Here is a 115,343-nt window from a genome sequence, read left to right on the forward strand (position 1 = left end):
GCGCAGATGCTTCTCGGTCGCCGGCCTCAGCGAGCCGTCGGGAGCCCTGACGTGGGACAGCGGGTCGCCGTCCACCCAGATCACTCCGTCGCTGACCTTCTCGAGCGTCATCAGCAGCCGCAGGATGGTGGTCTTGCCCGAGCCGCTGGGTCCGATCAGCGTGACGTGTTCGCCGCGCCGCACCGAGAAGTCCAGCCCGTCGAGGACGACATGGTCGCCGTACCGCTTCACGACGTTGTCGAAGCGGACCAGCGGATGGGCGGTCTGCGACGTGGCAGGGACCGGGACAATGTCCACGGGGGCCGCGGCCGCCGCCTTCTGCAGGGGGAGAGGTTCAGTGGCCAAGGCGCTTCTCCAGCTTTCTCATCAGCAGCGAGGTGGGGTAGCTCGCGACCAGGAAGACCAGTCCGGCGAGCGTGAATGCCTCGGTGTAGGCGAAGTGGTCGGCGCCGTACTTACGGGCCTCGAAGACCATTTCCTGCACCGTGATCACGGCGAGGAACGGGGTCTCCTTGAACATCGAGATCGCGTAGTTGCCGAGGGCGGGCAGCACATTGCGCACCGCCTGCGGCAGGATCACGGCCTGCCAGGTCCGCCGCGGGGTGAGCGAGAGCGCCCGGCAGGCCTCCCACTGGCCCTTCGGCACACCGTCGATCCCGGCGCGGTACACCTCAGCGGTGTACGCGGCGTAGTGCACGCCCAGCACCGCAATGCCGATCGTCAGCGGCTCCACCGAGGTGAACAGGGCCGCTGCGCCGACCAGTTGGACGAGCAGCGGGGTGGACCGGATGAATTCCGTCACGATCCGTACCGGCACGGTCACGAACCTGCTCGGGGCCCGTCCGGCGACCGCGACGGCGAGCCCGAGTACCGCGGCGACGAGCGTGCCGAGCACGGTCGCGAGCAGCGTGACCCGGAAACCTTCGAGCACCAGGGGAAGTGCGTCCCGGGCGGCGTTCCAGTCGAAGCCGTTCACCGGGCACCTCCGGCCGCAGAGGCGACCGCCTCCGTGGCGCTGCGGCTGCGCAGCAGCGAGCCCGCACCGGTCGGCAGACCCAGCCTTCGCTTGGCGCTCCGCTCCAGCAGATTCATCAGCAGGGTCAGCGCGTAGGCCAGGACGAAGTAGGCGACCAGCAGGGTCAGGTACGCGGTGAGCGTCTCACCGGTTCGGTCGCGCAGCTGCTGGATCACGGTCATCAGGTCGGCCGCGGAGATCAGCCACAGCAGCGGGGTGCACTTCAGCAGCTGGATCAGCAGATTGGTGAAGGACGGGATCATCTGCACCCAGGCCTGCGGAATGATCACCTTCCGCATCCGGTACAGCGGCGTCATGTTCAGCGCGACGGCCGCCTCGTACTGGGCACGGGGTACGGAGCTGATCGCACCGCGCACCACCTCGGAGCCGTACGCGCCGTAGTTGAGGCCGAAGGCGACGACGCCGCAGAGCAGCGGCGTGAGTTCGTACCCCGTCAGCGGCGGCATGGCGTAGTAGAGCCAGAACAGCTGGATGTAGAGCGACGTGCCGCGGAAGAACTCCACGACCACGCGTGACACGCCGCGCGTCACCAGCAGCCGGCTGACCGACATCAGACCGAGGACGAAGGACAGGAGCAGGGCGAGCAGCGCCCCCAGGACGGTCGCCTGAAGGGTCACCCACAACCCCGAGCGCAGCTGCGGCAGATCGTCGACGAAGGCGGAGAGGAAATCACTCATGCGTGGGGTCCGTCCCTGTCAGCCCTTGCACAGATCGGCCGTCTTCAGGGTCGTCGGTGGCAGCTCGGTGGCTCCGAAGCCGTACTCCTGGAGCAGGCCGACATAACGCGACCTGTCGGAGACGATCTTCTTCAGCTCGCGGTTGAAGGCGTCCCGCAGATCCTCGTTGCCCTTGCGGAAGACGGCGCCGCCGGGGCTGTACTGCCGCTTGCCGTCGAGCTCCGGCAGAAAGGCCTCGGTGACCTCGGTGCCGGGGTTGGTCCTCGCCAGCCAGCGCAGCGAGATTCCGGTGAGCAGGAACGCGTCGATCCGGCCGCCCTTGACCGCGTCGGCGCCGTCCTGCGGCTTCTGCAGCGACTTGATCCTGTCCTTGGAGATGCCGGCCCCCTCGGCGTACGACGCCTCGACGGCACCCGACATCACACCGACGACGACCCCGGCGGCCTTCGCCGATGCCAGGTCGGTGACCTTCTTCGGGTTGCCCTTCTTTACCATCAGCGCGGTGGGCGAGATGAACTCGGGCTCGGAGAAGATCGCGTTGGCGCAGCGCTCGGGCGTGATCGCCATGCCGGCGCTGACCACGTCGTACTTGCCTGCCTGCAGCCCGGGGATCAGGCCGTCCCACTCGGAGAGGGTGGGCTTCAGTTCGTCGACGCCGAGCGCCTTGAATATCTCCCGATGCAGGGTGGGCGCCTCGCCCTTGAGCTGCTTGCCCTCCATGTAGCCGTACGGGGCCTCATTGGCGTACGCGACCCGGACGAACCCCTGCTTGCGGAGCGCCTCCAGTGCCCCCGCACCGTCCGCGGAACCGGCGTCGGTCTTGCTGCACGCGGAGAGCAGAACGGGCACGACGAGCAGACCACCTACGGCCGCCGATCGGTTGAGAAAGCCCCGACGGGACAGGTTCGGGAAGTCAGCCATGGTTCGCAGTCTCCTGGAGGGGTCGAACAGTCCGGACAGGTTCAGCGCCTGCCCGATCCCGTGCGCCTATGCAGGAAGAGGGTGCATGTAATCGAACGGTGGCCGGTGCGTGACCTTCCCGTGTCTTCATGTGGGCGGAGCGCGACGGCCGGTGCGCAGCGTGTATTCCCGGGGGTGGAACGGCCGATGACCGACCGTCATGGGACGATGTCCGTCATGGGCGGATGAAGTGGTCATCGAGCCGGACCGGTTGGGGTCACTCGCTCCGGTCCCGGCCGGGGACGTACCCGAGCCGCTTGTCGACCACGTTCGGCAAGGGCTTCCCGGCCGCCCAGAGTTCGTACATCTCCACGAACTGCTCACCCAGCCGGTCCCGCCAGCCGACGGTGTCGCCGCTCATGTGCGGGGACACGATCAGCCCCGGTACGTCCCACAGCGCGCTCCCCGGATCCAGCGGCTCATGCGCGAACACATCGAGGGCCGCGCCCGCGATCCACCGCCTGCGCAGCGCGTCGGCCAGATCCTCCTCGACGACCATCGGACCGCGCCCGACATTGATGAAGCGGGCCGACGGCTGCATCAGCCCGAAGAACCGCGCGTCGAACATCCCGCGCGTGCGCTCCGTCAGCGGCGCCGCGCAGATCACCCAGTCGGCGAGCGCCGCCAGCCGGTCCAGATCCTCGGCACCATGGATACTGCGGCGTGCGGTACGCCCGACGAGCGCCACCTGGACCCCCAGCGCCATCAGCAGCCGGGTGATCTCCCGGCCGATCGGCCCGGCCCCGACCACCACCGCGCGGGCGCCCGCGACCTGCTGCGATTCGCGGTGACGCCACCGCCGCTGCCGCTGCAGCTCCAGCGTGCCGGGGACGTCCTTGGCGAACGCCAGCACCAGGCTCAGCACATATTCGGCGATCGGCCGCTCGAAGACGCCCCGGGCATTGGTCAGCACGGTGTCGGACGCGGCCAGCTCCGGGCAGAGCAGCCGGTCCACGCCCGCGCTCGCCGTATGCACCCAGCGGGGCCGCGGCCCGTCGCCCGGCCAGGCGGCGCGTACCGCGTCGGAGGTGAAGTCCCACACCAGCAGAGCATCGGCGTGCGGCAGTTGCCCGGCGAGGCCGGCCTCGTCCGTGTACCGGATCCGGACCCGTCCGGTCAGCCGGCCGAGACGCGGCGAAGGGTCGCTGTCCAGGACGAGCAGGGTGGGCTCTGGCATGAGAGACGGTGGCTCCGCTGTGTCTGAGATGTGCGGATTGACCACGCTCGCACCCCGGCCCGGCTCCGTCAACGGGAATGTGGGCGGCGGCTGCCGAGGGGAATACTGGGCAGAGGGGGGCAGTAGCGGCAGTACACCGGTCCAGCAGTGCAGGAGGGTGGACATGACGACCGTCGGATTCCTCTATCCGGGTCACTTCGCGGAGGACGAGTTCCCACGGATGGAGGTCATCCTCGACACCACCATCAGGTTGGTGGTGAACCGCACCGAACCCGGCGAGGACGACCGGCGCCCCGAGACCCTGCGAGAGCTGGGAGAGCCCGAACGCCTCGCCGCCGGCATCGAGGAGCTGCGGCGCGCCGGCGTGGAGTCGGTGGTCTGGGCCAGCACCGGCGGGAGCTTCGTGTACGGCTGGGAGGGTGCCCATGGGCAGACCACCGCCCTGGCCCGGGCGGCGGGACTGCCCGCCTCCAGTGCGTCACTCGGCTTCGTCCAGGCGGTACGGGCGCTGGGCGCCGCCCGCGTCGCGGTCGCCGCGACCTACCCCGAGGAGATCGCCCGGCTCTTCAGCGAGTTCCTGGGCGCCGCGGGCATCGACGTGATCGCCACACACAGCGGCGGCGTCACCTCCGCAGCCGAGGCCGCCGCGTGGGGTCCGGACCGTCTGAAGGAGCTCGCCGTCGCAGCGGACCGCCCGGACGCGGACGCCGTACTGCTGCCGGACACCGCCCTGCACACCGCCGCGCACATCCGGGACCTGGAAGAACTCCTTGCGAAGCCGGTTCTCACCGCGAACCAGGTGACGGTGTTCGAGGCGCTGCGACTGGCCCGCCGCCGTACCTGGGCGCCGCAGCTGGGCACGCTCTTCGCCACCCGGGAGGCGCCACCGGCCCCGGTGGGGGTGTGACCGGCCCGGCGTGACCGGCCGGGGAATAAGCGGAGACAACCTCCTGTTAGGCATCCCGGACGTACGCGTCCGGACGCCAGCGCATCACCGGAGAGGCCTTCACGTGGACAACAACCGAGGCGACGACATTCGCGGCCGGGCCGAGGGAACGGCCCCCGTGCCGCTCTCGGTGCTCGACCTGGTGAGCGTGGGCCAGGGCCGCACCGCGACCCAGGCGCTCCGCACCAGCGTGGACATCGCGCAACTGGCCGAACGCCGCGGCTTCCACCGCCTCTGGGTCGCCGAACACCACTCCATGCCCGGCGTCGCCTCGTCGTCCCCGGCCGTGATCCTCGCCCATCTTGCCGCGCACACCGAGCGGCTCCGGCTCGGCTCCGGCGGGGTGATGCTGCCCAACCACGCTCCGCTCGTCATCGCCGAACAGTTCGGCACCCTGGAGGCCATGGCTCCCGGCCGTATCGACCTGGGCCTGGGCCGCGCGCCCGGCACGGACGGCGCGACCGCCGCCGCCCTGCGCCGCACCGACCGGCTGAACGAGGGCGCCGACGACTTCCCGCAGCAGCTTGCCGAGCTGACCCGGTTCCTGGACGACGACTTCCCCGACGGTCACCCGTACGCCCGCATCCACGCGGTCCCGGGCCCGGTACAGGGCCCCACCGGCCGCCCGCCGATCTGGCTGCTCGGCTCCTCCGGCTTCAGTGCGAGGCTGGCCGGCGTCCTCGGCCTGCCGTTCGCCTTCGCCCACCACTTCTCGGCGCAGAACACGATCCCGGCGCTCGACCTGTACCGGGAGTCGTTCAAGCCTTCCGCGGTGCTCGACGCCCCGTACGCCCTGATCGGCGTCTCGGCGCTGGCCGCCGACGAGGAGCGCGAGGCCCGGCGCCAGGTGCTGACCGGTGCGCTGTCGATGGTCCGCCTGCGCACCGGCCGGCCCGGTCTGATCCCGACCCCCGAGGAGGCGGAGGCGTACGCCTTCACCCCGATGGAGCGCGAGTTCGTCGACGGCTGGCTCGGCAACGTCATCCACGGAACGGCGGACGAGGTCCGCTCCGGGCTGGACGACCTGGCCAAGCGGACCGGTGCGGACGAGTTGATGATCACTGCCAATGCGCATGGGGGTGGGGCGCGGGTTCGGAGCTATGAGCTGATCGCGGATGCGTATGGGCTGCGTGGCTGAGGGGTGTGCGGGTTCGTCGGCGTGACCGTTTCTGTCCTCAAGCGCCGGACGGGCTGATGGATGCCCTCAATCGCCGGGCGGGCTTGATTTTGCCGGGCGGGTTGGGTGTGCCGGGGCGGGCTCGGGCGCGCCGGGCGGGATCGGGTCGGTGGCAGGCCGCTTCAGCGTTGCAGGGGTCTGGTGCCGATCAGTTCCGCGATGCGTTCCGGGGCCACCGCTCGTGAGTAGAGCCAGCCCTGGCCGGTGTCGCAGCCGATCCGGCGCAGTCGCTCCGCCTGGCCCGCGGTCTCCACGCACTCCGCGGTGACCGTCAGCCCCAGCCGGTGCGCCAGCTGCACCATCGCCTCGACGATCGTCTCGTCGGCGGGGCTGGGGTGCGCGCCGTCGTCGTAACGGAAGCCGCGTACGAACGAGCCGTCCAGCTTCAGTACGGACACCGGCAGCCGACTCAGATAGGCGAGGTTCGAGTAGCCGGTCCCGAAGTCGTCGATGGCGATCCGGACGCCCATGTCGCTGAGCGCCTGGAGCGCCTCCAGCGGGCGGCCCGCCGAGCCCATCACCGCGGACTCGGTCAGTTCGAGCTGCAGCAGTCCGGGTGCCAGGCCGGTCTCGGCGAGGATCTCCGCGACATCCGTCACCAGGTCCGAGTCCCAGACCTGCCGCACGGCGACATTGACGCTGATGAACAGCGGCGGCTCGGTCGGATGGTCCAGCTGCCAGCGCCGGGCCTGGCGGCACGCCGACTGCAGCACCCACCGGCCGAGCTGGACGATCGAGCCGTCCTCCTCGGCGATCGCGACGAACCGATTCGGCGAGAGCATGCCGAACTGCGGGTGGTTCCAGCGGACCAGGGCCTCCACCCCGCGCACGACTCCGTCGGCCATCCCGACCAGCGGCTGGTACTCGATGGTGAACTCGCCGCGCTCGACAGCCGGCCGCAGCGTGGACGAGAGAGCCTGCCGGGTCATCCGGTGAGCGTTGCGCTCGGGGTCGAAGAGCGTCCAACGGGCCTTCCCGTCCGCCTTCGCCCAGTACAGCGTGGTGTCGGCGGCCTGCATGAGACCGGTCGCCGAGGTGCCGGCCACGGCCCGCTCCACCACGCCGATCGACGCCGATACGGCCAGCCGCTGCCCGGCCAGGTCGAACGGCTTCTGCAGGGCGGTGAGCACCGCGCGGGCGAGATCGGTGAGCTGCTGCGCACCCGCGGACTCCTCGACGAGGATGGCGAACTCGTCGCCGCCGAGGCGCGCCACGAGTGAGGCGCCGGTGCGGTGCTGGTTCTCCTGTTCGGCGCAGTCGGTGAGTCTGGCGGCGACGGCGGCGAGCAGCCGGTCGCCGATCCGGTGGCCCATCGTGTCGTTGACGGCCTTGAACCCGTCGAGGTCGAGGTAGCAGAGCCCGATCCGGCCGTGCCGCCGGGGACCGTCCTGGTCCGGCGGAGTCACCAGGGCGGCCGAGAGGCGTTCGAAGAACAGGGTCCGGTTGGGCAGCCGGGTCACCGGGTCGTGCATCTGGAGGTGGCGCAGCCGCTTCTGCAGCTCGCGCCGGTCGCTGATGTCGGCGACGGAGAGCAGTACGGGACAGGAACCGGGGGAGGAACCGGGTGGCGTCTGCGGCATCGGCGCGACGGTGATCTCGGCCCACAGCGAGCGCCCGTCGGGGTGCTTGAGCCTGCGCGTGCAGCGGAACCGGGAGCGCCGGCCGCGCAGCACCTCGCGGTACGCATGCCAGGTGCGGCCGTCCGACGAGACGTCGAGCAGATCGGACGCGGACTGCGTCGTCAGCGTCACGGGGTCGGCGCCGAGCAGCGCGCCGAGGGCGTCGTTGGCGGTGAGGATCAGGCCTTCGTGGTCGACGACGGCCATCGGAAGGGTGGCGGCCCGGAAGACGGCCCGGTAGTCGGCGCCGCGGCCGACCGGCCCGGACCCACCGATGCCGTCAGCGGTCCCGCCTGCGAGGCCGTCTCCGGCCCTGTCCGCGGTCCCGTCCGCGGCACCGTTTCCGGCCCGCGCCGACGCGGGATCCGTATGACGCTCCGTGACCGGCGGTCGCGCGGTAGGGGGCGCTGCGCCTGCCGGGGGCCTCGGCCCTTCGGAGGTTTCGCTCACCGCTCGCTCCCGCCGTGCAGTTCTGTCCTGAACAGATGTGGTCGGACTGGGCCCGCCGCGTGGAGTGCCGTTGTCGGGGCGGAAACCACGCAGGAAAGCGTGGTGAAGCATAGAGGTTGTCGTCCGGCCCGTTCCAGCTCGCCGCCCGTTCCGGGCCCGCGGATCGCCCCGCATGGGCCATTCGCGCGCCGATCCGGTTTGCCCAGGACTGATTGTTTCTGCGCGGCTCTGTTCTCTCCAGTCGATCTTGGGTCCGTCTCGCGCAGTTGCGGTGATCGATTATGACTGTCCGTGAAAAGGCACCGGGTGGCGGCCTGTTTACCCGAGTGGGGTAGCACAACAGGGCGTATACCACCAAACCGGCACAGTCTGGATGGCGAGTCCCGCATCCCGCACCCGGAGGTCGATGTGCCGCGTAAGCGCAGACTCGCGGGAGTGGAGAGGCCGAGTCCGCGTGGCGTACTGGCAGGGCTGATCGCGCTCCTGGCGCTCGCCGCCATCTCTCTTGTCGCCGGTCCGGCGGTGGCCGTCACCGGGGCGGCCGGCCCGTGCGCCCTGCCCCGGACCGAGGTGCACCACTCGCTGGGAGTGGGTGACTGGAACGACGCCTACCCGCGCCCGGACCACACGCTCGACGCGGTCATGATCTTCCTCTCCTTCACGGACGCCCGCCCCGTCACCACCCCCGCCGAGCTCGCTGCCGACTACTTCCCCGCCACCACCCAGTTCTTCCAGCGCGCCTCGTACGGGAAGTTCACCCTGCGCCCGCACCCGCAGCGGCATTGGATCCGGATGCCCAGGAGCTCCACCGCGTACGGGATAAAGCGCGACTGGGACGACGGCCGGCGCAGCGAGTATCTGCGTGACGCGATTGCCGTAGCCGACGACCAGGTCGACTTCTCGAAGTACGACATCGTCTATCTGGTCGCCGACCCGGACGCCCCCGGCGTCGACTCCGATGCCACCAAGGTCGTCAACTTCGACCGGCCGCTGCACGCCGACGGCACGGACATCAGACGTGTCGTCACCGTTTTCGAACAGCACCCGCCGGACCGGAACGTGCTGGCCCACGAGACCGGGCACGTCTTCGACCTGCCGGACCTCTATCACCGGCCGACGGACGGCAAGGGTGACTGGGACACGTATGTCGGCGACTGGGACGTGATGGGCAGCCAGTTCGGCCTCGCGCCGGATCTGTTCGGCTGGCAGAAGTGGAAGCTGGGCTGGCTGGACCGCGGGCAGGTGGCGTGCATCCAGCGCAAGCAGGACATCACCCTGGAGTCGATGGCCGCCGTCCCGGCACGCGGTGCGTCCCTCGGGACGCGGCTCGCGGTGATCAGGACCGGGGTGGGCGGCGTGGTGGCGATGGAGGCCCGCAGCGCCACCGGCAACGACCGGACGACCTGCAGCGAAGGGGTGCTGATCTACCGGGTCCGCAACGGGACGTCGTCCGGCGGCGGGCCCATCCAGGTCATCGACACCCACCCCCACACCGACGCCTGCTGGGACCTGTCGGTCTACCCGCCGCTCGCGGACGCCCCGCTGCGGGTCGGTGAGACGTACACCATTCCCGGTGAGCACACCAGGGTCGAGGTCGCGGACCGGACGCCGTCGGGGGCCTGGACGGTCAGGATCACCACCGGCACGTGAGCAGGATCACCGCCGGCGCGTGAGCAACCGGTCCCGCGGTGAAACGAAAACGAAGAAGCCCCCCGCTTGTGCGAGGGGCTTCTTCCGTCTGTGCGCCGCCAGGGACTCGAACCCCGGACCCGCTGATTAAGAGTCAGCTGCTCTAACCAACTGAGCTAGCGGCGCCTGCTGACGTCGTAGACCTTAGCACCCTGATCGGCGGGAGGAAAAATCGAAATCCGGGCCGTCGACGCGGGCGCCGAGCGGGTCACGCGTACACAGGCCCAGAGCAGTACGTCGGGGCCCGGCAGCCATGGGCTACGGGTGTCGGGAGCGACCACCCATCGGGGCCCGGGCGAGGTGGAACCGCAGGCCAGAGGCGGGACGGTCACCGCGTCGCCGGTGCCGTGACAGAGCAGCGGCGGGAACCTGTTCTCCTGGTCGTCCGGCCCTCCGGGCGCCTGCGGGTCGTGCTCCGTCACCGGCTCGGGGCGGCTGCCCCACTCCTCCCAGTCGAGCAGCGACGGCAGCCGCTGGGCGGTCCCGGGCGCGGCGAACAGCAGCATCCGCCCGCGGTGTGAGGCGACCGGCCCCGAGCCGGGCCCGTCGGCCCACAGGTGCTCCAGCATGCGCCGCCCGAAGAGCGCGGGCACATTGACCACATCGAACGCGGAGCCGCACGGCAGCACACCGGGCGAGCCGGGGTGGGCCTGCCACTGGGCGAGCGTGGAGCGCGGATAGGCCGTGGCGCCGGCGAGCCAGGCGGCGCCCGCAGCGGTGACCTGCGCGGTCTGATGCCCGGCTTGATTCCCGGGCTGGGGTCCGGCCTGGGTTCCGGTCCGGTCCCCGGTCTGGTCCCGCAGGGCGGCGAAGATGTCGACGCTGTGCTGGGACCCGGTGCCGGGGTACAGGGTCGATTGGTCTGGCAGCCATGCAGTCATGTGCACTGGTCTACCGGGAGTGACGGTCCGGATTCCAAGAGTTGCCGGAAATCGGGACAGGGTGGTGGGGGGAGGAGTATCTTGCCCGCGGGCATATGCCAGCGGGCTGTACCCGGAGTCAGCTCCGGGCAAGGGCCGGACGCTCCGGCGTCACGGTCTGGCGCCGCCCAGCAGGCTCCGGCCGAATTCGACCATCTTCTTCGCGTAGTCCTCGGTCCACTCCGCGCGCTCCGCGATGTCCGCAGTGGTCAGCCGGTCGAACCGGCGCGGGTCGGCCAGCTGGGCAGCGGCGATCGCCTGGAACTCGACCGCGCGATCGGTCGCGGCGCGGAATGCCAGGGTCAGCTCGGTGGCGCGGTCCAGCATCTCCTTCGGGTCGTCCATCGACTCCAGGTCGAAGAAGTGCTCGGGATCGGCGACCGCCGCCGACGGCTCGAAGAGCAGGGGCGCGGGGCGCAGCCGCTGCCGCTCGTTCCGCTCGGGTTGTGCCATGTGGTGTTCCTCCTTCGGTGGGCCCGACGGCCACCCTCTATTGTCCAACCCGCCGCAAGTGCGCTTCGGGGCGGTGCACGGGGCCAGTGCGCGGGAGCGCGCACCAACACACCTCCGGGCGCGACACGCGCCCCCGGTGGCCCATCGCATATGGCCCGACGACGTTACGGACGCTCGCACCGACGGTGCTGCGGCGCCCACCGCACCGGCGACGCTACGGCGCCCACCGCGTCACGGCGCCCACCGCACCCGGTGTTCCGCGAGATGTGCCAGGACCGCGTGGTTCGCCTCCCAGCCGTCGGGGAATTTCACCGTGACACCCAGCTGGACCGGTTCCGTCGACGGATGTTCGTCCAGCAGGTCGGAGACGCCCTCGCGGCAGACCACGATGCAGGCATGGCGGTGCCGCGAGGCCAGGACGCACAGCCGGCCCGTCTCCAGGTGGAACGCCGTGGCGTCCGGGCGGCCGGACAGCGGGTGCAGGACCACCGTCACATCGAATTCGCGGCCCTGGAGCCGGTTCGCCGTGTCCACCGCCACACCCGTCACACCGAGCTCCGCGAGCGCCGCCCGCACCGCCGCGGCCTGGTCCCGGTGGGCGGTGCCGACCGCGACCCGGTCCGCCGTCACCGCGGCGGGCTCGGGGGAGCGCTCGCTCGTCGCCGCGCCGCCCCGGTCCAGCAGACGGCGCACCACCAGGGCCACCGCCCGTACCGCCTCCGGATCCGTGCGCGGGGTGTGCCGGGCCGGAAGTTCGAGCAGACCCCAGCCGGACTCCGCGGCCTCGTCCAGCACCCGGTCCGGGGCGGAGCCGTCCGACGCGACACCGAACGACAGCCGCCGGTCGCCGTGGTCCGTGCCGCTGCGGAACGGGGTGTACGGGTAGAACGCGTCCGAGACCAGCGGCGCCGCCGACGCGGGCAGCCGCCATGACACCGGCAGCCGGTGCTGCGGCAACTCCGGGTTGTGCGCCAGCAGTGTGGAGACCGCACTCGCCGACGGGTCGTACGACAACCCCGCCCACTGGTCCGCGCCGACGATCGAGAACGGGTCCAGCTGGCCGGGATCGCCGACGAAAAGCGCCCGTTCGAAGAGCCCGGCGACGGCCAGCAGCGCGTCCGAGCGCATCTGGTACGCCTCGTCGACGATCGCGTGCCCCCACGGCTCGACGTTCTTCACATGCGCCCACTTGGCGGCCGTCGAGATGACGACGTCAAGTCCGGCGAGGTCCGCCGCCTTTGCCGATTTCCGTACGTTGGCCAGGCCGTCCAGCACCTTGTCGTACGGGTCCGAGTCATTGCTGTGCAGCCTTCCGACCGGCAGCCCCGGGTCCTTCTCGGCCAGCCGCACCACCAAGTCGTCGACCTGGGCGTTGGTCTGTGCGACCACCATCAACGGGCGCCCGGCAGCGGCCAGTTCGAGCGCGGCGCGCACCACCAGCGTCGACTTGCCCGCGCCCGGCGGGGAGTCCACCACGATGCCGCGTGCCGTGCCGTGCAGCGTGTCGTCCAGGATCGCGGTGGTTGCCCGTCCCGCCGCCGCGCCCGGGTCGAATACGGCTGTCACAGAGGGTCCTCCGCGGTCACGGGGTCGGGGTTCTCGGCGGCGGCGCCCGGCGGACCGCCGTGCGTCCAGGGGGTGTCCTCCGGGTCCGGCAGCTTCGGGCCGCCGCGCTGGTCGTGCTCGAACAGCGTCCACGCGATCCGGTCGCCCGGCTCCGGCAGCGAACCCGGGGCCGGCTCCTTGCTCCGGCCCATCCGGTCGGTGATCCGCAGCACGAGCAGGACCTCCTCCGGTCCGGCGGCGTCCTCGGAGGCATACGCCACGAACTCCGCGGTCTGCGGCCTGCCGTCCAGCGAGCGGTACACCTTCGTCCGCTCACCGAGATGCGGGCGCTCGTCCGTCCGGACCGTGACCAGCGGGCGCGGCGAGGGCCGCTTCGACTCGCTGTACGCCATCACCACCTCCGTCACCTCCCCGACAAACGCCTCGCCGGCCAGCCGCCGCCCGGCCAGCACCAGCGGATCGTCCAGCGCCTCCTGGGCCTCCAGCTGCGCCTGCGCCGTCTCCCGGGACGCCAGCTTCTGGGCTGCCGTCACCGCGTCGTCGCGGCGCGGCTGCGGCGGCTCCCCGGACCGCACCCGGTCCCGGTGGCCGGTGAACGACCAGCGGTCCCGGGTCCAGCGGTCCTCGGACCTGGCCCCGGGCGGCAGCTGCGCCATCAGGTCCAGCCCCCGCCACACGGCATCCCAGGTCGGCCGCAGCACCCCGGCGAGCAGCGATCCGATCTCCCGTTCGGCCGCTGTCAGTTCGGCCAGCCGGGCGTCGGCCGCGAGCCCGTCCTCGGCCGCCGCGAGTGCCGTGCGCGCCCGGTCGTACTTCTCGATCGCCGGTGCGAGCAGCCGGTTGTCGAATGCCGGGTCCGTGGCCGGACCGGCCGGCGGGCACACCAGCTGGCCGCCGCCGTCCCGCTCCAGCTCGGCCCGGAGCGCGGCCTCGGCCCCGGACTCGCCCGCCGGAGGGTCGATCCAGGCCAGCAGAGCCCCGAGATGCTGGTCCTCCAGCGTGGACTGCCCGGTCGCCCAGTGCCGGTTCAGCAGATCGGTCGCGGCGAGGAGCAGCGAGGAGCCCGGCACCCGGGCCCGCTCCCCGTAGTGCGTCAGCCAGCGGCCGAGCAGCGGGACACGGGCCGGGGCAGGGTACGGGGTGTCCGGATCGTCCTCGGCGGTACGCCGGAACCGCATGGAACGGCCCAGCAGCCGCACGAAGTCGATACCCGCCCGGCTCGGCACGATCAACTGCGGTGCGTCCGTGCACAGTTCGACCTTGACCTTGACCTTCTTGCCGGTCTCGGGATCGGTCTCGTTGCGCTCGGCCTGCTCGACCACGTCCGCGTACGACTCGATGTGCGGCAGGACCGCCTCGGCCAGGTCGGCGAGGAACGCGAACCGCAGGTCACGGTCGCGCGGCTGGGCGACAGTCAACAGCCGCGGCGCGTCCCGGTCGGTTCCGACGAGCGCGCCGAGCGGGGCGCCCGCCTCACCGGCGGTGGTCAGCGGTACGAGGACGAGCGGCCGGCCGCTGAGATGGCGGTGCAGAACGGTGGCCATCGGCTGTGCCCGCCCGCTCTCCACGGCCTCGAGCCGGGCCAGGGTGCTGATCAGTGACATGGCGTTCCGCCCTCCGGAGCTGCCTGACCGGTCGCTCTTTCCAGCGCCTCCGCGCGCAGGGCCGCCGCGCGGCGCAGGGCCGCGACCGTCGGATCCGCCGGGTCGCCCTCCTTGCCCGCAGCCGCGGCCAGTACGTCGGTGACCGTCGTCAGACCCCCGAGCTCGCCCCGGACGCTCCGGCCCAGCGCCTGCACCGCACCGGCCGAGCGTGCCTTGGCCCGGCAGTGGAAGGCCAGTTCGCAGGCGGCCAGGCACTCCGGTGCGTATGCCGCCGTGACCGATTCGACCGCGGCCGTCAGCTCCTGCGGCGAACACTCCGGGTCGAAGGTGGTGCCCTCGGGCAGGGCGGCCGCGATCTCCTCGATCCGGGTCAGCCGGGTCAGCTGACGGCGGGTGACCGCGCGCTGCTTGCGTACGTCCACCACCGACGCCGTCGGCAGGTTGGAGAAGTCCTTCGGGCAGACCAGCAGCACCCGGTGGCCGACCTCCGCGCCCGGAGTGACCGCTGCGATCCGCTCCAGCGCCAGGACGTACACCGCGGACTGCCGGGCCGCCGCGCCGACCTTCGCCGCATCCGCGGAACTGTCGATCATGGGGAACGACTTGATCTCCACAACCGTCCACCGGCCGTCGGGGTGCACGACCACCGCGTCCGGCTCCAGATAGGCGGGCGAGCCCGCCACCTCCAGGGCCAGCATCGGATGGTCGAGCAGCGCCCAGCCGCCCGCGCCCGTCGCCTCCCGCAGCGCCAGCGCCGTACGGGCCGCGCGTCCCTCGGGACCGGCTGCCGTCAGATCCGGTACCAGGACCTTGCGCGGCGCCTCGCTGCCGCCGCCGAGCCGCTCGTACAGCAGCCGCATCAGCTCCGTACCGCCGTCGGCCTTGACCTTCGCCTCGAAGGCGTTGCCCCGCATGAACGCGAACTGCGACTGGCCGAACGCGGCAGGGGAGCCGAGTGCCGTCGCCAGCGCGGCCTTGTCCACCCCGGCGCCGTCCAGCAGGGCGCGCCGCTTGCAGCCGGGGTTCGCGGCGAGGGCGGCCAGCGCGCGGGCATCGAGCGGATGCGGGGCGACGGCCGGACCGCGCAGCTCAGCGAGCCGCTGCCGGAGCGCCGTCGTCTGCTGCGTCGCCCGATGCTGCGTCATCGGTGGAGTCTGCGGAGGAGGTCCGCTGGCCGGGGATTCGCTCACCCGCGGAAGTCTTGCATCCGGCACTGACAATCGGGGACTTCGTGGCCGATGCGGCTGGTGCGAACCGGGCCTGTACCGCGACCTTGACCCGGTCGACGAGCCGCATGACCGGCCAGGTCAGCAGCGCTCCGACGGCCATCACGGCAGCGCCCGCGACCGCGTCGAGGAAGTAGTGGTTGGCCGTGCCCATCACGACGATCGTGGTGACCAGCGGGTACATGACGCCCGCGGCGCGTACCAGCGGGTGCCGCGCGTGACGCCAGAGCAGGATCCCGCACCACAGCGCCCAGCCGACGTGCAGACTCGGCATCGCGGCGTACTGGTTGGTCATCCAGCCCATCCCGCGCGGCGCGCTCGCCTCGGTGCCCCACCAGCCGTACGAGCTGTACTGGGCCATGGTGTCGACGAAGCCGTGCGTGGCGTGCAGCAGCCGCGGCGGGCAGGTCGGCAGCAGCGCGAAGCCGACCAGGCCGAGCAGTGTGGAGGTCATCAACCAGGTGCGGGCGGTGCGGTACACGGCGGCTCGGCGCCGGTAGATCCAGATCAGGACGGCCGGGGTGACCAGGTAGTGCAGTGAGGCGTAGGCGAAGTCGGCGGGTATGCCGATGGACGGGTGGGCGGTCATCAGCCGGTTGAGCGGGTGCTCCGCGTTGAGGAAGAGCGTCTTCTCCAGATGCAGTATCCGCAGCCCGTGGTCCACAGCGGTCGACACATCGCTGCGGACCAGCAGCCGGCCCGCCGAGTAGACCGCGTACACGACCGCGATCAGCGGCAGCTCGGCCCACCAGCGAGGCCGGTGGCTCGGCGCGGACGCGGTGGCAAGCGGCATTCGGAAGCTCTCCATCATGTGTTCATGCGACCGAGGGCGGCCGTTCAACCGTACGGTGCAGATCGGCCGCGATTCCCCCGGGGGTACCCCTGCGGATGCCCCGGTTCGTGCGGAGATTTCTCCGCGGGGAAGGGGACGCGTGTTCGGCCCCGGAGGTTGCCTGTCGGGCACGTGAGCGATGATGGAAAAAGGCGGATCACCCGTCCCTGTTGTCGTTTTCTCCGAACCAAGATTCAGGGAGAGCCGTCATGGCACCGCGTATCCTGCTCGCCCGGCACGGCCAGACGGAATGGTCCGTCAAGGGCAATCACACCGGCAGGACGGACATTCCTCTGCTCGACGCGGGCCGCGCGGGCGCCAAGCTGCTGGGCGAGCGGCTGCACCGCGGACCGTGGGCGGACCTGCCGGGCCTGGAGGTCCGCACCAGCCCGCTCGTCCGCGCCAGGGAGACCTGCGACCTGGCGGGCTTCGCGGACCGGGCGCAGCCGTGGGACGCGCTCATGGAGTGGGACTATGGGGCGTACGAGGGCATGACGCCGGCCGAGATCCAGGCGATCCGGCCGGGCTGGTTCATCTGGCGCGACGGGGTACCGGACGGCGAGACCCTCTACGAGCTGTCCGCCCGTGCGGACGAGATCGTCGACTGGGCGCGCTCGGCCGAACGCGACGTGCTGGTCTTCGCCCACGGTCACATCCTGCGGGCGCTGGGGGCGCGCTGGCTGGGCGAGGACGTGTCGTTCGCGTCCCGCATCCGCCTGGACCCGACGTCGCTGTCGGTGCTCGGATGGGCATACGGGGCACCGGCCCTCGAACGCTGGAACGACACGGGCCACCTGGACCGGTGAGGTCCTGCGCCCACCCGGCGGCGTAGGTGTCCTCAATCGCCGGACGGGCTCGAACTGTGGCCAGCGGGTGGGGCGAACCGTGGTCCGAATCTCAGCCCGCGCGGCCGAATTCGGCCCGCCCGGTGACTGAGGACGGAACCCGTGCGGCGGACCCGGATGTGCGTCGCGTGGGGCGGCACCCCGCGCTACGCCTCCGCCCCCGCCTCCCCGTACCGGTCCAGGAACTCCGTCACCTCCGGCGACCCCCACTGCGCCCGCAGCACCTGCACCGCCGCCGCCAGCATCGCCCGGATGCGGGAGGACTGGACCTGGGCCAGCAGGTCCAGCACCTGCTGCCCCGCCGTGGCCGCCTCCGCAGCGGCGCCGGCCCGGGCCAGGTCGGTCGTCAGCTCGGCGCGGTACAGCGCCAGGTTCCGGGTGAAGTGCGGATCCTGGAGCTGTGTGGCCCGCCGCGCATGGCGGACCGCCCGCGGCCAGTCGCCCAGCGCCGACCAGCACTGGGCCTCCAGCATCTCCAGCTCCGCCTCCCGGAAGAACGTCATCCACTCCGGGTCGGCATCGGACGCCCCGCGGCCGAACGCCGTGTGCGCCCGCCCCAGCGCCCGTTCGCAACCGCTTCGGTCGCCGAGGCCGGCCCGGCCCCCTGCCTCCCGCAGCGCGAGCAGCGCCAGCAGCCGCGGTGAGCCCAGGGGTCCCGCCGCCCGCTGCCCGGCCTCCGCCGCGCGTACCGCCTCACGGGGCCGCCCCGTGTCCCTCGCCAGGAACGACGTATTGCAGAACGCATGCGCCTCCAGCGCCGGGTCCCCGGCCACCCGAGCAGTGGCCAGCGCCTCCGCATAGTGCGAGCGGGCGTCGTCGAAGCGTCCCGAGTCATGCGCCAGCCACCCCACCGAGATGGCCAGTTCACCGGCCCCGGCGTGCAGCCGGTCGGAGGTGGAGCGGCGGGTGATGGTCCCCTCGTCCAGCAGCGCGTAGGCCGCCCGCAGCGGTTGCGCGGCCCGCCGGTAGAGGCCGCCGCCGCCGTGCCGGTCGTCCAGCAGCCGGATCTGCCGTACCGCCTTCTCGACGGCCGTCACCTCGGCCTCGCCGACCCGCCGTTGGACGGGCACGGCAGCGGCGGCGATGGTCGTGGTGTCGAGGCCGAGGCCCAGGGATGCGGCCGCCATCGCGGTGGTGCCGCTCGTCATGAATACGCGACGCAGCACGTCGCTCTCCTCGTCGGTGTCGCTCTGGAGCGTGGGGGGTGGTGGGGTATCGGGGGCGTTGCCGGTGGTTCTCGCCGCCCGGCCGCGTACGGACTCGCGCGCCGAGAAGCCCAGATCCGCCAGGGTCGCCCCGGGGAACATGTGCAGGAAGACTCGTTCGTACGCGTAGTTGGGACAGCGGATCTCGCCGGACTCCACGCGTCCGATGTACCGGGCGTCGCACGCGACCTGCTCGCCGATCTCGCGGGCGGACCTGCGTACCGCGGCAGCGAACTCCCCGGCGGAGCGCGGTCCGCGCAGCCGTCGGAAGGCGAGGTTGGGAACTGCCCCTGTCGACACCATGGCTGGGCCCTCTCTGGTGCAAGCCGGGCGCCTGGTTCCGGTGTCCGGCGGGGCAAGAACGTACCCGCTGTGACAGCCCACACACACAGCGTTTGCCTACAAAACGGATATCTCACCCACGATCCGCCATGAACTGCCACCCTTTGCGGCGGTGCCGCACCGTAGCCCTTGACGTAGTCGACGCGTTGGTCCATGCGGAGACGGAGTCTGGCTCCGCCCGGCGATGAGAGGAGAGGTCCCTTGTTGCATCTCGGCACGGAGGCCGGCTCGCGGACGACTGCGGCGACCCGAACGGCGACGACCAGTACTGCCACCACTCGTACGGCGAAGGCCGATCCCGGAACCGCGGAGTGCGATCCCCCCGGCACCTTCCTCGGCGGCGGCCCCTGTGATCTGGTGACCGTTCCGGCCCGCCAGGGGCTGGAGGCCGTGGACATCCTGCGCCGCGGCGCCGATCAGGAGGCCGTCGGCCCGGTCCTGCACGACGGCGCCTGCGACACCCTCGGCTTCCTGGTGCCGCCGGGCACCGCCGAGGCCTGGGACGTGCCGGGCAGTGCCTGTACCCAGACGAACGGCCGCGGGCTGCGCATCCCCACCGAGCCGCCGGTCTCCGGCGGTGGCTGGCTGCTGCCGCCCGCCGCCGCGGTCACCGATCCGGCCGCGCTGCGCGCCGCACTCGACCAGGCGGCCCGGCTGATCGAGGCGGCCGACAACTGCCGCTGAGCCCATAATGGCCAGGTGGGCGGGTTTCCCCGTCGCTGCCGGTCCTGCACCGGCCCGGGCGGTGAAGCAGTGAGTAGGGACGAGCGTCAGTGGCACGTCGAGGTGCGTCGAGCGGTGGTGCGGGCGCCCGGAAACGAGCGGACCGCAAGTCCGACCGCAAGCCGGAGACCCTCTCCGAGACCGTCGACGGCGGTCTCGCCGAGCTGATCCCCGACCGGGAGCGGCCGCACGCCTGGACGCTGACCCTCGACGGCGCCCCGCAGTCCCACGTCGACCTCGACGACCCCTCGCATCTCTCCTTCGCCTATCAGCGCCGGATCGGTCACATCGCAGATCTGGCCGCCCCCGCAGGGCAGCCCCTGCACGTCGTGCACCTGGGCGGCGGTGCCTTCACCCTCGCCCGGTACGTCGCAGCGACCCGGCCGCGCTCCACCCAGCAGGTCGTCGAGCTGGACGCGGCGCTCGTCCAACTGGTCCGCCGGGAGCTGCCGTTGGACCCGCAGGCCCGGATCAGGGTCCGTTCCACCGACGCCCGCGCCGGGCTCGGGAAGATTCCGGACGACTGGGCGGATCTCGTCATCGCCGATGTCTTCAGCGGAGCCCGTACGCCCGCCCACCTCACCAGCGCCGAGTTCCTCGCCGACGTACGCCGGGTCCTGAAGCCCGCCGGACAGTATGTGGCCAACCTCGCCGACGGTCCGCCGCTGGCCCATCTGCGCGGCCAGATCGCCACCGCCGCCACCGTCTTCCCGGAGCTGGCACTCGCCGCCGATCCGGCCGTGCTGCGAGGCCGCCGCTTCGGCAACGCCGTGCTGCTCGCCTCGGCGCTCCCGCTCAAGGTCGCCGAACTTACCCGCCGGGTCGCCACCGACCCGCACCCCGGACGCGTCGAACACGGCAAGGAGCTCGCCGACTTCACCGGCGGCGCGGCACCGGTGAGCGATGCGGACGCCCGTCCGTCACCCGCGCCTCCGCCCTCCGCCTTCGAATGAGCGGCCGGTGATCAGACGATCTCGACCATCGGCGGATGGTCGTTCCAGGTACAGAAGACCGACACCGTCGTCCCGTCATCGGTGGTGAAGTTCACCCGGATCCAGGTCGTGTTCGTCCAGACCCGCATCGACCAGCCCGGGTCCGGTGTCGCCGAGACGAGCTTCGCCCAGTCGGCGCCGAGCTCGAAGACGACCCGCCCGCCGTCCGTCGGGTAGCTCTTGACCGTGCCGGAGGGCTTGGCCGGGCGCGGGGCCGACGGGCTGCTCGACGGGGTGCGGGACGGTTGCCGGGGCGGGGTCGTGGACGGCTTCGGAGTGGTACGAGGGGTGCTGCTGGGCGTCGGCGCCGGCGACGACGGCGGGCGGCTGGTCGAGGACGACAACGCGCCCGCTCCGCTGTGGCTGTCACGGGCGCTCGCGGAGATGGGCACCGCGCGCGGCGGGTCGTACGCCGTCCCCGCCATCACCGTGTGCACACCCCACCACGACAGCGTGACCGCAGCGCCGGTGGCGAGCGACCACGCGAGCGCGTGTACGAGTCCTCGTTGCATCCGGCACATCCTGCACCACAGGGCCCCGTGCTGTCCCCGTACCCACACGGACAGGACCGCGGGCCGGTCAATGGCGTACGGTGCCGCCCATGCCAAGTGTGCTCGTGGTCGAGGACGACCAGTTCGTACGTTCCGCCCTCATCCGGCACCTGACCGAGGCCTCCCATACGGTACGGAGTGTCGGCACCGCGCTGGAAGCGCTGCGCGAAGTCGCCCACTTCCGATTCGATGTGGTCATCCTCGATCTCGGTCTGCCCGACCTCGACGGATCCGAGGCGCTGAAGATGCTCCGCGGCATCACCGACGTACCCGTGATCATCGCGACCGCGCGGGACGACGAGAGCGAAATCGTCCGACTGCTGAACGACGGCGCCGACGACTACCTGATCAAGCCGTTCTCGGTGGAACACCTGTCGGCGCGAATGGCTGCCGTGCTGCGCCGTTCGCGCGCCGCCGGGGGTGGGGCACCGCCGCCGAGTGTCATCCAGGTCGGCGGACTCTCCATCGATCCGCTGCGCCGCCAGGCCGAACTGGACGGCACCGCGCTCGACCTCACCCGCCGCGAGTTCGATCTGCTGACCTTTCTCGCCGGGCGCCCCGGGGTCGTCGTCCCGCGCAAGGAACTCCTGGCCGAGGTCTGGCAGCAGTCGTACGGTGACGACCAGACCATCGACGTCCATCTCTCCTGGCTGCGACGGAAGCTGGGCGAGACGGCGGCCAGGCCGCGTTATCTGCACACCCTGCGTGGCGTCGGCGTGAAACTCCAGCCGCCCGCGCTGCAGCCGCCGGACCCGGAGCAGCCCGTATGAGATGGGCCCTGGTCAAGGTCTGCCTGGCCGTCACCGCGATGGTCGTCATCGCCTTCGCCGTACCGCTCGGTCTCGTCATCAAGGAGATGGCCCGCGACCGGGCCTTCTCCGACGCCGAGCGGCAGGCCGCCACGATCGGTCCGACCCTCTCCATCACCACCGACCGCGCCGAACTGGAGACGGCCGTCCTCACCACCGAGCCGGGCGGCGAGGGCCGGATGGCCGTCCACATCCCCGCCTCCGAGGAGCCGGACAGCCGGCCGCTGGAGATCGGCACCCGGCGCGCCACCCGTAAGGACGTGGAGACCGTACGCACCTCGGGGCGCGCCTCGATCAGCGAGGTCACCGGCGGTTCCGCACTGCTCCAGCCGACCGCGCTGGGGTCCGGGGGTATCGCCGTCGTCGAGGTGTTCGTACCCGAGGGCGAGGAGTCCAACGGGGTCGCCACCGCCTGGCTGATGCTGGCGGGCGTCGGCATCGCGCTGATCGTCGGCTCGGTCGCGGTCGCCGACCGGCTCGGCGTACGGATGGTGAAGCCCGCCCAGCGGCTCGCGGGCGCCGCCCACGACCTGGGGGAGGGCAGGCTGGGGACCAGGGTCCGCGAGGAGGGGCCGACCGAACTGCGTTCCGCCGCCGTCGCGTTCAACTCCATGGCCGACCAGGTCGTGCAGCTCCTCGCCAACGAACGGGAACTGGCCGCCGACCTCTCGCACCGGCTGCGCACCCCGCTCACCGTCCTGCGCCTCAACGCCGCCTCGCTCGGCGAGGGCCCGGCCGCCGAGCAGACCCGGGCCGCCGTCGAGCAGCTGGAGCACGAGGTCGACACGATCATCCGCACCGCCCGCGAACAACGCCCCCAGACCCAGGGACTGAACAGTGGGCCCGGGGCCGGCTGCGATGCCTCCGAGGTGATCCGCGAGCGGATGGACTTCTGGTCTGCGCTCGCCGAGGACGAGGGGCGCGAAGTGCGCCTCGCGGGAGTGGACCGTACGGTACGGATCCCCGTCGCCCGGCCCGAACTCGTCGCCGCGCTCGATGCGTTGCTCGGCAACGTCTTCCGGCACACCCCGGAAGGCACCGCCTTCGCCGTCGACGTGCACCACAGCGGCGACGCCGTGATCGTGCTGGTCTCGGATGCGGGCGGCGGCATAGCGGACCCCAAGGCGGCGCTGGCGCGCGGCGGAAGCGGTGGGGGAGGGGCGCGGGGCTCGGTGGGCTCGACCGGGCTCGGGCTCGACATCGTCCGCCGTGTCGCGGAGTCCACCGGTGGCGATGTGCGGATCGGGCGGTCGGTGCTCGGCGGCACGGAGGTCCGCATCTGGATCTGGCTCGACGGGCGTCGGCCCGGGCAGGGCGGGCGCCGTCGTCGGGTGGGCCGGCAGCGCCGCCGCCTCCGGTCCGCGGGCCGGTCTTAACCAGCACCGATGCGTCCCTTAAGCGAACCCTAAGAACATCAACTCATGCCCGGTACAGCCCATTTGCCGGTTTCCGTGCCGCTAGCGTGCTCCCGCACCCCCACCCCCGTACGACAGAGGCAGGCACGCAATGGGCACCAGTACGCACCGGCGCACGGCGAGCACCAGGACCAAGGCGATCGGCGCCGTTGTCGCCGCGGCAGTGATCGGCTCCGCGGTCTTCGCCCTCACGGGCACGGCACAGGCCGCTTCGGTAGGTGCCGCGTACACCAGGACCAGCGGCTGGACGGGCGGCTACACCGGGCAGTACGTCGTCACCAACGACACCGACAAGGTCCAGACGGACTGGACACTCGAATTCGACCTGCCCGCGGGCACGAGGATCAGCTCCCTCTGGAACGGCGAACACACCGTCAGCGGCAACCACGTCACCGTGAAGCCCGCCGGCTGGAACAAGGAGCTGGCGCCCGGCAAGTCGGCCACCGTCGGCTTCGTCACCACCTCGGACGGCACGGCGGCGGACCCGACCGGCTGCCTGATCAACAACACCAAGTGCTCCGTCGACACCGGAGCGACGCCGGAGCCCAGCGGACGCCCGACCGGGACCGCGACCCCGACTCCCACGGCCACCCCCACGGCCAAGCCCACGCAGACCGCCACGGCGACCCCCACCCCCACACCCACCCCCACCGCGACCGAGGGCGGCAGCGGTACGGCGGGCGGCGCCGGCTTCGCCCCGTACGTCGACACCTCCCTCTACCCGGCGTACGACCTGGTCGACACCGTCAGCAAGACGGGGGTGAAGGAGTTCAACCTCGCCTTCATCACCTCCGGCGGCAGCTGCGCCCCGCTCTGGGGCGGCGTCACCGCCCTCGGTGACGACCACGTCGCTTCCCAGATCGGCGCGCTGCGCGCCAAGGACGGCGACGTCCGGGTCTCCTTCGGCGGCGCGGCAGGCTCCGAACTGGCACTCAACTGCACCTCCGCCACCGACCTCGCCGCCGCGTACGGCAAGGTCATAGACACGTACAAGCTCACCAAGGTCGACTTCGACATCGAAGGCGGCGCGCTGCCCGACACGGCGGCCAACTCCCGCCGCGCCCAGGCGATCGCACAGCTCCAGAAGTCCCACCCGGCCCTCGACGTGTCCTTCACCCTGCCGGTCATGCCCGAGGGCCTCACCCAGCCGGGTGTGGACCTGATCGCCGACGCGAAGAAGAACGGCGTCAAGGTCGGCGCCGTCAACATCATGGCGATGGACTACGGCGCCTCGTACAGCGGCGACATGGGCTCGTACGCGATCCAGGCGGCGACCGCGACGCAGGCCCAGATCAAGGGTGTGCTGGGGCTGTCGGACGCGGCGGCGTGGAAGGCCGTGGCCGTCACCCCGATGATCGGTGTGAACGACGTCAGCACCGAGATCTTCAAGGTCGAGGACGCCACGCAGCTGGTGAAGTTCGCCCAGGAGAAGGGCCTGGGATGGCTGGCGATGTGGTCGGGCACGCGGGACAAGGCGTGCGCGGGCGGGGCGAAGCCGTCGGCGGATGCGTCGTGCAGCTCGATCGTGCAGGAGCCGCTCGCCTTCACGAAGGCGTTCGGCGCGTACAAGTAGCTCTCTCCACCCCGCAGACCGCCACCCCCCCCGCGCGCATCCCGGCCGGCCCCACACCCCCCACATCCGGCCGGGGTGCGCCCCCTTTTTTTTGCGAAGCGGTTCCGACGTCGGTCGCCGGGCGGGCCTGATCTTCCGGCCCGCCCGGCGACCGAGGGCATCGCGTGGCCGCGACCCGCCCCGTCACACCCTCCGGTTCACCGTGCCGAGCACCGCCGGGATCGACGCCGTCAGCACGGACGTGTCCTGCCCCGCGCCGCTCCCCACCGCACCGACCCGTCCACCCAGGACTCCACGTATGCCCACGCCGGGCTGCGCTGTCCCGTCCCCGTCGCGTGTTCCGTGTAGTCCACGATGTGGACCTCCGCCCGGACCGAACCGGAGGCCACGCCGACCCGGCTTCGCGCGCTGAACCCACCTCGGCGAACGCTGGGCCACAGGGCACCGCTTCACCTCGGCCGCACGGTTCGGAGGGAGAACGCGGATGCGGCCCAACGTGCCCCCTGGCTCCGCACCCTGTTCACCTTCCGGTGGGCGGGCGAGCAATATCCGGCCGTGGCCGAACCGGCCCGATGGTGCACGCAAAAACAGCGCGGCTGGTCTGCTTCTGCCGGATTCCCGCCCCCTGTTCCGCTCCAGCACCTCGCCGGCCTGGGCGTATTCACGGGCGCGCGCCGTCGATGGGTGGCGCTCGAACGCTTAGGCAAGGCTTCGACCGGACACGGTCGCGTGACTTGCAGGACACACTCGGGCAACGGAACCGTCTTCAACTCTTGACACCCACCCCCTTGAGGCAGCAACCTTCCGGCATCGGCGCATGGGAGCGCTCCCACATCGCACGGGAAATTCTCGTGCGGACGGCACTGCCCGTGTCTTCCCCCCTGCAACATCTGGCACTTGCACTCACCTGCGCGTACGGCGCGCAGTCAGAACGCCAGTCCCGCCCTGGAACAAGGAGTAGTGGAATGCGTATCACCCGCACCGCCGCCGGCCGGCGTCGCAGAGCCGCGCTGGTGGCCACCACGGGCCTGACGGCCACCGCCCTGTTGCTGACCGGATGCAGCGACTCGGACTCATCGGACTCCAGCGGGAGCTCCGACGCAAACGGGAAGATCACGTTGACCGTCGCCGACTTCGGGCAGTTCGGTTACAAGGAAGCGGGTCTCTTCGCCAAGTACCACGAGCTCCACCCGAACATCACGGTCAAGGAGGACGTCACCGCCGACGAGAAGGTCTACTACCCCAAGCTGCTCCAGCAGCTGAACTCGGGCAGCGGGCTGGCGGACGTCCAGGGCCTCGAGGTCGGCCGGATCAAGGAGCTCGTCGACACCAAGGCGGACCAGTTCGCCGATCTCAGCAAGGTGATCAACGTCGACGACTGGGTGTCCTGGAAGGAGAAGCAGGCCACCACGCCCGACGGAAAGGTGATCGGTGCCGGTACCGACATCGGACCGATGTCGCTCTGCTACAACACCGACCTCTTCAAGAAGGCCGGTCTGCCGACCGACCGCGACGAGGTCGCCGCGAAGGTCGCCGGGGGCTGGGAGGACTACCTCAAGCTCGGTGAGGAGTACAAGAAGAAGGCCCCCAAGGGCACCTTCTTCATGGACTCCGCCAGCGCGATGTTCAACGCCGTCGTCAGCTCGAACGCGCAGCAGTACTACGACGAGAGCGGCAAGGCGATCTACAAGGACAGCCCCAGCGTGAAGCAGGGCTGGAACCTGGCGGCCGAGGCGGCGGACAAGAAGCTGACGCAGGGCCTCGCCCAGTTCAACGACCCGTGGAAGGCCGCCCTGCGCAAGGGAACCATCGCCACCGTGGCCTGCCCCGCCTGGATGGCCGGTCAGATCTCGATCAACGCCGGTGACGCCAACAAGGGCAAGTGGAGCATCACCACCGCGCCCGGCGCGACGGCTGCCAACTGGGGCGGCTCGTTCCTCGGCGTGCCCAAGTCGGGCAAGAACGTCGACGAGGCCACCAAGCTCGTCAAGTGGCTGACCGCCCCCGAGCAGCAGGCCGCCGTCTTCAAGGCGATCGGCAGCTTCCCGTCCAACAAGGGCGCGTACGAACTGCCCGACGTGAAGAACGCCAAGCTCCCGTACTTCAACGACGCGCCGATCGGCCAGATCTACGCGGGCGAGGCCAAGTCCATCCCCGAGACCGTTCTCGGCCCGAAGGACGGCGTCATCAAGGACACCATCTCCACCCAGATCAACAACATGGAGCAGCGCGGCACCAGCCCCGACGACGCGTGGAAGGCAGCGACCGAGGCGATCGACAAGGCGATCGGCTGACGGTCGCAGCAGCGGGCGGCCCCCGGGCCGCCCGCACCTGCGTGTCCCCACCCCGTGGGGCACCGGGGCCGCGCACAGCCTGTCTCCCGATGGGCGTGCACGGGGCGGCCGGGTATCTCCCCGGCCGCCCCGTGCGAGCCCACCGCACGCGCCTTCGGCCCATCCAGCCCCGTACCCGGGTAACCAGCAATCCAGGGAAGGACTCCCGCCCGTGGCCACCTCGACTCCCACCCGGGATGCATACGCCCCGCCACCCCGCGGTTCCCAGCAGACACCGGCGAACGCCCGCCGACAGACGTGGCGGAGCCGGCTCTGGCGGTTCGACGACAAGGCATCGCCGTACGCCTACATAGCCCCGTTCTTCCTCGTCTTCGGTGCTTTCGGGCTCTATCCGCTGGTCTACACCGGCTGGATCGCCCTGCACCGGGTGGAGATGACCGGACTGAACCAGATGGAATGGGTCGGCTGGGACAACTTCGACAAGATCCTGCACGACTCGGAGTTCTGGACGGCCGTCAGCAACACCTTCCTGATCGGTGTCATGTCGACGGTCCCGCAGCTGCTCGTCGCACTGGGCCTGGCCCATCTGCTGAACTACAAGCTCCGCGCCAGCACCTTCTGGCGGACGGTCGTCCTCACCCCGTACGCCACCTCGGTGGCCTCCGCGGCCCTCGTCTTCGCCCTGGTCTTCCGGGCCGACGGCGGTCTGCTGAACTGGGCGCTGCACTTCGTCGGCCTCGGTGACACCAACTGGGTCAACGGGCACTGGACGTCCAAGATCGCCATCTCGGTCATCGTGATCTGGCGCTGGACCGGCTACAACACCCTGATCTACCTGGCCGCGATGCAGGCGGTACCGACCGATCTGTACGAGGCGGCCTCGCTCGACGGAGCCTCGCGCTGGCAGCAGTTCCGCAAGGTGACGATTCCCTCGCTGCGGCCCACGATCCTCTTCACGATCGTCATCTCGACCATCGGTTCCATGCAGCTGTTCGGCGAGCCCCTGCTGCTGGAGGGCGGCACCCTCGGCGCGACCGGAGGCAACGAGAATCAGTACGAGACCCTCAGCGTCTACCTCTACAACTACGGCTGGAACCTGGGGCATCTCGGTCCGGCCGCCGCAGTGGCCTGGGCGATGCTCGCCCTCCTGCTGATCATCGCCGCGGTCAACTGGCTCATCGGCCGCTTCGTACGCAAATCCGCGGCCTGACCGGGAGCGATATCCATGACCATGACCAGCCCCACCAAAGTCCCGGAGCTCGGCCTCCCGGCACCTTCCGCACACCGCCTCCCGAAGCGCCCGAGCCGCTTCAAGCCCGGCGCCGGCAAGCAGCTGCAGGGCGGTCCGTTCGCCTACATCGCGCTGGCCGTCGTCGGTATCGGCTCGCTGCTGCCGCTGTACTGGACCCTGGTGGCCGCGTCCCACACCCAGGACGAAGTGCTGGCCTCCACTCCGCCGTTCCTGCCGGGCGGCCGGCTGCTGCACAACCTCGACGCCGCCTGGAGCCAGGCCCATCTGGGCAAGGCGATCGTCAACAGCGTCATCGTGTCCAGCTGCATCACGGCGGCGACGCTCTTCTTCTGCACCCTGGCCGGATACGCCTTCGCCAAGATGCGGTTCCGGGGCCGCGGCGCGCTGATGACCGGAGTCATCGCCACCCTGACCATCCCGCCGCAGCTCAGCGTCGTCCCGCTGTTCATGATGATGTCCGACATCGGATGGGGCGGGAACCTCGAGTCGGTGATCTTCCCGACGCTGGTCAGTGCGTTCGGCGTGTTCTTCATGCGCCAGTACCTGAGCGAGGCGCTTCCGTACGAGCTGATCGAGGCCGCCAAGATCGACGGCGCGAACAACTTCCGCATCGTGCGGAGCGTGGTGCTCCCGGTGGCCCGCCCCGCGATGATGGTGCTCGGGATGCTCACCTTCGTACAGGCGTGGAACGACTTCTTCTGGCCCTATCTCGCCCTGAACCAGCAGAACCCGACGCTTCAGGTGGCCCTCGGCCAGCTGAGCGCCTCCTACACCCCCGACCAGAGCATCGTCATGGCCGGTGCGCTGATCAGTACGCTGCCGCTGCTCGTGGTCTTCGTGATCTTCGGCAAGCAGATCGTCGGAGGGATCATGTCCGGCGCCGTCAAGGGCTGACCCGACGGCACCCGGTCCGCCGGGTGGCACTCCGTCACCCGCCGCCCCGTCCCGGACGTCCCGTACGGCCTGTCCCCGACCACCAGGCCGTACGGGCCCGGAGCCCCGCCCCGTACCTTTCTCTCCCTCCCCCTGCCTCTGTTCCGTCCATACATGGGAGCGCTCCCGCATGACTGCCGTACGACCTGACATCACCCCGAAGCCGGCATCCGAGGCAACGAACTCGCCGACACTCTTCCCGACGGGCTTCGTCTGGGGGGCGGCCACGGCCGCCTACCAGGTCGAAGGCGCGGCTGCCGAGGGCGGCCGCACCCCTTCCATCTGGGACACCTTCAGCCACACCCCCGGCAAGGTTCTGGGCGGAGACACCGGCGATGTCGCCGCCGACCACTACCACCGTTACCGGGACGACGTGGCGCTGATGAAGGAGCTGGGGCTGAAGGCCTACCGCTTCTCCGTCTCCTGGTCCCGGGTGCAGCCCACCGGCCGCGGCCCCGCCGTCGAACGCGGACTGGACTTCTACCGCAAGCTCGTCGACGAGCTCCTCGAGGCGGGCATCACCCCCGTCGCCACCCTCTACCACTGGGACCTTCCCCAGGAGCTGGAGGACGCGGGCGGCTGGCCCGAGCGGGCCACCGCCGAGCGCTTCGCCGACTACACCGCCATCATGGCCGGCGCCCTCGGCGACCGGGTCCCCGTGTGGACCACCTTCAACGAGCCGTGGTGCTCGGCCTTCCTCGGTTACGGCTCCGGCGTGCACGCCCCCGGCCGCACCGAACCGGCGGCCACCCTGCGCGCGGCACACCATCTCAACCTCGCCCATGGACGGGCGATCGAGGTACTGCGCGGTCGACTCCCCGCTGGAGCGCAGACCTCGGTCACCCTCAATCTGCACCAGGTCCGCCCGCTGACCGACAGCGCCGCCGACGCGGACGCCGCCCGTCGGATCGACGCCGTCGGCAACCGGATCTTCACCGGCCCGATGCTGCGCGGCGCGTACCCCGAGGACCTGATCGCCGACACCTCGCACCTGGTGGACTGGTCGAAGCTGGTCCACGACGGCGACCTGGCAGCCATCTCCCGCCCCGTCGATGTGCTGGGGGTGAACTACTACACGCCCACGATCGTCTCCATGCCGGAAGCGGGCAGGGGTGACTCCCGCGACGACGGTCACGGCAACAGCGACCACTCCCCGTGGACCGGCTCCGAGCAGGTCGCCTTCCACCTCTCGGAGGGCAAGAAGCGCACCGCGATGAACTGGGCGATCGACCCCGACGGGCTGTACGCGCTGCTCATGGACATCACCCACGACCACCCGGGCCTGCCCCTGATGGTCACCGAGAACGGTGCGGCCTTCGACGACCAGGTCTCGCCCGACGGCCGGGTCGACGACCCGGAGCGGATCGAGTACCTGCGCGGCCACCTCGACGCCGTCCAGCGGGCCGTCGCCGACGGCGCGGATGTCCGCGGCTACTTCCTGTGGTCGCTGATGGACAACTTCGAGTGGGGGTACGGATACTCCAAGCGCTTCGGCGCGGTCTACGTCGACTACGCATCCCAGCGCCGCATCCCCAAGGCGAGCGCCCACTGGTACGCCGATGTGATCCGCCGTCACGCCCTTCCGCCGGTTCCCGAACTCCCCTGACTCCTCTGGCTTTCCCAGGCAAGCGCACGCGACAGACGACGGAGACCCGGCCCGCGCCGGGTCTCCGTCGTTTTCGCAGCTCCCGATGTTCCGGCCGCCCCCGGATGGGCATCCGCAGATCCGTACCCCCTGGTCACCTGCACCCGACGTCGCCATCCCGTAGGGTGGGAGCGCTCCCATAGTTGGGACCCGGCAGGCCTTCCGAGGTCGGACAGGTGTCACGGGGTCCAACAGGTGGACTTGGCTTGGTTATCCGACTATGAGAAGTTGACCGCGAACGGGAGGCAGCCATGGCGGCAGCGCGAGTACGGAGCGGCGGGCGGCCCACGCTCGAAGAGGTCGCGGCACGGGCCGGAGTCGGGCGTGGCACGGCCTCACGGGTCATCAACGGCTCGCCACGGGTCAGCGAGCACACCCGTGAGGCGGTCGAAGCTGCCGTCGCCGAGCTGGGATACGTACCCAACCGAGCGGCCCGCGCACTCGCCGGGAACCGCACGGACGCCATCGCCCTCGTCGTGCCCGAGCCCGAGACCCGGTTCTTCGCCGAGCCGTACTTCTCGGACATCGTCCGCGGGGTCGGTGCGGCCCTCGCCGACACCGAGATGCAGCTGCTGCTCACCCTCGTGGGCAACGACCGCGAGCGCAAGCGGCTGGCCCAGTATCTGACCGCGCACCGCGTCGACGGCGTGCTGCTGGTCTCCGTGCACGCCGACGACCCGCTGCCGGACCTGCTGGAACAGCTCGGCATGCCGGCCGTGATGAGCGGCCGCAGATCCGCCTCCGAGACGCTCGCCGCGGTCGACTCCGACAACTTCGAGGGTGCCCGCGGCGCCGTCGACCATCTGATCTCCCGCGGCCGCCGCTCCATCGCCACGATCACCGGGCGGCTCGATGTGTACGGCGCGCAGCGCCGCCTCGACGGCTACCGCAAGGCGGTCGCGGCGGCGGGTCTCGGCCCGGACGAGCAACTGATCGCCCCTGCCGACTTCACCGAGGAGGGCGGCGCCCGTGCCATGCGGGAGCTGCTGGCCCGCCGCCCCGACGTGGACGCGGTCTTCGCCGCCTCCGACGTGATGGCCGCGGGTGCCCGTCAGGTACTCCGCGAGGCGGGCCGGCGGATCCCGGACGATGTGGCGCTGATCGGCTTCGACGACTCGGCCGTGGCCCGTCACATGGACCCGGCGCTCACCAGCGTGCGCCAGCCGATCGAGGAGATGGGCCGGGTGATGACGCGGGTGCTGCTCCAGGAGATCGCGGGCGAGAACGAGGAGCGCCCGCAGATCGTGCTCCCGACGGAACTCGTCGTCCGCGATTCGTCCTGACGCGCCCCGGGCCAGGGGCTGGAGTGACCACCGTCACACAAGGGCCTGGTGAGGGAGGCTCAGTCGTACGGACACACGAGAAGGGCCCCGGTCCGAAGACCGGGGCCCTTCCCTTCAGGGTGAGTAACGGGACTCGAACCCGCGACATCCTGGACCACAACCAGGTGCTCTACCATCTGAGCTATACCCACCATGTCCGATCTTTTTCTGACCGGCCGAGAAAAAGTGTACAGGGTCCGAGAGGGTGCTCGCGCCCTTGTTGTTCAGCCGCTGATCCCAGGCCTTGAAGCGCCCGTGACCAGCGGCTTCCCGAGGGTCTAAGCCGACTGCTGCGTCAGGCGTGTCGCAATGGCCTTCGCCTGCTCGGAGTCCGGCCCGGGCTGCGGTACGAAGACCGCTTCCCGGTAGTACCGCAGCTCCGTGATCGAGTCACGGATGTCCGCGAGCGCCCGGTGGTTGCCGTTCTTCTCCGGGCTGTTGAAGTACGCCTTCGGGTACCAGCGGCGGGCCAGCTCCTTGATCGAGGACACATCGACGATCCGGTAGTGGAGGTAGCCCTCCAGAGCCGCCATGTCGCGGGCCAGGAAGCCACGGTCGGTACCGACCGAGTTTCCGCAGAGCGGGGCCTTGCCCGGCTCCTTCACGTGCTCGCGCACATAGGCCAGCACCTGGGCCTCGGCGTCGGCCAGGGTGGTGCCGCCGGCCAGCTCGTCGAGGAGGCCCGAGGCGGTGTGCATCTGCCGCACCACCTCGGGCATCGTCTCCAGGGTCCTGTCCGGCGGGCGGATCACGATGTCCACCCCGTCGCCGAGCACGTTCAACTCCGAGTCGGTGACCAGTGCGGCCACCTCGATGAGTGCGTCTTCCGTCAACGAGAGCCCGGTCATCTCGCAGTCGATCCACACCATGCGATCGTTCATACGCCCCACCCTACGGGGCGCTGCGCTGCCCCGGCAGGGTCGGGCGTCCCGTGGCGTACGCATCGGACCCCGGCTTCCCGTGATCCGGCTGACCCGTACCGACCGCCGTGGAGGCTGCGGCCACGGGGCCCGACGGGGTCCCCGTCGCACCGGCCCTCCGGCTCGCGGACGTGCCCTGTGCGGGCACGACCGTCTCGATCGCGGTCGCCACCGGGTCCGGCGCCCCGGACTGCGGACGGCGGGCCCGGTAGGCGGCCCGGTACGCGGCGGGGGAGGAGCCCAGCTGGCGCCGGAAATGTCCGCGCAGCGCGACCGGCGAGCGGAAGCCGCAGCGGCCCGCGACCTCGTCGACCGAGTAGTCGGACGTCTCCAGCAGCCGCTGAGCCTGCAGCACCCGCTGGGTGATCAGCCACTGGAGCGGTGCGCTGCCGGTGAGCGAACGGAACCTTCGGTCGAAGGTCCGCCTGCTCATATAGGCGCGCCCGGCCAGCGTCTCCACGTCGAACTGCTCGTGCAGATGCTCCAGCGCCCAGGCCACGACCTCGGCGAGCGGGTCGGAGCCGATCTCTTCAGGTAAAGACCTGTCGAGGTAGCGCTCCTGACCGCCACTGCGCCGCGGCGGCACCACGAGCCGGCGGGCCAGCGCCCCGGCGGCCTCCGTGCCGTGGTCCGTGCGGACTATGTGCAGACAGAGGTCGATGCCGGCCGCCGTCCCGGCGGAGGTGAGCACATCGCCGTCGTCGACGAACAGCTCACGCGGATCGACATGGACCGACGGATAGCGCTTGGCCAGCGTCGGTGCGTACATCCAGTGCGTGGTCGCCGGGCGGCCGTCCAGCAGCCCCGCGGCGGCGAGCACGAACGCCCCGGTGCACAGCCCGACGATGCGGGCCCCTTCCTCGTGGGCGCGGCGCAGCGCGTCCAGCGCCTCTGCGGGCGGCGGCGAGGTGATCGAACGCCAGGCGGGCACCACGACGGTGCCTGCCCTGCTGATCGCCTCCAGCCCGTAGGGCGTGGTGAGTTCGAGTCCCCCCGTGGTCCGCAGCGGTCCCTCTTCCCCGCCGCAGACGAGCAGTCGGTAGCGCGGAACTCCCGCGTCCTGACGGTCGATTCCGAACACGGAGAGCGGGATGGAGCTCTCGAAGATGGGGCCGCCGCTGAAGAGCAGCACGGCGACGACTTCCCGACGTCGTCGTCCGCTGAGCTTCCGTACAGCCTCCGTTGCGGCGGCGGAGTCCTGGCTCATGACGCTAAGCCCCCCTCGGTGTTCGCGTCTCCCTGGTCCTTACGGGCCTGTCGCTCCTGCACATTTCCCCTCGGTCTTGCGCGAGTCCCCAGTCTTCGGGACCCAAGATCGAATCTACTGCGTCCCGCGGTGCCGGCGTGACAAGTTGACCAACCAGCACTATGTCGACAAGGCAACTTGGCGGGAAGCATTCGATCACGAAGCGTTTCACTCAGAAGCCGTGCAGGGAAGTGCGCCTCGTATTCGTGGCCCGTCCCCGTCGGGTGGAAGCGTACCGCCTGGTCTCTTCTTGCCTGGTGGCAAGGGGGTTGATCGGCCAATTCCCCAAGGAATGGGCAGGGGTGAGAAGTTGGCTGAAAATGTATGGTTGCGCAAGTCTGAATCCGTCGTTTGACCGGCGCGCAACCCTGACGGAGCGACTGCGCCCGTACGCGCCGGCGGCCGGGTGGGCGGGGCGAGGGTCCGGCAGGCCGCGAGGGGGACGGCGGGCCCCGGTCGGATGGCGGTATCCGGCCGGTGGGTGTACCGGCGGACGGGGCGACGGATGTGCCGAACGCCACGCGGGCGACCGGCGCCGGTGAACAGCTGAACACCGCCGTGGTGTCGCTTCCCGGCATCACCGCCGCAGTGCTCCCGGATGCTGCAATTCGGTGCGGAGCGCGCGGTGCAGTGACTTCGCTGTGCCGGCGTGTGACCGGCGGCGCCTGCCCGCCCGCTGGTCACCGAGTGCTGTCTCCTGTTCACGCAAGCTCGATGTACTACGCAACCGGCATTGCCATACAGTGCCGCCTCGGGCATGCTCCCTGGAACGTCGCACGCGCTTTGCGGGGGTCTGGGCAGTGGAGGAGTGGCGCCGTACCCTTGGGGGTAAGGGGTTGGGAAGATGATTCCCGGACACCGCATCACCGCCCGCTGATACACCTTCCCCAAGCCGCTCACTCCTCACGAGGACTCTCTTCGCCGAGACACCGATGGCCGGTCACGAAATCCCCGAACCCGCGGACCGCAAGCAGGTAGCCGACCCTCTGTCGGACCAGCAGGCGGTCGAAGAAACACGCCATTCCTGCGATCCCGCCTTCCGGCATGGGGTCGTGGTCGGCTTCGACGGCTCCACGTCCAGTGAGCGAGCCCTCGCCTATGCCATCGGGATGGCCCGGAGATCAGGTTCCGGCCTGATCATCGTCCATGTCGCCAACCGCCTGCCGACCACGGTCTGGGCAGGCTGTGAGCCGCCCGTCTTCGTCGACGTGCCCGACCACCGCACCGAGGTCCTCGGGCTGGAGCTCGCCTGTGCGGACTACCTCTCCGAGGTGCCGTGGGTGCTCGTCGAGCGGGGCGGCGACATCTGCCACGAGCTGGAGGACGTGGGCCGGGAGTACTCGGCCGACGCGATCGTCGTCGGCTCCACGCACGGCATCGTCGGCCGGATCTTCGGCTCGGTGGCGGGGCGGCTGGCTCGGCGCGCGCAACGCCCGGTCGTGGTCATTCCCTAGCGCGATCTCCTGGCGGACCCTCGGCGATCCCTCGCCGCTCCCTCGTTCTCCGACGTGGCGTCAACTCGCTGTCGGAAACAGGCAACCTACTCACCCGTAGAGGTGGATTGTGCGCTTGTGAAGGGTACATAAGGGTCACTGGAAACAGCACCACTGCCTTGAAGGGAGCCCGCCGTGGACAATGACGTCTCTGCGGGAAACAGCAGCACCTCCACCCTCGGCCATCTCGCCCTGGGACTCACCCTGTTGGCGTTCGGCATCGGTCACACCGGGGTCATCGACGGTGTGACGGCGGCCGACGCCGTCTCGCTCGCGCTGTATGTCGGCGGTATAGCCCTGTTCGTCGCCGGACTGCTGGAGTTCCGCGCCGGTAGCGGTTTCACCGGCACGGCCTTCGTCGGACTCGGCGCCTTCTGGTTCACCTGGGGCACCGGTGCCGGTGCCCAAGTCTCCAGTCACGCGGCGGGCCTGTTCCTGCTGCTCTGGGCGCTGTTCGCACTGAGCCTGGCCCTCGGGTCGGCCGGCGGCGGTCGGCTCGCCCAGGGGATGTACGGACTGCTCTTCCTGGGGCTTCTGCTCCTGGGCGTCGGGCAGTTCGCCGACAGTGACGGGCTCGGCAAGGTCGGCGGCTGGCTCGCCGCGGTGGCCGGTCTCGCCGCCTGGTACGGGGCGACGGCGGCGCTGGCCAAATGGCCGACGGTGCTCCCGAAGCGCGCTGCCGGCCGAGGTGTGACGGCCACCGGCTGAGGCAGCCGTCGGCCGGTGCGACCCGGCCGACGCGAGAGAGCGACCCCGCACCCGTGGTGGCGTGGTGCGGGGCCGCTCCCTGTCCGGCGTACTGCCGCGCGTGCTACTCGACCGTGACGGACTTCGCGAGGTTCCGCGGCTTGTCGATGTCGCGGCCCATGGCCAGCGCCGTGTGGTACGCGAAGAGCTGGAGCGGGATGCCCATCAGGATCGGGTCCAGCTCGTTCTCGTTCTTCGGTACGACGATGGTGTGGTCGGCCTTCTCCTGCACCTGGTGGGCGACCGCGAGGATCCGGCCGCTGCGGGCCTTGATCTCCTCCATCGCGGCGCGGTTCTTCTCCAGCAGCTCGTCGTCCGGCACGATCGCGACCGTCGGCATCGCGGGCTCGATCAAGGCCAGCGGGCCGTGCTTCAGCTCGGACGCCGGGTAGGCCTCGGCGTGGATGTACGAGACCTCCTTGAGCTTCAGCGAGGCCTCACGGGCGACGGGGTAGCCGCGCACCCGGCCGATGAACATCATCGACTTGGCGTCCGCGTACTCCGCGGCCAGCTTCTTGATCTCGTCCTCGTTCTCGAGGATCTCGGTGATCTGGGCGGGCAGCCTGCGCAGACCCTCGATGATCCGCTTGCCGTCGGCGACCGACAGGTCGCGGATCCGGCCGAGGTGCAGGGCGAGCAGTGCGAACGCGACCACCGTATTGGTGAAGCACTTGGTGGAGACGACACAGACCTCGGGGCCCGCGTGGACGTACGTACCGCCGTCGGCCTCCCGGGCGATCGCCGAGCCGACCACGTTGACCACGCCGAGGACGCGGGCGCCCTTGCGCTTGAGCTCCTGGACGGCGGCCAGTACGTCGTAGGTCTCGCCGGACTGGGAGACCGCGACGTACAGGGTGTCGGGGTCGACGACCGGGTTGCGGTAGCGGAACTCGGAGGCGGGTTCGGCGTCCGCGGGGATACGGGCCAGCTCCTCGATCAGCTGGGCGCCGATCTGGCCCGCGTGGTACGAGGTGCCGCAGCCCAGGATCTTGATCCGGCGGACCCCGCGCGCCTCGCGGGCGTCCAGGTTGAGACCGCCCAGGTGGACGGTGGAGAACCGGTCGTCGATCCGGCCGCGCAGCACCCGGTCGACGGCGTCGGCCTGCTCGGAGATCTCCTTGTGCATGTACGTGTCGTGGCCGCCCATGTCGTACGACTCGGCCTCCCACTCCACGGTGGTCGGCGTGGCCGTCGTGCTGGAGCCCTCGGTGGTGTACGTACGGAAGTCGTCGGCCTTGAGGGTGGCCATCTCGCCGTCGTCGAGGGTGACGACCTGGCGGGTGTGGGTGACCAGCGCGGCGACGTCGGAGGCGACGAACATCTCCTTCTCGCCGATGCCGAGGACGACCGGGGAGCCGTTGCGGGCGACGACGATGCGGTCGTTGAAGTCGGCGTGCATGACGGCGATGCCGTACGTGCCCTCGATCGAGCGCAGGGCCTCGCGGACCTTCTCCTCCAGAGTGTCCGCCTGCGCGCGGGCGACCAGGTGGACCAGTACCTCGGTGTCGGTCTCGGAGAGGAAGACGACGCCGTCGGCGACGAGCTTCGCACGGAGCTCGGAGGCGTTGTCGATGATGCCGTTGTGGACGACGGCGACCTTGTGGTCGGCGTCCAGGTGCGGGTGCGCGTTCTCGTCGCTCGGGGCGCCGTGGGTGGCCCAGCGGGTGTGGGCGATACCGGTGGTGCCGGTGAAGCGCTTGGGGATACGGGACTCCAGCTCGCGGACCCGGCCCTTCGCCTTGACCATCTTCAGCGCGGCGGGCTTCCCGGCCGACGCCTTGCCTGTGATGACGATGCCCGCGGAGTCGTAACCCCGGTACTCCAGCCGCTGCAGACCTTCCAGCAGCAGCGGAGCCACGTCACGCTTCCCGATGTATCCGACGATTCCGCACATATGGTCTCTGCCCCTCCATCGACGTACTTGTGAGTGCCCGTTGTTCAGCCGTAGACGATGCGGCGCAGCTGGCGGAGCGACAGCTCCGGTGGCGCGACCGCCCGGTGCGGCAGCTCGGCCGCGATCCGTTCGAAGATCTCCGTGTTCACCAGGCCGCCGGACTGCAGTTCCCGGTGGCGGCGGCGCACGAAGTCGTCGGTCGTCTCGTCGAAGTACGCCAGCACGTCGAGGATCACCCGGGCTGCTTCCCCGCGCTGAAGCGAGGTGGAGCGCACCAGGTGATCGATGAGGTCGTCATGCGACGGACGGCGTTCGAGCACTCGTCGATATTGCGGTGGATGAAGGCCGTACGCAACAATTCTGCCCGATTTCGGGCAGGCGTGAGTGCAATTGCACTCCCCGGGGCGCCCTGGGTGGCGTCGAGGGAGCTCGAAATCGCTCCGTGTGATCGCGACGTTGCTCATGGTCGCTGCAGGGTCCGGGCCCCTTCCCGACCGGATGATTTCCGCCGTACGTCAGATTCCGTCGGCCGCAAAAGGGGGAAGTGGTCTACACCTTGACCACGCGTGGGCCGCACGATACGCATGGTGATGGTTCGTTTCTCAGGAGATCCACAGGTGTGAACCCGTCGAAAGGGACCCGGCTTGTGAGACTGCACAGGACACAGCGCACCGCCCTTCCCCGTCTTCTCGGCTCGCTGCTGCTCGTCACAGCGGCCGGTATCTCCAGTGCCGGCGCGGCTCCGGGAGCGGCGGCGGCGAGCATCGGCCCGACCGCCTCCGCCGCGCCCCGTCCGCTCGGGCAGATCGTGCCCGCCCCCGCCGAAGCGAGGGCGGGCGGATCCCCGTACGTCATCACCGCGGGAACGAAGATCCGCATCGACCACGGCTCCAGCGAGGCCCGGAAGATCGGCGACTATCTGGCGGGCGTGCTGCGCCCCTCCACCGGGTACGCCCTGCCGGTCACCGGCAGCGGCGGCAGCGACGGCATCCGGCTGCGGCTCGGCTCCCACAACAGCAAGCTGGGCGCGGAGGGCTACACGCTGAAGTCCGGCCGCGGATCCGTCACCATCACCGCGCGCCGCCCGGCAGGACTCTTCCACGGAGTTCAGACACTGCGTCAGCTGCTCCCGGCCGATGTGGAGAAGAAGAGCCGTCAGGCGGGCCCCTGGAAGGTTGCGGGCGGCACGGTCACGGACGCGCCGCGCTATGCGTACCGCGGCGCGATGCTCGATGTCTCCCGGCACTTCTTCTCCGTCACCGAGGTCAAGCGCTACATCGACCAGCTGGCCCTCTACAAGATGAACAAATTCCATCTGCATCTCTCCGACGACCAGGGCTGGCGCATCGCCATAGATTCCTGGCCGCGGCTCGCCACGTACGGCGGGCAGACGGAGGTCGGCGGTGGAGCCGGCGGCTACTACACGAAGAGCGACTACAAGGAGATCATCCGCTACGCGGCCTCGCGCTATCTGGAGGTCGTGCCGGAGATCGATCTGCCGGGCCACACGAACGCGGCACTCGCCTCGTACGCCGAGCTGAACTGCAACGGCGTCGCGCCGCCGCTCTACACCGGCACGAACGTCGGTTTCAGCTCGCTGTGCGCGCCGAAGGCCATCACCTACGACTTCGTGAACGACGTGGTCCGTGAGCTGGCCGCGCTCACCCCCGGCAAGTACCTCCACATCGGCGGCGACGAGGCGCATTCCACCAGCCACGACGACTATGTGGCGTTCATGAACAAGGCGCAGGCCATCGTCGGCAAGTACGGCAAGACCGTGGTCGGCTGGCACCAGCTGACCGGGGCCACGCCGGTCGCGGGGGCGGTCGCCCAGTACTGGGGTTACGACGAGACGGGTGCCGCCGAGCGCAAGCAGGTGGCGGACGCCGCGAAGAACGGCACGAAGCTGGTGCTGTCCCCGGCGGACCGGCTCTATCTCGACATGAAGTACAACAAGGACACCGCGCTGGGGCTGGCCTGGGCCGGCTATGTCGAGGTGCAGCGTTCGTACGACTGGAACCCCGGCACGTATCTCGAGGGCGCCCCGGAGAGCTCCGTCCTCGGTGTCGAGGCGCCGATCTGGTCGGAGACGCTGACCAACAGCGACGAGATCGAGCAGATGGCGTTCCCGCGGCTGCCGGGCGTCGCGGAGCTGGGCTGGTCGCCGGCGGCCACGCATGACTGGGACGCGTACAAGGTGCGGCTGGCCGCTCAGGGCCCGAGGTTCTCGGCGCTGGGGATCGACTACTACCGGTCGGCGCAGGTGCCGTGGCCCGCGAAGTGAGGTGACCGGGCGGTCCGGCTGACGCCTCTGTCCTCGATGATCACCGGACGGGCCCGATTCTTCGGGCCCGTCCGGCGATCGGGGCAACGATCTAGAACCCCGCGATCGGGTTCCTCAGGGTGCCGATCAGTTGCAGTGCCCCCGACGGGTCCGTGAGGTCGACCATCTGCTTGTTGTTGCGCAGCTGCAGCCGGTTCAGGCAGGACAGCGCGAACTCGTCGGTGAACATGTCGTACTGCTTGAACTTGTCGGCGAGCTGCGGCACCGACTCCTGGTAGCCGGACACGCACTCGGCGACCGTCCGCCAGAAGGTGTCCTCGTCGAGGACCGACTCGGTGGCGAGCCCGGCGGCCAGGAAGCGGAAGAAGCAGTCGAAGACGTCGGTGAACACCGACAGCAGTTTCATGTCGTCGGGGACCTCGGCGCGGATCCGCTCGACCTGCGGCGGCAGCACCGCGTCCGGGTCCATGACCGCGATCTCCTCGGCGATGTCCTTGAACACCGTGCGGGTGACGACCCCGTCCTCGACGACCAGGATGACGTTCTCGCCGTGCGGCATGTACACCAGGTCGTACGCGTAGAAGCTGTGCAGCACCGGCACCAGATAGGCGTCCAGATAGCGTCGCAGCCACGCGGCGGGTGCCAGTCCCGATTCGGCGATCAGCGCGCCCGCGACGGAGTTGCCCTCGTGGTCGGTGTGGACGAGCGAGGCCATGGTCGCGACCCGTTCGCCGGCTGCCAGGCCCGGCACCGGGCTCTCCCGCCAGAGCGCGGCGAGCATTTTCAGGTACGGGGAGCCCTTGGCGGTGGCCGCCTCGTACGCCCGGTGGTGGTAGCCGATGGCCGCCCGCTCCCGGATGATCGAGAACCGCGCCGCGCGCAGCACCTCGTCGCGCTCTATCAGCCCGGCGAGCCAGTCGTTGATCGCGGGCGTCGCTTCCATGTACGCGGCGGAGAGCCCGCGCATGAAGCCCATGTTGAGGACGGACAGCGCCGTCTTGACGTAGTGCTTGTCCGGGTTGCTGGTGTTGAAGAACGTGCGGATCGACTGCTGGGCGAGGTAGCTGTCGTCGCCCTCCCCGAGGCAGATCAGATGGTGCTGGGCGAGTTCTCCGGCGAAGGTGACGGCCAGCTTGTTCCACCACTGCCAGGGGTGGACGGGGATCAGCAGGTAGTCGTCGAGGTCGAGACCGAGGCCGGTCATCGTGGCCGCGAACCGGGCCCGGGTCTCCTCGCTCAGTTCTCCGGCGATCAGCGTGGGGTAGTCGAGACCGGCGCCCGCTGTGAAGGTGGCGCGGTCGCGGCGGGCGGCGAGCCAGACCAGCCGGATCTCGCTCGCCGCCTCGGGGGCGTACGCGCGGTACTCGTCGACACCGAAGCCGAGCCGTCCGTTGTTGGCGACGAAGCAGGGGTGGCCCTCGGTCATGCCCGTCTCGATCGCCTGGAAGCCGGCGGCGACGAGCTCGGCGGAGGTCACCGGCTCCTTGGTCAGTTTGTACGCGGTTCCGGCCAGCGTGGAGGAGATCTCCTCCAGGTAGACCGGCAGGATCTCCGCCGAGAGGCCGAGCGTCTCGCGCAGTTCGATGAAGAACTCCAGCGCGTCCAGGGGGAGTTCCTGGCCGTGCCGGTGGCGGGTGACGGATGCCGCGTCGATCTGCCAGTGGTCGAGCGCGAAGAGCCGGGCGGTGAAGCGGTACTCGGTCGCCGTGTCGTCGCTGTGTACGGCATAGCGGTCGCCCCCGAGCGGTTCGGGGGTCAGCAGCCGCTCATGGGCGAACTCGGCGAGAGCCTTGCGGATGAGCTGCCGGTTGGCGGAGGCCCAGTGTGCGGGGGTGAGGTGCGCGACGGCGTCTGTGGTCGTGGTCATCGGGCGGTCCCTTCGCGCCGAGCGGCCTCGAACTGCTCCCGGGTGCAGGCGCTGAGCAGGGCGGTCTTCTCCGGCTTGGTGATCTCCCGGAGAACCTCGAAGCCGACGGCCTTGTTGAGTGCGTGCACCGCGCTGTTGCGTACGTCCGGCTCGACGACGACACGGCGTACCGACGGGTCGGCGAAGAGTGTCTCCATCACGGCGGTGATCACGGCGCGGGTGAAGCCGTGCAGCGGGGTGTCGGACGGGGCTACCAGGAAGTGCATACCGATGTCGCCGGGCTCGGCCTCGTACAGGCCCTTGAGCTCCACCTCGGTGGGGTCGTACCGCTCCATCAGGAAGGCGGGCTCACCGTTGCGCAGTCCTATGAACGCGTCGTGGTGCGGGTGGGCGGCGATCGCCATGTACTCCCTCTCGACGTCCTCGAGCCTGGCGTCGCCCATCAGCCAGAAGGAGGCCTTGGGGTGGGTGACCCAGCCGTGCACCATCTCGGCGTCGGCGAGAGGGGCGAGGGCGCGGACCGTGAAGGTGCCGAGGTCGGTGGTCATACGGCGAACTCCTGGAAGGCGATGGACTTCTCGACCGGGTAGTACTCACGGCCGAGCAGTTCGCCGATGATGTACGCGTTGCGGTAGGCACCCATGCCCAGGTCGGGCGAGGTGATCGAGTGGGTGTGCGTGCCCGCGTTCTGAAGGAAGACGCCGCGCCCGGTGGTGTCGATGGAGTAGTTGCGGGCCACGTCGAAGCGGCCCCGGCTGTCGTGGCGCAGCCGGTCGGTGATCGGCTCCAGGAAGGCGGGCGGGGTGTAGCGGTAGCCGGTGGCGAGGATCAGGCCCTCGGTGTCGAGGGTGTAGTCCTTGCCCTGCTCCTCCTGGCGCAGGGCAAGGGTGTACGTACCGCTGGACTCCTCGTAGCTCGCACTGTTCAAAGCGGAGTTGGTCAGGAGCCGGGTGGGGACGGGGCCGGGCAGGTTCTTCTGGTAGAGCAGATCGAAGATCGCGTCGATCAGCTCCGAGTCGATGCCCTTGAAGAGGCCCTTCTGGCCGGACTCCAGCCCGTAGCGGGTCTGCTCGGGCAGCGCGTGGAAGTAGTCGATGTACTCCGGGGAGGTCATCTCCAGCGTCAGCTTGGTGTACTCCAGCGGGAAGAACCGCGGTGAACGTGTCACCCAGTTCAGCCGGTAGCCGTGCACATCGATCTCGGAGAGCAGGTCGTAGTAGATCTCCGCCGCGCTCTGCCCGCTGCCGACGAGGGTGATGGACTTCTTCGCCTGAAGGGCGGCTTTTCCGTCCAGGTAGCGGGAGTTGTGCAGGAAGTCGCCGCCCAGGTCCTGGCAGGCCTCCGGAATGTACGCGGGGGTCCCCGTGCCGAGCACCAGATGCCTGGCGCGGAAGAGACCACCGTCGGCGGTGGCCACGGTGTAAAGGGCGGTGTTCTCGTCGTACGTGACGGACTCGACGGTCTCGTTGAAGCGGACGCTGCTCAGTTTGGCGGCGGCCCACCGGCAGTAGTCGTTGTACTCGGTCCGCAGCGGGTAGAAGTTCTCCCGGATGTAGAAGGAGTACAGCCGGCCGCGTTCCTTGAGGTAGTTGAGGAAGGAGTACGGCGAGGTGGGGTCGGCCATCGTCACCAGGTCCGACATGAACGGCGTCTGGAGATGGGCGCCTTCGAGGAACATCCCGGCGTGCCACTCGAAGTCCGGCTTGGACTCCAGGAACACACCGCTGAGTTCGTCGATGGGCTCGGTCAGGCAGGCGAGGCCGAGATTGAACGGGCCGAGGCCGATCCCGATGAAGTCGTGGGGGTCAGGAAGCGCGGTCAAGGGAGTCTCCCAGGTACTGCTCGGCGTGGCCGGCGATCAGGTCGAGGACCGCGGCGATGTCCCGCGCGGTCGTTTCGGGGTTGAGCAGGGTGAATTTCAGGTACTGGCGACCGCCCACCTTGGTCCCGGCGACGACGGCCTCGCCGGAGGCGAAGAGAGCCTTGCGGGCGTAGAGGTTGGCCCGGTCGATCTCGGCGGGGGCGGTGACGGCGGCCGGGATGCAGCGGAACACCAGTGTGGACAGCTGCGGCTCGACGACGACGTCGAAGCGCGGGTCGGCGGTGAGCAGCCGCCAGCCCTCGGCGGCCAGGTCGCAGACCTCGTCGAAGAGTTCGCCGATGCCGTCCGCGCCCATGACGCGCAGGGTCATCCACAGCTTGAGGGCGTCGAATCTGCGGGTGGTCTGCAGGGACTTGTCGACCTGGTTGGGGATGCGCTCCTCGGCCATCCGCTGCGGGTTGAGGTACTCCGCGTGGTACGTGGCGTGCCGCAGCGTCGCCCGGTCCCGGACCAGCACGGCCGAGGAACTCACGGGCTGGAAGAAGGACTTGTGGTAGTCCACGGTGACCGAGTCGGCGTGCTCGATGCCGTCGAGGAGGTGACGGCGCTCGCGCGAGGCCAGCAGTCCGCAGCCGTACGCGGCGTCGACATGCATCCAGGTGGAGAACTGCTCGCAGAGCGCGGCGATCTCGGGCAGCGGGTCGATGGAGCCGAAGTCCGTGGTGCCCGCGGTGGCGACGACCGCCATCGGGACGGCGCCCTCGGCGACGCACTGCTCGAGCGCGCGGGCGAGGGCCATGGTCTGCATGCGCTTGTTCTGGTCGACGGGGACGGAGACGACGGAGTCCGGTCCGAGGCCGAGGAGTTTCGCCGACTTCTGGACGCTGAAGTGGCTGCACTCGGAGGTGAAGATGCGCAGCCGGTTGAAGTGCTCCGGGCGGGACTTGGCCTCTTCGCGGGCGAGCAGCAGGGCCTGCAGGTTGGACTGTGTGCCGCCGCTGGTGAAGATGCCGTCGGCGGCCGGTCCGAGGCCGATCCGGGCCGCGGTCCAGTCGATCAGCCGGCGCTCGATGAGGGTTCCGCCCGCGCTCTGGTCCCAGGTGTCCAGCGAGGAGTTGACGGCCGAGAGCACGGCCTCGCCGAGGACGGCGGGGATCACCACGGGGCAGTTGAGATGCCCCAGGTAGCGGGGGTGGTGGAAGTAGACGGCGTCACGGAGATAGACGCGGTCGAGCTCGTCGAGGGCGGCGGACGCATCGCCCAGCGGCCGGTCCAGATCGATCGCGTCGACGACCGGGGAGAGCTCGTCGACGGAGATCCCGGTGAACGGCCGGTCGGTGGCGGCGAGTTTGGCTGCGACCCGTTCGACTCCTGCGGTGACGGAGCGACGGTAGTGCTCCGCAGTTGTGTCATTGAGCAGGTGCGAACGCATGAAGGGGTCCTCCCGGATGCGGGGAACTTCATCGGGCCCTCAGGACAGAAGAGGGGGCGAGGGCGCGATGCCGAAGTAAGGTAAGCCTAACCTAACTTCACGTCGCGTTGTTCCCTCGCCCCCCGTGGGACGCAGAAGTTGTCCGAATCACATGCCCTTACGCGTCCTCGGTGGCCGCTTCCGCGCGCAGCTGCTCCTCGCTCAGTCCACGGCGCCAGTAGCCGACGAACGTGATGCGCCTGCGGTCGAATTGACGCTCCTGCACGAGATGGCGACGCAGCGCCCGTACGTTCGACGACTCGCCCGCGATCCAGACGTACCCGGTCCCCTCGGGCAGTTCCGCGGCGCGCACGGCGTCCACGGCGGACGGTGCGCCCTCGTCCCGGACGAGCCAGCTGATCCGGGCGCGGGCCGCGGTGTTGAGCGCCTGGCGGTCCTCGGTGTGCTGGACCTCCAGCCAGACCCGGGCCCGCATGCCGGCCGGCAGCCACTCCAGGGCCGCGGACGCAGCGGGCAGCGCCGTCTCGTCGGCCCAGATCAGCACCCAGTCGGTGTCCTGAGGGGGCCGGAAGCGGACGGCCGTGTTGTCCTCGACGGCCGGTCCGAGCGCCTTGAGGAGATCGCCGGGGGCGGCGCCGGCGGCCCAGCGGCAGGCCGGGCCCCCGTCCTCGTGCAGCGCGAAGTCGATATCGATCTCGGTCGAACCGTCGGGGCCGCCGCGCTGCGCGCGGACCGTGTACGAGCGCATGACGGCCCGGACATCCTCGGGCAAGGCCCGCCAGGCGTCGAACCAGTCACCGTTCTCATCGACCGGAACGACTGGTTCCGGCTGGCCGGGGTGCGGCAGGAACAGCGACAGACTCTGATCCCGGCCCCCGGCGGCGAAGCCGTCGAGTCCCGGCCCGCCGAAGGTGATCCGGAGCATGGACGGCCCCAGCCGCCTGGTCCGGACGACCGTCAGGCCGAAAAACCGGAAGGGGGCGATGGGGGGAGCGGCGGCGGTCGTCATACGAGGGCTCCTTCCAGGAACCGGGAAGCGTCGGTGACGCGGCCCGGCCCGGCCGGGAAGATCCCGGCCGGGCCGGGCCGGTACTGGGTTGCTGCGATGAGCGGTTCCGGAATGGCTCCGGAGCGCTTCCGGTGCGTCAGCCGGCCTTCTTGGCGTCCTCGATGGCCTTCGCGAGGTCCTCAAGGATCGGCGCGCACTTGTCGTACGAGTAGATCGGTTCGGTGGTACGCGGGATGACCTGACCGGCCTTCACGGCGGGCAGCTGGACCCAGGTCGGCTTGGACGTCAGGGCGTCGGGCTGCAGGGCCGAGGAGCGGTTGTCCATCATGATGATGTCGGCGTCGTACTTGTCGACGTTCTCCCAGCTCAGCTCCTCGAAGAAGCCTGCGGCGTTGACCTTCGGCTCGACGAACTTCACGCCCAGTTCCTGGAAGTACAGGGTGTCCGCGGACGTCTTGGCGAGCGAGACGTAGAAGAGGTCCTGGCTGGCCGAGCCGATCATGACCTTGATGTTCGGCTTGGACTTGGCGGCGGCGCGCAGCCGGGCCGCGGCCTTCTCGAAGCGGGCCTTGGCGGCGGTGATCTCGGCGGCCTTGACGTCGGCGCCCAGGGACGCGGCGAGGTCCTCGTGGCGCTGGATGGCCTTGGGGATGGTGGTCTGGGCGGCCCACAGCGCGACGCTCGGGGCCAGCTTGAGGATCTTGTCCTTGGACTCGTCCGGCACGTACCAGAGGGCGTCCTTCTCCCACATGGCGGTGACGAGCAGCTCCGGGCCGAGCGCCGCGTACTTCTCGACGTTGAATTCGCCCCAGACGTTGCCGAGGATCTCGACCTTGCTGACGTCGAGGTCGCCGGCCTGCACATCGGCCTTGCCGTCCTTGGTCTTCGTCGGGCCGAAGACGCCCTTGACCTCGATGCCGTAGTCGTGGAGTGCGGCGGCGACACCGGTGAAGGCGACGATGTTCTTCGGAGTCGACTTGGCCTTCGCGGTCAGACCGCGGTCGTCCTTGAACGTCCACGGGCCGGACTTCTCGGAGCTCGAACCCGAGCCGGAGCCTTTCTTTTCTTCGCCGCAGGCTGCGAGCACGGCGCCGAGACCGACGGCGCCGCCGGCGGCCAGGAGGCCGCGACGGGAGAGGGAGGTGGTCCGGACCTTGGGCATGGGTGTGTCTGCTTTCGTACGCGCCGGTGGGCGCCCGCTGACGAGTTCGAAGATAGGTTAGCCTAACCTCATCAACTGTCCAGAGGGTGCCCTGCCATGGGCCGCCGGCCCGGCTACCAGACGAGAACTCCGCCACCCACGTCCTGGGCCCGCCGGGCCGCCGCGGTGATGTTGGCCAGGCGCTCGGCCACATAGCCTTCGCGGTAGCCGCAGTGCGCGTCGAGTGCCGCCGCGTGCGGGCGCAGCAGCGCGCACTCGTCGAGGAACTCCTCGATGTCCTCCGGCTCGACGTACAGGTCGCAGGACGCGAGCTCGGGCAGGAACCGGGCCCCTAGCGCCCGGACCCGCCCCGACCCCCACAGATCGGTCCGGCAGCTCTCGAACCCGGCCATGTCGCTGCCGTCCGGGGGATCGTCGAGAAGGTGCGGCCTGCCGCTCCTGCCCCGCACGAAGGTGTGTACCAGGAGCGTCATCCGCCGAAGTCCTTCCGGCACGCGTCGAGTCCCTCGATCCGCACGTCGACGGTCCGGTACCCCGCCCAGCGGTCGCGGTCGATCCGCAGCCGCTGCAGGGTCACGGGAGCGCCCCGCAGGGCGGCCACCTCGAGCCCGTCCGGCAGATAGCCGAGCCGGCGCGAGACGCCCAGCGAACGCGGGTTGTCGGTCATCGCCGACGAGGTCGCGGTCCGGGCGCCGAGACCGGCGAACGCCAGATGCAGCACGGCGGCCCGCATCTCGGTGCCTATGCCCTGCCCCTGGTGCGCCAGCCCCAGCCACGAACCGGTGCTGACCTCACCGGTCACCGCGAAGTCGGCCGCCGCCAGGTCCTGCCGGCCGACCACCTTGCCCTCGTGCAGCACAGCGAGGCTCAACGCCCAGTTCCGCACCGACCAGTTGGCGACGGTGCCCAGCACGTGCTGGTACACGGCCCGGCCGCGCTCGGCGGGCGGGCCGTCGGTCCAGGGGACGGTGAACGGCATGGTGTCCGGCGCATGCACCCCGTCGGCGGCGACCGTCGAGAGGTCGTCGAGCAACTCCAGGTCCGGAAGCCGAAGTTCCAGGCGGGGCGTGCGGATGCGGAGCCCGTAGAGGGGCCAGTGACGGCGGTCCATGAACAGACTCTGCCGGGGCGGCCCCGGCCCTGTCGAACGAATTGCCCGCCGGCAGGAATCCGGCAGCCGCCCCCCGGGGTCCCCCGGACACGCCTCAGGCCGGCAGCCCCAGCTCCCGCGCGATCAGCATCCGCTGCACCTCGCTCGTTCCCTCGCCGATCTCCAGGATCTTGGAGTCACGCCACATCCGTGCCACCGGGTACTCGTTCATGAAGCCGTAGCCGCCGTGGATCTGCGTCGCCTCGCGCGCGTTGTCCACCGCCACCGTCGACGAGTACAGCTTGGCGAGCGCCGCCTCCTTCTTGAACGGTTCGCCGTGCACGAGCCTCGACGCCGCGTCCCGCCAGCCGATCCGGGCCATGTGCGCCCGCATCTCCATGTCCGCGAGCTTGAACTGGATGGCCTGGTTGGCGCCGATCGGCCGGCCGAACGCGTGCCGCTCCTTGGCGTACTTCACCGACTCGTCCACACAGCCCTGCGCCAGACCCGTGGACAGCGCGGAGATCGCGATCCGCCCCTCGTCCAGGATCCGCAGGAACTGCGCGTACCCGCGGCCCTCCTCACCCAGCAGGTTCGCCGCCGGGACCCGCACGTCGGCGAAGGACAGCTCGCGCGTGTCCGAGGCGTTCCAGCCGACCTTGGAGTACGGGGCGGCGACCGTGAAGCCCGGGGTGCCGGACGGCACGATGATCGACGAGATGAGCGGGGCGCCGTTCTCCTTGCGGCCGGTCACCGCCGTGACCGTGACCAGTGCGGTGATGTCCGTACCGGAGTTGGTGATGAAGCACTTGGAGCCGTTGATCACCCACTCGTCCCCGTCGAGTACGGCCGTCGTCCGGGTGCCGCCCGCGTCGGACCCGCAGTCCGGCTCGGTCAGCCCGAACGCGCCGAGCGCCTCGCCCGAGCAGAGCCTGGGCAGCCACTGCTGCTTCTGCTCCTCCGTACCGAAGTGGTAGACCGGCATCGCGCCGAGCGAGACCCCGGCCTCCAGGGTGATCGCCACGGACGAGTCGACCCGGGCCAGCTCCTCCAGGGCGATCCCGAGGGCGAGATAGTCGCCGCCCATGCCGCCGTACTCCTCCGGGAACGGCAGCCCGAACAGGCCCATCCGTCCCATCTCACGCACGATCTCGTACGGGAACTCATGGCGCTCGTAGAAGTCGCCGATCTTCGGGGCGACCACGTCGTGCGCGAACTCCTCGACGGTGCGGCGCAGTTCCTCGTGCTCGGCGGTCAGCCGGTGGTCCAGGGGCATGGCGGGGGTCACTCCTTGTGGGAGAGGGCTCGGACGGTACGGGACGGGCTCGGTCGGCCCAGTTGTTCGGCGAGCCACACGCTGGTGGCGGTGAGCGCGTCGAGGTCGACCCCGGTTTCGATGCCGAGGCCGTGGAGCATCCACACGAGGTCTTCGGTGGCGAGATTTCCGGTGGCGCTCTTCGCGTACGGGCAGCCGCCGAGGCCGCCCGCGGAGGCGTCCACGGTGGTCACTCCGTGCTGGAGCGCGGCGAGGGTGTTGGCGAGGGCCTGGCCGTACGTGTCGTGGAAGTGCACTCCGATGCTGTTGGTGTGCACGCCCTCCTCGTTCAGCTCGGAGAGCAGGTCCTGCACATGGCCGGGGGTGGCGACGCCGATGGTGTCGCCGAGGGAGAGCTCGTCGCAGCCGAGGTCCATCAGCGCCTTGGCGACCCGGACGACCTGGTGGACGGGGACGGGCCCCTCCCACGGGTCGCCGAAGCACATCGACAGATAGCCGCGGACATGCACCTTGTCAGCCTTGGCGCGGGCGACGACCGGCTCGAACATGGCGAGTGACTCGTCGACCGTGCGGTTGAGATTGCGGGCGGCGAACGACTCGGTCGCCGACCCGAAGACGGCGATCCGGCGGGCACCGAGTGCGACGGCCCGGTCGAGCCCGCGCTCGTTCGGTACGAGTACCGGGAGTGCGACCCCCTCGATGTCACCGAGACGGGGGAACAGGTCCTCCGCATCGGCGAGTTGGGGCACCCACTTGGGGTGGACGAAGCTGGTCGCCTCGATGGTGGTCAGGCCGGCCGCGGCGAGGCGGTGGATGAACTCCGCCTTCACCTCGGTGGGTACGACGGCCTTCTCGTTCTGCAGCCCGTCGCGGGCGCCGACCTCATGGATGCGTACCCGGGCGGGCAGATCCGGTGCGGGCACCGTCATGGGCAGGGTGCGGGCGGTGGTCATGCGTCCTCCCCGGGTTCGGCCGCGGGCGCCACCACGGCCAGTACCTGGTCCATGGCCACGGTGGAGCCGGCCGTGACATCGAGCTCGGTGACGGTTCCGGCGTGCGGGGCGGAGATGACGTGTTCCATCTTCATCGCCTCCACGACGAGGAGGCTCTGCCCGGCGACGACCTCGTCCCCGACGGCCACCTTCACGACGGTGACGGTGCCGGGCATGGGTGCGGCGAGCGTGTCGACGCCGGAGCGGCCCGCTCCGGTGAGCGACGCCTCGACGGGATCGTGGTCCTGGACGTGCCAGGTGTCGCCGTCGCGGCCCAGCCAGGTCCCCTCCGGGGAGGCGGCGTGGGTGAACGTGTGGGTGGCACCGGCGAGTTCGAGGACGATGCGGTGCGGCGACAGCTCGATCACTCTGGCTGTTTCCCTGCCGCCGGGCAGCGGAGCCAGCGGGCCACAGGTGCCGGTCGGGGGCTCCGGCGGCTGCGCGCCCTCCCCGACATGGCCGAACGTCAGCTCGGTGCCCGCCGGGCAGGCGCGCAGTGAGACCTGCACGGGGTCATGGCCCGGCAGCCGGAAGTCGCGCACGGTCCGGGCCGGGGTGCCGCCCAGCCGCCAACCGCTCGCCACCGAGAACGGGTCCACCCAGCCGGAGGCGTCCACGGGGGAGGCGGTCACCGGGGAGGACTGCCGCAGCAACGCCGCTGCCGCGTACACCTCCTCCGGAACCCCGTCCGTCACCAGCCCGTCCACCTCGCGCTCCACCAGTCCGGTGTCCAGCTCGCCCGTCACCACCTGCGGGTGGGCGAGCAGCCTGCGCAGGAACCCGGCGTTCGTCGGAACGCCCAGGATCACCAGCTCCGACAGGGCCGCGCGCAGCCGCCGCAGCGCCGTCTCGCGGTCCGGACCGTGGACGATGACCTTCGACAGCATCGGGTCGTACAGACTGCCGACCTCGACCCCCTCGCTGAGCCCCGAGTCGGTCCGTACGCCGTGTCCGTTCGGCTCACGGAGGGAGAGCACCGTACCGCCGGAGGGCAGAAAGCCGCGGGCCGGGTCCTCGGCGCAGATCCGGGCCTCGATCGCATGCCCGGTGAGCGTGATGTCCGCCTGGCTGTAGGGGAGTTGTTCGCCGGAGGCGATCCGCAGCTGCCACTCCACCAGGTCCAGCCCCGTGATCAGCTCGGTCACCGGGTGCTCGACCTGGAGGCGGGTGTTCATCTCCATGAAGTAGTACGAGGCCGGGTCGTTGCCCGGGACGATGAACTCCACCGTGCCCGCGCCCACATACCCGCAGGAGCGGGCCGCCTGGACGGCCGCCTCGCCCATCGCCGTCCGGGTCTCCTCGTCGAGCAGGACGGACGGCGCCTCCTCGATGATCTTCTGATGGCGACGCTGCAGCGAACACTCGCGCTCGCCGAGGTGCACCACATTCCCGTGCTCGTCGGCCAGGACCTGGATCTCGATGTGACGCGGCCGGTCGATCCACCGCTCCACGAGCAGGGTGTCGTCCCCGAACGAGCCGCGGGCCTCGCGGCGGGCGGCCGCGATCTCGTCGGCGAGCAGCGCCTCGTCACGCACCAGCCGCATGCCCTTGCCGCCGCCGCCCGCGGACGGCTTCAGCAGCACCGGCATCCCGATCCCGCGCGCCGCGTCCGCCAGCTGAGCGTCGCTGAGCCCGCTGCCGGACGACCCGGGCACGACCGGAACCCCGGCCGCGGCCACCGTCTCCTTGGCCCGGATCTTGTCTCCCATCAGCGAGATCGCCGACGCGGGCGGCCCGATGAAGACAAGCCCCGCGTTCGCGCAGGCCTGCGCGAACCCGGCGTTCTCGGCGAGGAACCCGTACCCGGGGTGAACGGCCTGCGCGCCGGTGCGGCGGGCCGCCTCCAGGAGCGCGGGCACGTTCAGATAGCTCGCGGAGGCGGCTGCGGGACCGATCCGTACCGCCGTATCGGCCTCCCGTACATGCCGGGCGTCGGCGTCCGCGTCGCTGAAGACGGCAACGGACCGCACACCCATGTCGCGCAGGGTCCGGATGACCCGGACCGCGATCTCGCCGCGGTTGGCGACAAGAACGGTGTCGAACATCGTCATCTGTTCCCTCACATCCGGAAGACGCCGAAGCCGGGCTCACCCAGCGGGGCGTTGGCACACGCGGTCAGAGCGAGCCCCAGCACCTGCCGGGTCTCCAGGGGGTCGATCACACCGTCGTCCCAGAGCCGGGCGGTGGCGTAGTACGCGTTGCCCTGCGTCTCGTACTGCTCGCGGATCGGTGCCTTGAAGGCTTCCTCGTCCTCGGCGCTCCAGTCGTCGCCCAACTGGTCACGCTTGACCGTCGCCAGGACGGACGCGGCCTGCTCACCGCCCATGACGGAGATCTTGGCGTTGGGCCACATCCACAGGAAGCGCGGTGAATAGGCCCGCCCGCACATGGAGTAGTTCCCGGCCCCGTACGACCCGCCGACCACGACGGTCAGCTTCGGCACGCGGGTGCAGGCGACGGCTGTGACCATCTTGGCGCCGTGCTTGGCGATGCCACCGGCCTCGTAGTCGCGCCCCACCATGAACCCGGAGATGTTCTGCAGGAAGACGAGCGGGATGCCGCGCTGGTCGCACAGTTCGATGAAGTGCGCGCCCTTCTGGGCGGACTCGGAGAACAGGATGCCGTTGTTGGCGACGATGCCGACCGGATGTCCGTGGATCCGGGCGAAGCCGGTGATCAGCGTCGTCCCGTACTCCGCCTTGAACTCGGCGAACCGTGACCCGTCGACGACCCGGGCGATCACTTCCCGCACGTCGTACGGCGTCCGTGAGTCGACCGGCACGACCCCGTACAGCCCGGCGGGATCGACCTTCGGCTCCTCCGCGGGCTCCACGGACCAGGGCAGGGCGGCACGCGCGGGCAGCGTCGAGACGATGTTCCGGACGATCCGCAGCGCGTGCGCGTCGTCCTCGGCGAGATGGTCGGTGACGCCCGACGTACGGGAGTGGACCTCGCCGCCGCCCAGCTCCTCCGCCGTGACCACCTCACCGGTCGCGGCCTTCACCAGCGGCGGCCCGCCGAGGAAGATCGTCCCCTGGTTCCGGACGATCACGGCCTCGTCGCTCATCGCGGGGACGTACGCCCCACCGGCCGTACAGGACCCCAGCACGGCCGCGATCTGCGGAATCCCGGCCCCCGACATCCGGGCCTGGTTGTAGAAGATCCGCCCGAAGTGCTCCCGGTCGGGGAACACCTCGTCCTGCATCGGCAGGAACGCCCCGCCCGAGTCCACCAGGTAGAGACAGGGCAGCCGGTTCTCCAGCGCCACTTCCTGGGCCCGCAGGTGCTTCTTCACCGTCATGGGGTAATACGTGCCGCCCTTGACCGTGGCGTCGTTGGCGACGATCACGCACTCCCGGCCGCTGACCCGCCCGATCCCGGCGATCACTCCGGCCGCCGGGGCCGCGCCGCCGTACAGCCCCTCGGCCGCCAGCGGTGCCAGCTCCAGGAAGGGCGACCCGGGGTCCAGCAACGCGTCCACCCGGTCCCGGGGCAGCAGCTTGCCGCGCGCCACATGCCGGGCGCGGGCCTTCTCACCCCCGCCCAGCCTGGCCACGGCAAGCCGCGCCCGCAGCTCGTCGCCGAGCGCGTGATGCGCCTCCTCATTGGCCAGCCAGCCCTGAGACGCGGGATCCGCCGCACTCGCCAGTACCGGTGCCTGCTGCATCCGTCGAGCCCCCTTGCCCGGTCGGCCGGTCCGGCCGACTCGGTTAATGAGCGTTAACACGTTTCCTTCAGGTTAACGCTCGCTAACCCGACTGTCTAGAATCGAATCCATGACCACCAGGACGGACGCCCCGACACGCCGTGAGCAGATCCTCAGGGAGGCCGCCCGCCTCTTCGCCGAGCGCGGCTTCCACGGCGTGGGCGTCGACGAAATAGGCGCCGCCGTGGGGATCAGCGGCCCCGGCCTCTACCGCCACTTCCCCGGCAAGGACGCGATGCTCGCCGAACTCCTGGTCGGCATCAGCGAGCGCCTCCTGGCCGGCGGACAGCTGCGGGTCGCCGAGGACGCGACCTCCGGCGACGGCTCCCCGGAGGGGCTGCTGGACGCGCTCATCGAGGGCCACATCGACTTCGCCCTCGACGACCGCCCCCTGATCACCCTGCACGACCGCGAGCTGGACCGCCTCCGGGACACCGACCGCAAGCGGGTGCGCCGGCTCCAGCGGCAGTACGTGGAACTGTGGGTCGAAGTGGTCCGCGCCCGCTACCCCCTCCTGCCCGAGACCGAGGCCCGTGCCACCGTCCACGCGGTCTTCGGCCTGCTCAACTCGACCCCCCACCTGGGCCGCCCCGGCGCCCTCCCAGGTCGCACGGCGACGGCGGCACTGCTGCACCGGCTGGCGCGGGGGGCGTTCGAGGCGGCGGGCGAGCAGGCGTAAGGCAAGCCGAATCCTGCGGACCTGCCGCAGATAGTCTCTGCTGCATGGGTGAGCTGTTGCCGTTCCTCGTGGTCACCGGCGCGCTCGCCGCGGTCATGGGATTTTTTGCCTGGCTGGCATCCCTGGTCCGTCGCCGCGGACTTGCCGGCGGAGCTGTCCGCGCCGCCATGGCCTCCTACGACGAGGCTTTCCGTGTGACCGCCCACGACTCGCACTACGAGATTCAGGCGCAGGCAGAACGCAAGGTGCCGGTGGCGTTGCCCGGCGATCCGTGGCGGCCGGTCCGTGGCGAGGCCGGACCGCAGGGTGAGGGCGGGCGAGGCCCTCTGCAGCGGCGTCCTCGCCGACGTCGGCGAGGTCTTCGCGGGCGGGTGACCAGGTCCAGGCGTGATCGCTGACAGTTCCGCCCCGGCTGTTCTCCCTACGGTCCCGCTGAACCGCAATGACATCGGAGAAGCACGGACGCGTGGGCCCTCCTCAGGTTCGGGAGGGCCCACGTGTCGTTGGACGCCTACGGACGGCGGCGTCCGAGCCGACGTATCACTAGCATCGCCGCATGCCTGAACTACAGCTCCTTCGCCTCGACCACGCCCCGGCTCTTCTCGCGTTCGAGCAGGAGAACCGGGCCTACTTCGCCGCGTCGATTCCCGATCGTGGTGACGACTACTTCGCCCACTTCGAGGTGCGGCACCACGATCTGCTCGCAGAACAGGCTGCGGGGCAGCACTTCTTCCATCTGTTGGTGGATGGCAGCGGTGCGGTGCACGGGCGGGTCAACCTGGTCGATGTGGCGGACGGTTCGGCCGAGCTCGGATATCGGATCGCCGAGAAGAGCTCCGGGCAGGGGCTGGCCACGGCCGCCGTCCGTGAGGTCTGCGGCCTTGCCGCCGCGGAGTACGGTCTGACCACGCTGCGGGCCGTCACGACCCTCGACAACGCCGGGTCGCGAGCCGTGCTGGCCCGTACAGGATTCGTACCCACCGGTGAGATCCGGCTCGACGGCCGCCCGGGCCTTCGCTTCGTACGGGATCTGCGGGAAGCCGGGGACCCGGTCAGCACCGACCGGGTGCCCCGGCGCCCGTAGCAGCGCGACGGCCCGGGAGCCGCGGGGGTGCCACGCCGTCCGCCGTGCAAGACACCCGGCACGCTGCGCACACCTGACGGCACAATGGGTTCATGCCGATACCCAGCCGTGCCGCTCTCGTCGAACACCTCGTCCGTACGCGTATCGCCGGAGATGTCGCCACACCCCGTGACAACAACCTCTCCCACTACCGCAGGCTCGCCAACGGCGATCGCCACTACTGGCTGGGTCTGGAGCTCGGCAACCGGTGGGCCGATGAGCAGGATGTGCTCGCCGTCATGGCCGAGCGCTGTGGGGTCAGTGACGACCCGGAGCACCGGTACGGGCAGGACACCATCGATCCGGAGCTGACGGTCGACGCGCTGGAGCGGATGGCGGCCCGGCTGCGCAAGGCGGCTGCCGGCTCGGAGCGGGTGCTGTTCGCGACCGGGCATCCGGGTGGGCTGCTGGATGTGCACCGGCAGACCGCGGACGCGTTGCGGGCCGCCGGGTGCGAGATCATGCGGATTCCGTCCGGGCTGATGGCGGACGAGGGCATGGTCTTCCAGTTCGCCGATGTGGCCGTGATGGAGCGCGGGGCGACGCTGTGGCACACGCACTCCCCGGCGCCGATGGCGGCCGTCCTGGACGGTCTGGAGCGCGAGGGGCGGCCGATGCCGGATCTGGTCGTCGCCGATCACGGGTGGGCGGGTTGCGCCGGACAGCGGGGGCTCGACTCGGTCGGGTACGCGGACTGCAATGACCCGGCGCTCTTCCTCGGGGAGGCGGAGGGCACCCTTCAGGTCGTCGTGCCGCTGGACGACCATGTCCTGGACCCGCGGTTCTACGACCCGATGACGGACTATCTGCTGGATGCGGCCGGGCTGATCTGAGCGCCCGTCGCCCTCAGGCGTCGGGCGGGTCCGAGCCGGCGGCCCCGCGCCGCACGACCAGCCCCAGCCCCGGCGTCGGGTCCAGATACACCCGGCGGATCGCCGGATACCGTTCCTGCAGCTGCTCCTCAGCCTCCTCGCACGCCCACTCGATCTGCGCCGCGGTCGACGCGTCCCGGAAGTCGATCTTCGCGGCGACGAGGATTTCCGTCGGTCCCTGGATCAGGGTGGTGAGCTCCAGGACCTCGATGATGTGCGGTACGGAGAGAAGCTCCTCGCGGATCCCGGCCCGCATCGCCGTCGGCACCGGGCGGCCGATCAGCAGTTGGGCGTTGGACCGGCCCAGCACCCAGGCCACGTACACCAGCAGTGCGCCGATCAGGAGGGACGCGACGCCGTCCCAGACGCCGGAGCCGGAGAGCTGACCGCCGAGCAGGCCGCCCGCGGCGAGGATCAGGCCGGCCAGGGCCGCCGAGTCCTCCATCACGACCGCCTTGACCGCGGTGTCGGGGGTGTGGCGCAAGTAGTGGGTGGTGGGTGCGCCCAGACGGGCGGCCTCGCCGCGGACCTGGCGCAGGCCCGTGCGCAGGGAGAAGCCCTCCAGGAGGAAGGCCACGGCCAGCACGATGTACGAGATCAGCGGGTCGCCGAGTTCCTCGCCCTGGACGAGGGTGTGGATGCCGTCGTAGAAGGCGAACACCGCGCCGCCGACGAACGTGGCGACCGAGGCGAGCAGCGCCCAGATGTAACGCTCCGGGCCGTAGCCCAGCGGGTGTTCCTCGTCGGCGGGCTTCTCGCTGCGCTTGAGCGCGGTGAGCAGCAGGACCTCGGTGACCGTGTCGGCGACCGAGTGCGCCGCCTCGGAGAGCATCGCGCTCGATCCGCTGATCAGCCCCGCGACCGCCTTCGCCACGGCGATACCGAGGTTGGCGACCGCCGCGACGACGACCGTGAACGTGGACTCCCCACCAGGCGCGCTGTTGTCGGTGCTGTTCTCGGCGCTCATGGTGGGGAGTATCCATGACGGGGCGGGCCGTGGCCTGTTCAGTCCCGCGGGACCCGGACCACGCCCTCCTGGATGACGGTGATCGCCAGCCGGCCGTCCTGCGTGTAGATGCGGGCCTGACCGAGTCCGCGCCCGCCGGACGCGGACGGCGACTCCTGGTCGTACAGCAGCCATTCGTCGGCCCGGAACGGCCGGTGGAACCACATCGCGTGGTCCAGGCTCGCGCCGACCACGTCGCCGACCGCCCAGCCGCCGCGCCCGTGCGCGAGCAGCACCGAGTCGAGCAGCGTCATGTCGGAGACGTACGTGGCCATGCAGACGTGCAGCAGCGGGTCGTCCGCGAGCTTGCCGTTGGTGCGGAACCAGACCTGGGAGCGGGGCTCCTGCGGTGTGCCGACGTTGGCGAACGGCGGGGCGCCGACGTAGCGCAGGTCGACCGCGGCCCGCGCCTCCAGCAGCCGGTCCATGACACCCGGGTCGGTGAACGCGTCCGCGTACCGCGGGAGCATCTGTTCAGCCGTGGGCAGCGTCTCCGGGTCGGGAGCGGGCGGCATGTCCGCCTGGTGCTCCAGGCCCTCCTCGTACGTCTGGAAGGACGCCGAGAGGTGGAAGATCGGCTGCCCGTGCTGGACGGCCACCACGCGGCGGGTGGTGAAGGAGCGGCCGTCGCGGATCCGGTCGACGCTGTAGACGATCGGTGCGCCCGGGTCGCCCATCCGCAGGAAGTAGGAGTGCAAGGAGTGGGCCGTGCGGTCCGCGGGGACGGTGCGGCCCGCGGCAACGAGTGCCTGGGCCGCGACCTGGCCGCCGAAGACCCGGGGCACGACCGCCGAACGGCTCGTGCCCCGGAAGATGTCCCGCTCGATCTGCTCCAGGTCGAGCAGATCGAGCAGGGATTCAAGTGCTGAGCTCATGGAGAAGAACGTAACCGCTCTACAGGCCCATGGACTTGGCGATGATCGACTTCATGACCTCGCTGGTGCCGCCGTAGATGCGGTTGACGCGGTTGTCCGCGTACAGGCGGGCGATCGGGTACTCGTTCATGTAGCCGTAGCCGCCGTGCAGCTGGAGGCAGCGGTCGATGACGCGGTGCGCGACCTCGGTGCAGAACAGCTTGGCGGAGGCGGCCTCGGCGGGCGTGAGCTCTCCCGCGTCCAGGGCCTCCAGGGCGCGGTCGGCGACGGCCTCGGCGGCGTCGACCTCGGCCTGGCAGGCGGCCAGCTCGAACTTGGTGTTCTGGAACGAGGCGACCGGCTTGCCGAAGACCGTGCGCTCCTGCACGTACTGCTGGGCGAACCGGACGGCGGCCTTGGCCTGCGCGTACGCACCGAAGGCGATGCCCCAGCGCTCGGACGGCAGGTTCTGACCGAGGTAGTAGAAGCCCTTGTTCTCCTCGCCGAGGAGGTCCTCGACGGGCACCTTCACGTCGACGAACGCCAGCTCGGCGGTGTCGGAGGTGCGCAGTCCGAGCTTGTCGAGCTTGCGGCCGATGGAGTAGCCCTCGGACTTGGTGTCCACGGCGAAGAGGGAGATGCCGAAGCGGCGGTCGTCCTCGCGCGGGGCGGAGGTGCGGGCGCACACGATCACGCGGTCGGCGTGCACGCCACCGGTGATGAAGGTCTTGGCGCCGTTGAGGACGTAGTGCGTGCCGTCCTCCGAGAGCTTGGCGGTGGTCTTCATGCCCGCGACGTCGGAGCCGGTGCCCGGCTCCGTCATCGCCAGCGCCCACATCTCCTCGCCGGTGACGAACTTCGTCAGGTAGCGCTTCTTCTGCTCGTCGGAGGCGAGCAACTTGATGTACGGCAGGGCGAGCAGCACGTGCACGCCGGAGCCGCCGAAGGAGACGCCCGCGCGTGCGGTCTCCTCGTAGAGCACAGCCTCGAACTTGTGCGTGTCCAGCCCCGCGCCGCCGAACTCCTCGGGGACGTTGATGCCGAATATGCCCAGCTCACCGAGCTTGTCGTAGAAGTCGCGCGGCGCCTGGCCCGCGGCGAACCACTCGTCGTAGACGGGCGCGACCTCGGCCTCGATGAAGGCGCGGATGGTCTCCCGGAACGCCTCGTGGTCCTCGTTGAATACCGTACGGCGCACGGGGGTGCCTCCTCTGTCAGCTTCGGTCAGCGGTGAGTGAGCTTCGGCCAGGGCTGGCTAAGCGCTTGCTCAGTTCTGGTCAAAAGTTACCCGGCAGTCACCGGGGCTGTCCAGAGTTGGCCGGCGGGGGTCGCCCACATCACAGCCGGCGCTCACGCCCGACCGGCCGGCCCCGATCCCACTGCCGGACCGGCCGACCGCGACCGCGCCGGCCGGTCCGGTCGGCGGGGCCTCACTGCTGCCGCAGTGCGAACCAGAGCTCCGTCCGTACGTCCATGTCGTCCAGGTCCGCGTCCAGCAGCGTCGCGCAGCGGGCGATGCGCTGGCGGACCGTGTTGCGGTGGACCTGGAGGGCTGTGGCCGTGCGGTCCCAGCTGCCGTGGAGGCTCAGCCAGCAGCGGAGCGTCTCCGCGAGCGTGGGGGTGAGCGGAGCGAGCAGCGCGCGGGCGTGCGCCTCCGCCTCGGCGCGCGGGACGAGAGCGGCAAGGCCCCGGCCGGTGTCGGTGTGGTGGTGGGCCAGCGGGGTACGGGTGGCCACGGCACGGCCCAGCGCGCGGGCCGCCTGACCGTCGGCGAGGTCCAGTGCGGTGATGGGGGCCGGGGCGGAGGTGCCGAGTGTCCACCCGGGCTGCGGAGTGATCCGGTCGCCGCCCGGGACCAGGACCTTGACGGCGTCGCCGCCCCGGCCCGCGTCGACCAGGGCCGACCCGAGGGCGGCGCCCAGCGACCCGGCGGTGAGCGGGTCGACCGGGCCGCCGCCGCTGCGGCGTGCGTGCACCACCGTCCAGAGTCCGGCGCCGCCGAGCAGCGGGGCGACGGCCACCGGGTCCGCGCCGAGCAGCAGCCGCACGAGCGCCGCCGACCGGCCGGCGGCGTCGGCGCCCTGGTGCGGGGCGGCCAGCAGGGAGAGGAGGACGACCGCGATCCCGGTGACCGTGTGGTCGCCCGCCTCGCGCCGCCCCGTCGCCAGCGCCAGGACGAGCCCCTGCCCGCCGCCGAGCGCGTACGCGAAGAGATGCGAGTCGCCGAGGGTGTCGGTCGCGGACGTCGGGGCCGGGGAGACGGGGGCGGCGGTGGGGGAGACCACGCGGGCCAGCCGGGTCAGGGCCGCCCGTACCTCGGGGGCCGGGCGGCGGCCCGCCGCGTGCAGCTCCTCGCCGGCCGCGGAGAGCAGCATCGCCCGGCCCGCCAGCTGCGCGGCAAGCTGGTGCAGCACCGCGGGCACCGGGTCCGGCCGGGCCGCGGCCGTCGCCAGTGCCTGCTGGGCGCGCGTCACCCGGCGTAGCTCCCGGTGCCGGGCCTCCGCCATCAGTCGCCACACCGCCCGCGCGATTGCTGTGAACGGCGTCGCGGGTGGCACCTCCACCAGTGGCAGCCCGTGCCGGTCGCACGCCTCGATCAGCGCCTGCGGCACCGCGTCGTGCACCGGGGTGACCCCGAAGCCGAGTGCCGCCGCCCCGGCCTCCACCAGCCGGGCGACATACGTGTCCGGCTCCTTGAGCAGCACTCCGGCGCTCAGCAGCAGCTCACCGCCGAGCAGATACGGGTACGGGTCGGCCATCTCCGAGGTGTGCACCCACAGCAGGTCGACGTGGGCCGGGCCCGCGATCAGGCGCAGTCCGAGATCCTCGCGGGCGAGCAGCTCGGCGAGCGGGATCGGCGGAGTGGGGGGAGCCGACCCGGAGGGGGCGGCGGACCCGGAAGGAGCGGCGGGGACGGTGGATCCGGTGGGGGCAGGGGGCCCGGTGGGAGTGTCCGGCATGGACGGTCCATCCATTGGCTACGGCGAGATTGGATAAAACGTACACTTCAGCGCCGCCTGCGGGCCACCTACCGTCTTCACGAACCACACATCCCGCAATGACCCGCAACGTGACTGAGACGGAGGAAGCCCATGGCTGTCGACTACGCGGTGATCGTCGTCTATCTGGCCGGCATGCTCGCCATGGGTTGGTGGGGCATGCGCCGCGCCAAGTCCAAGAGCGAATTCCTGGTGGCGGGCCGCCGCCTCGGCCCCTGGATGTACTCCGGGACCATGGCCGCGATCGTCCTCGGCGGCGCGTCCACCATCGGTGGCGTCGGCCTCGGCTACCAGTACGGGCTCTCCGGCGCCTGGATGGTCTTCACCATCGGTCTCGGACTGCTCGCCCTGTCCATCTTCTTCTCGGCGCGCATCGCCCGGCTGAAGGTCTACACCGTCTCCGAGATGCTCGACCTGCGCTACGGCGGCCGGGCCGGCCTCATCTCCGGCGTCGTGATGTGGGCGTACACGCTGATGCTCGCGGTCACCTCGACCATCGCGTACGCCACCATCTTCGACGTCCTCTTCGACATGAACCGGACCGTCGCGATCATCCTCGGCGGCGCCATCGTCGTCGCGTACTCGACGCTCGGCGGCATGTGGTCGATCACGCTCACGGACATGGTGCAGTTCGTCGTCAAGACGATCGGTGTGCTGCTCCTGCTCCTGCCGATCGCGGTCATCAAGGCCGGCGGCTTCAGCGAGATGAAGGCGAAGCTGCCCACCGAGTACTTCGACCCGCTGGGCATCGGCGGCGAGACGATCTTCACCTACGTGCTGATCTACACCTTCGGCATGCTGATCGGTCAGGACATCTGGCAGCGCGTGTTCACCGCACGCACCGACCGCACCGCGCGCTGGGGCGGCACCGTCGCCGGTACGTACTGCCTGGTCTACGCGCTCGCCGGAGCCGTCATCGGCACCGCGGCCAAGGTGATGTACCCGAAGCTGCCCAGCGCGGACTCCGCCTTCGCGACCATCGTCAAGGACGAACTGCCGGTGGGTGTGCGAGGGCTGGTGCTGGCCGCCGCACTCGCCGCGGTGATGTCGACGTCGTCCGGTGCGCTGATCGCCTGCGCCACCGTCGCCAACAACGACATCTGGTCGAAGCTGCGGGGCGTGGTGTCGCGCGGCCGGGGCGACGAGCACGACGAGGTGAAGGGCAACCGGGTCTTCATCCTCATCATGGGTGTGGCCGTCATCGTCATCGCCATCGCGCTCAATAATGTGGTGGAAGCGCTGACCGTCGCGTACAACCTGCTCGTCGGCGGTCTGCTGGTGCCGATCCTCGGCGGTCTGCTGTGGCGCCGGGGCACGGCGGCCGGTGCGCTGGCCGCGGTCTCGGTGGGCGGCGTCGCCGTGATCGGCCTGATGGCGACCTACGGAATCCTCGCCAACGAGCCGGTCTACTACGGGCTGCTGGCCTCGCTCGCGGTGTACGTGATCGTCTCCCTGGCGACGAAGCCGACCGATGCGGCGGTGCTGGTCGCCTGGCGCGAGCGGCTGGCGGGGAAGGGTGCCGACTCGGACGAGACGGCCCCGGAATCCGTGACCGTCTGACCACTTGTCCTCAACATCCCCCATCGCCTCAAGGGCATGGGAGGTGTCCCCTCGACGGGCTCGATCCTGGCCCTGTCGTCCTCAATCGCCGGGCAGGCAATCCGAGCCCGTCCGGCGATTGGGGACACAACCCGTTGTACCCGCACCACCCCGCGTCATCAGAAGAAAGGCACTCCCCATGAGCAGCAACGAAACGCCGCGCGGCCCCATCGACTCCTCCCGCGTCCCGCGGTACGCCGGGCCAGCGACGTTCGCGCGGCTGCCCCGCCTCGACGAGGTCGGTACCGCCGATGTCGCCGTCGTCGGCGTGCCCTTCGACACGGGTGTCTCGTACCGCCCCGGTGCACGCTTCGGCGGCAACGCCATCCGTGAGGCGTCGCGCCTGCTGCGCCCGTACAACCCGGCGCAGGACGCCTCGCCGTTCGCCCTCGCGCAGGTCGCCGACGCCGGTGACATCGCCGCCAACCCGTTCAACATCAACGAGGCCGTCGAGACGATCGAGGCCGCGGCCGACGATCTGCTCGGTACCGGCGCCCGCATGATGACGCTCGGCGGCGACCACACCATCGCGCTGCCCCTCCTTCGCTCCGTCGCGAAGAAGCACGGCCCCGTCGCCCTGCTCCACTTCGACGCCCACCTCGACACGTGGGACACCTACTTCGGCGCCGAGTACACCCACGGCACGCCGTTCCGCCGGGCCGTCGAGGAGGGCATCCTCGACACGTCCGCGCTCTCCCACGTCGGCACGCGCGGCCCGCTGTACGGCAAGCAGGACCTCGACGACGACGCCAAGATGGGCTTCGGCATCGTCACCTCCGCCGACGTCATGCGCCGCGGTGTCGACGAGATCGCCGACCAGCTGCGCCAGCGCATCGGCGACCGCCCGCTGTACATCTCCATCGACATCGACGTGCTGGACCCGGCGCACGCGCCCGGCACCGGCACCCCCGAGGCCGGCGGTCTCACCTCCCGCGAGCTCCTCGAGATCGTCCGCGGCCTGTCCTCCTGCAACCTGGTCTCCGCCGACCTGGTCGAGGTCGCCCCCGCGTACGACCACGCGGAGATCACCTCTGTCGCCGCCTCGCACACGGCGTACGAACTCACGACGATCATGTCCCGTCAGATCGCGGCGGCGAAGGGGGTCGAGGGCAAGTGACCCACGACCACCACGACGAGCGCCCGCAGCTCACCCCCGAGCAGATCGCGGCCGCGCTGAACCCGTCGGCCGGACGCAACGGCGGCGACCTCGTCGTCGAGACCCTCCAGGGCCTCGGCGCGACCACCGTCTTCGGTCTGCCCGGCCAGCACGCGCTCGGCATGTTCGACGCGCTGCGCCGCTCGTCCCTCTCGTACGTCGGCCTGCGCGTCGAGAACAACGCGGGCTTCGCCGCCGACGCGTACGGCCGGATCACCGGGGAAGTCGCCCCTCTGCTGCTCTCCACCGGCCCGGGGGCCCTCACCTCCCTCGCCGCGCTCCAGGAGGCGGCGGCCGCCTCGGCGCCCGTGCTGGCCATCTCCAGCCAGATCCCGACCGCGGGCCTGGGCGGCGGGCGCCACGGTTACCTGCATGAACTCCGGGACCAGAAGGCGTCGTTCCGCGACGTCGTGAAGTCCGTCCACACGGTCCGTACGGCGTCGCAGATCCCGTCCGCGATCGCCGCCGCCTGGGAGTCCGCGCTGACGGCCCCGCACGGCCCGGTCTGGATCGAGATCCCGCAGGACGTGCTCCTGGCCGAGACCACCCTGCCGGCGGTCACCGCCATGGACGCCACGCCGAGGCCGCTCCACGCCCGCCCCGAGCTGACCGCCGTGGCGGCCCACCTGCTGGCGAACGCCGAACGGCCGGCGATCATCGCGGGCGGCGGAGTCGTACGCTCCGACGCGTCCGGCAAGCTGCTCGCTCTCGCGGAGAAGATCGACGCCCCGGTCGTCACCACGTTCGGCGGCAAGGGCGCCTTTCCCTGGGAGCACCCGCTCTCGCTCCAGTCCTGGCTGGAGGACCGTCACACGACGGACTTCCTCGAAGCGGCGGACGTCCTGCTGGTCATCGGCTCCGGACTGGGCGAACTCTCCTCGAACTACCACACGTTCAGCCCGCGCGGCCGGGTCATCCAGATCGAGGCGGACGCCGGGAAGCTGGAGTCCAACCACCCCGCGCTCGGCATCCACGCCGACGCCCGCGAGGCCCTTGCCGACCTCCTCGAAGCGGTCGACCGCCGCGAGGACCCGTCGGCCGCGGACCGCGTCCGTACGGTGCTCGAAGCGGTACGGGAACGGATCGCCGGCCAGGACCTCACCCTGGAACAGCAGCTCATCGCCTCGGTGCGCGAAGCGCTGCCCGACACGTCCCCGAGCTTCTGGGACATGACGATCCTCGCCTACTGGGCCTGGTCCGCCTTCGACGCCCGCCACCCCAACACCATGCACTCGGCGCAGGGCGCGGGCGGTCTCGGCTACGGCTTCCCGGCCGCGCTCGGCGCGGCGGCGGCCGACCGTACGAAGCCGGTCCTGGCGGTCTCCGGCGACGGCGGCGCGATGTACTCGATCGCGGAACTGGCCACGGCCCGTCAGTACGACCTGCCGGTCACCTGGTTGATCATCGACGACGGCGGCTACGGCATCCTGCGCGAGTACATGACGGGCGCGTTCGGCGAGGCCACGGCGACGGAACTGTCCCGCCCGGACTTCGTCGCCCTCGCCGAGTCGTTCGGCGTACCGGCGGTCCGCACGACCCCGGAGACGCTCGCCGACGACCTGTCGAAGTCCTTCGCGGAGCCCGGTCCTTCGGTGGTCGTGCTCCCGGCACTGCTCAGGATGTTCGAGCCGACGCATCTGTAGGCCGCGACCCCACTGAGGTCCCGGGACACGGACCCGGAACCTCCCCTCGTCCGCGAGGTCCTCACCGACCTCGCGGACGAGTCGGTCGTCGCTCGCCCCGAAGCCGGTGTCCCGCGTCACAACCGCGCCGTCCGGGCCGGGCGCGTACAACTTTTCGACCGCTCAGGAGTCTTCTGTGTGCCAGGTGTGCAGGGGGCGCACCACACAGATCACTCAGGGGGAGACGTCTCATGACGGACCGGCCTCGTATTCACCGCCGCGCACACTCCGCGCTCGCCGTCACGCTCGCCGCAGGCGTGCTCGCACCCGTGGCCCTCGCAGCCACGCCCGCCGCTGCCGCGACTCCGACGGTGAGCTGTACCTCCGGCAAGGCGGGGCTCGCCGCCAAGCTGTCGAAGGACATCACCGCCGCACTCAAGGGGCGCTCGTCGACCACGGCGATCGCGCTCTACGACCGGACCACCAAGACGTCGTGCACGATGCGGTCCACGAGCAAGTACGACTCCGCGAGCGTCGTGAAGGCGACCGTCCTCGCGACGCTGCTCTGGGACAACAAGAAGCACAACCGCTATCTCACGCAGCGCGAGATCAACCTCGCCACCGCCATGATCACCAAGTCCGACAACAACGCGACCACCAGCCTGTGGAAGCAGCTCGGCGTCACCAAGGTGAAGGCGTTCCTGAAGGCCGCGGGGATGACGCACACCGTGCCCGGCTCCGGTGGCTACTGGGGACTGACCCAGATCACCGCGCAGGACGAGCTGCGACTGCTGTCCCTGCTGACCGCGAAGAACTCCGTGCTCAGTGACAACTCGCGCGCGTACGAGCTCGGCCTGATGCGCAAGGTCATCTCCTCACAGCGCTGGGGGACGCCCGCCGGTGCCCCGTCCGGGGTGACCGTCCAGGTCAAGAACGGCTGGCTGCCGCGCGCCACGCACGGCTGGCGGGTGCACAGCATCGGCGCGTTCACCGGGAAGGGGCACGACTACGGGATCACCGTGCTCACCCAGGACAACAAGACGATGAACGACGGCATCAACACCATCCAGGCGGTCGCCCGGGCCATCCACAAGGACCTGAACCCGGCCGCCACCGCGCAGACGACGGTCGCCCCGCCGGCGAAGCCGCAGGAAGCGGTTCCGGCGGTGCCCGAGGCTTCTGCGGTGCCGATGGTGACGGCCACACCGCAGCCGTAGTCCCTCGCGGGTCCGGGTCCGGGACGTAGGCCGAACGGACCATCTTTGTGACGGCGGGATGAAATCCGCAGCTGACCGCGTTGGTGCCTTCCGGTAGATCAGGTCGAACGGGAGGCACCGGTGACGGACGCAGGCACGGACGCGGAGCGGCGGGGCTGGGCCCGGCGGCTGGGCGGCTACGCATGGCGCTACCGGCGCAATGTGCTGCTCGCACTCGGCTCGTCGCTCGCCGGGATGGCCGTGCTGGCGCTCGTCCCGCTGATCACCAAGGTGATCATCGACGATGTCGTCGGCAACCACACCCGCTCCCTCGGAGTCTGGACCGGCCTCCTGATCGCCGCGGCCGTGCTGGTGTACATATCGACGTACATCCGCCGCTACTACGGCGGCCGGCTCGCCCTCGACGTGCAGCACGACCTGCGTACCGAGATGTACGGGACGCTCACCCGGCTCGACGGGAAGCGGCAGGACGAGCTGTCCACCGGGCAGGTCGTCGGGCGCGCCACCAGCGACCTCCAGCTGATCCAGGGGCTTCTGTTCATGCTCCCGATGACCATCGGGAACGTGCTGCTCTTCCTCATCTCCCTGGTCATCATGGCGTGGCTCTCTCCGCTGCTGACCCTGGTCGCGATCGCCGTCGCCCCCGCCCTCTGGTACATCGCCCGCCGCTCCCGCTCGCGGCTCTTCCCCGCCACCTGGTACGCCCAGGGCCAGGCCGCCGCAGTCGCCGGAGTCGTCGACGGGGCGGTCTCCGGGGTCCGGGTCGTCAAGGGGTTCGGGCAGGAGGAGCAGGAGACCGGCAAGCTGCGCGAGGTCGGGCGGAAGCTGTTCGCCGGGCGGCTGCGCACCATCCGGCTGAACGCCAGGTACACCCCCGCTCTCCAGGCCGTCCCCGCGCTCGGCCAGGTCGCGATGCTGGCACTCGGCGGCTGGCTCGCCACCCGCGGCGAGATCACCCTCGGTACGTTCGTGGCGTTCTCCACCTATCTCGCCCAGCTCGTCGGGCCGGTCCGGATGCTCGCCATGGTGCTCACCGTCGGGCAGCAGGCCCGCGCCGGTGTGGAGCGCGTACTCGAACTGATCGACACCGAGCCCACCATGCAGGACGGCACGGTGGAGCTCCCGGCGGACGCCCCCGCGAGCGTCGAGTTCGACGACGTGCGGTTCGGGTACGACCCCGAGCGGCCGGTCCTCGACGGGTTCTCGCTGACCATCGAGCCCGGTGAGACCGTCGCCGTCGTCGGTGCCTCCGGCAGCGGGAAGTCCACCGTCTCCCTGCTGCTGCCCCGCTTCTACGACGTGTCGCACGGCGCCGTCCTGGTCGGCGGCCACGACGTCCGCGAGCTCACCCAGGACTCGCTGCGGGCCGCCATCGGCCTCGTACCGGAAGACAGCTTCCTCTTCTCCGACACGGTCCGCGCCAACATCGCGTACGGACACCCGGACGCCACCCAGGACCAGATCGAGCAGGCCGCCCGCGCCGCCCAGGCGGACCGTTTCATCGCCGATCTGCCCCTCGGCTACGACACCAAGGTCGGCGAGCACGGCCTGACCCTCTCCGGCGGCCAGCGGCAGCGCGTCGCGCTCGCCCGCGCGATCCTCACCGACCCCCGGCTGCTTCTCCTCGACGACGCCACCTCGGCCGTCGACGCCCGCGTCGAGCACGAGATCCACGAGGCCCTGGCGCAGGTGATGGCGGGCCGCACGACCCTGCTGATCGCCCACCGCCGCTCCACCCTCGGCCTCGCCGACCGGATCGCCGTCCTGGAGGAGGGCCGGCTCGCCGACATCGGTACGCACGAGGAGCTGGAGCGCCGCTCCCCGCTCTACCGGCGTCTGCTCACCGACCCGGACGAGCTGGGCGGCACCTCCCCGGGCCACCAGCCGGTCCTGGCGGACACGGCCGTCGAGGACGACCGGGCGCTCCAGGAGGAGCTGGAAGCCGACTTCGACGCCGAGCGCGGCATCAGCCCCGGGCTGTGGGTCCGCAAGGAGGAGCCGCGGGACACCGGCGCCGCCGGCATGCCCGCCACCCCCGAGCTGCTCGCCCAGGTCGAGGCGCTGCCCCCGGCCACCGACATCCCGGACATCGACGAGGCGCGCGCCGTGCGCCCCGAGGAGTCGTACGGGCTGCGCCGGCTGCTGCACGGCTTCGGCCTTCCCCTGCTGGTGAGCCTGACGCTCGTCGCCGTCGACGCGGGCATGAGCCTGATCCTGCCGGTGCTGATCCGGCACGGCATCGACCAGGGCGTCACGCAGATGGCGCTCGGCGCGGTCTGGGCGGCCTCCGCGATCGCCCTGCTCGTCGTGCTGGCGCAGTGGGCCGCGCAGATCGGCGAGACCCGGATGACGGGCCGCACCGGCGAACGGGTGCTCTACTCACTTCGGCTGAAGATCTTCGCGCAGCTCCAGCGGCTCGGCCTCGACTACTACGAGCGCGAGCTGACCGGCCGCATCATGACCCGGATGACGACGGACATCGACGCGCTGTCCACGTTCCTGCAGACCGGTCTGGTCACGGCCTTCGTCTCGGTCGTCACGTTCTTCGGCATCATGGTCGTGCTGCTCGTCCTCGACGTGGAGCTCGCACTCGTCGTCTTCGCGACGCTTCCGATACTGGTCATCGGTACGTTCTTCTTCCGCCGCAAGAGCGTCAAGGCGTACGAACTGGCCCGTGAGCGGATCAGCGTCGTCAACGCCGATCTCCAGGAGTCCGTCTCCGGGCTCCGGATCGTGCAGGCGTTCCGCCGCGAGCGGGACGGCGCCGAACGGTTCGCCGACCGCAGCGACCACTACCGCGAGGCCCGGGTGCGCGGCCAGTGGCTGATCTCGGTCTACTTCCCGTTCGTGCAGCTGCTGTCGTCGGTGGCCGCGGCCGCCGTACTGATCGTGGGCGCGGGCCGGGTCGACAACGGCACCCTCACCACCGGTGCGCTCGTCGCGTATCTGCTCTACATCGACCTGTTCTTCGCGCCCGTGCAGCAGCTCTCCCAGGTCTTCGACGGCTACCAGCAGGCCACCGTCTCGCTCGGCCGCATCCAGGAACTCCTCCGGGAGCCGACCTCCACCGCCGACTCCGCGGAGCCGCTGGACGTGCTGTCGCTGCGCGGCGAGATCGCGTTCGAGAACGTGACCTTCGCGTACGGCGCCGGCGACGACGAGGAAGAGGCCCTCACCGGCATCGACCTGCGGATCCCGGCCGGCCAGACCGTCGCGTTCGTCGGCGAGACCGGCGCCGGGAAGTCCACCCTCGTCAAGCTCGTCGCCCGGTTCTACGACCCGACGGGCGGCCGGGTCACGGCGGACGGCACCGATCTGCGCCGCCTCGACCTCACCGCGTACCGGCACCGGCTCGGCGTCGTACCGCAGGAGGCCTACCTCTTCGCGGGTACGGTCCGCGACGCCATCGCCTACGGGCGGCCGGACGCCACCGACGCACAGGTGGAGGCCGCGGCCCGGGCGGTCGGTGCCCACGACATGATCGCCACGCTGGACGGCGGCTATCTGCACGAGGTCGCCGAGCGGGGCCGCAACCTCTCGGCCGGCCAGCGCCAGCTGATCGCACTCGCCCGCGCCGAACTGGTCGACCCGGACATCCTGCTGCTCGACGAGGCGACCGCCTCCCTGGACCTCGCCAGCGAGGCCCTGGTCAACCAGGCGACCGACCGGCTCACCGGCCGCCGGACCACCCTCGTCGTCGCCCACCGGCTGACCACGGCCGCCCGCGCCGACCGGGTCGTGGTGATGGACCACGGCCGGGTCGTCGAGGACGGCACGCACGACGAACTCCTCGCCGAGGATGGGCATTACGCCGTGCTGTGGCGGACCTTCATCGGGGAGGACGAGCCCGCGGGGGTCTGACCCGGGCAGGTCTCAGCGGATGCCTGAGATCTTGCCGGTCCGCAGGTCCGACTGAACCGTCGGACGGGTGTACGTGGGGTGCTTGCCGCCGCTCCAGGTGAGCCGCACCTTCGACCTGGTGTGTCCGGCGCCGCTGTCGCCCGCGGTGACCTTGAAGGCGAGATGGGTAGCTCGCCGGGTGCAACCTCCGGATGGCCTCTCGCGTCGTACGCATGTACGCATGTGTGGCACGTTTGAGCGAGTGTGTTCGATGGGGCGGATGGGGTGGCTGGGGTGATGGGTCTGCTGGGGATCAGAGGAACCGGAAGGGCAGCAAGGGCGAGCGGTGGCGGGGGGCGGCAGGCCCTGGCGCAGCTGCTCGTCCTGGCGCTGGTGAGCGCCGTCGGCCTGGTCCTCGGCGGTACCGGAGCGAGCAGCGCCGACGCCGTGTCGGCGTGCGGCGGACGACCCGCGAAGACGGTGAAGTTCGCGACCGGCGAGCTGCGCGTCTACAGGAGCCGCGGCTACGCCTGCGCGGTCACCGTCGCCAAGAAGCCGGGCAAGCGCCGCCCGATCTCCGTCCAGCTGCAGGCACGCGGTGCCCGGCCCGTCGGCGACAGCGGCAGATACACCACGCAGGCAGGCCCGGTGACGGTGCCCGCGCTGCACCGATGCATACGGGCCGCGGGCTCGGTCTCCGGGACATCGCGCTCCACGGGCTGGATCCTCTGCTGACGCCGCCTGCCTGACGCCGGGACAACAGGGTCTGGCGGGTCGGGTGTTGCCCCCGCTAGGTTCACGACGAATGTTGTGAATCAAGGGGAGGGTGTATGCGCAAGGCGCTCAGAGGTTTCCTGTCGCTGGCGGTGCTCATAGGTACCGTGACTGCGACGGGTGCCTCGGTCGATGCGGCTACCGCCGCTGAACCGGCCGCGTTGGAGTCCGCCCAGGCCGCTGCGGGCAGTGACAGCGGTACGAGCACGGACATCAAGGACCGCATCCTGGCCATCCCGGGAATGAGTCTGATCGAGGAGAAGCCGTACGCGGGCTACCGCTACTTCGTCCTCAACTACACCCAGCCGATCGACCACCGGCATCCGTCCAAGGGCACGTTCCAGCAGCGGATCACCCTGCTGCACAAGGACACGTCCCGCCCGACGGTCTTCTACACCAGCGGCTACAACGTCTCCACGAACCCCAGCCGCTCCGAGCCGACCCGGATCATCGACGGCAACCAGGTCTCGCTGGAGTATCGCTTCTTCACCCCGTCCCGTCCGGCACCCGCCGACTGGTCGAAGCTCGACATCTGGCAGGCCGCCAGCGACCAGCACCGCGTCTTCACCGCGCTGAAGCAGATCTACACCAAGAACTGGCTGACCACCGGTGGCTCGAAGGGCGGCATGACCGCCACGTACTTCGAGCGCTTCTACCCCAAGGACATGGACGGCGTCGTCGCGTACGTCGCGCCGAACGACGTGGTCAACAAGGAGGACTCGGCGTACGACCGGTTCTTCGAGAAGGTCGGCACCAAGGAGTGCCGCGACCGGCTGAACGGTGTGCAGCGTGAGGCGCTGATCCGCCGTGAGCCGCTGGAGAAGAAGTACAAGGAGTACGCCGCCGAGAACGGCTACACCTTCAACACCGTCGGCTCGCTCGACAAGGCGTACGAAGCCGTCGTCATGGACTACGTCTGGGCGTTCTGGCAGTACAGCCTGCTCGCCGACTGCGATGCCATCCCGGCCGACGCCAAGACCGCCCCCGACCAGGCGATCTGGGACTCGATCGACGGCATCTCCGGCTTCTCCTTCTACACGGACCAGGGCCTGAACACGTACACGCCGTACTACTACCAGGCGGGCACGCAGCTCGGCTCCCCGGACATCGAGCAGCCGTGGCTCGGCAACCTCAGCCGGTACGGGTACCAGCCGCCGCGCAACTTCGTGCCGCGTGACATCTCGATGAAGTTCCAGCCGTCGGTGATGCGTGACGTCGACAGCTGGATCAAGCACCACGCCCACCACATGCTGTACGTGTACGGGGAGAACGACCCGTGGGGCGCGGAGCGGTTCCGCCTCGGTGCGGGCGCCCGCGACAGCTACGTCTACACGGTGGCGGGCGGCAACCACGGCTCCAATGTGGCCGGTCTCGCCGCCGACGAGAAGGCGAACGCCACTGCGGCCATTCTGCGCTGGGCGGGCGTCGCCCCGGCCGCCGTGCAGTCGGACCCGGCGAAGGCGAAGCCGCTCGCTCCGTTTGACGCGCGCCTCGACAAGAAGGACCTGACGAGCGAGCGCAGGCAGGGCCCCGCGCTGCGGCCGTAACAGGCCGGCACGGCGTGATGAGTGCCGGGCTCGAACCCCCCACGGTTCGGGCCCGGCACTTGCGCACTCCCTTCCGTCAGTACGTCAGCCCGTAGCCGACCGGGTACAGCACCTGCGTCGGGTCACCCGCCCGCTGGACCGGGACCGGGAGCCTGCCCTGCGGTTCGGCGCGGCCCGCGATCACCCTGGCGGCCGCCCGTAGTTCGACATCCGTCCAGGAGTAGGCGGCCAGGCTCGCCGCGTGGGCGGGCAGTTGGGCGATGTCGTACGGGTTGCGGATCGCGAGCGTGATCACCGGAACGCCGGTCGCCACGAGAGCGCCGACCAGGGTGCGCTGCGAACTGGTCGCCGACACGTTGTACGTCCCCACGATCACCGCGTCCTTGCCCTGCGCTGCCGCCACCGCCTCGGCGATCTTCGCCTGGGAGGGTGCGGTGCCGGTGGACAGGGCGGTCGCCGCGTAACCCAGTTCGCCGAAGGCGGTGGCGAGGGTGGTGGTCGGCGGCCCGGTGGTGCCGGACGGGGAGGCCGGATCGGCGCCGACCACCAGAAGGTTCTTGTGGGAGCGGCGCGACAGCGGCAGCACCGCACCGTTGTTGGTGAGCAGGGTGGTGGTGTGCTCGGCGATGCGGTCGGCGGCGGCGAGGTGCGCCCGGGTGCCGACGGCACGGTCCACGCCGCGGTGGGTGACGAACGGGTCGTCGAACAGCCCCAGCTTCGTCTTCAGCCGCAGGATGCGCAGGATCGATTCCTCGATCCGGGCCTCACTGACCTCGCCGCTCTTCACGGCCGCGAGGAGCGCGTTCCAGGAGACATCGAGGTTCGGCGGGTTCAGCAGCTGGTCCACGCCCGCCTGCAGGGCCAGGACGGGCACGCGTTCGTCGCCGTACTTCGTCCGCACGCCCTCCATGCCGAGCGAGTCCGTGACCACGACACCGTCGTAACCGAGCTCCTCGCGCAGGATGCCGGTGAGGATCGGCCGGGACAGCGTGGCCGGGTCCTCGGCCGGGTCGAGAGCGGGGACGACGATGTGCGCGGTCATGATCGCGTCGATGCCGGCGGCGATCGCGGCCCGGAACGGCGGGGAGTCCAGCTCGGCCCACTGCTCGCGGGTGTGGTGGATGTACGGCAGGCCGGTGTGGCTGTCGGTGTTCGTGTCACCGTGGCCGGGGAAGTGTTTGGCCGTCGAGGCGATCCCGGCGACCTGATACCCCTTCACCTGGGCGGCGACCATCGCGGCCACGGCGGGCGGATGGGCGCCGAAGGAGCGTACGCCGATGACCGGGTTGGCCGGGTTGACGTTGACATCGGCGTCCGGGGCGTAGTTCTGGTTGATGCCGATCGCGGCCAGCTCGGTGCCTGCGATCTTCCCGGCCCGGCGGGCGTCGGAGGACGAACCGCCCGCACCCAGCGCCATCGCGCCCGGCATCAGCGTGGCGGGCTCGCCGACGCGGCAGACGATGCCGTGCTCCTGGTCGGTGGAGATGAGAAGCGGCAGGGGAGTGGGACCGGCGAGACCGGCGCGCTGGATGCCGTTGGAGAGGTCGGCGATCTGGTGCGGGTCACGGGTGTTGTGCGCCCAGGCGAAGTAGATGATGCCGCCGACGTGGTACTTGGCGATCAACTCGGCGGCGGTACGGACCCCGATCTCGGCCAGGTTGGCGTTGATGTCGGCCTGGTCGGGTTCGGTGGCGGAGTGCCCGTACACCCGCATCACGAAGAGCTGGCCGACCTTCTCCTCCAGGCTCATCCGGGAGATGAGCTGCTTGAGGCGCTCGGTGGTGGAGGCGGAGGAGGAAGCGGAGGCGGCGGCGGCTCCGGGGGCGGAGACCGCGCCGGTCGCGGCCGCTGCGACAGTCGCGGCGGTGGCGGTGAGGAGGGTGCGTCTGGAGGTGCGGTGGTGCACGTGAGCTCCTTCGGCCGTTCTCGGTGACGAGGGGGTGGTGAAAGAAACTTCCAATGGTCACGGATATCCAGAAAGTAACTACCGGTCAAGAGGACAGCCCGAACTGGGCCCATCCGGCGAACGACGACAGGCGCGGCGCATCACGTCCCGCGCGCTGCTTTCCGCCACGCCCCTTTCCCCCGTACCCCCGCACAGGCCCGGCCCCTACACCAGCCCCACCCTCGTGCCACGTCCCTGAAGGGCCGTCACCGCCGCCGTGATCGCCGGCCGCCGAGCCGCCTCCGTGCGCCACACCGCGTACAGCCTCCGAACCGGCACGGGATCGAGTCGCACCGCCACCACCCCGGCCGGCAGCGGTCCGCGCCCCAGCCGCGGGATCATCGCGACGCCGAGACCGGCGGCGAGCAGCGCCAACTGGGTGTGGTTCTCCTCCGCCTGGTGCCGGATGTCCGGCTCGTAACCCGCCGCCCGCAGCGTCCGTACGAGCCAGTCGTGGCAGACCGTCCCCGGCGGCTGGCAGATCCACCGCTCCTTCGCCAGTTCCTCGCGCCGCACCGCGTCCCGCCCGGCGAGCCGGTGGCCCTCGGGCACCAGCAGATCGCACCGGTCGTCGCCGATCACCGCCTGCGCCACGCCCTCCGGGGCAGGCAGCGGGGCGATGTCCCAGTCGTGCGCGACCGCCAGGTCGATCACGCCCTTGGCCACCAGATCGACGGACAGATGCGGATCGACCTCGGTCAGCCGGACGTCCAGAGCAGGGTGGTCCCGCTCCAGCTCGGTCAGCACACCGGGCAGCAGCCCGCGCGCCGCGGAGGCGAAGGCGCCGATCGACAGCCGCCCGGTGGGCAGCCCCCGACGCTCCTCCAGCGTCGTCTCGGCACGCTCCACGATCGCCAGCAACTGCTGGGCGGTGGCGGCGAGATGGAGCGCCTCCTCGGTGAGCGCGACACCGCGACCGCGCCGTTCCAGCAGTGTTGTGCGGGTCTCCCGCTCCAGCTTGGTGATCTGCTGGGAGACCGCCGACGGGGTGTAGCCGAGAGCTGCCGCGGCGCCCGCGACGGAGCCGTGGACGGAGATGGCGTGCAGGGCGCGCAGTCGGGACAGATCGAGCACCGGAACCTCCCGGACCTTGCCGATTCATTAGCGATGCTCAATTCCACCATGAAGAAATCCGCGCTGGTGCTACATGGTCCGGGCAGGTGATCCTCGGTCCATGCGTCCCCTTCACATAGCCCTGGCCGCCCTGGTGGCTGCCGTCTGGGGTGTCAATTTCGTCGTCATCGAGGTCGGTCTCGGCCACTTCCCGCCGCTGCTCTTCTCCGCCCTGCGCTTCCTGGTCGCCGCCCTGCCCGCGGTGTTCTTCGTCGGACGCCCCAAGGTCGCCTGGAAGTGGATCGTGGGCGTCGGACTCGTCCTCGGAGTGGCGAAGTTCGGGCTGCTCTTCATCGGCATGGACCGGGGGATGCCCGCCGGGCTCTCCTCCCTGGTGCTCCAGGTCCAGGCGGTCTTCACGGCCCTGTTCGCGGCGCTGGCGCTCGGCGAACGACCGGGCAGGGTCAGGGTGCTGGGGATGGCGGTGGCCCTCGCGGGCATCGGGGCGGCGGCGGTCGACGAGGGCGCGAGCGGCCCCGTGCTCGCCTTCGTCCTGGTGATCGCGGCGGCGGCCTGCTGGGGCGTGTCCAACGTCCTGACCCGCAAGGCCGCCCCGCCGGACTCCCTCAACTTCATGGTGTGGGTCTCGACCGTGCCCGTACTGCCGCTGCTCGGCCTCTCCCTCCTCTTCGAAGGCTGGGACCGTGACGCCGACGCGCTGGCCGCGCTGGACTGGAGCGGCGTCGGCATCATCGTGTACGTCGCCTGGATCACGACGGTCTTCGGCTTCGGGGCGTGGGGCTTCCTGCTGCGTCACTACCCGGCATCGTCCGTGGCGCCGTTCACCCTGCTCGTGCCGGTCTTCGGGATGTCATCGGCGGCGCTGCTGCTCGACGAGTCGGTGAGCCCGCTGCGGTGGTGCGCGGCGGCGCTGCTGGTGGGCGGGGTGGCGCTGACATCTCTGGCGGGGACGCGCCGGCCGCGTCCCGCGGCGACGGAGAGTGCGGAACCGCAGCCGGCGGGTGCCTGAACCCGGGCACCTACTCCTTCGGCGCGCCCAGCCGCAGCAGGTGGTCGCGTCCCGCGCTCAGCAGCCCGGGCAGGTCGGCCGCACCCGGGTGCCAGCGCTTCTCGTACTCCCAGCAGACCCAGCTGTCCGGGTCCAGGGTGTCCAGGCACGCCCGGAGCGGCAGCACCCCGGCGCCGAGGGGCAGCGGAGTGACATCGTCCGCCGACGCGATGTCCTTCACCTGTACGTATCCCAGGTGCGGGGCGAGAACCGCATGGCTCGCGGCCGGCTCCTCGCCGGCCAGCCAGGTGTGCATGATGTCCCACAGCGCACCGACCTGCCGGTGCCCGACCGTCCCCACGACACGGGCCACGGCGGCCCCGGCCCGGTGCGAGTCATGGGTCTCCAGGAGGATCCGTACGCCCAGATCGGCGGCGTACGGAGCGGCGGCGCCCAGCCGACGGGCGGCGTTCGCATCGGCCGTGTCCGGGTCCAGCCCGTCACCCCCGGGGAAGACCCGGACATTCGACGCGCCGAGATCCCGTGCCAGCTCCACCAGGCCGGCGAGCTCGTCCAGCACCGGCTGGTCGTCCCCCTCGGCGGCGACCCGGACGTACCCGGCGACGGTCAGGATCTCGACGCCGCCCCGCTTGAACTCATCGGCCACGTCGGCGCGTTCGGCCGGCGAGAGCCCCGGGTGCACCGGCTCCTCCGGGTGGGCGCGCAGCTCCACCCCCTGATAGCCGTGCTCGACGGCGAGCCGGATGACGTCGGAGACCGGCATCCCCGGCACTCCGAGGGTCGAGAAAGCGAGCTTCACGTGCGTTTTCCTTCCGTCGGTACGTGCCCCTGCGCCGTACGGACCGGACAGCGGCCCGCACATCATCGGCCCACGGCACGCAGTACGCGTACCCGCGACCCGGCGGCGGAACCCGGCCGGGTCACTTCCGCGGCGGCGCCGTCGACCCCCGGACCATCAGCTCCGCCGCGATCGTCGCGATGCCCCCCGGCGGCGGTGTCTCCTTGCCCATCGCCAGCCGGCCCGCCCGTGCCCCCGCCTCGAACAGCGGCAGCCGTACGGTCGTCAGCGCCGGGACCGCGTCCACCGAGAACGGCAGGTCGTCGAAGCCGGCCACGGAGATGTCCTCGGGGATGCGGAAGCCGCGGTCCCGGATCGCCGCGCTCGCGCCCAGGGCCACCGTGTCGTTGGCGGCGACGATGGCCGTCACCTCCGGATCGCGGCGCAGGAGTTCGAGCGTCGCGTCGTAACCGGACCGGCGGTCGTACGGGCCGTGCACGGTGAGGCGCTCCTCGTCGCCACCCAGCCCGGCATCCTGCATCGCCTCGCGGTGACCTTCCAGCCGGTGACGGGTCGTCGTCCGCTCCGGGGGGCCCGCGACATAGCCGATCCGCCGGTGGCCGAGAGAGAGCAGATGCTCGGTGAGGCGCCGGCCACCGCCCTGGTTGTCGAAGGCGAGTGCCGCCACGATCGCCTCGCCCTCCGGCAGCGGGGGCCGCCCGCACAGCACCACCCGGGTTCCCGCGTCCGCGAGTTTCGCCAGCTTCGCGTTCATCGCGGCCTGGTGCGCCGGGTCCTCCACGGCGCCGCCGGTGAGGATGACGGCTGCGGCGCGCTGGCGCTGGAGCAGGGTGAGGTAGGTGAGTTCGCGTTCGGGGGAGCCGCCGGTGTTGCAGATGACGGCGAGCTTCTCGCCCCCGGCCCGCCCGGAGCCGTCGCCAGGCCCGCCGATCTCGGTCTGCGCCGCCCCGGCCATGATTCCGAAGAACGGGTCGGCGATGTCGTTGACCAGGATGCCGACCAGGTCGGACGTGGCGGCGGCGAGCGAGCTGGCCGGTCCGTTCAGTACGTAGTCGAGGTCGTCCACCGCGCGCAGCACCCGCTCCCGGGTGGACGCCGCGACCGGGTAGTTGCCGTTGAGCACGCGGGAAACGGTGGCGGGCGACACCCGGGCGCGAGCCGCCACATCCGCCAGGGTGACTGTCATCGCTTCCTCCGAGGGTTTTGGACCGGGCCCTCTTGTCCGGGCCGCTGTCGGCAGGCTAGCGTCATACCGCATAGAAAGCGCTTGCTACGGCTGTATGGAGGAACTTCGTGACACGCAGGACAGTGCGCATCGCCATGAACGGCGTCACGGGGCGCATGGGGTACCGGCAGCACCTGGTGCGCTCGATCCTCGCGATCCGCGAGCAGGGCGGCCTCGACCTCGGCGACGGCGAGGTGCTGTGGCCCGAACCCGTCCTCGTCGGCCGCCGCGCCCACGCGCTGGAGGAACTCGCCGACCGGCACGGTCTGACCGAGTGGTCGACCGACGTCGACGCGGTCCTCGCGGACGAGTCGATCGAGATCTACTTCGACGCCCAGGTCACCTCGGCCCGCGTCGACGCGATCAAGAAGGCGATCGCCGCGGGCAAGCACATCTACACCGAGAAGCCCACCGCGACGGACGTCGAGGGCGCCCTGGAGCTGGCCCGCCTCGCCCGCGACGCCGGGATAAAGCACGGTGTCGTCCAGGACAAGATCTTCCTGCCGGGTCTGCTGAAGCTGAAGCGCCTCATCGACGGCGGCTTCTTCGGCGAGATCCTCTCCGTGCGCGGCGAGTTCGGCTACTGGGTCTTCGAGGGCGACTGGCAGGAGGCCCAGCGCCCGTCCTGGAACTACCGGGCCGAGGACGGCGGCGGCATCGTCGTCGACATGTTCCCGCACTGGGAGTACGTACTCCACGAGCTGTTCGGGCAGGTCAAGACCGTCCAGGCGCACGTCCAGACGCACATCCCGCAGCGCTGGGACGAGCAGGGGAAGCCGTACGCCGCCACCGCCGACGACGCCGCCTACGGCATCTTCCAGCTGGCGAGCGGCGCCGTCGCCCAGATCAACTCCTCCTGGGCCGTGCGCGTCAACCGCGACGAGCTCGTCGAGTTCCAGGTCGACGGAACCCACGGCTCCGCCGTCGCCGGGCTCCGCAACTGCCGCGTCCAGCACCGTTCGGCCACCCCCAAGCCGGTCTGGAACCCCGATCTCCCGGTCACCGAGTCGTTCCGCGACCAGTGGCAGGAAGTCCCCGACAACGCCGTCTTCGACAACGGCTTCAAGGCCCAGTGGGAGCTCTTCCTGCGCCACATCGTGCTCGACGAGCCGTACACCTGGGACCTCATGGCCGGCGCCCGAGGCGTGCAGCTCGCCGAGCTCGGGCTCAAGTCCTCCGCCGAGGGCCGGCGCCTCGACGTACCGGAGCTGACGCTGTGACGATCCACCTCCCGCAGGGCCCGTACGAACCCCGCACCACCCCGCTCGACCTCGCCCCGGGCGGGTCACCGCTCGCCTCCCGTACGGTCTTCTCCGCCGCGCACGTCGTCGCCGACCCGTACGCCGACGTCAGCCCCGACGGCCCCGCTGCCGTCGACTGGGACGCCACCCTCGCCTTCCGGCGCCACCTCTGGTCGCACGGTCTTGGGGTTGCCGAAGCCATGGACACCGCCCAGCGCGGCATGGGCCTGGACTGGGCGGGCGCCGCCGAGCTGATCCGCCGCTCCGCCGCCGAGGCGAAGGCGGTCGGCGGCCGGATCGCCTGCGGCGTCGGCACCGACCAGCTCCCCGCGGGCCCGGCCACGCTCGCCGAGGTGAAGGCCGCGTACGAGGAACAGCTCGCCCTGGTCGAGGAGAGTGGCGCCCAGGCCATCCTGATGGCGTCCCGCGCCCTCGCCGCCGCGGCGAACGGCCCCGAGGACTACCTGGAAACGTACGCACACCTGCTGCGCCAGGCCTCGGAGCCGGTCGTCCTGCACTGGCTCGGCCCGATGTTCGACCCGGCTCTGGAGGGCTACTGGGGTTCGACGGACCTCGACGCCGCCACCGACACGTTCCTGAAGGTCATCGCGGAACACCCGGACAAGGTCGACGGCATCAAGATCTCGCTCCTCGACGCCGAGCGCGAGATCGACGTACGCCGCCGCCTTCCCAGCGGGGTGCGCTGCTACACCGGCGACGACTTCAACTACCCCGAGCTGATCGCGGGCGACGACCGCGGCTTCAGCCACGCGCTGCTCGGCATCTTCGACCCGCTCGGTCCGCTGGCCGCCCACGCGGTGCGCGTCCTGGACACCGGGGACGTCCAGGGCTTCCGTGAACTCCTCGACCCGACGGTCGAGTTGTCCCGGCACCTGTTCCGGACGCCCACCCGCTTCTACAAGACGGGCGTGGTCTTCCTCGCCTGGCTGGCCGGCCACCAGGACCACTTCACGATGGTGGGCGGCCTCCAGTCCGCCCGCTCACTGCCGCATCTGGCGAAGGCCTACGAACTCGCCGACCGGCTGGGCCTGTTCCCCGACCCGGAGCTGGCCGAATCCCGGATGCGCGCCCTGCTCACGGTCAACGGAGGTGTCCGGTGACGGACCTGTCGCGTCTGAGCATCAACCAGGAGACCGTCAAGCAGTGGTCGCTGCCCGAGCTCACCGAGGGCTGCGTCAAGGCGGGCATCGACAAGGTCGGGCTGTGGCGGGCCCCTGTCCAGGAGTACGGAGTCGAGCGCACCGCCCAACTCCTCGCCGACGCCGGGATCTCCGTCACCAGCCTCTGCAGGGGCGGCTTCTTCACCGCACTCGACCCGGCCGAACGGGCCCGCGCCCTGGACGACAACCGCGCCGCGATCGACGAGGCTGCGGCCCTGTCCACCGACACCCTGGTCCTGGTCTCCGGCGGCCTCCCGGCGGGCAGCCGCGACCTCCACGGCGCCCGCGAACGCATCGCGGAAGCGCTCGCCGAGCTGGGTCCGTACGCACAGGAGCAAGGCGTCCGCCTGGCGATCGAACCGCTGCACCCGATGTTCGCCTCGGACCGTTGCGTCGTCTCCACCCTGTCCCAGGCCCTGGACATCGCCGAGCGCTTCCCGGCGGAGCAGGTCGGCGTGGTCGTCGACACGTACCACATCTGGTGGGACGACCAGGCAGCCGCACAGATCGCCCGGGCCGGTGCGGGCGACCGTATCCACTCGTTCCAGCTGGCGGACTGGATCACCCCGCTCCCGGCGGGCGTACTGGTCGGACGGGGTCAACTCGGCGACGGAAGCGTCGACTTCCGCGCATTCCGCGAGATGGTCGAGGCCACCGGCTTCACCGGTCCGATCGAGGTGGAGATCTTCAACGAGGGCCTGTGGGCGCGGGACGGCGCCGAAGTTCTCGCGGAGGTCGCGGCCCGGTACGTCGAGCACGCCTGCTGAGAGCGGGTGCGAGGCGGTCGGGCAAAGAGATCGCAAAGGCGTGCAACCCTTTGGTGGCCTGCCCTGTCGTATCTTGCGTCGGGCGCTTCCGGGGAGGGATCCGGGGGGATCGGGAAGCCCTGATGAGGGTGGGGGAAAGCGAGAGGGGCCCGGTCTTCGACCGGGCCCCATTTCGCTTTACCGGGCCTGTTCCGTTCGTCTCCTGCAACCGGCCGGCCCGGACCGGGCCGGTTCGGCAGCCGTCGGGACCGGCTTCGGCGCCGGCTGATCAGTAGGCCGAGTTGACGTTGTCTATCGAGCCGTAGCGGTGGGCCGCGTAGTTGCAGGCGGCGGTGATGTTGGCGACCGGGTCGTAGATGTTCCACGAGGTGCCGGGGACGTGGTACGTCTTGAATGTGGGGTCGATGACCTGGAGCAGGCCCTTGGACGGGATGCCCTTGGCGGCGTTGGAGTCCCAGTTGTTGATGGCGTTCGGGTTGCCGCTCGACTCGCGCATCAGGTTGCGGTAGATGCCGTTGTAGGAGCCCGGGATGCCCTTGGCGTGCATGATCTCCAGCGACTGGTTGATCCAGGTGCTGACGTTGCCGGTGGACTGGGCGGGGGTGGCGGCCGAGGCGGCCGGAGCACCGGCGACGGTGCAGGCCGCGATCGCGGTACCGGCGGTGACCATGCCCAGCGTGATCTTCTTGATCTGGGTCATGTGAGCGAACTTCTTGGACATCGCGGAGATCTGCATCGGAATTACCTCTCCCGTGGGGATGCCAAGAATTGTTAAGCGAGTTCAAACTTCCGGTCAATGACCCTCCTTACTATCGGAATACGTACAGGGATCGGGCAACAGTGGACAAAATTGCCGTAAACAGGCCATAGAGCGGGCTCTTTGTCCTACTAAGTCGCATCATGGTGACGCGCGTCATATCACTCACGTCACACGACAGAAGTGTTAAATCGCCCTAAAACGGACATGGATATATCGCCCCTGAACCACACAAAGAAACCCCGCTATTCGCCCCGCGTAATGAATGGAAACGGGGCGTAATGAAAGTCGGTCGGCCTATTCGGAGTGACCGGGGGGCGTGCGGGGGAGGCAGGGGCGCGCGACTGGCGGCGCGGGGAGGGCCCCGAAGTCGGTGACTGCGCGTGTGGAGTGTCGGTGGCGCCCGATACCGTCGGCTCATGTCCAACATGGCCGTCCTCGAAGGGGTCCTGGAGCGGATCACCTATGCCAACGAGGAGAACGGGTACACGGTCGCCCGCGTCGACACAGGTCGGGGCGGTGGTGATCTCCTCACGGTGGTCGGCTCGCTGCTCGGCGCGCAGGTCGGGGAGTCGCTGCGGATGGAGGGGCGCTGGGGGTCGCACTCCCAGTACGGCAAGCAGTTCACGGTGGAGAACTACACGACCGTGCTGCCCGCCACGATCCAGGGCATCCGCCGCTATCTCGGCTCCGGACTGATCAAGGGCATCGGCCCGGTGATGGCCGACCGGATCACCACCCACTTCGGTGTCGACACGCTCGACATCATCGAGCAGCAGCCGAAGCGGCTCGTCGAGGTCCCCGGGCTCGGGCCGAAGCGGACGAAGATGATCGCCGCCGCCTGGGAGGAACAGAAGGCGATCAAGGAGGTGATGGTCTTCCTCCAGGGGGTCGGCGTCTCCACCTCCATCGCCGTCCGCATCTACAAGAAGTACGAGGACGCGTCGATCTCCGTCGTCAAGAACCAGCCCTACCGGCTGGCCGCAGACGTCTGGGGCATCGGCTTCCTCACCGCCGACAAGATCGCGCAGGCGGTCGGTATCCCGCACGACAGCCCGGAGCGGGTCAAGGCCGGCCTGCAGTACGCGCTGTCGCAATCCACCGACCAGGGCCACTGTTTCCTCCCGGAGGAGCGGCTTATCGCCGACGCGGTCAAGCTGCTCCAGGTCGATACGGGGCTGGTCATCGAGTGCCTCGCCGAACTGGCCGAGGATCCGGAGGGGGTTGTACGGGAGAAGGTGCCGTCGCCCGAGGGCGGCGAGCCGATCACCGCCATCTACCTCGTACCGTTTCACCGTGCCGAGGTCGCCCTCGCTGCCCAGGTGCAGCGGCTGCTGCGGACGCCCGAGGACCGGATGCCCGCCTTCCAGGACGTGGACTGGGGCAAGGCGCTGACATGGCTGGCGGGCCGTACAGGGGCGACGCTCGCCCCCGAGCAGGAGGCCGCCGTCCGGCTCGCGCTCAGCCGGAAGGTGGCCGTGCTGACCGGCGGACCCGGCTGCGGGAAGTCGTTCACCGTTCGCTCCATCGTCGAGCTGGCCCGCGCCAAACGCGCCAAGGTCGTTCTGGCCGCGCCCACCGGGCGGGCGGCGAAACGGCTGTCCGAGCTGACCGGGGCCGAGGCGTCCACCGTGCACCGGCTGCTGGAGCTCAAGCCGGGCGGGGACGCGGCGTACGACCGGGACCGTCCGCTGGACGCCGATCTGGTCGTCGTCGACGAGGCGTCGATGCTCGATCTGCTGCTGGCCAACAAGCTTCTGAAGGCCGTGGCACCCGGTGCCCATCTGCTGCTCGTCGGGGACGTCGACCAGCTGCCGTCGGTCGGCGCGGGGGAGGTGCTGCGCGATCTGCTCGCTGAGGGCGGCCCCGTTCCGGCGGTCCGGCTGACGACGATCTTCCGCCAGGCCCAGAAGTCCGGCGTCGTCACCAACGCGCACCGGATCAACTCCGGAGTGCCGCCCCTCACTCAGGGCCTCGACGACTTCTTCCTCTTCGTCGAGGACGAGACGGAGGACGCGGGTGTGCTCGCGGTGGACGTCGCGGCCCGCCGCATCCCGGCCAGATTCGGCCTCGACCCCAGGCGTGACGTGCAGGTCCTCGCCCCCATGCACCGCGGCCCGGCCGGTGCCGGCCACCTCAACGGCCTGCTGCAACAGGTCATCACCCCGGGCCGCCCCGACCTGCCCGAGAAGCGGTTCGGCGGCCGGGTCTTCCGTGTCGGCGACAAGGTGACCCAAATCAGAAACAACTACGACAAGGGGGAGAACGGCGTCTTCAACGGCACGGTCGGCGTCGTCACTTCGCTCGACCTGGACGAGCAGAAACTGACGGTCCTCACGGACGAGGACGAGGAGATCCCGTACGACTTCGACGAGCTGGACGAGCTGGCCCACGCGTACGCCATGACGATCCATCGTTCCCAGGGCAGCGAATACCCGGCCGTCGTCGTCCCCGTCACCAAGAGCGCCTGGATGATGCTCCAGCGAAACCTGCTGTACACGGCTGTGACGAGGGCCAAGAAGCTCGTCGTGCTGGTCGGCTCACGGCAGGCGATCGGACAGGCGGTCCGGACAGTTTCCGCAGGCAGACGCTGTACGGCGCTGGATTACCGGTTGCGCGGAGGGTCCGGCGGAGGATCCCCGGAAAAAATGATCGATCAAATCGGTGGGAAACATCACGGAGCCCTTCCGGAACCGGAGTCAAGGGGGCAGGATGAGTAAGTTCGCGGCACTGAGTGCCGTGAGTAGGTCCAATGGACGACCCCGAGTGCACTCTCCTGAGCCAAATGGGGGAGGGTGGAGACAGTCAGGGAACCTCGAAGAAGAGGCACTACGTCGGTGAGGGATGACGTGAGCGACAACTCTGTAGTACTGCGGTACGGCGATGACGAGTACACCTACCCGGTGATCGACAGCACCGTCGGCGACAAGGGCTTCGACATCGGGAAGCTCCGTGCAAATACCGGCCTGGTGACGCTGGACAGCGGATACGGCAACACCGCCGCATACAAATCCGCCATCACCTATCTCGACGGTGAGCAGGGCATCCTGCGGTACCGCGGCTATCCCATCGAGCAGCTCGCCGAGCACTCGTCGTTCCTCGAGGTCGCGTACACGCTCATCAACGGTGAGCTTCCCAAGGTCGACGAGCTGTCGACCTTCAAGAACGAGATCACCCAGCACACGCTGCTGCACGAGGACGTCAAGCGGTTCTTCGACGGCTTCCCGCGCGACGCCCACCCGATGGCCATGCTGTCCTCGGTCGTCAGCGCGCTGTCCACCTTCTACCAGGACAGCCACAACCCGTTCGACGAGGAGCAGCGTCACCTCTCGACGATCCGTCTGCTGGCCAAGCTGCCGACGATCGCCGCGTACGCGTACAAGAAGTCGATCGGGCACCCCTTCGTCTACCCGCGCAACGACCTCGGGTACGTCGAGAACTTCCTGCGCATGACCTTCTCGGTCCCCGCCCAGGAGTACGAGCTGGACCCGGTCGTCGTCTCCGCGCTCGACAAGCTGCTCATCCTGCACGCGGACCACGAGCAGAACTGTTCGACCTCCACCGTGCGCCTGGTCGGCTCCTCGCAGGCGAACATGTTCGCCTCGATCTCCGCCGGCATCTCGGCACTGTGGGGCCCGCTGCACGGTGGCGCCAACCAGTCGGTGCTGGAGATGCTCGAGGGCATCCAGGCCAACGGCGGCGATGTCGACTCCTTCATCCGCAAGGTGAAGAACAAGGAGGACGGCGTCCGGCTGATGGGCTTCGGCCACCGCGTGTACAAGTCCTTCGACCCGCGCGCCAAGATCATCAAGGCCGCGGCCCATGACGTGCTGTCCGCGCTCGGCAAGTCCGACGAGCTGCTCGACATCGCGCTCAAGCTGGAGGAGCACGCGCTCTCCGACGAGTACTTCGTCTCGCGCAACCTCTACCCCAACGTGGACTTCTACACCGGTCTGATCTACCGGGCCATGGGCTTCCCGACCGAGATGTTCACCGTGCTCTTCGCGCTCGGCCGGCTCCCCGGCTGGATCGCCCAGTGGCACGAGATGATCAAGGAGCCGGGTTCCCGCATCGGCCGCCCGCGCCAGATCTACACCGGTGAGGTCCTGCGCGACTTCGTCCCGGTCGAGGGTCGCTGAGCTTCGTAGTACCCCCCAGCACCACCCCGGCCTCGGCGCCGGCTGCCTTCGCCCCGCGTACCGCGCTTCGCACAGAGCGCGGTGTCCGGGGCGATTTGCTTGCCCCGGACCGGAACCGCGAGCCCTGTCCAGGTACCGGTGTGGTCCGGCGAGCATCCGTACAGAGTGCGAGAAGCGCCCCGCCATCGATCCCCCCACGGGTCGACAGCGAGGCGCTTCCCATATCCCGGAGCGGATTCCCCCCACGGGATCCGGCCGGGCGTCTGTGGGAGCCGAAGCTCCTGGGTGTTCCTCGTACCACTGCGCTGTACCGCTGTTCCTCATGGCGGTCCGCCGGGGTACGTACGCACGGGAGGGCCGCTCAAAGCTCCCCGGTGCACGTGCCCCGGCCAACGCTTGCCTGAAGCATCCCCCAAGACGCTTCGCCGGACGTCCCCCAAGACATCCTTGGCATCGCACTCTAAGACTCTCGAACCTGCTGAATGGTTACCCCAAAACCAATGTGATCTAAATCTCTTTGTGGAAATCATGTGAAGGAGCGCAGTCGCAGGCTGTTCGTCACGACGAAGACCGATGAGAACGCCATCGCCGCTCCCGCAATCATAGGGTTGAGCAGGCCAAATGCCGCAAGGGGTAGGGCGAGTACGTTGTAGCCGAAGGCCCAGAAGAGGTTGCCCTTGATGGTGGCCAGCGTCCGCCGGGAGAGCCGGATGGCATCGGCAGCCACCTTCAGATCTCCACGAACGAGGGTGAGGTCGCTCGCCTCGATCGCGGCGTCCGTACCGGTACCCATCGCCAGCCCGAGATCCGCCGTGGCGAGGGCGGCAGCGTCGTTGACGCCGTCGCCGACCATCGCGACCGAACGGCCCTCGGCCTGCAGCCGCTCGATGACGTTCACCTTCTCCTCGGGCAGCACCTCGGCGTAGACCTCGTCGATGGAGACGGTACGGGCCACGGTGTCCGCCACGGCCCGGTTGTCACCGGTCAGCAGCACCGGCCGCAGGCCGAGAGCACGCAGGTCGGCCACTGCTGCCGCGCTGGAGTCCTTGATCGCGTCGGCGACCCCGAGGACGCCGCGCGCCTCGCCGTCCCAGGCGACGGCGATGGCCGTACGACCCCGGGCCGCCGTGTCCGCGAGGGCGGCGGACAGCGCCTCGGGGACGCCGATTCCGGCGTCGGTGAGCAGCTTCGGGCGCCCGACGAGGACCTGATGTCCGTCGACGGTGCCGCGCACCCCGAGCCCCGGGATATTGGCGAAGTCCTGGACGGCGGGCAGGGCGGTCCCGGTCCGCTCGCGGGCGCCGGTGGCGACCGCTTGGGCGATGGGGTGTTCGGAGGCGTGTTCCAGGGCGCCGGCCAGCCGCAGCACCTGCGCCTCGTCCGCCGCGGTGTCCGCTGCCACGTGGACGTCCAGCAGTGTCATCCGGCCGGTTGTGACGGTGCCGGTCTTGTCGAGGACGATCGTGTCGATGCGGCGTGTGGTCTCCAGGACCTCGGGCCCCTTGATCAGGATGCCGAGTTGCGCGCCGCGCCCCGTGCCGACCATGAGGGCGGTGGGTGTGGCGAGGCCGAGTGCGCACGGGCAGGCGATGATCAGTACGGCGACGGCGGCGGTGAACGCGGCTGTGACGTCGTCGGTGAGAAGCAGCCAGACGACCAGGGTGACCAGCGCGATCAGCAGGACGACCGGGACGAAGACCGCCGAGATCCGGTCGGCGAGGCGCTGGGCCGCCGCCTTGCCGTTCTGCGCGTCCTCCACGAGCCTGGCCATCCGTGCCAGCTGGGTGTCGGCGCCGACCCGGGTGGCGCGCACGACGAGACGGCCGCCCGCGTTGAGCGTGGCACCGGTGACGGCGTCCCCGACGTTCACATCGACCGGCACGGACTCGCCGGTGAGCATGGACGCGTCGACGGCGGAGGCGCCCTCGACGACGGTGCCGTCGGTCGCGATCTTCTCGCCGGGACGGACGACGAAACGGTCGCCGACGGTCAGCCGGCCGACAGGGATACGCACCTCCGTGCCGCCCCGGAGGACGGAGACGTCCTTGGCGCCGAGATGCATCAGCGCGCGGAGGGCGGAACCGGCCTTCCGCTTGGACTTCGCCTCCAGATAGCGGCCCAGCAGGATGAAGGTGATGACCCCGGCGGCGACCTCCAGGTAGATCGTGGAGGAGCCCTCGGCGCGCGAGACGGTGAAGTCGAAGCCGTGCCGCATGCCGGTCATGCCGGCGTCGCCGAAGAACAGCGCCCAGAGCGACCAGCCGAAGGCGGCAAGGGTGCCGATCGAGACCAGGGTGTCCATGGTGGCCGCGCCGTGCCGGAGATTGGTCCAGCTGGCGCGGTGGAAGGGCAGGCCGCCCCAGACGACCACGGGGGCGGCGAGGGTGAGGGAGAGCCACTGCCAGTTGTCGAACTGGAAGGCGGGGACCATGGCCAGGAGGACGACGGGGGCGGCGAGGACGGCCGAGACGACGAGGCGCTGACGCAGGGCGGCGAGGGTGTCGGCGGCGCCGGTGTCCGCGGCGTCCGCAGTGTCTGTGGGGCGTGCGGAGGGTGTGGCGTCCACCGTGTCCTCGGTGCCTGCGGCTTCGCTGACAGTCTTTTCGGTGGGGTTCGTGTCGTGGGCCGGAGCCGTCCGCTCGGTCGCGGGTGGCGGTACGGCCGAGACGGGCGAGGTGGGCGGCGTCGGTGTGGGCCGCTGCAGCGGTTGCGCCGTGTAGCCGGTCTTCTCGACGGTGGCGATCACGTCATCGAGGCGGGTTCCGGCACCGAACTCGACGCGGGCCTTCTCGGTCGCGTAGTTGACGGTGGCGGTGACGCCGTCCATCCGGTTGAGCTTCTTCTCGATGCGGGCCGCGCACGAGGCGCAGGTCATCCCGCCGATCGCGAGCTCGGCCTCCGAACTCGCGGCTGTCGGGGCCTCGGCCTCTGTTGCGCTGTACATGTCCGTACTCCTGAAATGCCGACCGGGCCGTTCCTGCCAGTATCTGCTGGTCGGTCCGGCCCGGCGGTAAAGGGTGGTGCGGGTGGTGCGAATGATGCGGGGTTGCGCGGGTCTGCGCAGGAGTGTTCAGGTGGGCCGGGACGGTATTCAGGCCGGGCCGACGAGCTCGTAACCCGCCTCGTCGACCGCAGCGCGCACGGTGTCCTCGGTCAGCGGCGACTCGGAGACCACGGTCACCCGGCCGGTGGCGGCCACGGCCTTCACCGAGGTGACGCCCTCGATGCCGGAGATCTCCTCGGAGACGGCGCCTTCGCAGTGCCCGCAGGTCATGCCGGTCACCTGGTAGACGGTGGTGACCCCGCCCGTCGTGGCCGCGGTGTCCGCGCCGTCGTGGCAGGAGCCGTTCGGCGAGCAGCAGGAGCCGGTGGCCTGGGTGAGCTGGATCTCGGCGGTCATGGTGTTCTCCTCTTCGACGCGTACGTCTCGGTGTGACGCCAGGGGCTCCCGGGAATGCTGGTGCGCCCCAACACTCATACTTTATACCCCTAGGGGGTATGAATGCGAGGACGGGTGCGCTTTCGGACGAGTGTTGTCGGCCATCCGGCGGAATCCGGCCGGCGGCATCGCCGACCGGATTCGACGCGACGGGCGCGCCACAAGATCACCACCGGGGCGTAGATTCGGCGGCCTGACGGCCGGCCCGGTGGGCGGTCCGATGGATGGCCGGGCGATGGCCGGGTGGGCGGAACGAGAGGCGGGGCCGATGCGGGCTGTGGTGTTCGAGGAGTTCGGGAAGATCGCCGGGGTACGGGACGTGCCGGATCCCGCCCCCTCCGACCAGGGCGTCGTGGTCCGCGTCGAGGCGACCGGGCTGTGCCGCAGCGACTGGCACGGCTGGATGGGTCACGACCCGGACATCACCCTGCCGCATGTGCCCGGTCATGAACTCGCCGGTGTGGTCGAGGCGGTCGGGAGCGCAGTCGTCAACTGGCGGCCGGGCGACCGCGTCACCGTTCCCTTCGTCTGTGCCTGCGGCCGCTGCGCCGCCTGTGCGGCCGGCGCCCAGCAGGTCTGCGAGCGGCAGACCCAGCCCGGTTTCACCCACTGGGGTTCGTTCGCCCAGTACGTGGCGCTGGAACAGGCCGACGTCAATCTGGTGGCCGTGCCCGAAGAGCTGTCGTTCGCGACGGCGGCGGGTCTCGGCTGCCGGTTCGCCACGGCGTTCCGGGCCGTCGTCGGTCAGGGGAGGGTGGGGCCGGGTGAGTGGGTCGCGGTGCATGGCTGCGGCGGGGTCGGGCTGTCGGCCGTCATGATCGCGGTGGCCTGTGGGGCACGGGTGGTCGCCGTCGACGTCTCGGCTCGCGCGCTCGAACTGGCGCGGACGTTCGGAGCGGTGGAGTGCGTGGACGCGTCCGCCCATCCGGGCGGCGCGGGCGAAGCGGTGCGCGAACTGACGGGTGGCGGTGCCCATCTGTCGCTCGACGCGCTGGGCTCCCCGGTCACCTGCGCCGCCTCGGTCCTGAGCCTGCGGTGGCAGGGCCGCCATGTGCAGGTGGGTCTGCTGCCCACGGCGGCCGGTGACCCCGTCGTCCCCATGTCTCGGGTGACGGGCCTGGAGCTGGAGATCCTCGGCAGCCATGGAATGGCCGCGCACGACTACCCGCCGATGATGGACATGGTGCGGGCCGGCATCCTGCGCCCGGACCTGCTGGTGACCTCCACCATCGCGTTGGACTCGGCCCCGTCGGCGCTCGCCGCGATGGGAACGGCCCCCGGAGCAGGAGTGACAATCATCGAACCGGCGAAGTAGCCGCGCTCGCCCGAGCCCGGCGAAGACCGAGGCCCCGTACGGCGTCGGCGGATTCCGGAGGCCGATCGCCGGACGGGGCCGGAACGGAAACGGGGCGGCAAGGGACGAGGTGTCAGTCCCTGCGGCCCCGGTTGCCCGGGCGCGACGCGACCCAGGCGCGGACGGTGTCCGCGTACCAGTAGGGCTTACCGCCCTCCACATGGTCCGGCGCGGGAAGCAGCCCGTGTTTGCGGTACGAGCGGACGGTGTCCGGCTGCACCCGGATGTGCGCTGCAATGTCCTTGTAGGACCAGAGCCTTCTGTCCGTCATAAGTGACACCTCCCTGCACCGCAGCGGCAGCCGGGGGGCCGTCGGGGGAGCCGCGGTGCGCACGCCGACGATCACTCGGCCTGTGTTCGGTGAACGACGCGAGTGAGCGGCGGAGAGGGGCTGTCGAGCGCCTGTGACGGAAGACCCGCGTAACGGAGACATGTGTGACGAGGGGGTGATCTCTGTGACAGAAGGCATGCATTGGGGCCGAATTCGGCTAAGCGTTCCAGAGTGCCGACCAGGTCCGCGATCCGACCAGGCCGCTCGGAACGAGCGGCGGGTGGTCCGCCTGGAAGCGTTGGACAGCCGCGAGGGTCGGCGGTCCGAAGGTGCCGTTGACCTCACTCCACGGCAGATAGCGGCGGTTGGCCAGCAGGCACTGCACCTCCGAGACCCGGTCGCCCTGATCGCCGTAGAGGGTCGGCTCGTTGCCGAAGTAGAACGCGCAGACCGCGCCGGCGCCGGGCGGTGCGAGCGGCGGTGCCGGTTCGTGGTCGGTGGCCGAGGCGGCCGGGGCTGCGACGAGGGCGGCGGCCAGGGCGAGTGCGGCCAGGGCCGAGGCCCCGACAGTCCTGGGGGTGCGGAACGCTTTTCGGATCACGGTGGGTTGCTCCTTGTCCGGTCGAGGGGTGCGGTGGGGCCGCACCCTCTTCTCGCCGAGAACAACACCGCAATCCGCCCCCACGTCACTTCCCCGGGCGGTTCGGCGTGTCGGGGGCCCGCACCGGGGTGCCGCACGAGCGGAGGAAGTCCCGGGTGCGGCGGGCGATCGGCAGGGGCCTTTCGGGCGGGCACGGATACATGTCCTGCTCGACGATCGCGAACAGATCGACGTCCAGCCGGCGGGCGGCGTCGAGCACGGGCCCCAGGGCGGGCACGCCGTTCGGCGGTTCGCACATCACCCCACGCGCCACGGCGGGCCCGAACGGCACCTCGTCCGCCACGACTTGGGCCAGGATCTCCGGGTCGACCTGCTTGAGATGCAGATAGCCGATCCGCTCGCCGAAGGTCTCGATCAGCTTGACGCTGTCCCCGCCGCAGTAGGCGTAGTGACCGGTGTCGAGACAGAGTGAGACCAGGTCGGGGTCGGTGGCGTCGAGGAACCGGCTGACGTTCTCCTCGCTGTCGACATGGGTGTCCGCATGAGGGTGGACGACGATGCGCAGCCCGTACCGGTCCCGCACCTCGCGGCCCAGCCGCTCCGTCTGGGTGGTGAGGTCGCGCCACTGCTCCGCGGTGAGCGTGCGGTCCTCCAGAACCTCACCGGTCTTGTCGTCGCGCCAGAACGCCGGGATGACCACCAGATGCTCGGCGCCCATCGCCCGGGTGAGCGCCGCGATGTCGGCAACATGCGCCCAGGTCCGGTCCCAGACGTCCGGTCCATGGTGCAATCCGGTGAACACGGTGCCCGCCGAGACGGTGAGACCGCGGCGTCGGGTCTCGTCCGCCAGGCGGGCCGGGTCGGTCGGGAGATAGCCGTAGGGGCCCAGCTCGATCCACTCGTAACCGGCCTCGGAGACCTCGTCGAGGAAGCGGTGCCACGGCACCTGCTGCGGATCGTCGGGGAACCAGACCCCCCAGGAGTCGGGTGCCGAGCCGATACGGATGCGGGCCGGGGCAGATGCTGAAGAGGTCATATCGCCCACACTCCCGGCCTCGGAAGACGGGTGTCAAGGCTTCGTCCTTATGTCCGGACAAAATGTTGACAGGGTTCCGGAGAGAGGGCTAGACCTGGGGGCAGCCGCTCCGGTCGCCGGTCGAAGGGATGCGTATGCCTGAGATGTACGACGTGATCACCATGGGGCGGATCGGGGTGGATCTCTACCCGCTCCAGACCGGTCTGCCGCTGGCTCAGGTCGACACATTCGGAAAGTTTCTCGGCGGCTCACCGGCCAATGTGGCCGTCGCGGCGGCCCGGCTCGGCAGACGGACGGCGGTGGTGACGCGCACCGGCCGGGACGCGTTCGGGGACTATCTCCACCAGCAGCTGCGGGAGTTCGGGGTCGATGACCGGTGGGTGACCTCCGTCGACGCGTATCCGACCCCGGTGACCTTCTGCGAGATCTTCCCGCCGGACGACTTCCCGCTCTACTTCTACCGGCAGCCCAAGGCGCCCGACCTGGAGATCCACGAAGCGGAACTCGACCTCGACGCGATCCGCGCGGCCCGGGTCTTCTGGATGACGGGCACCGGCCTGTGCGCGGAACCGAGCCGCACGGCCACACTGGTGGCGCTGCGCGCCCGGAGCGAGGTCCGGGAACGGTCCCGCGGCGGGCAGGGGCACGGCCCCGGACCGCTCACGGTCTTCGACCTGGACTGGCGCCCGATGTTCTGGACCGACGACCCCGGCCACCCCGGCGCGGACCACCCTGTCCACCCCACCGCCTCCGCCCGCTACCGCGAGGCCCTTGCGCACGCCACCGTTGCCGTCGGCAATCTCGACGAGTGCGAGATCGCCACCGGGGAGCGCGAGCCGTACGCGGCCGCCCGCGCCCTGCTCGCCGCCGGGGTCGAGCTCGCCGTCGTCAAGCAGGGCCCCAAGGGCGTCCTCGCCGTCCACCGCGACGGCACCGTCGCCGACGTCCCGCCGCTGCCCGTCGAGGTCGTCAACGGTCTCGGCGCCGGAGACGCGTTCGGCGGTGCGCTCTGTCACGGGCTGCTCGCCGGCTGGGAGACCGAGCGCGTCATGCGGTACGCCAACGCCGCCGGTGCCATCGTCGCGTCCCGGCTCGCCTGTTCGCCGGCCATGCCGTTCCCGTACGAGGTGGAAGAGGCGCTCGTGCGGGGCGCCGTCACCGCCGGTGAACCCGGAGCGGGCTCATGACGCCCGCGGCCTCCTCCGTCTCCGACCTCGTCCGGCTGCGCGTGCGCCACCCGGAGGCCGTCACCGAGGCCGCGGCCCGGCGCCGAAGGCGCCCCCTCGTCGGCGACAGCGGCCGCCTGATGATCATCGCGGCGGACCACCCGGCCCGCGGCTCCTTCGCCGTCGGGGAGCGCGAACTGGCCATGGCCAACCGGTTCGAGCTCCTGGAGCGGCTCTGTCTCGCCCTCTCCCGCCCCGGCGTCGACGGCGTCCTCGCCACCGCCGACATCCTCGACGACCTGCTGCTTCTCGGCGCGTTGGAGAACAGGGTCGTCGTCGGCTCGATGAACCGCGGCGGACTCGCGGGCGCCTCCTTCGAACTCGACGACCGCTTCACCGGCCACCGCCCCGACGACCTCGCCCGGCTCGGCTTCGACGCGGGCAAGCTGCTGCTCCGTATCGACTACGACGACCCCGGTTCCCTCGACACGATGCATGCCACCGCCCGCGCGATCGACGCCATGGCCGCGCACCGGCTGCCGGTCTTCGTCGAGCCGTTCCTCTGCCGCCGTGTCGACGGCAAGGTCCGCAACCATCTCGGTGCGGCGGCGGTGACCACGTCGATCGCCATCGCCTCGGGACTGGCCGGCACCTCCGCGTACACCTGGCTCAAGGTCCCCGTCACCGAGAACCCCGACGACATGGCGCGCGTGATGGAGACATCGACGCTGCCTGCCGTGCTGCTGGGCGGCGAGGTGGGCGGTGACCAGGAGGGTGCGTACGAGAAATGGCGCAGGGCACTCCGACTCCCCACCGTCCAAGGGCTGGTGGTCGGGCGGTCGTTGCTCTATCCGGTCGACGGCGATGTGGCCGGAGCTGTCGACACAGCCGTGGCGCTGCTGTAGCGAGAGGGCAGGGACGGGTATGGGAGAGGGCATGACTACGGACAACGACGAACGCGTACGCGACCGGCCGTCGTACGAGCGGCATCTGCCCGCCGGCAGCGCGGCCGACGGACCGTATGCCCTGGACATCGACCCGAAGCGGGCCGGCTGGGACCGGTCGAGCCTGCGCGTGGTGGAGCTGCGGCCAGGCGGTGTTCACACGCTGGCCACCGGGGAGAGTGAATGGATCATCCTGCCGTTGACCGGTGGCTGTACGGTGCACACCTCAGGTGAGATCTTTGAACTGCTGGGCCGGGAAAGCGTGTTCAGCGGGGTCTCCGACTTCGTGTACGTACCGCGTGACGCCCATGCCCAGATCTCCTCCGGCGCCGGAGGCCGCTTCGCCCTGGCAGGAGCGAAGTGCGAGCGACGACTCCCCGCTCGCTACGGCCCCGCGCCGGAGGTACCCGTCGAGCTGCGCGGCGCCGGGAACTGCTCGCGCCAGGTCAACAACTTCGCCGCTGCCGACACATTCGACTGCGACCGGCTGATCGCCGTCGAGGTCCTCACCCCCGGCGGCAACTGGTCCTCGTACCCGCCGCACAAGCACGACGAGTACCGCCCCGGCGCCGAGTCCGTCCTCGAAGAGATCTACTACTTCGAGATCGAGGAGAACCGGGGCAGGCCCGGCCTCGGCTACCACCGCGTGTCCCCGTCCCGGCCCGGCGGTACGGACGTCCTCGCCGAAGTCCGCAGCGGCGACGCCGTGCTGATCCCCGACGGCTGGCACGGCCCGTCCATCGCCGCTCCCGGCCACACCCTGTACTACCTCAATGTGATGGCAGGTCCGGGCGAGCAGCGGGAGTGGCTGATCAGCGACCACCCCGACCACGGCTGGATCCGCGACACCTGGCCCGCCCAGCCGGTCGACCCCCGGCTGCCGCTCCACGGACTCTCCGGAACGTCCGGACTCTCCGGTCAGGAGGCACCTCGATGAGCACCCGCAGGCTCACCACCGCCCAGGCCCTGGTGTCCTTCCTCGCCCGCCAGTACACCGAGCGCGACGGCCGGCGACAGCGTCTGATCAGCGCCACCTGGGGCATCTTCGGCCACGGCAACGTCGCCGGAATCGGCCAGGCGCTCCTGGAGACGGGGGCCGCCGCGCCCGGGTCCGTATCCGCCCGGCCCGCCATGCCCTACCTCCAGGGCCGCAACGAGCAGTCCATGGTGCACGCCGCCGTCGGCTACGCCCGCCAGTCCGGCCGCCTCTCCGCGCACGCCGTCACCACCTCCATCGGCCCCGGCGCCACCAACCTCGTCACCGGCGCCGCCCTCGCCACCATCAACCACCTCCCCGTCCTCCTCCTCCCCGGCGACATCTTCGCGACCCGCCCCGCCGACCCCGTGCTCCAGCAGCTCGAAGTCCCGTCCGCGGGCGACCTCTCCGTCAACGACTGCCTGCGCCCCGTCTCCCGCTACTTCGACCGGATCACCCGCCCCGAAGCGCTCGTTCCGGCCGCCCTCCAGGCCATGCGGACCCTCGCCGACCCGGCGGAGACCGGCGCCGTCACACTCGCGCTGCCGCAGGACGTGCAGGCGGAGGCGTACGACTGGCCGGAGGAGTTCTTCGCCGAGCGCATCTGGCACGTACGCCGCGCCGCACCCGACGCCCACGAACTGGAACGGGCGGTACGGGCCGTGCGCACCGCCCGCCGGCCGCTGATCGTCGCAGGCGGCGGGGTCCATCACAGCGCGGCCGAGGAGACCCTCGCCGCACTGGCCGCCGCCACCCGGATCCCCGTCGCCTCCACCCAGTCCGGCAAGGGTTCGCTGCGCCACGACCACCCCGCCGACGTCGGCGGCATCGGCCACACCGGCACCGCGACCGCCGACGAACTGGCCCGTACCGCCGACCTGATCATCGGCATCGGCACCCGCTACTCCGACTTCACCACCGCCTCCGCCACCCTCTTCTCGAACCCGGCGGTCCGCTTCCTCAACCTCAACATCACCGGCTTCGACGCCCACAAGCTCGCCGCGCTGCCGCTCGTCGCCGATGCCCGCACCGCCCTCGAAGCGCTGACCGAGGCCCTGAACCAGCGCAACTACCGCGTCGACCCGGCCTACGAGACCGAGTACACCGACGCCAAGGAACGCTGGGAGCAGCGCGTCGACACGGCGTTCGCCGCGGACGACCCGGCTGCGCGGCCCACCCAGGCCCAGGTCCTCGGTCTGCTCGACACCCTGGTCGACGACGACGACATCCTGATCAACGCGGCGGGGTCGCTCCCCGGCGACCTGCACCAGCTGTGGCGGACCCGCTCCCGCAGCCAGTACCACGTGGAGTACGGCTACTCCTGCATGGGATACGAGATCCCGGCCGCGATCGGCGTACAGCTGGCCGCCCCCGGCCGGCCCGTCTGGGCGCTCGTCGGCGACGGCACCTACCTCATGAACCCCACCGAGATCGTCACTGCCGTGCAGGAGAACCTGCCGGTCAAGGTCGTCGTCCTGCAGAACCACGGCTACGCCTCGATCGGCGGACTCTCCGAGTCGGTCGGCGCCGAACGCTTCGGTACCGCGTACCGGCAGCGCGCCGCCGACGGCAGCTTCACCGGCCCCCCGCTGCCCGTCGATCTCGCGGCCAACGCGGGCTCTCTCGGCATGCGGGTGCTGCGCGCCAAGACCGTGCGTGACCTGCGTGAAGCCCTCACCGCCGCGCGGACCTCGGACCGCCCCACTTGTGTCTACGTCGAGACCGAAACGGCAGACACAGTGTCGGGCCCCCCTCCGGCGCAGGCGTGGTGGGATGTTCCTGTAGCCGAAACGGCCACCCGCCCGTCGGCGGTCAAAGCCCGGGAAGACTACGACCGGCAAGTCGCAGCCCGACGCCGCCACCTCTGAAGGCCTGAAGGAGTACGTAATGAAGACCGTCAACCACTGGATCGGTGGCAAGACCGTCGAGGGCACGTCGGGCAACTACGGCCCGGTCACCGACCCGGCCACCGGCGCCGTCACCACCCAGGTCGCACTCGCCTCCCTCGAAGAGGTCGACGCCGCGGTCGCCGCCGCGAGGGACGCGTACGCGACATGGGGCACGTCATCGCTGGCCGCCCGCACCGCCGTCCTGTTCCGCTACCGTGCACTGCTCGACGCGCGCCGTGACGACATCGCCGCGCTGATCACCGCCGAGCACGGCAAGGTGCACTCCGACGCGCTCGGTGAGGTCGCCCGCGGTCTGGAGATCGTCGAGCTGGCCTGCGGCATCACCACCCAGCTCAAGGGCGAGCTGTCCACCCAGGTCTCCAGCCGGGTCGACGTCTCCTCGATCCGCCAGTCGCTCGGTGTCGTCGCGGGCATCACGCCGTTCAACTTCCCGGCGATGGTGCCGATGTGGATGTTCCCGCTGGCCATCGCCTGCGGCAACACGTTCGTGCTGAAGCCGAGCGAGAAGGACCCGTCGGCCGCCAACCTGCTGGCCGAGCTGGCAGCCGAGGCCGGACTGCCGGACGGCGTGCTGAACGTGCTGCACGGCGACAAGGTCGCCGTCGACGGACTGCTGAACCACCCGGACGTCGCCGCGGTCTCCTTCGTCGGCTCCACCCCGATCGCCCGCTACATCCACACCACCGCCTCCGCCAACGGCAAGCGCGTCCAGGCGCTCGGCGGTGCGAAGAACCACATGCTGGTCCTGCCGGACGCGGACCTCGACGCCGCCGCCGACGCCGCGGTCTCCGCCGCGTACGGCTCCGCCGGTGAGCGCTGCATGGCCATCTCCGCAGTCGTCGCGGTGGGCGCGATCGGTGACGAGCTCGTCGCCAGGATCAAGGAGCGTGCCGAGAAGATCAAGATCGGTCCCGGCAACGACCCGGCGTCCGAGATGGGCCCGCTGATCACCGCGGCCCACCGCGACAAGGTCGCCTCGTACGTCACGGGCGCGGCCGCCCAGGGTGCCGACGTCGTCCTCGACGGCACGGGCTACACCGTCGAAGGGTTCGAGGACGGCCACTGGATCGGCCTCTCCCTCCTCGACCACGTGTCCACCGACTCGGACGCGTACAAGGACGAGATCTTCGGCCCGGTGCTGTGCGTCCTGCGCGCCGAGACGTACGAGGAGGGCGTCGCCCTCATGAACGCCTCGCCGTTCGGCAACGGCACCGCGATCTTCACCCGCGACGGCGGCGCCGCCCGCCGCTTCCAGCTGGAGATCGAGGCCGGCATGGTCGGCGTCAACGTGCCGATCCCGGTGCCGGTGGGCTACCACTCCTTCGGTGGCTGGAAGGACTCGCTCTTCGGCGACCACCACATCTACGGCAACGACGGAGTGCACTTCTACACCCGCGGCAAGGTCGTCACCACCCGCTGGCCGGACCCGGCCGACGCCCCCGCCGGTGTGGACCTCGGCTTCCCCCGCAACCACTGATCCCCACCCCACCCGCACCGGGCCCCCGGCCGCACCAGCGGCCGGGGGCCCGGCGGTTCTTCGACGGGGCCCGCCCGGCGGGGCGCGGCGTTCCGGAACGGTCCGCGGCGCCGGCCGGTACCGTGCGGGACCTGCCGAAACCCGGTGGCAGGACGCGGTGCGCCTCGCCCATCCCGGACCCCATGACCGCCCCGGCCTTCCCCACCGCGCCCCGGTACGAGATCCGCGCCCGGCGCACCGCCTCCACGGTCACCGTCCACCAGGCGTACACACCGTTCATCGGGCTGCCTGCCGCCCGTGACGGCCGCTTTCCCACTGCCCGGAAGCGCGACCGCATGACATGAGTCGTCAAGGCGCGTTCACAGCCCCTTTCGGTGCCTGGAGAGAGGCCATCCGCGCCGTTGCGGGCCTGGTCGGCGATCTCGCGGCCACTCGATGACCACCGCTGACGTCGTGTGGTCGATTGATATCGTCCGCGAATGACCAGTCGCAGCCGCGACCGCGTCGCAGACGTCCGCAGCGTCGTGATCGCGCACATGCCCGACTACCAGGTCGACTCCGTCGTGCAGCTCGGCGAGGGCCTGGACAACCTGGCGTACGAGGTGAACGGTGAGCTGATCGTGCGCTTCAGCAAGGAGCCCGACCTGGCACGGCGGGCCGCTCTGCTGAACCACGAGGCCCGCGTGCTTGCTGCCGTCGCCGACGTTTCGCCGCTGCCCGTGCCCCAGCCGACGTTCACGGTCGCGGAGCAGGGTTGTCTGGCCTACTTCAAGCTTCCCGGCGTGCCACTGGTGGGTATGCCGCGGCACCAGCGATCGGCTCACGGCACGTCGATCGGCGCCACGCTTGGCGAGCTGCTCACTGCGCTGCATGCTGTTGCGATCGATCGGATGGCGGTGGAAACGGACCACCAGCCGGTGGCCGAGTGGCGACATGAGGCCATGGAGAACTATGTGACGGTGGCCGGGCAGGTACCGGCGGCGCAGCGCCGATCCGTCGAAGCGTTCCTGGACGCCGCACCACCGCACGATGGCTGCACCCCGACGTTCTCCCACAACGATCTGGGGATCGAACACGTTCTCGTCGACCCGGTCGCATGGACGGTGACCGGCATCATCGACTGGAGTGATGCCGCCGTCGTCGATCCGGCTTGCGACTTCGGGCTGCTCTACCGCGATCTCGGCCCCGCGGCCACCCGCGCCGCCATCAGCACCTATCGAACCGACGCCAACGACGTCGCGGCTCTCAGCGAGCGCGCCGTGTTCTATGCCAGGTGCAGTGTCTTCGAGGATCTGGCATACGGCATCGAGACGGAACAAGGCAGATACGTCGACAAGAGCCTTGCCGCGATGGAGTGGCTGTTTCCGTCATAGCCGCCTCATCTCGACCGAGCCGCCAGGGACATCAACCCGCCGGGAGGGAACCAGCACCCCCAATGATGCAAGGAATCGGGCTATGAACGCCGCTTGACATGGATCATCAAGCGGCGTTGACAGACCTTTAAAGTCCCAGCACCTCGCCGTACTTGATGGCCCCGTGGGGCAGTGCGAAGCCGAACGGGGTCAGCGACTTGCCCAGCGGGTACGTCTCCTCGGTGCTGCTCGGCGCGAACCAGACGCCACCGGACCTGGGCTCACCGGCGTTCTCCCCGGGCGCGCTCACCGCGGTGTCCCACAGTCCGTCGCGGTTGTAGTCGCCGACGGCCACCTGGGCGCCGAAGCGGTCGCCGGCCTCGGCCGTGCCGGGCATGTTCGTGGTGCTCTGGCTGCGGGCCCGACCGCCGTAGAGGCCGTGCTCCGTGCCGTTCATGGTGACGTACCCGCCCGCGTCCTTGACGGTGCCCACGTCCTCGCCGGGCACGCCGACCACCAGTTCCGGACGGCTGTCGCCGTTCAGGTCGCCCGCGGCCAGCGCGGCGCCGAAGTCGTCGCCCTCCTCTGCGGTGCCGCCGACCTCCGGGTTCGACTGGGTGATGCACTCGCTCTCGGTGCCGAAGTTCGCGGTCTTCGAGCCCTTGAGCAGGAGCACCGCACCGCCGAGCCGGTCCTCGCAATGCGTGGTCTCCGACTCGGGGTTGGGCTGTACGAGGCCGACCGCGAGGTCGTCCGTGCCGTCCCGGTCGAAGTCGGCGGCGGCGAGCGAGCTGCCCCGGTCGGCGTCGGCGTACCACTGGGCCGGCTTGGCCTGGTCGTCCCAGCGCGTGATGAAGGTGCCGGAGTCCTCCGTGCCCTGCCAGGTGGCGGCGAGGTCGTCCCGGCCGTCGCCGTCGAAATCGCCGGTTGCCAGGTCGCGGGTGGCGCCGCCCATGCTGTAGCGGCGCAGGGTGGTGGTGGTTACGGGGGCCGCGGTGAGCGGGCCCGGGCGGAACCGAAGCGAGCCGCTCTCCTCGCTGTTCTCGCCGTACGCGAGGTCGGTGTCGCCGTCGCCGTCGTAGTCGCCCGTGGCGATGGTGCGGCCGATGCTGCTGAACTCGCCCGTGCCCCTGGCCACGGTGGTGCCCTTGACGTTCCACCCCGAGCCGTCCAGGACGGTGATGGTGCCCTCGTCCTTGAGCTGGTCGGAGGTGAGCGACTCGCCGCTCGCGCCGACGACGAGCTCGAAGACGCCGTCGCCGTTCACGTCGACGGGTGCCACGGAGGACCCGAAGCGGTCGCCCGCCTCGGGCGTGCCGGGTATGCCGGCCTCAGCCTGGCTGATGACACCGGTGGACTGGCTCGGGCTCTGCGGGCCGCCATAGATCACGCTGATGTAGCCGGCCTTGGCCTTGCCGTTCACCGTGGCGTTGGGCATGCCGACCGCGATGTCCGCGTATCCGTCGCCGTTGAAGTCGAACCGCGGAGTCGTTGCAGCCGCGGCGCTCCCGGCGAGTGGCAGGGTCAGACCGGCGACGGTGAGGGCCGCTGCGGCGGCGGTGACGGCCAGGGTGCGTGAACGCACGGGGAACTCCCGTAGTCGAAGGGGGCAATGAGAGCGAAGGTTCTCGGAGATGTGACTCACGAGGTGTACGAAGGGTTGTGTGAAGGTGGCGGAACACGACTCGGGACTCGCCGTCCACGCGGGCACCATCCCATCGGGGGTGGCCGGTCCGACGAGGCGGCGGCGCTGCTCCCGGCCGAGTCGCCCTACCTCACGGACATCACGCCCCCGACCGGCTGAACCACCCCGAACTCCCCGGATCGCTGCCCCGGTGGCTGCTCCCACCGACGCGGCCTGGCATCCTGCACGGATCCGCCGGACCTTCGACCGTGGAGGCCGGCTCAAGGCAGCGGGACAGAGGGAGACAGCCGTGGAACCAACGCCTGCCCGGGAGCGGCGAGACGCGCTTCCCGAGGGACTTGCCGAGGCGATACACGACACCGCCGAGGAGATAGCGGCGTTGCTGCGCGGCCGGACGGACACGGGCATCCCGGTCCCCGGATCCAGCTGGACCCTCGGTGAGGCGGCAGCCCACCTGGCGCAGGCCAATGAGCTGATGGCCGATATCGCGGCCGGTCAGGAACGCCCGTACGGGGACGGTACGCCGCAGAGCCTGGCGGCGGCCAACGAGCGCTCCCTCGCCGGGTTCGGCGAGCGTGGAGCCGATCCGCTCGCCGAGATGATCGTGGCGCAGGCCGACGCCTTCCTCGCGGCGGCGGAGCAGCGCCCGTTGGACGAGACCGTGATCACCCCTCTGAGCTCGATGGATGTGGCCACCCTCGGCTCGTACCTGCTCACGCACATGCTCGGCCACGGTTACGATCTCGCCCGCGCGGTGGGCCGTCCGCACATGCTCGACGGCGCCCGGGTCGAGCTCTCCATGCCCTTCATGATCACAAGCATGCCGCGGGTGGTCGCCTCCGCCGCTGCCGGACTGAACGCGCGCTTCGCGATCCGCCTGCGGGGTGGACAGCGCTTCGGTGCGACCTTCACCGACGGAGCGCTGACCGTCAGCCCGGGGCCGTTGAGCCGCCCGGACTGCACCATCCTCATCGAACCGGTCACCTTCCTGCTGATCGCGCTCGGCCGCTGCGATCCGTGGGGCGCCATGGCCCGCGGCCGCGTGCTCGCCTGGGGCCGCAAGCCCTGGATGGCCCCTCGTTTCCCGTCCTTGTTCACGGCGCCCTGAGAAACACGCGTCCGGCATACCGCGTACGGAGTACGGCGGGGGAGGAGCGTACGTCTCAAGGAGGCTCGGCAGTTCCCCCTTTCGGCAGCCCGGGAGCGCGGGACGGGCGCTTAGGGTCGATGTATGCAGACCCCTGACTCCCGATGGCGCCGATGGTCCCGCGGACGCGGCCGGTGGGCGGCGGCCCTGGCCGCGCTCGTCGTGCTGGCGGGCGCCGGCACCTGGACCGCGGCGGCCGACGACAGCGCGCCCGCGGTGCACCGCGAGGACCGGATGATGCGGGTGGACGGGGTGTCGATCGACACCTCGTACTTCACGTCCGGGGGTTCGCAGCGCCGGCCCGCCGTGCTGATAGGGCACGGCTTCGGCGGCTCCAAGAACGATGTGCGGGCGCAGGCCGAGAAGTTGGCCGGTGCCGGTTACGCCGTTCTGACCTGGTCGGCCCGCGGGTTCGGGAAGTCCGGCGGGGAGATCTCGCTCAACGCACCCGGCCGCGAGGTCAAGGACGTGTCCGGGCTGATCGACTGGCTGGCGCGCAGGCCCGAGGTGCAGCTGGACGGCAAGGGCGACCCGCGCGTCGGCGTCACCGGTGCCTCGTACGGTGGCGCGGTCTCGCTCCTCGCCGCCGGGCACGACAAGCGCGTCGACGCCATCGCACCGGTCATCACATACTGGAACCTTGCCGACGCGCTGTTCCCCGACGGGGTCTTCAAGAAGCTCTGGGCGGGGATCTTCATCACCTCGGGCGGCGGCTGCGACAGGTTCGAGAAGCAGCTGTGTGACATGTACGAACGGGTCGCCGTCTCCGGGAAGCCGGACGCCGCCGCCCGTGCCCTGCTGACCGACCGCTCCCCGTCCGCCGTCGGCGACCGCATCAAGGTGCCCGCGCTCATCGTGCAGGGACAGACCGACTCCCTCTTCCCGCTCGGCCAGGCCGATGCGATGGCACGCACCATCAGCGGCAACGGTGCACCCGTCTCCGTCGACTGGATCGCGGGCGGGCACGACGGCGGGGACCTGGAGAGCGGTCGGGTCGAGAACCGGATCGGGTCATGGTTCGACCGGTACCTGAAGGAGGACAAGGGCGTCGACACCGGGCCCGGCTTCCGCGTCACCCGTACCGGAGGCATCGACTCCACCGATGGGGCCGCCCTCCAGCGCGGCGCGAGCAGCGACCACTACCCGGGGCTGTCGAGCGGCGCCAGGCAGATCGCGCTCACGGGCACGGGAGGCCGACAGGAGATCACCGGCCTGGGCGGGGGCAGCGGTCAGGGCGGCACACAGGACGACGCGAGCGGCAGAGCACAGGACAGCGCCTCCGCCGGTCCGCGGACGCAGGCCTTCCGGAACCCGGCCGGCGCCAACCCGCCCGCCATCTCCGCCGTCCCGGGCGTCGGCGGCGGACTCGCCCAGCTCTCCACCCTCGGCGTCGGACTCTCGCTCGACTTCCCCGGCCAGTACGCCCGTTTCGACTCCGCCCCCCTCGGCACATCGATGCGTATCACCGGATCACCCACCGTCCGTGTGAAGGTGACGGCCGGACAGGGTGATGCGGTGCTGTTCGGCAAGGTGTACGACGTGGCGCCGGACGGGCGGCAGCAGGTGCTGCCCGCCCAGCTCGTCGCCCCCTACCGGATCGCGCCCGCGCAGCAGAACAGGACCGTCGAGCTGACCCTGCCCGCCGTCGACCACGCGCTCGACGCCGGACACCGGCTCCGTCTGGTCCTCTCCGCCACCGACCTCGGCTACGCCTCACCGGCCGAGCCGACCACGTACACGGTCTCCCTCGACGGCCCGCTGGCCGTCCCCACCGCACCCGCGGTGAAGACCGCGTCGGCCGGACTGCCGTGGTGGACCTGGGGACTTCCCGCCGCAGCCGCTGTCATCGCGCTCGCGCTGCTGCTCACCGCACGCCGCCGCACCGCGACCCCGGCCCCGGACCCGGCGCTCGCCGACGTCCCGCTCCAGATCACCGGCCTGTCCAAGAAGTACGCCAGGTCCGCCGACAGGTACGCCGTCCAGGACCTGTCCTTCCGGGTCGAGAAGGGCCAGGTCCTCGGACTCCTCGGACCGAACGGGGCGGGGAAGACCACCACCCTGCGGATGCTGATGGGGCTCATCGGCCCCGACGGCGGCGAGATCCGTGTCTTCGGGCACGCCATCCGGCCGGGTGCGCCCGTGCTGTCCCGGGTCGGGGCGTTCGTCGAAGGGGCCGGCTTCCTGCCGCACCTGTCCGGGCGGGCCAACCTGGAGCTGTACTGGCAGGCCACCGGACGCCCCGCCGAGGACTCGCACATCGAGGAGGCCCTGAAGATCGCCGGACTCGGCGACGCGCTGGCCCGCGCGGTGCGGACGTACTCGCAAGGCATGCGGCAGCGGCTCGCCATCGCCCAGGCCATGCTGGGCATGCCGGACCTCCTCATCCTCGACGAGCCGACCAACGGCCTCGACCCGCCCCAGATCCGCGAGATGCGGGACGTGATGATCCGGTACGCGGCCGGGGGCCGGACCGTCATCGTCTCCAGCCATCTCCTCTCCGAGGTCGAACAGTCCTGCACCCACCTGGTGGTCATGGACCGTGGCCGGCTTGTCCAGGCGGGCCCGGTCGCCGAGATCACCGGCTCCGGCGACACGCTGCTGATCAGCACCGCGGCAGAGGTCGCCGAACCGCTGGTGGACAAGGTCGCCGCGCTGCCCGGTATCGGCTCCGCGGTCCGTACGGACGACGGGCGCGGGCTGCTCGTACGGCTCGACGGAGCCGCCTCGTCCTCCGCGCTGATCGCCGAACTCGTCCGGCTCGACGTGCCGTTGACCGGTGTCGGACCGCACCGCCGCCTGGAGGACGCGTTCCTCACCCTGATCTCCGGAGGCTCCGCATGAGTGCCGCAGTCGATGTCACCGACGCCGCCGAAGCCCGCGGATACCGGGCGCGGCACACCCTGCCGCTGCGCGTCGAGGCCGTAAGACAGCTGCGCAGGCGACGCACCCTGCTGATGGGCGGGGTGCTGGCGGCCCTCCCGTTCATCCTGATCATCGCGTTCGCGATCGGCGGCACACCGGACTCCCGGGGTGGCGGCGACCGGCTCACGCTGATGGACACGGCGACCGCGTCCGCTGCGAACTTTGCCGCGACCTGCCTGTTCGTCTCCGCCGGGTTCCTGCTCGTCGTGCCGGTGGCGCTGTTCTGCGGGGACACCGTCGCCTCGGAGGCCAGCTGGTCGTCGCTGCGCTATCTGCTGGCGGCGCCCGTCCCCCGGGCCAGGCTGCTGTGGAGCAAACTCGTCGTGGCACTCGGCTTCAGCCTGGCCGCGATGGTGCTGCTGCCACTCGTCGCTCTGGCCGCGGGAGCCGCCGCGTACGGCTGGGGGCCACTCCAGCTCCCCACCGGCGGCGCGCTGGCGGCCGGCGACACCGTGCCCCGGCTCGCGCTCGTCGTCGCGTTCATCTTCGTGTCCCAACTGGTCACTGCCGGGCTGGCGTTCTGGCTGTCGACGAAGACCGACGCCCCGCTGGGCGCGGTCGGCGGCGCGGTCGGGCTGACCATCGTCGGCAATGTGCTCGACGCCGTCACCGCACTCGGTTCCTGGCGCGAATTCCTTCCCGCGCACTGGCAGTTCGCCTGGGCGGACGCGCTCCAGCCCGACCTGGAGTGGGGCGGCATGGCAAAGGGCGCGGCGATCTCGGTGACGTACGCCCTGATCCTGTTCGCTTTCGCCTTCCGGGGGTTCAGTCGTAAGGACATCGTGTCCTGACCTTGATGTTCCGAGGCGATTCGCGGCCTTCGCGCCCGCCGTTGCCGCATCGAGATTCATCCGCAACGTCTTCGTCTGCTCCTTGACGCCGTCCCGAACGTCACATTCACAAGTGCTGACACGACGTTGGGGGCAGGGAATGGAACGCCGGACGTACAGAGGGACATACGCAAGGACGTTGGGTCTGCTTCTGGTGGGCGGGGTGCTGCTCACCGGCTGCGGGGGCGGGGGGAGCACGAACGACTCGGCGGTCGACCGCGCGAGCGGTAAGCGAGGGACGAGCGAGGGCGGCCAGGTCGCGCCCGCGCCGGCCCCCGGCGCGTCGGACGACGGCGCGCAGAACGCGGAGGACGGGCGGCAGAAGCCCGTGGCGCCGGACTATCTGTCCACGTTCGCACTGGACGTGGACACCGCCAGTTACGGGTACGCGCGCCGCAAGCTCGCCGACGGCGAACTGCCGGGAGCGGAGACCGTACGGCCCGAGGAGTTCGTCAACAGCTTCCGCCAGGGCTACCGTCGGCCGGCCGGCAACGGCTTCTCGGTGACGGTCGACGGAGCCCGGACGGACACCGGCGAGGGAGACGGTGCGCGGGCCGGCGACTGGTCGCTCGTACGCGTCGGTCTGGCCACCCGCGTCGCGGACGAGCACGGCGAACGCCCGGCCGCCGCGCTCACCTTCGTGGTCGACATCTCCGGCTCGATGGCCGAACCCGGCCGCCTCGACCTGGTGAAGAAGTCCCTCGCCCTCCTCACCGACGAACTCCGCGACGACGACTCCGTCTCCCTGGTCACCTTCAGCGACGAGGCGAAGACCCTGCTGCCGATGACCCGGCTGCGGGACCACCGCGGAAGGATCCACGACGCCGTCGACTCCATGGAACCCACCGACTCCACCAATGTGGAGGCAGGCATCCGGCGCGGCTACGAGGAGGCGGTCGACGGCCATCGCGAAGGCGCCAACAACCGGGTCGTCCTGCTCTCCGACGCCCTCGCCAACACCGGCGAGACCGACGCCGACGCCATCCTCGAACGGATCGACGCCGCCCGCCGCGACTACGGCATCACCCTCTTCGGCGTCGGCGTCGGCAGCGACTACGGCGACGAACTGATGGAACGCCTCACCAACAAGGGCGACGGCCACACCACGTACATCGCCGACGAGGCCCAGGCGCGAAAGGTCTTCGTCGACCAGCTCCCCGCCCACATCGAACTGCGGGCACGCGACGCCAAGGCCCAGGTCGCCTTCGACCCGAAGACCGTCCAGCAGTTCAAGCTCATCGGCTACGAGGACCGGAAGGTCGCCGACGACGACTTCCGCGACGACAGCGTGGACGGCGGCGAGATCGGCCCCGGCCACACGGTGACGGCGCTCTACGCCGTACGGCTCCGCGACGGCGCCGCCGGACATGTGGCGACCGCGACGGTGCGCTGGCTGGACCCGAAGACGCGGGCGCCGCACGAGCGGTCCGGATCGGTCGAGACCGGCGCGATCGACGGCAGGCTGTGGGGCGGCGACAGCGGCAGGCGCCTCCAGGTGGCCGCGGTGGCTGCGTACTTCGCGGAGGACCTGCGCGGCGGCAAGCTGCCGGGTCAGCCGGGCCTCGGTGAACTCGCCGATCGGGCATCCGAGTTGGCGACCGACACGGAGGACAGCTCGGTCCGGAAGCTGGCGACCGCGATCGCCAGGGCGGACGGGCTCAAGGGCGGCAGCGGATCGGACGGCGGGGGACAGCAGGAGGGCGAGATGGACTGACCGCGGGAGATCCCGGAGGGCGGCGAGCCGGGGCGGGCGGATGGCGGACAAGGGGGCGGGGCCGAGCGGCGGCCTTGCGGAAATGGCACCGCAGAGCCCGCCCCGCCACGCCATGATGTGGGGCATGGCCTCCCTGCTGCTCGCGCTCGCCACCTTCACCACCGGCCTCTACGCCGGCTTCCTGGTGTGCTTCATGATCGGGATCATGCCCGGCCTCAAGCCGCTGCCGGACGACCAGTTCGCCGCCGCGATGCGCCGCTTCAACGAGAAGGTGCCGGGGCCGCTGTTCCTCGTCCTCTTCCTCGGGGTGATCGCCTTCCCGGTCGCCGCCCTCGTCGTACCGGTCGACGGCCGGACCTCCGCCGAGGGCGGTCTCGTCGTGGGCGCTCTGGCCTGCGCGGTGCTCAGCCATCTCGTCACCGTCAGCGGCAACATCCCGCTCAACTCGGCACTCGCGGCATCCGAGGACGGCGACGACGGCGCGGCCCGCCGGGCCTTCGAGTCCCGCTGGAACACTCTCCACCGGATCCGCACCGTGCTGTCGACGGGGGCGTTCGCGCTGTTGGTCGCCGCAGCCGTGTAGGGCGGGCCCAGGGGGTGGGGATGTCCGGCGGATCGCGGCGGGCCCGCGACGTCCGGCACATCCCCAAGTCCTCGGCTTCACCCCCGCAGCGAGTCCCGGAGGTAGGGCCGGCCCTACCTCCGGGACTCCGGCAGCACGGATGGTCCGGGCGGATCGGCGTCTTCTACGGTGAGGCCATGCGCCCCCGGAATGTGTGGCAGGCCCTGGCGAGCCCCCGCTATCTGCTGTCGTCCTGGCCCTGGCGGTCGGCCGGATACCTGCTGAGCGGAGCCCTCGCAGGCATCCTCGTACTCGTCGTGATCACGCTGGGCGTGGTGCTCGGCGGCGCGCTCTCCCTCGTGGCGGTCGGGCTGCCGCTGCTCGCTCTGACGGCCCTCTGCGGCATTCCGGTGGGAGCCATGGAGCGGGGCAGGCTCCGCCTGATCGACCGGTCCCCGGCGCCCGATCCGCACCGCCGGCCGGCCGAGCCGGGCCTGTGGAGCTGGCTGACGTACCGCTACCGGGAGCAGGCCACCTGGCGGGAACTCGGGTACGCGCTGCTGCTCGCCGTGGTCCTCTGGCCGCTCGACGCCCTCGCGCTGACCGCCTGTGCGGCCGTGCCGCTGTCCCTGATGTCCACCCCCGCGGTGATGCAGCTGTACGGGAACGGCGAAGAGGCCCGCGTGGTGAAGCAGTGGACGGTCAGCGGCTGGCCCGAAGCCTTCGCCACCGCGGCCGCCGGTCTCGTACTCCTCGCGCTCGGCTGCTGCGTCCTCGGCCTGCTGGCCGGAGCGCAGGCGGAACTGACTCAGCTTCTGATCGGCGACCGCAGAAGCGAGTTGGGGGACAGAGTCACCGAACTCACCCGATCCCGCGTCCGGTTGGTCGACGCCTTCGAGGCGGAACGCCGCCGTATCGAACGCGACCTGCACGACGGCGCCCAGCAGCGCATCGTCGCACTCACCATGACCCTCGGACTCGCCCGCCTCGACGCCCCGCCCGGCCCCCTCGCCGACCAGCTGGCCAAGGCTCATCAGGAGGCGGGCCGGGCGCTCGCCGAACTGCGCGAGCTGATCCACGGCATCCACCCCAAAGTGCTGGCCGACTACGGCCTGGAGGCGGCCGTCGCCGACGCGGCAGACCGGTCGTCGACACCCGTCGACCTTGACCTGGCACTGCCCGACCGGTACCCGGAAGCCGTCGAGGCGGCCGCGTACTTCGTGGTCTGCGAGGCTCTGGCGAACGTCGCCAGGCACAGCGGCGCGAGCCGCGCCGAAGTGACGGGCGGCCACGCGGCGGGCCGGCTGTTCCTGGAGATTCGTGACGACGGCCGCGGCGGTGCGCGAACGGGCGGCGGAGGAACGGGACTGACCGGCCTCGCCGACCGGGTGTCCGTACTGGATGGCAGACTTGCGCTGTCCAGCCCGCCCGGCGGCCCGACCCTCTTGCGCGTGGAGATTCCTTGCGTTCCCTGCCTTCCCCGCGAACGGACCGATCGCTCCGGGTAGTGCTGGCCGAGGACAGCGTGCTGCTGCGCGAGGGCCTCATCGGACTGCTCACCCGCTGCGGCCATGAGGTTGTCGCCGCCGTCGGTGACGCGGAAGGACTCCTCGCGGCCGTCGCCGCGCACGCGCCGGACATTGTCGTGACCGATGTCCGGATGCCGCCCGGCTTCCAGGACGAGGGGCTGCGCGCGGCGGTGGAGCTCCGCGCCGAGCAGCCCGCTCTGCCGGTGCTGGTGCTCAGCCAGTATGTGCAGCGTACGTACGCCGCCGACCTCCTCGACTCGGGCGACGGATCCGGCGTCGGCTATCTGCTCAAGGACCGGGTCGGTCAGGTCGAGGAGTTCGTCGACGCACTGCGGGAGGTCGCCGACGGCGGCACGGTCGTCGACCCGGAGGTCGTACGCCAACTCCTGCGCCGCCGCCGCGATCCGCTGGAGCGGCTCACCGCCCGGGAGCGGGAAGTGCTGGCGCTGGTCGCCCAGGGCAGGTCGAACGGGGCGATCGCCGCAGAGCTGGTGGTCTCGGAGGCCGCAGTGGGCAAACACATCGGCAACATCCTCGCCAAGCTGGACCTGCCACCGGCCGACGAGACGCACCGAAGGGTCCTGGCGGTGCTGGCCTTCCTGCGCGCGTAACCCGGCCCCTGGCCGGACCGGTTCGCCCTTCGACCGGGGAGGCGTGGCCACCTGGCCAGAGCGGCTTGTGTCGCCCAGCTCGCGGAGGTCGTCCCGGTGAGGGGCGGCACGCCCTGGGAGCAGGCGGTGCCGCATTTCGGCGCCTTCGGCCGGGCGATGTCTCAGCGTTACGCATGGGCGACTCGTCAGTACACTGAAAAGGAAATACCACTCAATCCGGGTGTCCTGCCCTACGCGGGTTCGCGGAGGGAAGTGAGCGATGGCTGAACAGCTCCTCATGGACGAGGCCGGCGCGGCGCGACTTCGGATGATCATTGAAGCAGGTGCGGAACTCACGGGTGCCGATCTGCTCAATTTCGCGCTGGAGCACGCGGTGACGGAGGCGGGTGGCCTGGGCGGAATGGTGCATGTGCGGGGCCCCGGGGGCCGGGGGCTGTTGCTGATGGCGAGCAGCGGGCTGGTCCGCACCGTGGCCCAGGACTGGGAAGAGATCGAGGAGCACAGCGTGACCGCGCCCGCCCGGGCGGTGAGCGGCGGCGCATCGGTATGGATGCCCGCAGCCGATGACGACCCGGCCCGTGCCGCGGAGGTCTCCACGGAGCCCGGCACGCAGGGTGACTCCACGCAGGGCGACTCACTCGACAGCACACACGAATCGGCCCCCGGAGACACTGTCGGTAACCACCCCCACGGTTCCGCCCCGTGGTCACCCACCTCCGCGCTGCCCGACGGGAGTGGACTGCTGGCCGTTCCGCTGCTCACCCCGGGCGGGACGGCCGGCGCGCTGTCCGTGCTCACTGTCGGCAAGGGGCAGCCCACGCCGTGGCAGCGCGGGGCCGTCGAGGTGCTGGCCGCCTGGGCCGCCCTGCGGCTGCGGGACCAGTGGACGGGGCCGGACCGGACCGAAGCGGGTCGGCTGCGCGAGAAGCCCGTCTCCCGGCTGCCGAGGGAGCCGTCCGCCACCCTGCTGCGGCAGGCGCTGGAAGCTCTCAAGATGGGTTCCTGGGAGTGGGACCTGGCCACCGGGGAGCAAGTGTGGGACGAGTCGACCCTCGCCATCCTCGGCATGGAGGGGGAGTCCTCGAAACAGACTTTCGAGACGTGGACCCAACTGGTCCACGCCGACGACCTGCCCTGGCTGCTCGTCGAGATCGAGCAGGCGATCCGCAACCGCCGGGTGTCCGCTGTGGAGTACCGGATCTGCCGCCCGGACGGGACCGCGGGCTGGGTCAGCGCGCGGGGCCGGGTCCTGCCGGGGG

The 115,343-nt window shown here is 70.5% G+C and carries 94 protein-coding genes, 2 tRNA genes and 1 pseudogene (2 of these 97 only partly in view); 50 read left to right on the plus strand and 47 right to left on the minus strand.

Annotated features, from left to right (window positions below; genetic code table 11):
* The 5 genes from ehuA to OHA88_RS29020 form a co-directional block, all read right to left on the minus strand.
* Positions 1 to 345, minus strand: the beginning of a protein-coding gene (ehuA, locus tag OHA88_RS29000; protein ID WP_326814424.1) for an ectoine/hydroxyectoine ABC transporter ATP-binding protein EhuA. The gene continues 507 nt to the left of window position 1, outside the view; the window shows 345 of its 852 coding nt (coding positions 1-345); the start codon lies at positions 343 to 345; its stop codon lies beyond the left edge, outside the window.
* A complete protein-coding gene (gene ehuD / locus OHA88_RS29005; RefSeq protein ID WP_328627663.1) occupies positions 335 to 976 on the minus strand; it encodes an ectoine/hydroxyectoine ABC transporter permease subunit EhuD in 642 nt (213 codons plus the stop codon). Before ehuD ends, ehuA begins: the two co-directional genes overlap by 11 nt.
* On the minus strand, positions 973 to 1,713 hold the full coding sequence (gene ehuC / locus OHA88_RS29010; RefSeq protein WP_328627664.1) for an ectoine/hydroxyectoine ABC transporter permease subunit EhuC: 741 nt from the start codon (positions 1,711 to 1,713) through the stop codon (positions 973 to 975). Before ehuC ends, ehuD begins: the two co-directional genes overlap by 4 nt.
* A gap of 18 nt (positions 1,714 to 1,731) precedes the next feature.
* Positions 1,732 to 2,634 carry an ectoine/hydroxyectoine ABC transporter substrate-binding protein EhuB gene (ehuB, locus tag OHA88_RS29015; protein ID WP_328627665.1) on the minus strand — a complete coding sequence of 301 codons (903 nt, stop codon included), beginning with the start codon at positions 2,632 to 2,634 and terminating at the stop codon, positions 1,732 to 1,734.
* A gap of 256 nt (positions 2,635 to 2,890) precedes the next feature.
* Positions 2,891 to 3,850 carry a D-2-hydroxyacid dehydrogenase gene (locus tag OHA88_RS29020; RefSeq protein WP_328627666.1) on the minus strand — a complete coding sequence of 320 codons (960 nt, stop codon included), beginning with the start codon at positions 3,848 to 3,850 and terminating at the stop codon, positions 2,891 to 2,893.
* Positions 3,851 to 4,013: 163 nt separating this feature from the next.
* Here OHA88_RS29020 and OHA88_RS29025 point away from each other — a divergent pair, with 163 nt between their 5' ends.
* Entirely contained in the window at positions 4,014 to 4,757 is a 744-nt protein-coding gene (locus OHA88_RS29025; RefSeq protein ID WP_328627667.1) for a maleate cis-trans isomerase family protein, read from the plus strand.
* Positions 4,758 to 4,860: 103 nt separating this feature from the next.
* Positions 4,861 to 5,934, plus strand: a complete 1,074-nt coding sequence (locus tag OHA88_RS29030) for an LLM class flavin-dependent oxidoreductase (RefSeq protein WP_313937433.1) — start codon at positions 4,861 to 4,863, stop codon at positions 5,932 to 5,934.
* Positions 5,935 to 6,095: 161 nt separating this feature from the next.
* Here OHA88_RS29030 and OHA88_RS29035 read toward each other — a convergent pair whose 3' ends face one another.
* Complete coding sequence (locus tag OHA88_RS29035) at positions 6,096 to 8,042, minus strand: putative bifunctional diguanylate cyclase/phosphodiesterase (protein ID WP_328627668.1); 1,947 nt, start codon at positions 8,040 to 8,042, stop codon at positions 6,096 to 6,098.
* 435 nt (positions 8,043 to 8,477) lie between these two features.
* On the opposite strand from OHA88_RS29035, the gene OHA88_RS29040 reads away from it, so the two are divergent.
* Positions 8,478 to 9,692 (plus strand): M6 family metalloprotease domain-containing protein, encoded by a 1,215-nt coding sequence (locus OHA88_RS29040; RefSeq protein WP_328627669.1) that lies wholly within the window; start codon positions 8,478 to 8,480, stop codon positions 9,690 to 9,692.
* A gap of 91 nt (positions 9,693 to 9,783) precedes the next feature.
* On the opposite strand, the gene OHA88_RS29045 is transcribed toward OHA88_RS29040, so the two are convergent.
* The 7 genes from OHA88_RS29045 to OHA88_RS29075 form a co-directional block, all read right to left on the minus strand.
* A tRNA-Lys gene (locus tag OHA88_RS29045) sits at positions 9,784 to 9,857 on the minus strand.
* The gene (locus tag OHA88_RS29050) at positions 9,848 to 10,612 is read right to left on the minus strand and encodes a bifunctional DNA primase/polymerase (protein WP_328627670.1); all 765 of its coding nucleotides are present in this window, start codon (positions 10,610 to 10,612) and stop codon (positions 9,848 to 9,850) included. The genes OHA88_RS29045 and OHA88_RS29050 overlap by 10 nt, the downstream gene beginning before the upstream one ends.
* Positions 10,613 to 10,762: 150 nt before the next feature.
* Positions 10,763 to 11,104, minus strand: a complete 342-nt coding sequence (locus OHA88_RS29055) for a hypothetical protein (protein WP_030970908.1) — start codon at positions 11,102 to 11,104, stop codon at positions 10,763 to 10,765.
* 231 nt (positions 11,105 to 11,335) lie between these two features.
* Positions 11,336 to 12,670 carry an AAA domain-containing protein gene (locus tag OHA88_RS29060; RefSeq protein ID WP_313937430.1) on the minus strand — a complete coding sequence of 445 codons (1,335 nt, stop codon included), beginning with the start codon at positions 12,668 to 12,670 and terminating at the stop codon, positions 11,336 to 11,338.
* Positions 12,667 to 14,274: a hypothetical protein gene (locus OHA88_RS29065; protein ID WP_328627671.1), complete on the minus strand. Its 1,608-nt coding sequence runs from the start codon at positions 14,272 to 14,274 to the stop codon at positions 12,667 to 12,669. The genes OHA88_RS29060 and OHA88_RS29065 overlap by 4 nt, the downstream gene beginning before the upstream one ends.
* Positions 14,265 to 15,464 (minus strand): hypothetical protein, encoded by a 1,200-nt coding sequence (locus OHA88_RS29070; RefSeq protein ID WP_443044304.1) that lies wholly within the window; start codon positions 15,462 to 15,464, stop codon positions 14,265 to 14,267. Before OHA88_RS29070 ends, OHA88_RS29065 begins: the two co-directional genes overlap by 10 nt.
* On the minus strand, positions 15,364 to 16,293 hold the full coding sequence (locus OHA88_RS29075) for a phosphatase PAP2 family protein (RefSeq protein WP_328627673.1): 930 nt from the start codon (positions 16,291 to 16,293) through the stop codon (positions 15,364 to 15,366). Before OHA88_RS29075 ends, OHA88_RS29070 begins: the two co-directional genes overlap by 101 nt.
* A gap of 248 nt (positions 16,294 to 16,541) precedes the next feature.
* On the opposite strand from OHA88_RS29075, the gene OHA88_RS29080 reads away from it, so the two are divergent.
* Entirely contained in the window at positions 16,542 to 17,138 is a 597-nt protein-coding gene (locus tag OHA88_RS29080) for a histidine phosphatase family protein (RefSeq protein WP_328627674.1), read from the plus strand.
* A 185-nt stretch (positions 17,139 to 17,323) separates the two neighbouring features.
* Here the strand turns inward: OHA88_RS29080 and OHA88_RS29085 are convergent, their stop codons facing one another.
* Positions 17,324 to 18,685, minus strand: coding sequence for a tetratricopeptide repeat protein (locus OHA88_RS29085; RefSeq protein WP_328627675.1), 1,362 nt, complete (start codon positions 18,683 to 18,685; stop codon positions 17,324 to 17,326).
* Between the two features lie 243 nt (positions 18,686 to 18,928).
* Here OHA88_RS29085 and OHA88_RS29090 point away from each other — a divergent pair, with 243 nt between their 5' ends.
* Entirely contained in the window at positions 18,929 to 19,408 is a 480-nt protein-coding gene (locus tag OHA88_RS29090; protein WP_425895668.1) for a hypothetical protein, read from the plus strand.
* 89 nt (positions 19,409 to 19,497) lie between these two features.
* The gene (locus OHA88_RS29095; RefSeq protein WP_328627677.1) at positions 19,498 to 20,400 is read left to right on the plus strand and encodes a spermidine synthase; all 903 of its coding nucleotides are present in this window, start codon (positions 19,498 to 19,500) and stop codon (positions 20,398 to 20,400) included.
* Between the two features lie 11 nt (positions 20,401 to 20,411).
* Here the strand turns inward: OHA88_RS29095 and OHA88_RS29100 are convergent, their stop codons facing one another.
* Complete coding sequence (locus OHA88_RS29100) at positions 20,412 to 20,951, minus strand: hypothetical protein (RefSeq protein ID WP_328627678.1); 540 nt, start codon at positions 20,949 to 20,951, stop codon at positions 20,412 to 20,414.
* Positions 20,952 to 21,040: 89 nt separating this feature from the next.
* Here OHA88_RS29100 and OHA88_RS29105 point away from each other — a divergent pair, with 89 nt between their 5' ends.
* The 8 genes from OHA88_RS29105 to OHA88_RS29140 all read left to right on the plus strand — a co-directional run bounded on the left by OHA88_RS29105 (position 21,041) and on the right by OHA88_RS29140 (position 32,194).
* On the plus strand, positions 21,041 to 21,760 hold the full coding sequence (locus tag OHA88_RS29105; protein WP_328627679.1) for a response regulator transcription factor: 720 nt from the start codon (positions 21,041 to 21,043) through the stop codon (positions 21,758 to 21,760).
* Positions 21,757 to 23,175, plus strand: coding sequence for a HAMP domain-containing sensor histidine kinase (locus tag OHA88_RS29110; RefSeq protein WP_328627680.1), 1,419 nt, complete (start codon positions 21,757 to 21,759; stop codon positions 23,173 to 23,175). The genes OHA88_RS29105 and OHA88_RS29110 overlap by 4 nt, the downstream gene beginning before the upstream one ends.
* A gap of 130 nt (positions 23,176 to 23,305) precedes the next feature.
* Positions 23,306 to 24,787: a cellulose binding domain-containing protein gene (locus tag OHA88_RS29115; RefSeq protein ID WP_328627681.1), complete on the plus strand. Its 1,482-nt coding sequence runs from the start codon at positions 23,306 to 23,308 to the stop codon at positions 24,785 to 24,787.
* Between the two features lie 965 nt (positions 24,788 to 25,752).
* Positions 25,753 to 27,081 (plus strand): ABC transporter substrate-binding protein, encoded by a 1,329-nt coding sequence (locus OHA88_RS29120; protein WP_328627682.1) that lies wholly within the window; start codon positions 25,753 to 25,755, stop codon positions 27,079 to 27,081.
* A 211-nt stretch (positions 27,082 to 27,292) separates the two neighbouring features.
* Positions 27,293 to 28,291 (plus strand): carbohydrate ABC transporter permease, encoded by a 999-nt coding sequence (locus OHA88_RS29125; protein WP_267005031.1) that lies wholly within the window; start codon positions 27,293 to 27,295, stop codon positions 28,289 to 28,291.
* 15 nt (positions 28,292 to 28,306) lie between these two features.
* Entirely contained in the window at positions 28,307 to 29,227 is a 921-nt protein-coding gene (locus OHA88_RS29130; protein WP_328627683.1) for a carbohydrate ABC transporter permease, read from the plus strand.
* Between the two features lie 169 nt (positions 29,228 to 29,396).
* Positions 29,397 to 30,872 (plus strand): GH1 family beta-glucosidase, encoded by a 1,476-nt coding sequence (locus tag OHA88_RS29135; protein WP_328627684.1) that lies wholly within the window; start codon positions 29,397 to 29,399, stop codon positions 30,870 to 30,872.
* Positions 30,873 to 31,162: 290 nt separating this feature from the next.
* Positions 31,163 to 32,194: a LacI family DNA-binding transcriptional regulator gene (locus OHA88_RS29140; protein ID WP_030970874.1), complete on the plus strand. Its 1,032-nt coding sequence runs from the start codon at positions 31,163 to 31,165 to the stop codon at positions 32,192 to 32,194.
* 118 nt (positions 32,195 to 32,312) lie between these two features.
* Here the strand turns inward: OHA88_RS29140 and OHA88_RS29145 are convergent.
* From OHA88_RS29145 to OHA88_RS29155, 3 genes are all read right to left on the minus strand, one after another.
* A tRNA-His gene (locus tag OHA88_RS29145) sits at positions 32,313 to 32,385 on the minus strand.
* A gap of 126 nt (positions 32,386 to 32,511) precedes the next feature.
* A complete protein-coding gene (gene orn / locus OHA88_RS29150) occupies positions 32,512 to 33,114 on the minus strand; it encodes an oligoribonuclease (RefSeq protein WP_267005035.1) in 603 nt (200 codons plus the stop codon).
* Between the two features lie 10 nt (positions 33,115 to 33,124).
* Positions 33,125 to 34,360 carry a helix-turn-helix domain-containing protein gene (locus OHA88_RS29155; protein ID WP_328627685.1) on the minus strand — a complete coding sequence of 412 codons (1,236 nt, stop codon included), beginning with the start codon at positions 34,358 to 34,360 and terminating at the stop codon, positions 33,125 to 33,127.
* Positions 34,361 to 35,331: 971 nt separating this feature from the next.
* On the opposite strand from OHA88_RS29155, the gene OHA88_RS29160 reads away from it, so the two are divergent.
* Both OHA88_RS29160 and OHA88_RS29165 read left to right on the plus strand, forming a co-directional pair.
* Positions 35,332 to 35,853 (plus strand): universal stress protein, encoded by a 522-nt coding sequence (locus OHA88_RS29160; protein ID WP_030923407.1) that lies wholly within the window; start codon positions 35,332 to 35,334, stop codon positions 35,851 to 35,853.
* 174 nt (positions 35,854 to 36,027) lie between these two features.
* Positions 36,028 to 36,600: an acetate uptake transporter gene (locus OHA88_RS29165; protein ID WP_328627686.1), complete on the plus strand. Its 573-nt coding sequence runs from the start codon at positions 36,028 to 36,030 to the stop codon at positions 36,598 to 36,600.
* Between the two features lie 103 nt (positions 36,601 to 36,703).
* Here the strand turns inward: OHA88_RS29165 and glmS are convergent, their stop codons facing one another.
* Both glmS and OHA88_RS29175 read right to left on the minus strand, forming a co-directional pair.
* Positions 36,704 to 38,533: a glutamine--fructose-6-phosphate transaminase (isomerizing) gene (gene glmS, locus OHA88_RS29170; protein ID WP_267005039.1), complete on the minus strand. Its 1,830-nt coding sequence runs from the start codon at positions 38,531 to 38,533 to the stop codon at positions 36,704 to 36,706.
* 44 nt (positions 38,534 to 38,577) lie between these two features.
* Entirely contained in the window at positions 38,578 to 38,853 is a 276-nt protein-coding gene (locus OHA88_RS29175; RefSeq protein ID WP_328627687.1) for a hypothetical protein, read from the minus strand.
* A gap of 326 nt (positions 38,854 to 39,179) precedes the next feature.
* Between OHA88_RS29175 and OHA88_RS29180 the strand changes: the two genes are divergently transcribed.
* Positions 39,180 to 40,817, plus strand: coding sequence for a beta-N-acetylhexosaminidase (locus OHA88_RS29180; protein ID WP_328627688.1), 1,638 nt, complete (start codon positions 39,180 to 39,182; stop codon positions 40,815 to 40,817).
* A gap of 91 nt (positions 40,818 to 40,908) precedes the next feature.
* Here OHA88_RS29180 and OHA88_RS29185 read toward each other — a convergent pair whose 3' ends face one another.
* The 12 genes from OHA88_RS29185 to OHA88_RS29240 form a co-directional block, all read right to left on the minus strand.
* Entirely contained in the window at positions 40,909 to 42,684 is a 1,776-nt protein-coding gene (locus OHA88_RS29185; RefSeq protein ID WP_328627689.1) for an IucA/IucC family protein, read from the minus strand.
* Positions 42,681 to 43,232, minus strand: coding sequence for a GNAT family N-acetyltransferase (locus OHA88_RS29190; RefSeq protein WP_328627690.1), 552 nt, complete (start codon positions 43,230 to 43,232; stop codon positions 42,681 to 42,683). The genes OHA88_RS29185 and OHA88_RS29190 overlap by 4 nt, the downstream gene beginning before the upstream one ends.
* On the minus strand, positions 43,229 to 44,506 hold the full coding sequence (locus OHA88_RS29195) for a lysine N(6)-hydroxylase/L-ornithine N(5)-oxygenase family protein (protein WP_328627691.1): 1,278 nt from the start codon (positions 44,504 to 44,506) through the stop codon (positions 43,229 to 43,231). The genes OHA88_RS29190 and OHA88_RS29195 overlap by 4 nt, the downstream gene beginning before the upstream one ends.
* A complete protein-coding gene (locus tag OHA88_RS29200) occupies positions 44,490 to 45,938 on the minus strand; it encodes a pyridoxal phosphate-dependent decarboxylase family protein (protein WP_328627692.1) in 1,449 nt (482 codons plus the stop codon). The genes OHA88_RS29195 and OHA88_RS29200 overlap by 17 nt, the downstream gene beginning before the upstream one ends.
* A 157-nt stretch (positions 45,939 to 46,095) precedes the next feature.
* The gene (locus tag OHA88_RS29205) at positions 46,096 to 46,947 is read right to left on the minus strand and encodes a siderophore-interacting protein (RefSeq protein ID WP_328627693.1); all 852 of its coding nucleotides are present in this window, start codon (positions 46,945 to 46,947) and stop codon (positions 46,096 to 46,098) included.
* Positions 46,948 to 47,083: 136 nt separating this feature from the next.
* The gene (locus tag OHA88_RS29210) at positions 47,084 to 48,109 is read right to left on the minus strand and encodes an ABC transporter substrate-binding protein (protein WP_328627694.1); all 1,026 of its coding nucleotides are present in this window, start codon (positions 48,107 to 48,109) and stop codon (positions 47,084 to 47,086) included.
* Between the two features lie 113 nt (positions 48,110 to 48,222).
* Positions 48,223 to 48,582 (minus strand): hypothetical protein, encoded by a 360-nt coding sequence (locus OHA88_RS29215; protein ID WP_328627695.1) that lies wholly within the window; start codon positions 48,580 to 48,582, stop codon positions 48,223 to 48,225.
* On the minus strand, positions 48,579 to 49,220 hold the full coding sequence (locus OHA88_RS29220) for a GNAT family N-acetyltransferase (RefSeq protein ID WP_328627696.1): 642 nt from the start codon (positions 49,218 to 49,220) through the stop codon (positions 48,579 to 48,581). Before OHA88_RS29220 ends, OHA88_RS29215 begins: the two co-directional genes overlap by 4 nt.
* A gap of 94 nt (positions 49,221 to 49,314) precedes the next feature.
* Entirely contained in the window at positions 49,315 to 50,475 is a 1,161-nt protein-coding gene (locus OHA88_RS29225; RefSeq protein WP_326603859.1) for an acyl-CoA dehydrogenase family protein, read from the minus strand.
* Positions 50,476 to 50,483: 8 nt separating this feature from the next.
* Positions 50,484 to 51,428, minus strand: coding sequence for a hydroxymethylglutaryl-CoA lyase (locus OHA88_RS29230; protein ID WP_267005051.1), 945 nt, complete (start codon positions 51,426 to 51,428; stop codon positions 50,484 to 50,486).
* On the minus strand, positions 51,425 to 53,518 hold the full coding sequence (locus OHA88_RS29235) for an acetyl/propionyl/methylcrotonyl-CoA carboxylase subunit alpha (protein ID WP_328627697.1): 2,094 nt from the start codon (positions 53,516 to 53,518) through the stop codon (positions 51,425 to 51,427). The genes OHA88_RS29230 and OHA88_RS29235 overlap by 4 nt, the downstream gene beginning before the upstream one ends.
* A gap of 8 nt (positions 53,519 to 53,526) precedes the next feature.
* Positions 53,527 to 55,134 (minus strand): carboxyl transferase domain-containing protein, encoded by a 1,608-nt coding sequence (locus tag OHA88_RS29240; RefSeq protein ID WP_267005053.1) that lies wholly within the window; start codon positions 55,132 to 55,134, stop codon positions 53,527 to 53,529.
* A gap of 109 nt (positions 55,135 to 55,243) precedes the next feature.
* Here OHA88_RS29240 and OHA88_RS29245 point away from each other — a divergent pair, with 109 nt between their 5' ends.
* The 4 genes from OHA88_RS29245 (at position 55,244) to OHA88_RS29260 (ending at position 57,808) form a co-directional block, all read left to right on the plus strand.
* On the plus strand, positions 55,244 to 55,852 hold the full coding sequence (locus tag OHA88_RS29245) for an SACE_7040 family transcriptional regulator (protein ID WP_328627698.1): 609 nt from the start codon (positions 55,244 to 55,246) through the stop codon (positions 55,850 to 55,852).
* A 44-nt stretch (positions 55,853 to 55,896) separates the two neighbouring features.
* Positions 55,897 to 56,250 (plus strand): hypothetical protein, encoded by a 354-nt coding sequence (locus OHA88_RS29250; RefSeq protein WP_328627699.1) that lies wholly within the window; start codon positions 55,897 to 55,899, stop codon positions 56,248 to 56,250.
* A 158-nt stretch (positions 56,251 to 56,408) separates the two neighbouring features.
* Positions 56,409 to 56,936, plus strand: a complete 528-nt coding sequence (locus OHA88_RS29255; protein ID WP_328627700.1) for a GNAT family N-acetyltransferase — start codon at positions 56,409 to 56,411, stop codon at positions 56,934 to 56,936.
* 92 nt (positions 56,937 to 57,028) lie between these two features.
* A complete protein-coding gene (locus OHA88_RS29260) occupies positions 57,029 to 57,808 on the plus strand; it encodes a phosphatase (protein WP_328627701.1) in 780 nt (259 codons plus the stop codon).
* A 13-nt stretch (positions 57,809 to 57,821) separates the two neighbouring features.
* Here the strand turns inward: OHA88_RS29260 and OHA88_RS29265 are convergent, their stop codons facing one another.
* The 4 genes from OHA88_RS29265 to OHA88_RS29280 form a co-directional block, all read right to left on the minus strand.
* A complete protein-coding gene (locus OHA88_RS29265; protein ID WP_328627702.1) occupies positions 57,822 to 58,814 on the minus strand; it encodes a cation diffusion facilitator family transporter in 993 nt (330 codons plus the stop codon).
* 38 nt (positions 58,815 to 58,852) lie between these two features.
* Positions 58,853 to 59,728, minus strand: a complete 876-nt coding sequence (locus tag OHA88_RS29270) for an acyl-CoA thioesterase (protein WP_326603847.1) — start codon at positions 59,726 to 59,728, stop codon at positions 58,853 to 58,855.
* Between the two features lie 19 nt (positions 59,729 to 59,747).
* Positions 59,748 to 60,905 (minus strand): acyl-CoA dehydrogenase family protein, encoded by a 1,158-nt coding sequence (locus OHA88_RS29275; RefSeq protein WP_267005060.1) that lies wholly within the window; start codon positions 60,903 to 60,905, stop codon positions 59,748 to 59,750.
* A 232-nt stretch (positions 60,906 to 61,137) separates the two neighbouring features.
* Complete coding sequence (locus tag OHA88_RS29280; protein WP_328627703.1) at positions 61,138 to 62,667, minus strand: PucR family transcriptional regulator; 1,530 nt, start codon at positions 62,665 to 62,667, stop codon at positions 61,138 to 61,140.
* Between the two features lie 132 nt (positions 62,668 to 62,799).
* On the opposite strand from OHA88_RS29280, the gene OHA88_RS29285 reads away from it, so the two are divergent.
* The 7 genes from OHA88_RS29285 to OHA88_RS29315 all read left to right on the plus strand — a co-directional run bounded on the left by OHA88_RS29285 (position 62,800) and on the right by OHA88_RS29315 (position 74,461).
* Complete coding sequence (locus OHA88_RS29285; protein WP_267005062.1) at positions 62,800 to 64,266, plus strand: sodium:solute symporter; 1,467 nt, start codon at positions 62,800 to 62,802, stop codon at positions 64,264 to 64,266.
* Between the two features lie 178 nt (positions 64,267 to 64,444).
* A complete protein-coding gene (gene speB / locus OHA88_RS29290; protein ID WP_313937392.1) occupies positions 64,445 to 65,422 on the plus strand; it encodes an agmatinase in 978 nt (325 codons plus the stop codon).
* Entirely contained in the window at positions 65,419 to 67,104 is a 1,686-nt protein-coding gene (locus tag OHA88_RS29295; RefSeq protein WP_328627704.1) for a thiamine pyrophosphate-binding protein, read from the plus strand. Before speB ends, OHA88_RS29295 begins: the two co-directional genes overlap by 4 nt.
* Before the next feature lie 230 nt (positions 67,105 to 67,334).
* Positions 67,335 to 68,300 carry a serine hydrolase gene (locus OHA88_RS29300; RefSeq protein WP_328627705.1) on the plus strand — a complete coding sequence of 322 codons (966 nt, stop codon included), beginning with the start codon at positions 67,335 to 67,337 and terminating at the stop codon, positions 68,298 to 68,300.
* A gap of 120 nt (positions 68,301 to 68,420) precedes the next feature.
* Entirely contained in the window at positions 68,421 to 72,161 is a 3,741-nt protein-coding gene (locus OHA88_RS29305; protein WP_328627706.1) for an ABC transporter ATP-binding protein, read from the plus strand.
* 276 nt (positions 72,162 to 72,437) lie between these two features.
* The gene (locus OHA88_RS29310; protein ID WP_328627707.1) at positions 72,438 to 72,875 is read left to right on the plus strand and encodes a hypothetical protein; all 438 of its coding nucleotides are present in this window, start codon (positions 72,438 to 72,440) and stop codon (positions 72,873 to 72,875) included.
* A gap of 95 nt (positions 72,876 to 72,970) precedes the next feature.
* The gene (locus OHA88_RS29315; protein ID WP_328627708.1) at positions 72,971 to 74,461 is read left to right on the plus strand and encodes a S28 family serine protease; all 1,491 of its coding nucleotides are present in this window, start codon (positions 72,971 to 72,973) and stop codon (positions 74,459 to 74,461) included.
* 76 nt (positions 74,462 to 74,537) lie between these two features.
* Here OHA88_RS29315 and OHA88_RS29320 read toward each other — a convergent pair whose 3' ends face one another.
* Positions 74,538 to 76,367: a glycoside hydrolase family 3 protein gene (locus OHA88_RS29320; RefSeq protein ID WP_328627709.1), complete on the minus strand. Its 1,830-nt coding sequence runs from the start codon at positions 76,365 to 76,367 to the stop codon at positions 74,538 to 74,540.
* Positions 76,368 to 76,571: 204 nt separating this feature from the next.
* A complete protein-coding gene (locus OHA88_RS29325; protein WP_328627710.1) occupies positions 76,572 to 77,480 on the minus strand; it encodes a LysR family transcriptional regulator in 909 nt (302 codons plus the stop codon).
* Positions 77,481 to 77,580: 100 nt separating this feature from the next.
* Here OHA88_RS29325 and OHA88_RS29330 point away from each other — a divergent pair, with 100 nt between their 5' ends.
* A complete protein-coding gene (locus tag OHA88_RS29330; protein WP_328627711.1) occupies positions 77,581 to 78,489 on the plus strand; it encodes an EamA family transporter in 909 nt (302 codons plus the stop codon).
* Positions 78,490 to 78,499: 10 nt separating this feature from the next.
* On the opposite strand, the gene OHA88_RS29335 is transcribed toward OHA88_RS29330, so the two are convergent.
* Positions 78,500 to 79,288 (minus strand): sugar phosphate isomerase/epimerase family protein, encoded by a 789-nt coding sequence (locus tag OHA88_RS29335; RefSeq protein WP_328627712.1) that lies wholly within the window; start codon positions 79,286 to 79,288, stop codon positions 78,500 to 78,502.
* A gap of 121 nt (positions 79,289 to 79,409) precedes the next feature.
* A complete protein-coding gene (locus OHA88_RS29340) occupies positions 79,410 to 80,474 on the minus strand; it encodes a LacI family DNA-binding transcriptional regulator (protein ID WP_328627713.1) in 1,065 nt (354 codons plus the stop codon).
* A gap of 107 nt (positions 80,475 to 80,581) precedes the next feature.
* On the opposite strand from OHA88_RS29340, the gene OHA88_RS29345 reads away from it, so the two are divergent.
* From OHA88_RS29345 to OHA88_RS29355, 3 genes are read left to right on the plus strand one after another with little or no spacing between them, the layout of a single operon-like run.
* Positions 80,582 to 81,733, plus strand: coding sequence for a Gfo/Idh/MocA family protein (locus tag OHA88_RS29345; protein ID WP_328627714.1), 1,152 nt, complete (start codon positions 80,582 to 80,584; stop codon positions 81,731 to 81,733).
* Positions 81,730 to 82,875 carry a dihydrodipicolinate synthase family protein gene (locus OHA88_RS29350; protein ID WP_328627715.1) on the plus strand — a complete coding sequence of 382 codons (1,146 nt, stop codon included), beginning with the start codon at positions 81,730 to 81,732 and terminating at the stop codon, positions 82,873 to 82,875. The genes OHA88_RS29345 and OHA88_RS29350 overlap by 4 nt, the downstream gene beginning before the upstream one ends.
* On the plus strand, positions 82,872 to 83,702 hold the full coding sequence (locus OHA88_RS29355; RefSeq protein ID WP_328627716.1) for a sugar phosphate isomerase/epimerase family protein: 831 nt from the start codon (positions 82,872 to 82,874) through the stop codon (positions 83,700 to 83,702). The genes OHA88_RS29350 and OHA88_RS29355 overlap by 4 nt, the downstream gene beginning before the upstream one ends.
* A gap of 268 nt (positions 83,703 to 83,970) precedes the next feature.
* Here OHA88_RS29355 and OHA88_RS29360 read toward each other — a convergent pair whose 3' ends face one another.
* Positions 83,971 to 84,438, minus strand: coding sequence for a transglycosylase SLT domain-containing protein (locus OHA88_RS29360; RefSeq protein WP_326603831.1), 468 nt, complete (start codon positions 84,436 to 84,438; stop codon positions 83,971 to 83,973).
* Between the two features lie 440 nt (positions 84,439 to 84,878).
* Here OHA88_RS29360 and recD2 point away from each other — a divergent pair, with 440 nt between their 5' ends.
* Positions 84,879 to 87,179, plus strand: a complete 2,301-nt coding sequence (recD2, locus tag OHA88_RS29365) for an SF1B family DNA helicase RecD2 (RefSeq protein ID WP_328627717.1) — start codon at positions 84,879 to 84,881, stop codon at positions 87,177 to 87,179.
* Between the two features lie 129 nt (positions 87,180 to 87,308).
* Positions 87,309 to 88,598: a citrate synthase gene (locus OHA88_RS29370; protein ID WP_030935925.1), complete on the plus strand. Its 1,290-nt coding sequence runs from the start codon at positions 87,309 to 87,311 to the stop codon at positions 88,596 to 88,598.
* A gap of 526 nt (positions 88,599 to 89,124) precedes the next feature.
* On the opposite strand, the gene OHA88_RS29375 is transcribed toward OHA88_RS29370, so the two are convergent.
* Entirely contained in the window at positions 89,125 to 91,542 is a 2,418-nt protein-coding gene (locus tag OHA88_RS29375) for a heavy metal translocating P-type ATPase (protein ID WP_328627718.1), read from the minus strand.
* 147 nt (positions 91,543 to 91,689) lie between these two features.
* A complete protein-coding gene (locus tag OHA88_RS29380) occupies positions 91,690 to 91,998 on the minus strand; it encodes a heavy-metal-associated domain-containing protein (protein WP_328627719.1) in 309 nt (102 codons plus the stop codon).
* Between the two features lie 307 nt (positions 91,999 to 92,305).
* Between OHA88_RS29380 and OHA88_RS29385 the strand changes: the two genes are divergently transcribed.
* Positions 92,306 to 93,352 carry a zinc-dependent alcohol dehydrogenase family protein gene (locus OHA88_RS29385; RefSeq protein WP_328627720.1) on the plus strand — a complete coding sequence of 349 codons (1,047 nt, stop codon included), beginning with the start codon at positions 92,306 to 92,308 and terminating at the stop codon, positions 93,350 to 93,352.
* 112 nt (positions 93,353 to 93,464) lie between these two features.
* On the opposite strand, the gene OHA88_RS29390 is transcribed toward OHA88_RS29385, so the two are convergent.
* From OHA88_RS29390 to OHA88_RS29400, 3 genes are all read right to left on the minus strand, one after another.
* Complete coding sequence (locus OHA88_RS29390) at positions 93,465 to 93,662, minus strand: helix-turn-helix transcriptional regulator (protein WP_030935124.1); 198 nt, start codon at positions 93,660 to 93,662, stop codon at positions 93,465 to 93,467.
* Positions 93,663 to 93,879: 217 nt separating this feature from the next.
* Complete coding sequence (locus tag OHA88_RS29395) at positions 93,880 to 94,263, minus strand: peptidoglycan-binding domain-containing protein (protein ID WP_328627721.1); 384 nt, start codon at positions 94,261 to 94,263, stop codon at positions 93,880 to 93,882.
* A gap of 85 nt (positions 94,264 to 94,348) precedes the next feature.
* The gene (locus OHA88_RS29400; protein WP_328627722.1) at positions 94,349 to 95,299 is read right to left on the minus strand and encodes a sugar phosphate isomerase/epimerase family protein; all 951 of its coding nucleotides are present in this window, start codon (positions 95,297 to 95,299) and stop codon (positions 94,349 to 94,351) included.
* 134 nt (positions 95,300 to 95,433) lie between these two features.
* Between OHA88_RS29400 and iolC the strand changes: the two genes are divergently transcribed.
* From iolC to OHA88_RS29435, 7 genes and pseudogenes are all read left to right on the plus strand, one after another.
* Positions 95,434 to 96,486, plus strand: a complete 1,053-nt coding sequence (gene iolC, locus OHA88_RS29405; protein WP_328627723.1) for a 5-dehydro-2-deoxygluconokinase — start codon at positions 95,434 to 95,436, stop codon at positions 96,484 to 96,486.
* Positions 96,483 to 97,370, plus strand: a complete 888-nt coding sequence (locus OHA88_RS29410; protein WP_328627724.1) for a Cgl0159 family (beta/alpha)8-fold protein — start codon at positions 96,483 to 96,485, stop codon at positions 97,368 to 97,370. Before iolC ends, OHA88_RS29410 begins: the two co-directional genes overlap by 4 nt.
* 31 nt (positions 97,371 to 97,401) lie before the next feature.
* The gene (iolB, locus tag OHA88_RS29415; RefSeq protein WP_328627725.1) at positions 97,402 to 98,346 is read left to right on the plus strand and encodes a 5-deoxy-glucuronate isomerase; all 945 of its coding nucleotides are present in this window, start codon (positions 97,402 to 97,404) and stop codon (positions 98,344 to 98,346) included.
* A complete protein-coding gene (iolD, locus tag OHA88_RS29420) occupies positions 98,343 to 100,253 on the plus strand; it encodes a 3D-(3,5/4)-trihydroxycyclohexane-1,2-dione acylhydrolase (decyclizing) (RefSeq protein ID WP_328627726.1) in 1,911 nt (636 codons plus the stop codon). Before iolB ends, iolD begins: the two co-directional genes overlap by 4 nt.
* A gap of 19 nt (positions 100,254 to 100,272) precedes the next feature.
* Complete coding sequence (mmsA, locus tag OHA88_RS29425) at positions 100,273 to 101,772, plus strand: CoA-acylating methylmalonate-semialdehyde dehydrogenase (protein ID WP_328627727.1); 1,500 nt, start codon at positions 100,273 to 100,275, stop codon at positions 101,770 to 101,772.
* Between the two features lie 182 nt (positions 101,773 to 101,954).
* Positions 101,955 to 102,113: pseudogene (locus OHA88_RS29430) on the plus strand (DUF4291 family protein); the annotation flags it as partial.
* A gap of 195 nt (positions 102,114 to 102,308) precedes the next feature.
* Complete coding sequence (locus OHA88_RS29435; RefSeq protein WP_328627728.1) at positions 102,309 to 103,145, plus strand: phosphotransferase family protein; 837 nt, start codon at positions 102,309 to 102,311, stop codon at positions 103,143 to 103,145.
* A gap of 127 nt (positions 103,146 to 103,272) precedes the next feature.
* On the opposite strand, the gene OHA88_RS29440 is transcribed toward OHA88_RS29435, so the two are convergent.
* Entirely contained in the window at positions 103,273 to 104,709 is a 1,437-nt protein-coding gene (locus OHA88_RS29440; RefSeq protein ID WP_328627729.1) for an FG-GAP repeat protein, read from the minus strand.
* Between the two features lie 349 nt (positions 104,710 to 105,058).
* Between OHA88_RS29440 and OHA88_RS29445 the strand changes: the two genes are divergently transcribed.
* The 8 genes from OHA88_RS29445 to OHA88_RS29480 all read left to right on the plus strand — a co-directional run.
* The gene (locus OHA88_RS29445) at positions 105,059 to 105,877 is read left to right on the plus strand and encodes a maleylpyruvate isomerase family mycothiol-dependent enzyme (protein WP_328627730.1); all 819 of its coding nucleotides are present in this window, start codon (positions 105,059 to 105,061) and stop codon (positions 105,875 to 105,877) included.
* A 123-nt stretch (positions 105,878 to 106,000) separates the two neighbouring features.
* Positions 106,001 to 108,757, plus strand: a complete 2,757-nt coding sequence (locus tag OHA88_RS29450; protein ID WP_328627731.1) for an alpha/beta fold hydrolase — start codon at positions 106,001 to 106,003, stop codon at positions 108,755 to 108,757.
* A complete protein-coding gene (locus tag OHA88_RS29455) occupies positions 108,754 to 109,629 on the plus strand; it encodes an ABC transporter permease (RefSeq protein ID WP_267005090.1) in 876 nt (291 codons plus the stop codon). Before OHA88_RS29450 ends, OHA88_RS29455 begins: the two co-directional genes overlap by 4 nt.
* 139 nt (positions 109,630 to 109,768) lie before the next feature.
* Positions 109,769 to 111,382, plus strand: coding sequence for a vWA domain-containing protein (locus tag OHA88_RS29460; RefSeq protein WP_328627732.1), 1,614 nt, complete (start codon positions 109,769 to 109,771; stop codon positions 111,380 to 111,382).
* Positions 111,383 to 111,506: 124 nt separating this feature from the next.
* Positions 111,507 to 111,965 carry an anthrone oxygenase family protein gene (locus OHA88_RS29465; protein ID WP_328629824.1) on the plus strand — a complete coding sequence of 153 codons (459 nt, stop codon included), beginning with the start codon at positions 111,507 to 111,509 and terminating at the stop codon, positions 111,963 to 111,965.
* Positions 111,966 to 112,141: 176 nt separating this feature from the next.
* Positions 112,142 to 113,452: a sensor histidine kinase gene (locus OHA88_RS29470; protein WP_328627733.1), complete on the plus strand. Its 1,311-nt coding sequence runs from the start codon at positions 112,142 to 112,144 to the stop codon at positions 113,450 to 113,452.
* Positions 113,452 to 114,084 (plus strand): response regulator transcription factor, encoded by a 633-nt coding sequence (locus OHA88_RS29475; RefSeq protein ID WP_328627734.1) that lies wholly within the window; start codon positions 113,452 to 113,454, stop codon positions 114,082 to 114,084. The genes OHA88_RS29470 and OHA88_RS29475 overlap by 1 nt, the downstream gene beginning before the upstream one ends.
* A 259-nt stretch (positions 114,085 to 114,343) precedes the next feature.
* On the plus strand, positions 114,344 to 115,343 hold the start of the coding sequence (locus tag OHA88_RS29480) for a SpoIIE family protein phosphatase (protein WP_328627735.1). The gene runs 2,042 nt beyond the window's last position; the window shows 1,000 of its 3,042 coding nt (coding positions 1-1,000); its start codon is at positions 114,344 to 114,346; its stop codon lies off the right edge, out of view.

Source organism: Streptomyces sp. NBC_00353, from assembly GCF_036108815.1.
Taxonomy (GTDB): Bacteria; Actinomycetota; Actinomycetes; order Streptomycetales; family Streptomycetaceae; genus Streptomyces.

What these genes read in the sequence shown, in the direction of transcription:
- OHA88_RS29280 (WP_328627703.1), bottom strand. Translation starts at nt 62,667, where the DNA reads ATGCCGGACACTCCCACCGGGCCCCCTGCCCCCACCGGATCCACCGTC.
- speB (WP_313937392.1), top strand. Translation starts at nt 64,445, where the DNA reads ATGAGCAGCAACGAAACGCCGCGCGGCCCCATCGACTCCTCCCGCGTC.
- OHA88_RS29020 (WP_328627666.1), bottom strand. Translation starts at nt 3,850, where the DNA reads ATGCCAGAGCCCACCCTGCTCGTCCTGGACAGCGACCCTTCGCCGCGT.
- iolC (WP_328627723.1), top strand. Translation starts at nt 95,434, where the DNA reads ATGCCTGAGATGTACGACGTGATCACCATGGGGCGGATCGGGGTGGAT.
- OHA88_RS29245 (WP_328627698.1), top strand. Translation starts at nt 55,244, where the DNA reads ATGACCACCAGGACGGACGCCCCGACACGCCGTGAGCAGATCCTCAGG.
- OHA88_RS29200 (WP_328627692.1), bottom strand. Translation starts at nt 45,938, where the DNA reads ATGCGTTCGCACCTGCTCAATGACACAACTGCGGAGCACTACCGTCGC.
- OHA88_RS29065 (WP_328627671.1), bottom strand. Translation starts at nt 14,274, where the DNA reads ATGTCACTGATCAGCACCCTGGCCCGGCTCGAGGCCGTGGAGAGCGGG.
- OHA88_RS29130 (WP_328627683.1), top strand. Translation starts at nt 28,307, where the DNA reads ATGACCATGACCAGCCCCACCAAAGTCCCGGAGCTCGGCCTCCCGGCA.
- OHA88_RS29160 (WP_030923407.1), top strand. Translation starts at nt 35,332, where the DNA reads ATGGCCGGTCACGAAATCCCCGAACCCGCGGACCGCAAGCAGGTAGCC.
- OHA88_RS29235 (WP_328627697.1), bottom strand. Translation starts at nt 53,518, where the DNA reads ATGACGATGTTCGACACCGTTCTTGTCGCCAACCGCGGCGAGATCGCG.
- OHA88_RS29110 (WP_328627680.1), top strand. Translation starts at nt 21,757, where the DNA reads ATGAGATGGGCCCTGGTCAAGGTCTGCCTGGCCGTCACCGCGATGGTC.
- OHA88_RS29435 (WP_328627728.1), top strand. Translation starts at nt 102,309, where the DNA reads ATGCCCGACTACCAGGTCGACTCCGTCGTGCAGCTCGGCGAGGGCCTG.
- OHA88_RS29250 (WP_328627699.1), top strand. Translation starts at nt 55,897, where the DNA reads ATGGGTGAGCTGTTGCCGTTCCTCGTGGTCACCGGCGCGCTCGCCGCG.
- OHA88_RS29465 (WP_328629824.1), top strand. Translation starts at nt 111,507, where the DNA reads ATGGCCTCCCTGCTGCTCGCGCTCGCCACCTTCACCACCGGCCTCTAC.
- OHA88_RS29100 (WP_328627678.1), bottom strand. Translation starts at nt 20,951, where the DNA reads ATGCAACGAGGACTCGTACACGCGCTCGCGTGGTCGCTCGCCACCGGC.
- OHA88_RS29240 (WP_267005053.1), bottom strand. Translation starts at nt 55,134, where the DNA reads ATGCAGCAGGCACCGGTACTGGCGAGTGCGGCGGATCCCGCGTCTCAG.
- OHA88_RS29270 (WP_326603847.1), bottom strand. Translation starts at nt 59,728, where the DNA reads ATGAGCTCAGCACTTGAATCCCTGCTCGATCTGCTCGACCTGGAGCAG.
- OHA88_RS29025 (WP_328627667.1), top strand. Translation starts at nt 4,014, where the DNA reads ATGACGACCGTCGGATTCCTCTATCCGGGTCACTTCGCGGAGGACGAG.
- OHA88_RS29050 (WP_328627670.1), bottom strand. Translation starts at nt 10,612, where the DNA reads ATGACTGCATGGCTGCCAGACCAATCGACCCTGTACCCCGGCACCGGG.
- OHA88_RS29460 (WP_328627732.1), top strand. Translation starts at nt 109,769, where the DNA reads ATGGAACGCCGGACGTACAGAGGGACATACGCAAGGACGTTGGGTCTG.
- ehuC (WP_328627664.1), bottom strand. Translation starts at nt 1,713, where the DNA reads ATGAGTGATTTCCTCTCCGCCTTCGTCGACGATCTGCCGCAGCTGCGC.
- OHA88_RS29310 (WP_328627707.1), top strand. Translation starts at nt 72,438, where the DNA reads ATGGGTCTGCTGGGGATCAGAGGAACCGGAAGGGCAGCAAGGGCGAGC.
- OHA88_RS29410 (WP_328627724.1), top strand. Translation starts at nt 96,483, where the DNA reads ATGACGCCCGCGGCCTCCTCCGTCTCCGACCTCGTCCGGCTGCGCGTG.
- OHA88_RS29400 (WP_328627722.1), bottom strand. Translation starts at nt 95,299, where the DNA reads ATGACCTCTTCAGCATCTGCCCCGGCCCGCATCCGTATCGGCTCGGCA.
- OHA88_RS29455 (WP_267005090.1), top strand. Translation starts at nt 108,754, where the DNA reads ATGAGTGCCGCAGTCGATGTCACCGACGCCGCCGAAGCCCGCGGATAC.
- OHA88_RS29155 (WP_328627685.1), bottom strand. Translation starts at nt 34,360, where the DNA reads ATGAGCCAGGACTCCGCCGCCGCAACGGAGGCTGTACGGAAGCTCAGC.
- iolB (WP_328627725.1), top strand. Translation starts at nt 97,402, where the DNA reads ATGACTACGGACAACGACGAACGCGTACGCGACCGGCCGTCGTACGAG.
- OHA88_RS29260 (WP_328627701.1), top strand. Translation starts at nt 57,029, where the DNA reads ATGCCGATACCCAGCCGTGCCGCTCTCGTCGAACACCTCGTCCGTACG.
- OHA88_RS29055 (WP_030970908.1), bottom strand. Translation starts at nt 11,104, where the DNA reads ATGGCACAACCCGAGCGGAACGAGCGGCAGCGGCTGCGCCCCGCGCCC.
- OHA88_RS29265 (WP_328627702.1), bottom strand. Translation starts at nt 58,814, where the DNA reads ATGAGCGCCGAGAACAGCACCGACAACAGCGCGCCTGGTGGGGAGTCC.
- OHA88_RS29080 (WP_328627674.1), top strand. Translation starts at nt 16,542, where the DNA reads ATGGCACCGCGTATCCTGCTCGCCCGGCACGGCCAGACGGAATGGTCC.
- OHA88_RS29135 (WP_328627684.1), top strand. Translation starts at nt 29,397, where the DNA reads ATGACTGCCGTACGACCTGACATCACCCCGAAGCCGGCATCCGAGGCA.
- OHA88_RS29205 (WP_328627693.1), bottom strand. Translation starts at nt 46,947, where the DNA reads ATGACGACCGCCGCCGCTCCCCCCATCGCCCCCTTCCGGTTTTTCGGC.
- recD2 (WP_328627717.1), top strand. Translation starts at nt 84,879, where the DNA reads ATGTCCAACATGGCCGTCCTCGAAGGGGTCCTGGAGCGGATCACCTAT.
- OHA88_RS29285 (WP_267005062.1), top strand. Translation starts at nt 62,800, where the DNA reads ATGGCTGTCGACTACGCGGTGATCGTCGTCTATCTGGCCGGCATGCTC.
- OHA88_RS29470 (WP_328627733.1), top strand. Translation starts at nt 112,142, where the DNA reads ATGCGCCCCCGGAATGTGTGGCAGGCCCTGGCGAGCCCCCGCTATCTG.
- OHA88_RS29215 (WP_328627695.1), bottom strand. Translation starts at nt 48,582, where the DNA reads ATGACGCTCCTGGTACACACCTTCGTGCGGGGCAGGAGCGGCAGGCCG.
- OHA88_RS29140 (WP_030970874.1), top strand. Translation starts at nt 31,163, where the DNA reads ATGGCGGCAGCGCGAGTACGGAGCGGCGGGCGGCCCACGCTCGAAGAG.
- OHA88_RS29120 (WP_328627682.1), top strand. Translation starts at nt 25,753, where the DNA reads ATGCGTATCACCCGCACCGCCGCCGGCCGGCGTCGCAGAGCCGCGCTG.
- OHA88_RS29230 (WP_267005051.1), bottom strand. Translation starts at nt 51,428, where the DNA reads ATGACCACCGCCCGCACCCTGCCCATGACGGTGCCCGCACCGGATCTG.
- OHA88_RS29210 (WP_328627694.1), bottom strand. Translation starts at nt 48,109, where the DNA reads ATGCCCAAGGTCCGGACCACCTCCCTCTCCCGTCGCGGCCTCCTGGCC.
- orn (WP_267005035.1), bottom strand. Translation starts at nt 33,114, where the DNA reads ATGAACGATCGCATGGTGTGGATCGACTGCGAGATGACCGGGCTCTCG.
- OHA88_RS29390 (WP_030935124.1), bottom strand. Translation starts at nt 93,662, where the DNA reads ATGACGGACAGAAGGCTCTGGTCCTACAAGGACATTGCAGCGCACATC.
- glmS (WP_267005039.1), bottom strand. Translation starts at nt 38,533, where the DNA reads ATGTGCGGAATCGTCGGATACATCGGGAAGCGTGACGTGGCTCCGCTG.
- OHA88_RS29105 (WP_328627679.1), top strand. Translation starts at nt 21,041, where the DNA reads ATGCCAAGTGTGCTCGTGGTCGAGGACGACCAGTTCGTACGTTCCGCC.
- iolD (WP_328627726.1), top strand. Translation starts at nt 98,343, where the DNA reads ATGAGCACCCGCAGGCTCACCACCGCCCAGGCCCTGGTGTCCTTCCTC.
- OHA88_RS29075 (WP_328627673.1), bottom strand. Translation starts at nt 16,293, where the DNA reads ATGCCGCTTGCCACCGCGTCCGCGCCGAGCCACCGGCCTCGCTGGTGG.
- OHA88_RS29300 (WP_328627705.1), top strand. Translation starts at nt 67,335, where the DNA reads ATGACGGACCGGCCTCGTATTCACCGCCGCGCACACTCCGCGCTCGCC.
- OHA88_RS29385 (WP_328627720.1), top strand. Translation starts at nt 92,306, where the DNA reads ATGCGGGCTGTGGTGTTCGAGGAGTTCGGGAAGATCGCCGGGGTACGG.
- mmsA (WP_328627727.1), top strand. Translation starts at nt 100,273, where the DNA reads ATGAAGACCGTCAACCACTGGATCGGTGGCAAGACCGTCGAGGGCACG.
- OHA88_RS29315 (WP_328627708.1), top strand. Translation starts at nt 72,971, where the DNA reads ATGCGCAAGGCGCTCAGAGGTTTCCTGTCGCTGGCGGTGCTCATAGGT.
- OHA88_RS29115 (WP_328627681.1), top strand. Translation starts at nt 23,306, where the DNA reads ATGGGCACCAGTACGCACCGGCGCACGGCGAGCACCAGGACCAAGGCG.
- OHA88_RS29340 (WP_328627713.1), bottom strand. Translation starts at nt 80,474, where the DNA reads ATGACAGTCACCCTGGCGGATGTGGCGGCTCGCGCCCGGGTGTCGCCC.
- OHA88_RS29330 (WP_328627711.1), top strand. Translation starts at nt 77,581, where the DNA reads ATGCGTCCCCTTCACATAGCCCTGGCCGCCCTGGTGGCTGCCGTCTGG.
- OHA88_RS29375 (WP_328627718.1), bottom strand. Translation starts at nt 91,542, where the DNA reads ATGTACAGCGCAACAGAGGCCGAGGCCCCGACAGCCGCGAGTTCGGAG.
- OHA88_RS29085 (WP_328627675.1), bottom strand. Translation starts at nt 18,685, where the DNA reads ATGGTGTCGACAGGGGCAGTTCCCAACCTCGCCTTCCGACGGCTGCGC.
- OHA88_RS29380 (WP_328627719.1), bottom strand. Translation starts at nt 91,998, where the DNA reads ATGACCGCCGAGATCCAGCTCACCCAGGCCACCGGCTCCTGCTGCTCG.
- OHA88_RS29450 (WP_328627731.1), top strand. Translation starts at nt 106,001, where the DNA reads ATGCAGACCCCTGACTCCCGATGGCGCCGATGGTCCCGCGGACGCGGC.
- OHA88_RS29225 (WP_326603859.1), bottom strand. Translation starts at nt 50,475, where the DNA reads ATGCCCCTGGACCACCGGCTGACCGCCGAGCACGAGGAACTGCGCCGC.
- OHA88_RS29185 (WP_328627689.1), bottom strand. Translation starts at nt 42,684, where the DNA reads ATGACCACGACCACAGACGCCGTCGCGCACCTCACCCCCGCACACTGG.
- OHA88_RS29360 (WP_326603831.1), bottom strand. Translation starts at nt 84,438, where the DNA reads ATGCAGATCTCCGCGATGTCCAAGAAGTTCGCTCACATGACCCAGATC.
- OHA88_RS29220 (WP_328627696.1), bottom strand. Translation starts at nt 49,220, where the DNA reads ATGGACCGCCGTCACTGGCCCCTCTACGGGCTCCGCATCCGCACGCCC.
- OHA88_RS29255 (WP_328627700.1), top strand. Translation starts at nt 56,409, where the DNA reads ATGCCTGAACTACAGCTCCTTCGCCTCGACCACGCCCCGGCTCTTCTC.
- OHA88_RS29190 (WP_328627690.1), bottom strand. Translation starts at nt 43,232, where the DNA reads ATGACCACCGACCTCGGCACCTTCACGGTCCGCGCCCTCGCCCCTCTC.
- ehuB (WP_328627665.1), bottom strand. Translation starts at nt 2,634, where the DNA reads ATGGCTGACTTCCCGAACCTGTCCCGTCGGGGCTTTCTCAACCGATCG.